Source organism: Pseudoroseomonas cervicalis, assembly GCF_030818485.1.
Lineage (GTDB): Bacteria > Pseudomonadota > Alphaproteobacteria > Acetobacterales > Acetobacteraceae > Pseudoroseomonas > Pseudoroseomonas cervicalis_A.
The window spans coordinates 3,133,368-3,241,513 of sequence record NZ_JAUTAJ010000004.1; the positions used below are offsets into that span (position 1 = coordinate 3,133,368).

Annotated in this window: 109 protein-coding genes, 3 tRNA genes and 2 pseudogenes (1 of these 114 only partly in view); 53 read left to right on the plus strand and 61 right to left on the minus strand. The window is 72.6% G+C overall.

The genetic code is table 11. The features are described from left to right. Window positions 1–180: the 5' end (the start) of an exopolysaccharide biosynthesis protein gene (locus QE401_RS18560; protein ID WP_307139612.1), read on the minus strand. Its footprint begins 474 nt before the window's first position; only the first 180 of its 654 coding nucleotides appear in the window; the start codon lies at window positions 178–180; the stop codon falls past the left edge of the window. A 125-nt stretch (window positions 181–305) separates the two neighbouring features. On the opposite strand from QE401_RS18560, the gene QE401_RS18565 reads away from it, so the two are divergent. Both QE401_RS18565 and QE401_RS18570 read left to right on the plus strand, forming a co-directional pair. After that, on the plus strand, window positions 306–947 hold the full coding sequence (locus QE401_RS18565) for a DUF1194 domain-containing protein (RefSeq protein ID WP_307139613.1): 642 nt from the start codon (window positions 306–308) through the stop codon (window positions 945–947). Between the two features lie 161 nt (window positions 948–1,108). Next, a complete protein-coding gene (locus QE401_RS18570) occupies window positions 1,109–2,227 on the plus strand; it encodes a 2-aminoethylphosphonate--pyruvate transaminase (RefSeq protein ID WP_307139614.1) in 1,119 nt (372 codons plus the stop codon). Window positions 2,228–2,246: 19 nt separating this feature from the next. Here the strand turns inward: QE401_RS18570 and QE401_RS18575 are convergent. The 5 genes and pseudogenes from QE401_RS18575 to QE401_RS18595 form a co-directional block, all read right to left on the minus strand. Next, window positions 2,247–2,627, minus strand: a pseudogene (locus QE401_RS18575) (YkvA family protein); the annotation flags it as partial. Window positions 2,628–2,638: 11 nt separating this feature from the next. Beyond that, window positions 2,639–3,358, minus strand: coding sequence for a haloacid dehalogenase type II (locus QE401_RS18580; protein WP_307139615.1), 720 nt, complete (start codon window positions 3,356–3,358; stop codon window positions 2,639–2,641). A 26-nt stretch (window positions 3,359–3,384) separates the two neighbouring features. Continuing rightward, the gene (locus QE401_RS18585; RefSeq protein ID WP_307139616.1) at window positions 3,385–5,145 is read right to left on the minus strand and encodes a chloride channel protein; all 1,761 of its coding nucleotides are present in this window, start codon (window positions 5,143–5,145) and stop codon (window positions 3,385–3,387) included. Continuing rightward, window positions 5,142–5,852: a pseudouridine synthase gene (locus tag QE401_RS18590; protein WP_475638091.1), complete on the minus strand. Its 711-nt coding sequence runs from the start codon at window positions 5,850–5,852 to the stop codon at window positions 5,142–5,144. Before QE401_RS18590 ends, QE401_RS18585 begins: the two co-directional genes overlap by 4 nt. A gap of 55 nt (window positions 5,853–5,907) precedes the next feature. Then, window positions 5,908–6,777: a branched-chain amino acid aminotransferase gene (locus QE401_RS18595; protein WP_307139619.1), complete on the minus strand. Its 870-nt coding sequence runs from the start codon at window positions 6,775–6,777 to the stop codon at window positions 5,908–5,910. A 178-nt stretch (window positions 6,778–6,955) separates the two neighbouring features. Between QE401_RS18595 and QE401_RS18600 the strand changes: the two genes are divergently transcribed. Together QE401_RS18600 and QE401_RS18605 are read left to right on the plus strand one after the other, a co-directional pair. Next, window positions 6,956–7,960, plus strand: coding sequence for an Ldh family oxidoreductase (locus tag QE401_RS18600; protein WP_307139620.1), 1,005 nt, complete (start codon window positions 6,956–6,958; stop codon window positions 7,958–7,960). A 32-nt stretch (window positions 7,961–7,992) separates the two neighbouring features. Then, window positions 7,993–9,318 (plus strand): 2OG-Fe(II) oxygenase, encoded by a 1,326-nt coding sequence (locus QE401_RS18605; RefSeq protein ID WP_307139621.1) that lies wholly within the window; start codon window positions 7,993–7,995, stop codon window positions 9,316–9,318. An 18-nt stretch (window positions 9,319–9,336) separates the two neighbouring features. Here QE401_RS18605 and QE401_RS18610 read toward each other — a convergent pair whose 3' ends face one another. Together QE401_RS18610 and QE401_RS18615 are read right to left on the minus strand one after the other, a co-directional pair. Beyond that, window positions 9,337–9,708: a DUF1330 domain-containing protein gene (locus QE401_RS18610; RefSeq protein ID WP_307139622.1), complete on the minus strand. Its 372-nt coding sequence runs from the start codon at window positions 9,706–9,708 to the stop codon at window positions 9,337–9,339. 50 nt (window positions 9,709–9,758) lie between these two features. Then, window positions 9,759–10,478 (minus strand): helix-turn-helix transcriptional regulator, encoded by a 720-nt coding sequence (locus QE401_RS18615; RefSeq protein ID WP_307139623.1) that lies wholly within the window; start codon window positions 10,476–10,478, stop codon window positions 9,759–9,761. A gap of 203 nt (window positions 10,479–10,681) precedes the next feature. On the opposite strand from QE401_RS18615, the gene QE401_RS18620 reads away from it, so the two are divergent. From QE401_RS18620 to QE401_RS18655, 8 genes are all read left to right on the plus strand, one after another. Further along, a complete protein-coding gene (locus QE401_RS18620; RefSeq protein ID WP_307139624.1) occupies window positions 10,682–11,428 on the plus strand; it encodes a TrmH family RNA methyltransferase in 747 nt (248 codons plus the stop codon). 89 nt (window positions 11,429–11,517) lie between these two features. Beyond that, the gene (locus QE401_RS18625) at window positions 11,518–12,522 is read left to right on the plus strand and encodes a Bug family tripartite tricarboxylate transporter substrate binding protein (protein ID WP_307139625.1); all 1,005 of its coding nucleotides are present in this window, start codon (window positions 11,518–11,520) and stop codon (window positions 12,520–12,522) included. 289 nt (window positions 12,523–12,811) lie between these two features. Further along, window positions 12,812–13,840, plus strand: coding sequence for a Bug family tripartite tricarboxylate transporter substrate binding protein (locus QE401_RS18630; RefSeq protein WP_307139626.1), 1,029 nt, complete (start codon window positions 12,812–12,814; stop codon window positions 13,838–13,840). 99 nt (window positions 13,841–13,939) lie between these two features. Next, entirely contained in the window at window positions 13,940–14,827 is an 888-nt protein-coding gene (locus QE401_RS18635) for a 2-keto-4-pentenoate hydratase (protein ID WP_307139627.1), read from the plus strand. 198 nt (window positions 14,828–15,025) lie between these two features. After that, window positions 15,026–15,802 carry an imidazole glycerol phosphate synthase subunit HisF gene (gene hisF, locus QE401_RS18640; RefSeq protein WP_307139628.1) on the plus strand — a complete coding sequence of 259 codons (777 nt, stop codon included), beginning with the start codon at window positions 15,026–15,028 and terminating at the stop codon, window positions 15,800–15,802. Next, window positions 15,802–16,404 (plus strand): phosphoribosyl-ATP diphosphatase, encoded by a 603-nt coding sequence (locus QE401_RS18645; RefSeq protein ID WP_307139629.1) that lies wholly within the window; start codon window positions 15,802–15,804, stop codon window positions 16,402–16,404. Before hisF ends, QE401_RS18645 begins: the two co-directional genes overlap by 1 nt. Before the next feature lie 86 nt (window positions 16,405–16,490). Then, window positions 16,491–16,874: a histidine triad nucleotide-binding protein gene (locus QE401_RS18650; RefSeq protein ID WP_307139630.1), complete on the plus strand. Its 384-nt coding sequence runs from the start codon at window positions 16,491–16,493 to the stop codon at window positions 16,872–16,874. Between the two features lie 56 nt (window positions 16,875–16,930). Next, complete coding sequence (locus QE401_RS18655; RefSeq protein ID WP_307139631.1) at window positions 16,931–17,785, plus strand: SirB1 family protein; 855 nt, start codon at window positions 16,931–16,933, stop codon at window positions 17,783–17,785. A gap of 29 nt (window positions 17,786–17,814) precedes the next feature. On the opposite strand, the gene QE401_RS18660 is transcribed toward QE401_RS18655, so the two are convergent. The 6 genes from QE401_RS18660 to QE401_RS18685 all read right to left on the minus strand — a co-directional run bounded on the left by QE401_RS18660 (window position 17,815) and on the right by QE401_RS18685 (window position 22,841). Further along, complete coding sequence (locus QE401_RS18660; RefSeq protein WP_307139632.1) at window positions 17,815–18,846, minus strand: SH3 domain-containing protein; 1,032 nt, start codon at window positions 18,844–18,846, stop codon at window positions 17,815–17,817. Window positions 18,847–19,149: 303 nt separating this feature from the next. Next, window positions 19,150–19,524 carry a DsrE family protein gene (locus QE401_RS18665; protein WP_307139633.1) on the minus strand — a complete coding sequence of 125 codons (375 nt, stop codon included), beginning with the start codon at window positions 19,522–19,524 and terminating at the stop codon, window positions 19,150–19,152. Then, window positions 19,521–20,360, minus strand: a complete 840-nt coding sequence (locus QE401_RS18670) for a molybdopterin-synthase adenylyltransferase MoeB (RefSeq protein ID WP_475638107.1) — start codon at window positions 20,358–20,360, stop codon at window positions 19,521–19,523. Before QE401_RS18670 ends, QE401_RS18665 begins: the two co-directional genes overlap by 4 nt. 100 nt (window positions 20,361–20,460) lie before the next feature. Next, window positions 20,461–20,904, minus strand: coding sequence for a dUTP diphosphatase (dut, locus tag QE401_RS18675; RefSeq protein WP_307139635.1), 444 nt, complete (start codon window positions 20,902–20,904; stop codon window positions 20,461–20,463). Further along, window positions 20,904–22,097, minus strand: coding sequence for a bifunctional phosphopantothenoylcysteine decarboxylase/phosphopantothenate--cysteine ligase CoaBC (gene coaBC, locus QE401_RS18680; RefSeq protein WP_307139636.1), 1,194 nt, complete (start codon window positions 22,095–22,097; stop codon window positions 20,904–20,906). The genes dut and coaBC overlap by 1 nt, the downstream gene beginning before the upstream one ends. Window positions 22,098–22,103: 6 nt before the next feature. Further along, entirely contained in the window at window positions 22,104–22,841 is a 738-nt protein-coding gene (locus tag QE401_RS18685) for a class I SAM-dependent methyltransferase (protein WP_373461461.1), read from the minus strand. A 150-nt stretch (window positions 22,842–22,991) separates the two neighbouring features. Here QE401_RS18685 and QE401_RS18690 point away from each other — a divergent pair, with 150 nt between their 5' ends. Then, window positions 22,992–24,578, plus strand: coding sequence for a vWA domain-containing protein (locus tag QE401_RS18690; protein WP_307139637.1), 1,587 nt, complete (start codon window positions 22,992–22,994; stop codon window positions 24,576–24,578). Between the two features lie 175 nt (window positions 24,579–24,753). On the opposite strand, the gene QE401_RS18695 is transcribed toward QE401_RS18690, so the two are convergent. The 4 genes from QE401_RS18695 to QE401_RS18710 all read right to left on the minus strand — a co-directional run bounded on the left by QE401_RS18695 (window position 24,754) and on the right by QE401_RS18710 (window position 28,280). Then, on the minus strand, window positions 24,754–25,254 hold the full coding sequence (locus tag QE401_RS18695) for a hypothetical protein (RefSeq protein ID WP_307139638.1): 501 nt from the start codon (window positions 25,252–25,254) through the stop codon (window positions 24,754–24,756). Between the two features lie 187 nt (window positions 25,255–25,441). Beyond that, window positions 25,442–26,968: a murein biosynthesis integral membrane protein MurJ gene (murJ, locus tag QE401_RS18700; protein WP_307139639.1), complete on the minus strand. Its 1,527-nt coding sequence runs from the start codon at window positions 26,966–26,968 to the stop codon at window positions 25,442–25,444. Between the two features lie 127 nt (window positions 26,969–27,095). Next, a complete protein-coding gene (secB, locus tag QE401_RS18705) occupies window positions 27,096–27,617 on the minus strand; it encodes a protein-export chaperone SecB (RefSeq protein WP_307139640.1) in 522 nt (173 codons plus the stop codon). Window positions 27,618–27,722: 105 nt separating this feature from the next. After that, window positions 27,723–28,280, minus strand: coding sequence for a histidine phosphatase family protein (locus tag QE401_RS18710; protein WP_307139641.1), 558 nt, complete (start codon window positions 28,278–28,280; stop codon window positions 27,723–27,725). A 128-nt stretch (window positions 28,281–28,408) separates the two neighbouring features. On the opposite strand from QE401_RS18710, the gene QE401_RS18715 reads away from it, so the two are divergent. From QE401_RS18715 to QE401_RS18725, 3 genes are read left to right on the plus strand one after another with little or no spacing between them, the layout of a single operon-like run. Further along, window positions 28,409–29,080, plus strand: coding sequence for a Tim44/TimA family putative adaptor protein (locus QE401_RS18715; RefSeq protein ID WP_307139642.1), 672 nt, complete (start codon window positions 28,409–28,411; stop codon window positions 29,078–29,080). 5 nt (window positions 29,081–29,085) lie between these two features. Further along, window positions 29,086–30,204: a murein transglycosylase A gene (gene mltA / locus QE401_RS18720; protein ID WP_307139643.1), complete on the plus strand. Its 1,119-nt coding sequence runs from the start codon at window positions 29,086–29,088 to the stop codon at window positions 30,202–30,204. Window positions 30,205–30,245: 41 nt separating this feature from the next. Beyond that, window positions 30,246–30,779 carry an OmpA family protein gene (locus QE401_RS18725; RefSeq protein ID WP_307139644.1) on the plus strand — a complete coding sequence of 178 codons (534 nt, stop codon included), beginning with the start codon at window positions 30,246–30,248 and terminating at the stop codon, window positions 30,777–30,779. 140 nt (window positions 30,780–30,919) lie between these two features. Here QE401_RS18725 and QE401_RS18730 read toward each other — a convergent pair whose 3' ends face one another. The 4 genes from QE401_RS18730 to mutS all read right to left on the minus strand — a co-directional run bounded on the left by QE401_RS18730 (window position 30,920) and on the right by mutS (window position 37,436). Then, window positions 30,920–31,273 carry a helix-turn-helix domain-containing protein gene (locus QE401_RS18730; RefSeq protein ID WP_271136440.1) on the minus strand — a complete coding sequence of 118 codons (354 nt, stop codon included), beginning with the start codon at window positions 31,271–31,273 and terminating at the stop codon, window positions 30,920–30,922. Beyond that, a complete protein-coding gene (locus tag QE401_RS18735) occupies window positions 31,270–31,815 on the minus strand; it encodes a Smr/MutS family protein (protein ID WP_307139645.1) in 546 nt (181 codons plus the stop codon). The genes QE401_RS18730 and QE401_RS18735 overlap by 4 nt, the downstream gene beginning before the upstream one ends. A gap of 99 nt (window positions 31,816–31,914) precedes the next feature. Further along, complete coding sequence (locus tag QE401_RS18740; protein WP_307139646.1) at window positions 31,915–34,719, minus strand: [protein-PII] uridylyltransferase; 2,805 nt, start codon at window positions 34,717–34,719, stop codon at window positions 31,915–31,917. Beyond that, the gene (mutS, locus tag QE401_RS18745; RefSeq protein ID WP_307139647.1) at window positions 34,716–37,436 is read right to left on the minus strand and encodes a DNA mismatch repair protein MutS; all 2,721 of its coding nucleotides are present in this window, start codon (window positions 37,434–37,436) and stop codon (window positions 34,716–34,718) included. Before mutS ends, QE401_RS18740 begins: the two co-directional genes overlap by 4 nt. A gap of 124 nt (window positions 37,437–37,560) precedes the next feature. Here mutS and QE401_RS18750 point away from each other — a divergent pair, with 124 nt between their 5' ends. The 3 genes from QE401_RS18750 (at window position 37,561) to QE401_RS18760 (ending at window position 43,005) form a co-directional block, all read left to right on the plus strand. Beyond that, window positions 37,561–39,159: an ABC transporter substrate-binding protein gene (locus QE401_RS18750; protein ID WP_307139648.1), complete on the plus strand. Its 1,599-nt coding sequence runs from the start codon at window positions 37,561–37,563 to the stop codon at window positions 39,157–39,159. A gap of 382 nt (window positions 39,160–39,541) precedes the next feature. After that, window positions 39,542–40,615 (plus strand): AbrB family transcriptional regulator, encoded by a 1,074-nt coding sequence (locus tag QE401_RS18755; protein ID WP_307139649.1) that lies wholly within the window; start codon window positions 39,542–39,544, stop codon window positions 40,613–40,615. Window positions 40,616–40,707: 92 nt separating this feature from the next. Next, a complete protein-coding gene (locus QE401_RS18760; RefSeq protein ID WP_373461462.1) occupies window positions 40,708–43,005 on the plus strand; it encodes an NADP-dependent malic enzyme in 2,298 nt (765 codons plus the stop codon). Window positions 43,006–43,164: 159 nt separating this feature from the next. On the opposite strand, the gene QE401_RS18765 is transcribed toward QE401_RS18760, so the two are convergent. The 5 genes from QE401_RS18765 to QE401_RS18785 form a co-directional block, all read right to left on the minus strand. After that, the gene (locus QE401_RS18765; protein ID WP_307139651.1) at window positions 43,165–43,989 is read right to left on the minus strand and encodes a sugar phosphate isomerase/epimerase family protein; all 825 of its coding nucleotides are present in this window, start codon (window positions 43,987–43,989) and stop codon (window positions 43,165–43,167) included. A 133-nt stretch (window positions 43,990–44,122) separates the two neighbouring features. Beyond that, entirely contained in the window at window positions 44,123–44,518 is a 396-nt protein-coding gene (locus tag QE401_RS18770) for a VOC family protein (protein ID WP_307139652.1), read from the minus strand. 237 nt (window positions 44,519–44,755) lie between these two features. Beyond that, window positions 44,756–45,598 carry a bifunctional methylenetetrahydrofolate dehydrogenase/methenyltetrahydrofolate cyclohydrolase FolD gene (folD, locus tag QE401_RS18775; protein ID WP_307139653.1) on the minus strand — a complete coding sequence of 281 codons (843 nt, stop codon included), beginning with the start codon at window positions 45,596–45,598 and terminating at the stop codon, window positions 44,756–44,758. Continuing rightward, window positions 45,595–45,900, minus strand: coding sequence for a DUF167 domain-containing protein (locus QE401_RS18780; RefSeq protein WP_007004325.1), 306 nt, complete (start codon window positions 45,898–45,900; stop codon window positions 45,595–45,597). Before QE401_RS18780 ends, folD begins: the two co-directional genes overlap by 4 nt. A gap of 9 nt (window positions 45,901–45,909) precedes the next feature. Then, window positions 45,910–46,209 (minus strand): YggT family protein, encoded by a 300-nt coding sequence (locus QE401_RS18785; RefSeq protein ID WP_475638092.1) that lies wholly within the window; start codon window positions 46,207–46,209, stop codon window positions 45,910–45,912. Window positions 46,210–46,311: 102 nt separating this feature from the next. Here QE401_RS18785 and QE401_RS18790 point away from each other — a divergent pair. After that, window positions 46,312–46,387 (plus strand) — tRNA-Ala (locus QE401_RS18790). Window positions 46,388–46,455: 68 nt separating this feature from the next. On the opposite strand, the gene coaA is transcribed toward QE401_RS18790, so the two are convergent. Continuing rightward, complete coding sequence (coaA, locus tag QE401_RS18795) at window positions 46,456–47,445, minus strand: type I pantothenate kinase (protein WP_307139654.1); 990 nt, start codon at window positions 47,443–47,445, stop codon at window positions 46,456–46,458. 135 nt (window positions 47,446–47,580) lie between these two features. Between coaA and QE401_RS18800 the strand changes: the two genes are divergently transcribed. Next, window positions 47,581–48,600 carry an MBL fold metallo-hydrolase gene (locus tag QE401_RS18800; protein ID WP_307139655.1) on the plus strand — a complete coding sequence of 340 codons (1,020 nt, stop codon included), beginning with the start codon at window positions 47,581–47,583 and terminating at the stop codon, window positions 48,598–48,600. 193 nt (window positions 48,601–48,793) lie between these two features. On the opposite strand, the gene dnaA is transcribed toward QE401_RS18800, so the two are convergent. Together dnaA and rpsT are read right to left on the minus strand one after the other, a co-directional pair. Next, a complete protein-coding gene (gene dnaA / locus QE401_RS18805) occupies window positions 48,794–50,272 on the minus strand; it encodes a chromosomal replication initiator protein DnaA (RefSeq protein ID WP_307139656.1) in 1,479 nt (492 codons plus the stop codon). Between the two features lie 364 nt (window positions 50,273–50,636). Continuing rightward, window positions 50,637–50,915 carry a 30S ribosomal protein S20 gene (gene rpsT, locus QE401_RS18810; protein WP_271136428.1) on the minus strand — a complete coding sequence of 93 codons (279 nt, stop codon included), beginning with the start codon at window positions 50,913–50,915 and terminating at the stop codon, window positions 50,637–50,639. 338 nt (window positions 50,916–51,253) lie between these two features. Between rpsT and QE401_RS18815 the strand changes: the two genes are divergently transcribed. From QE401_RS18815 to mgtE, 7 genes are all read left to right on the plus strand, one after another. Continuing rightward, window positions 51,254–52,393, plus strand: a complete 1,140-nt coding sequence (locus tag QE401_RS18815; protein ID WP_307139657.1) for an ABC transporter ATP-binding protein — start codon at window positions 51,254–51,256, stop codon at window positions 52,391–52,393. Continuing rightward, complete coding sequence (locus QE401_RS18820; protein WP_307139658.1) at window positions 52,386–53,312, plus strand: carbohydrate ABC transporter permease; 927 nt, start codon at window positions 52,386–52,388, stop codon at window positions 53,310–53,312. Before QE401_RS18815 ends, QE401_RS18820 begins: the two co-directional genes overlap by 8 nt. Then, window positions 53,305–54,144: a carbohydrate ABC transporter permease gene (locus QE401_RS18825; RefSeq protein ID WP_307139659.1), complete on the plus strand. Its 840-nt coding sequence runs from the start codon at window positions 53,305–53,307 to the stop codon at window positions 54,142–54,144. Before QE401_RS18820 ends, QE401_RS18825 begins: the two co-directional genes overlap by 8 nt. Before the next feature lie 16 nt (window positions 54,145–54,160). Next, a complete protein-coding gene (locus tag QE401_RS18830; protein WP_307139660.1) occupies window positions 54,161–55,450 on the plus strand; it encodes an ABC transporter substrate-binding protein in 1,290 nt (429 codons plus the stop codon). A gap of 3 nt (window positions 55,451–55,453) precedes the next feature. Then, window positions 55,454–56,308 carry a metallophosphoesterase family protein gene (locus QE401_RS18835; protein WP_307139661.1) on the plus strand — a complete coding sequence of 285 codons (855 nt, stop codon included), beginning with the start codon at window positions 55,454–55,456 and terminating at the stop codon, window positions 56,306–56,308. Between the two features lie 225 nt (window positions 56,309–56,533). Next, window positions 56,534–56,713 (plus strand): magnesium and cobalt transport protein CorA, encoded by a 180-nt coding sequence (locus QE401_RS18840; protein ID WP_307140291.1) that lies wholly within the window; start codon window positions 56,534–56,536, stop codon window positions 56,711–56,713. Window positions 56,714–56,715: 2 nt separating this feature from the next. After that, window positions 56,716–57,876, plus strand: a complete 1,161-nt coding sequence (gene mgtE / locus QE401_RS18845; protein WP_307140275.1) for a magnesium transporter — start codon at window positions 56,716–56,718, stop codon at window positions 57,874–57,876. A gap of 56 nt (window positions 57,877–57,932) precedes the next feature. On the opposite strand, the gene QE401_RS18850 is transcribed toward mgtE, so the two are convergent. Both QE401_RS18850 and mutM read right to left on the minus strand, forming a co-directional pair. Beyond that, window positions 57,933–58,706, minus strand: coding sequence for an enoyl-CoA hydratase (locus QE401_RS18850; protein WP_307139662.1), 774 nt, complete (start codon window positions 58,704–58,706; stop codon window positions 57,933–57,935). A gap of 20 nt (window positions 58,707–58,726) precedes the next feature. Continuing rightward, a complete protein-coding gene (gene mutM / locus QE401_RS18855) occupies window positions 58,727–59,569 on the minus strand; it encodes a bifunctional DNA-formamidopyrimidine glycosylase/DNA-(apurinic or apyrimidinic site) lyase (protein ID WP_307139663.1) in 843 nt (280 codons plus the stop codon). A 141-nt stretch (window positions 59,570–59,710) separates the two neighbouring features. On the opposite strand from mutM, the gene QE401_RS18860 reads away from it, so the two are divergent. Then, window positions 59,711–60,613 carry a hypothetical protein gene (locus QE401_RS18860; RefSeq protein WP_307139664.1) on the plus strand — a complete coding sequence of 301 codons (903 nt, stop codon included), beginning with the start codon at window positions 59,711–59,713 and terminating at the stop codon, window positions 60,611–60,613. A 57-nt stretch (window positions 60,614–60,670) separates the two neighbouring features. Here QE401_RS18860 and QE401_RS18865 read toward each other — a convergent pair whose 3' ends face one another. Beyond that, window positions 60,671–61,180 carry a L,D-transpeptidase family protein gene (locus tag QE401_RS18865; RefSeq protein WP_307139665.1) on the minus strand — a complete coding sequence of 170 codons (510 nt, stop codon included), beginning with the start codon at window positions 61,178–61,180 and terminating at the stop codon, window positions 60,671–60,673. Window positions 61,181–61,182: 2 nt separating this feature from the next. Further along, the gene (gene ribA / locus QE401_RS18870) at window positions 61,183–62,403 is read right to left on the minus strand and encodes a GTP cyclohydrolase II (protein ID WP_373461463.1); all 1,221 of its coding nucleotides are present in this window, start codon (window positions 62,401–62,403) and stop codon (window positions 61,183–61,185) included. Window positions 62,404–62,701: 298 nt separating this feature from the next. Here ribA and QE401_RS18875 point away from each other — a divergent pair, with 298 nt between their 5' ends. From QE401_RS18875 to QE401_RS18885, 3 genes are all read left to right on the plus strand, one after another. Next, the gene (locus tag QE401_RS18875; protein ID WP_307139666.1) at window positions 62,702–63,421 is read left to right on the plus strand and encodes a response regulator transcription factor; all 720 of its coding nucleotides are present in this window, start codon (window positions 62,702–62,704) and stop codon (window positions 63,419–63,421) included. A gap of 361 nt (window positions 63,422–63,782) precedes the next feature. After that, window positions 63,783–65,018: an argininosuccinate synthase gene (locus QE401_RS18880; RefSeq protein ID WP_307139667.1), complete on the plus strand. Its 1,236-nt coding sequence runs from the start codon at window positions 63,783–63,785 to the stop codon at window positions 65,016–65,018. Between the two features lie 318 nt (window positions 65,019–65,336). Further along, entirely contained in the window at window positions 65,337–65,774 is a 438-nt protein-coding gene (locus tag QE401_RS18885; RefSeq protein ID WP_307139668.1) for a hypothetical protein, read from the plus strand. Window positions 65,775–65,866: 92 nt separating this feature from the next. On the opposite strand, the gene QE401_RS18890 is transcribed toward QE401_RS18885, so the two are convergent. Next, entirely contained in the window at window positions 65,867–66,292 is a 426-nt protein-coding gene (locus QE401_RS18890; RefSeq protein WP_307139669.1) for a DoxX family protein, read from the minus strand. A gap of 117 nt (window positions 66,293–66,409) precedes the next feature. Here QE401_RS18890 and QE401_RS18895 point away from each other — a divergent pair, with 117 nt between their 5' ends. Next, complete coding sequence (locus QE401_RS18895; protein ID WP_307139670.1) at window positions 66,410–67,384, plus strand: LysR family transcriptional regulator; 975 nt, start codon at window positions 66,410–66,412, stop codon at window positions 67,382–67,384. A 111-nt stretch (window positions 67,385–67,495) separates the two neighbouring features. Then, window positions 67,496–67,888, plus strand: coding sequence for a VOC family protein (locus QE401_RS18900; protein WP_307139671.1), 393 nt, complete (start codon window positions 67,496–67,498; stop codon window positions 67,886–67,888). A 48-nt stretch (window positions 67,889–67,936) separates the two neighbouring features. On the opposite strand, the gene htpX is transcribed toward QE401_RS18900, so the two are convergent. Further along, the gene (gene htpX, locus QE401_RS18905) at window positions 67,937–68,959 is read right to left on the minus strand and encodes a zinc metalloprotease HtpX (RefSeq protein ID WP_307139672.1); all 1,023 of its coding nucleotides are present in this window, start codon (window positions 68,957–68,959) and stop codon (window positions 67,937–67,939) included. A gap of 42 nt (window positions 68,960–69,001) precedes the next feature. On the opposite strand from htpX, the gene QE401_RS18910 reads away from it, so the two are divergent. After that, entirely contained in the window at window positions 69,002–69,202 is a 201-nt protein-coding gene (locus QE401_RS18910; protein WP_475638093.1) for a DUF1674 domain-containing protein, read from the plus strand. A gap of 191 nt (window positions 69,203–69,393) precedes the next feature. Here the strand turns inward: QE401_RS18910 and QE401_RS18915 are convergent, their stop codons facing one another. Genes QE401_RS18915 through QE401_RS18925 form a run of 3 tightly spaced genes read right to left on the minus strand, consistent with a single transcriptional unit; the run spans window position 69,394 to window position 71,809 of the window. After that, window positions 69,394–70,560, minus strand: a complete 1,167-nt coding sequence (locus QE401_RS18915; protein ID WP_307139674.1) for an MFS transporter — start codon at window positions 70,558–70,560, stop codon at window positions 69,394–69,396. Window positions 70,561–70,608: 48 nt separating this feature from the next. Further along, window positions 70,609–71,052 carry a nucleoside deaminase gene (locus QE401_RS18920; protein ID WP_307139675.1) on the minus strand — a complete coding sequence of 148 codons (444 nt, stop codon included), beginning with the start codon at window positions 71,050–71,052 and terminating at the stop codon, window positions 70,609–70,611. 7 nt (window positions 71,053–71,059) lie between these two features. Beyond that, a complete protein-coding gene (locus QE401_RS18925; RefSeq protein WP_307140277.1) occupies window positions 71,060–71,809 on the minus strand; it encodes an SDR family NAD(P)-dependent oxidoreductase in 750 nt (249 codons plus the stop codon). 178 nt (window positions 71,810–71,987) lie between these two features. Here QE401_RS18925 and QE401_RS18930 point away from each other — a divergent pair, with 178 nt between their 5' ends. The 4 genes and pseudogenes from QE401_RS18930 (at window position 71,988) to QE401_RS18945 (ending at window position 75,308) form a co-directional block, all read left to right on the plus strand. Beyond that, a complete protein-coding gene (locus QE401_RS18930; RefSeq protein ID WP_307139676.1) occupies window positions 71,988–72,713 on the plus strand; it encodes a gamma-glutamyl-gamma-aminobutyrate hydrolase family protein in 726 nt (241 codons plus the stop codon). Next, window positions 72,710–73,456 (plus strand): annotated as a pseudogene (locus QE401_RS18935) (pseudouridine synthase); the annotation flags it as partial. The gene QE401_RS18930 and the pseudogene QE401_RS18935, both read left to right, overlap by 4 nt. Before the next feature lie 258 nt (window positions 73,457–73,714). Further along, complete coding sequence (rsmD, locus tag QE401_RS18940) at window positions 73,715–74,293, plus strand: 16S rRNA (guanine(966)-N(2))-methyltransferase RsmD (protein ID WP_307139678.1); 579 nt, start codon at window positions 73,715–73,717, stop codon at window positions 74,291–74,293. 94 nt (window positions 74,294–74,387) lie between these two features. Then, a complete protein-coding gene (locus QE401_RS18945) occupies window positions 74,388–75,308 on the plus strand; it encodes a manganese catalase family protein (RefSeq protein WP_307139679.1) in 921 nt (306 codons plus the stop codon). An 82-nt stretch (window positions 75,309–75,390) separates the two neighbouring features. Here QE401_RS18945 and QE401_RS18950 read toward each other — a convergent pair whose 3' ends face one another. Then, window positions 75,391–76,758 carry a glycosyltransferase family 4 protein gene (locus QE401_RS18950; RefSeq protein ID WP_307139680.1) on the minus strand — a complete coding sequence of 456 codons (1,368 nt, stop codon included), beginning with the start codon at window positions 76,756–76,758 and terminating at the stop codon, window positions 75,391–75,393. A 118-nt stretch (window positions 76,759–76,876) separates the two neighbouring features. On the opposite strand from QE401_RS18950, the gene QE401_RS18955 reads away from it, so the two are divergent. From QE401_RS18955 to QE401_RS18970, 4 genes are all read left to right on the plus strand, one after another. Further along, the gene (locus QE401_RS18955; RefSeq protein ID WP_307139681.1) at window positions 76,877–79,051 is read left to right on the plus strand and encodes a glycosyltransferase family 4 protein; all 2,175 of its coding nucleotides are present in this window, start codon (window positions 76,877–76,879) and stop codon (window positions 79,049–79,051) included. After that, window positions 79,048–79,680 (plus strand): 5,6-dimethylbenzimidazole synthase, encoded by a 633-nt coding sequence (gene bluB, locus QE401_RS18960; RefSeq protein WP_307139682.1) that lies wholly within the window; start codon window positions 79,048–79,050, stop codon window positions 79,678–79,680. The genes QE401_RS18955 and bluB overlap by 4 nt, the downstream gene beginning before the upstream one ends. Window positions 79,681–79,995: 315 nt before the next feature. Further along, window positions 79,996–80,331 (plus strand): hypothetical protein, encoded by a 336-nt coding sequence (locus QE401_RS18965; protein ID WP_307139683.1) that lies wholly within the window; start codon window positions 79,996–79,998, stop codon window positions 80,329–80,331. 21 nt (window positions 80,332–80,352) lie between these two features. Next, the gene (locus QE401_RS18970) at window positions 80,353–80,919 is read left to right on the plus strand and encodes a hypothetical protein (RefSeq protein ID WP_307139684.1); all 567 of its coding nucleotides are present in this window, start codon (window positions 80,353–80,355) and stop codon (window positions 80,917–80,919) included. Window positions 80,920–80,979: 60 nt separating this feature from the next. Here QE401_RS18970 and QE401_RS18975 read toward each other — a convergent pair whose 3' ends face one another. Genes QE401_RS18975 through QE401_RS18995 form a run of 5 tightly spaced genes read right to left on the minus strand, consistent with a single transcriptional unit; the run spans window position 80,980 to window position 85,703 of the window. Next, window positions 80,980–82,728, minus strand: a complete 1,749-nt coding sequence (locus QE401_RS18975; protein ID WP_307139685.1) for a polysaccharide biosynthesis/export family protein — start codon at window positions 82,726–82,728, stop codon at window positions 80,980–80,982. Then, window positions 82,718–83,872 carry a KpsE/RkpR family capsule polysaccharide export protein gene (locus tag QE401_RS18980; RefSeq protein WP_307139686.1) on the minus strand — a complete coding sequence of 385 codons (1,155 nt, stop codon included), beginning with the start codon at window positions 83,870–83,872 and terminating at the stop codon, window positions 82,718–82,720. The genes QE401_RS18975 and QE401_RS18980 overlap by 11 nt, the downstream gene beginning before the upstream one ends. Window positions 83,873–83,879: 7 nt before the next feature. After that, a complete protein-coding gene (locus QE401_RS18985) occupies window positions 83,880–84,527 on the minus strand; it encodes an ABC transporter ATP-binding protein (protein ID WP_307139687.1) in 648 nt (215 codons plus the stop codon). A 4-nt stretch (window positions 84,528–84,531) separates the two neighbouring features. Continuing rightward, a complete protein-coding gene (locus QE401_RS18990) occupies window positions 84,532–85,326 on the minus strand; it encodes an ABC transporter permease (protein ID WP_307139688.1) in 795 nt (264 codons plus the stop codon). Continuing rightward, on the minus strand, window positions 85,326–85,703 hold the full coding sequence (locus tag QE401_RS18995) for a DVU3141 family protein (protein WP_307139689.1): 378 nt from the start codon (window positions 85,701–85,703) through the stop codon (window positions 85,326–85,328). The genes QE401_RS18990 and QE401_RS18995 overlap by 1 nt, the downstream gene beginning before the upstream one ends. Before the next feature lie 185 nt (window positions 85,704–85,888). Here QE401_RS18995 and QE401_RS19000 point away from each other — a divergent pair, with 185 nt between their 5' ends. From QE401_RS19000 to QE401_RS19015, 4 genes are read left to right on the plus strand one after another with little or no spacing between them, the layout of a single operon-like run. Further along, window positions 85,889–87,793: a capsular polysaccharide export protein, LipB/KpsS family gene (locus QE401_RS19000; protein WP_307139690.1), complete on the plus strand. Its 1,905-nt coding sequence runs from the start codon at window positions 85,889–85,891 to the stop codon at window positions 87,791–87,793. Further along, window positions 87,790–88,602 (plus strand): SDR family NAD(P)-dependent oxidoreductase, encoded by an 813-nt coding sequence (locus QE401_RS19005; RefSeq protein WP_307139691.1) that lies wholly within the window; start codon window positions 87,790–87,792, stop codon window positions 88,600–88,602. Before QE401_RS19000 ends, QE401_RS19005 begins: the two co-directional genes overlap by 4 nt. Next, window positions 88,599–89,099: a hypothetical protein gene (locus tag QE401_RS19010; protein ID WP_307139692.1), complete on the plus strand. Its 501-nt coding sequence runs from the start codon at window positions 88,599–88,601 to the stop codon at window positions 89,097–89,099. The genes QE401_RS19005 and QE401_RS19010 overlap by 4 nt, the downstream gene beginning before the upstream one ends. Further along, entirely contained in the window at window positions 89,096–90,241 is a 1,146-nt protein-coding gene (locus tag QE401_RS19015) for a glycosyltransferase family 61 protein (RefSeq protein ID WP_307139693.1), read from the plus strand. Before QE401_RS19010 ends, QE401_RS19015 begins: the two co-directional genes overlap by 4 nt. 39 nt (window positions 90,242–90,280) lie before the next feature. On the opposite strand, the gene QE401_RS19020 is transcribed toward QE401_RS19015, so the two are convergent. The 5 genes from QE401_RS19020 to QE401_RS19040 all read right to left on the minus strand — a co-directional run bounded on the left by QE401_RS19020 (window position 90,281) and on the right by QE401_RS19040 (window position 95,281). After that, window positions 90,281–91,462 carry a mandelate racemase/muconate lactonizing enzyme family protein gene (locus QE401_RS19020; RefSeq protein ID WP_307139694.1) on the minus strand — a complete coding sequence of 394 codons (1,182 nt, stop codon included), beginning with the start codon at window positions 91,460–91,462 and terminating at the stop codon, window positions 90,281–90,283. Window positions 91,463–91,657: 195 nt separating this feature from the next. Beyond that, complete coding sequence (locus tag QE401_RS19025) at window positions 91,658–92,203, minus strand: hypothetical protein (RefSeq protein WP_307139695.1); 546 nt, start codon at window positions 92,201–92,203, stop codon at window positions 91,658–91,660. Between the two features lie 131 nt (window positions 92,204–92,334). Then, complete coding sequence (locus QE401_RS19030; protein WP_307139696.1) at window positions 92,335–92,541, minus strand: heavy-metal-associated domain-containing protein; 207 nt, start codon at window positions 92,539–92,541, stop codon at window positions 92,335–92,337. Then, entirely contained in the window at window positions 92,538–92,927 is a 390-nt protein-coding gene (cueR, locus tag QE401_RS19035) for a Cu(I)-responsive transcriptional regulator (RefSeq protein WP_307139697.1), read from the minus strand. The genes QE401_RS19030 and cueR overlap by 4 nt, the downstream gene beginning before the upstream one ends. Continuing rightward, window positions 92,924–95,281 (minus strand): heavy metal translocating P-type ATPase, encoded by a 2,358-nt coding sequence (locus tag QE401_RS19040; RefSeq protein WP_307139698.1) that lies wholly within the window; start codon window positions 95,279–95,281, stop codon window positions 92,924–92,926. The genes cueR and QE401_RS19040 overlap by 4 nt, the downstream gene beginning before the upstream one ends. A gap of 104 nt (window positions 95,282–95,385) precedes the next feature. On the opposite strand from QE401_RS19040, the gene QE401_RS19045 reads away from it, so the two are divergent. Beyond that, window positions 95,386–96,468, plus strand: coding sequence for a trypsin-like peptidase domain-containing protein (locus QE401_RS19045; protein WP_307139699.1), 1,083 nt, complete (start codon window positions 95,386–95,388; stop codon window positions 96,466–96,468). 128 nt (window positions 96,469–96,596) lie between these two features. Here QE401_RS19045 and QE401_RS19050 read toward each other — a convergent pair whose 3' ends face one another. Next, a complete protein-coding gene (locus tag QE401_RS19050; RefSeq protein ID WP_307139700.1) occupies window positions 96,597–97,472 on the minus strand; it encodes a helix-turn-helix transcriptional regulator in 876 nt (291 codons plus the stop codon). A 117-nt stretch (window positions 97,473–97,589) separates the two neighbouring features. Between QE401_RS19050 and QE401_RS19055 the strand changes: the two genes are divergently transcribed. Further along, window positions 97,590–98,420, plus strand: a complete 831-nt coding sequence (locus QE401_RS19055; RefSeq protein ID WP_307139701.1) for an ABC transporter substrate-binding protein — start codon at window positions 97,590–97,592, stop codon at window positions 98,418–98,420. Window positions 98,421–98,477: 57 nt separating this feature from the next. Here the strand turns inward: QE401_RS19055 and QE401_RS19060 are convergent, their stop codons facing one another. From QE401_RS19060 to QE401_RS19085, 6 genes are all read right to left on the minus strand, one after another. Further along, window positions 98,478–98,603: a hypothetical protein gene (locus QE401_RS19060; RefSeq protein WP_307139702.1), complete on the minus strand. Its 126-nt coding sequence runs from the start codon at window positions 98,601–98,603 to the stop codon at window positions 98,478–98,480. 31 nt (window positions 98,604–98,634) lie between these two features. Then, window positions 98,635–99,270, minus strand: coding sequence for a molybdenum cofactor guanylyltransferase MobA (gene mobA, locus QE401_RS19065; RefSeq protein ID WP_307139703.1), 636 nt, complete (start codon window positions 99,268–99,270; stop codon window positions 98,635–98,637). Further along, window positions 99,260–100,156, minus strand: coding sequence for a formate dehydrogenase accessory sulfurtransferase FdhD (gene fdhD / locus QE401_RS19070; protein ID WP_307139704.1), 897 nt, complete (start codon window positions 100,154–100,156; stop codon window positions 99,260–99,262). The genes mobA and fdhD overlap by 11 nt, the downstream gene beginning before the upstream one ends. Before the next feature lie 58 nt (window positions 100,157–100,214). Next, entirely contained in the window at window positions 100,215–100,901 is a 687-nt protein-coding gene (locus QE401_RS19075; RefSeq protein ID WP_307139705.1) for a hypothetical protein, read from the minus strand. A 23-nt stretch (window positions 100,902–100,924) separates the two neighbouring features. Continuing rightward, on the minus strand, window positions 100,925–102,241 hold the full coding sequence (gene gabT / locus QE401_RS19080) for a 4-aminobutyrate--2-oxoglutarate transaminase (protein ID WP_307139706.1): 1,317 nt from the start codon (window positions 102,239–102,241) through the stop codon (window positions 100,925–100,927). A 162-nt stretch (window positions 102,242–102,403) separates the two neighbouring features. After that, window positions 102,404–102,562 (minus strand): hypothetical protein, encoded by a 159-nt coding sequence (locus tag QE401_RS19085; RefSeq protein WP_307139707.1) that lies wholly within the window; start codon window positions 102,560–102,562, stop codon window positions 102,404–102,406. A gap of 162 nt (window positions 102,563–102,724) precedes the next feature. Here QE401_RS19085 and QE401_RS19090 point away from each other — a divergent pair, with 162 nt between their 5' ends. After that, window positions 102,725–103,720: a Bug family tripartite tricarboxylate transporter substrate binding protein gene (locus tag QE401_RS19090; RefSeq protein ID WP_307139708.1), complete on the plus strand. Its 996-nt coding sequence runs from the start codon at window positions 102,725–102,727 to the stop codon at window positions 103,718–103,720. A 30-nt stretch (window positions 103,721–103,750) separates the two neighbouring features. Here the strand turns inward: QE401_RS19090 and QE401_RS19095 are convergent, their stop codons facing one another. The 3 genes from QE401_RS19095 to rlmB form a co-directional block, all read right to left on the minus strand. Continuing rightward, a complete protein-coding gene (locus QE401_RS19095) occupies window positions 103,751–103,954 on the minus strand; it encodes a hypothetical protein (RefSeq protein WP_307139709.1) in 204 nt (67 codons plus the stop codon). A gap of 13 nt (window positions 103,955–103,967) precedes the next feature. Further along, window positions 103,968–104,204 (minus strand): hypothetical protein, encoded by a 237-nt coding sequence (locus QE401_RS19100; protein WP_307139710.1) that lies wholly within the window; start codon window positions 104,202–104,204, stop codon window positions 103,968–103,970. 210 nt (window positions 104,205–104,414) lie between these two features. Beyond that, a complete protein-coding gene (rlmB, locus tag QE401_RS19105) occupies window positions 104,415–105,383 on the minus strand; it encodes a 23S rRNA (guanosine(2251)-2'-O)-methyltransferase RlmB (protein ID WP_307139711.1) in 969 nt (322 codons plus the stop codon). Between the two features lie 133 nt (window positions 105,384–105,516). On the opposite strand from rlmB, the gene QE401_RS19110 reads away from it, so the two are divergent. The 3 genes from QE401_RS19110 (at window position 105,517) to tuf (ending at window position 107,050) form a co-directional block, all read left to right on the plus strand. Next, window positions 105,517–105,599, plus strand: a tRNA-Tyr gene (locus QE401_RS19110). A gap of 101 nt (window positions 105,600–105,700) precedes the next feature. Continuing rightward, window positions 105,701–105,774 (plus strand) — tRNA-Gly (locus QE401_RS19115). A gap of 88 nt (window positions 105,775–105,862) precedes the next feature. After that, window positions 105,863–107,050, plus strand: a complete 1,188-nt coding sequence (gene tuf, locus QE401_RS19120) for an elongation factor Tu (RefSeq protein ID WP_307139712.1) — start codon at window positions 105,863–105,865, stop codon at window positions 107,048–107,050. 83 nt (window positions 107,051–107,133) lie between these two features. On the opposite strand, the gene QE401_RS19125 is transcribed toward tuf, so the two are convergent. After that, window positions 107,134–108,021, minus strand: coding sequence for a capsular polysaccharide export protein, LipB/KpsS family (locus QE401_RS19125; protein WP_373461465.1), 888 nt, complete (start codon window positions 108,019–108,021; stop codon window positions 107,134–107,136). Window positions 108,022–108,146: the final 125 nt, after the last annotated feature.

Below are 108,146 nucleotides of genomic sequence, written 5' to 3' on the forward strand. Positions count from 1 at the left end.
CAGGATCAGCAGGCCGAAGGCACGCTCGCCAAAGGCCTCGGCGATCTCGCCCAGGCTGATGCGCTCGCCCGGCAGCGTCGCCGCCACCTCGGCCACGATGCGGGAGATCGTCGCCCCCTCGGCCCCGTGCCCGGGCTCCGGCGCCCCTCCCTGCGCCGCCGCGCCGGCCGTACCATCCATTCCCAAATCCCGTCGATCCATCCCGGCAACCCTGTGCGGGCGCCCTGCTTCGTGCCAGGGAGATGAGGGCGCGGGCCGGCCTGTTCAACACTGGCGCCGGCCTTGAGCCCCTGGGGAGATGCCGCATGCAGCCTGTCGACCTGGCGCTGTGCCTGGCCGTCGATGTCTCGGCCAGCGTCGATTACGACGAGTTCGGCCTGATGGTGGGCGGGCTGGCCAATGCCTTCCGGCAGGAGGACATCATCGCCGCCTGCGGCGCCGGGCCGCGCGGCGCGGTGGCGGTGGCGCTGCTGTTCTGGTCCTCGGGCCAGGAGCTGGCGGTGCCCTGGATGCGGATCTCCGACGCCGCCGGCGCCGCGGCGCTGGCCGAGGCGATCGACAACGCCCCCCGCCTGCCGGCGCCGGGGGCCACCGCGCTCGGGCCCGGCATGGCGGCGGGGCTGGCCCTGCTGGCGCGCTGCCCGGCGCAAGCCACGCGCCTGGCGCTCGATGTCTCGGGCGACGGCGCGCACAATCAGGGGCGGCCGCCCGGCCCGGTGCGCGATATCGGGGTGGCCGCCGGGGTCACCATCAACGGGCTCGCCGTGCTGAACGAGGAGCCGGACCTGCTGGCGCATTACGAGGCGGAGGTGATCGGCGGGCCAGGGGCCTTCGCCCTCTCCTGCGCCGATTACGCCGATTTCGCCGAGGCCATCCGGCGGAAGTTGCGCCGCGAGATCGGCGGCGCGCTGCTTGTTGCGGAGCAGCAAAGCGCCTTCTTTTTCTGAAGAAAAAGAAGCAAAAAGACTTTATCGGCTGGGCGCGGGCCTGCGCGGGCTTTCTTTTGGCGCGGCGGCGGTGCAGCCTTGGGGGGCTGTTTGTGCAGAGGCGCGGGTGCGGCCCGCCGGCTTCCGGATGGCGCTTCCCCTGTCTTCCTCAGGACCCGAACATGCTGCTGCTCATTCCCGGCCCCGTGCAGACCCGCCCCGAAGTGCGGGCGGCGATGGCCGTGGACATCGCCCCCTGGGACCGTGACTTCGCCCCCGAATACATCGCCATCCGCGAGAAGGTGCGCGACATCGCCGGCGGCGTGGCCGGCCGGCATGTCTGCCTGCCGCTGCAGGGGGCGGGGCATTTCATCACCGAGGCGGCGATCCGCACCTTCGTGCCCGCCTCCACCGGCAAGCTGCTGATCGTGCGCAACGGCGCCTATGCCGAGCGCATGGCGCGGCTGGCGCGCGAGGCCGGGCGCCAGGTGGTGGAGCTGCCCGCGCCCGACACCGGCGGCGTGGCGCCGGCGGCGGTGGCGGCGGCGCTCGCCGCCGACCCCGCCATCACCCATCTCGGCATCATCTATTCCGAGACCGGCAGCGGGCTGGTCAATGACGTGCCGGCGCTGGGCGCCGTGGTGCGCGCGGCCGGGCGGCGGATGATCGTCGACGCCGTCTCGGCCTTCGGCGCGCTGCCCTTCGACCTCTCGGCCCAGCCGGAGGTGGATGCCGTCGTCTTCACCTCGAACAAATGCATCGAGGGGCTGCCCGGCATCGGCTTCGCCGTCTGCCCGATCGACCGGGTGGAGGCCAGCCGCGGCCAGGCCGGCTCCTGGTCCTTCGACCTGGCCGATGTCTACGACACGGCGCAGCGCGCCGGCTGGGGCAGCTTCCGCTTCACCCCGCCGGTGCAGGCGCTGCACGCCTTCGGTGTCGCGCTCGACATCTTCATCGCCGAGGGCGGGCAGAAGGCGCGCCTCGCCCGCTACCGCGAGAATTGCCGCATCCTGTATGAGGGCGCCCAGGCGCTGGGGCTGCGCCCCTATCTGTCCTGGGAGAATCAGGGCCCGATCATCGCGCTGTTCCACCAGCCGCGGCAGGAGGGCTTCACCCTGCAGGGCTTCGTCGACGCGCTGAAGCGGCGCGGCGTGCTGATCAGCAATTTCTACAACACCGAGGCGCCGACCATGCGCATCGGCTGCATCGGCCATGTCGGGCCGGACGAGATGCGCTTCGCCCTCGGCGCCATGCGCGGCGCGCTGGAGGAGCTGGGCGTGCGCCGCCGCGACGCGGCCTGAGGCGGCGGGGGCGGGCCGTTCAGCCGGCCCGCCCCGGCCAGAGCCAGCAGAGCAGCGCCGCCGCCGCGGCCAGCCACAGTGCGATGATGGCGGCCGCCCCGGCGCGGCTGACCGGCCGGCCCCCGGCCGCCAGGGCGGCCGCGCGGTGTTCCTGCATCAGCGCCGGCGGCACCAGCCGGATCACCAGCAGGATCGCCAGCGGCAGCAGGATGGCCTCGTCCAGATAGCCCAGCACCGGGATGAAATCGGGGATCAGGTCGATCGGCGACAGCGCATAGGCGGCAATCGCCAGGGCCAGGGCGCGCGCATACCAGGGCGTGCGCGGATCGCGCGCCGCCAGGTACAGCGCGTGCACATCGCGCCGGATCGCCCGCGCCCAGTCCCGGATCCGGCGCCACATCGGGCTGGCCCCTACAGGCCGAGCTGCGCGGCCAGGTCCTCCATGTCGCGCGCCACCACATCCCAATCCTGCTCCGGCGCCAGGTCGGTGGTCTGGCCGGGCCCATGCTCGGTCGGGCGGGGGATGAAGGCGGTGCGCAGCCCGCAGCGCCGCGCCGCCGCCAGATCGCCATTGTGCGCGGCGACCAGCATCACCTGCTCCGGGCGCAGCGCCAGCACCTCGGCGGTGCGCAGATAGGCTTCCGGCGTCGGTTTGTAGGCCTGCGCCACCTCGGCGCCCAGGATCGCGTCCCAGGGCAGGCCGGCGCGCCTGGCCATGTCCAGCATCAGCCGGATATTGCCGTTGGAGAGCGGCGCGATGATGTAGCGCGCCTTCAGCCGGGTGAGGCCGGCGACCGAATCCGGCCAGGGGTCCAGCCGGTGCCAGGCCAGGTTCAGCTCTTCCAGCTCCGCCTCCGGCACGCGGGCCGGGTCGATGCCATAGCCGGGCAGGATCTGCTCCAGGTTTTCCCGGTGCAGCACGTCGAGCCGGGTGAAGGGGCGGCGGCCGCTGCGCACCTCCTCCATCGCCGGCGAGTAGCGGCGGCGCCAGGAATCGGCGAAGCCGGCCGGGTTGGCGCCGGCGGCGCCGTGCCGGGCCAGGAAGGGCGCCGCCTCCCGCGCCACGCCCTGGCGCCAATCCACCACCGTGCCGAACACGTCGAACACCAGCGCCTGCACATCCTGAACCATGGCGTTCCGCCTTTCCCCCGTGATTGTCAGGCCATTCCGAGCTCGTCCTGGCGGCGCTTGTCCAGCTCCTCGCTGTAGCGGCGCAGCAGGTAGGAGGCCTTGAGCAGGCCGATGACGCAGGAAGTGTCCTTCTGGTCCACCACCGCCAGCGCCTCGGCATCCGTCGCGTCGAACAGCGCCATGGCCTGCTTGGCGTTCTGCGCCGGCAGCAGCACCTGGTCGGTCAGGTGCAGCAGGCCGGCGATGGTCGCGCCCTCCTCCTGCTCCGGCGCATGCGCCTCGGCCACCAGGATCATGCCGGCATAGCGCCCGGCCTCGTCGAGGGCGACGACATGGGTGGTCGCACCCAGCGGGAAGTCGCGGCGGAAGGCGCCGATGCGCGTATCCTGCCGCACCGTGCGCACATCGCGCCGCATCAGCTTGCCCACCGTCAGGTCGCGCAGCCAGCCGACATCATGCGCGCTGCGGATCGCCTCGCCGCGCAGGTGGAAGCGCCAGGTGGCGAAGGAATAGCCGAACAGCCGCCGCACCGCGGTGGCCGAGACGATCACCGCCATCACCACCACCCCGGCGATGGCGAAGCTGCCCGTGGTCTCCAGCGCCAGGAAGGTCATGGCCAGCGGCGCGCCGATGACGGCGGCGCCGAAGGCGGTCATGCCGACAATGGCGCCGAGCAGCGGATCCACCGCGATGCCGAGCGCCAGCGCGCCGGAGGCCACCAGCTTGCCCAGCAGCGCGCCCAGCAGCAGCGAGGCGAAGAACAGCCCGCCGCGGAAGCCGGCGCCGATCGAGATGGCCGAGGCCAGCGCCTTCAGCAGCAGCAGCGTCACCAGCGGCAGCACCGGCCCCTCAACCACGAAGGCCAGGTGCAGCGCGCCATGCCCGGCCGAGAGCACCGCCGGCGTGACCAGCGCCAGCGCGCCCACCGCCAGCCCGCCCACCGCCGGGCGCAGCGTGCCCCAGGGGATGGCGCGGCGCAGCCCGGCCTCGGTCAGGGTGACGCCGCGCATCAGCGCGATGCCGGCCAGGCCGCAGGCCAGGCCGATCAGCAGCGACAGGCCGGTATCGTCCCAATCCGGCGCGCCCAGCCCGGCCGCCAGCACCTGGGTGCCGCCGCCCAGCCATTCCGCCACCAGGCTGCCGGCCACGGCGGCGGCCAGCACGGGCGCCAGATAGGCGATGGCGTAGCTGCCGATCACCAGCTCGAAGGCGTAGAAGGCGCCGGTCAGCGGCGCGCTGAAGGCGGCGGCGATGGCGCCCGCCGCACCGCAGCCCACCAGCACGCGCAGATCGCCGCGCCGCAGCCCGAAGCTGCGGCCGAGCCGCGAGGCGGCGCCGCCCCCGGCCTGGGTGTAGGCGGCCTCCAGCCCGACCGAGGCGCCGAAGCCGTTGGAGAGCAGGTTCTGCGCCCCCACCACCACCCCGTCCCACAGTGACATGCGGCCGCCATGCAGGGCATTGGCCTCGATCGGGTCGACCGGCTGGCGCGGCCGCCAGCGCGCCAGCGCCAGGCCGAGCAGCCCGAGCAGCAGCCCGCCGGTCGCCGGGGCCAGCAGCAGCACCAGCGGCTCCGGGTCGCGCAGCACCGAGAGGCCGTGCTGGCTGTCGGGGCCGAAGACCAGCCAGTGCACCCCGCGCGCGGCGCCGCCGAGCGCGGCGGCCAGCAGCCCGCTCAGCAGCCCGGCCAGGGTGCCGAGCAGCAGGATGCCGAGCTCGCTCTGCCGCACCGCGTCGCGCAGCGAGCCGCCGGCGGTGCGGCGCTGCAGCCAGCGGCGCAGCGCGATCACGCCGCCTCGCTCCAGCCGCAGGCGGCGAAGGCCTCGCGCAGCGCGGCGGGTACCGGGGCGGTGGCGGAAAGCGGCGGGTCCAGCGGCAGCTCGATGGCGCGGGCCAGCAGGTGCAGCCCGCCCGGCGCCTTGGTGCCGTAGAAGGGGTCGCCCAGGATCGGCCAGCCCTGGGATGCGCAATGGACGCGCAGCTGGTGGGTGCGCCCGGTCTCCGGCCGCAGCTCCAGCCAGGCGAGGCCGGGGCCACGGCCGCGCACCCGCCAGCGGGTCAGGGCGGGCTGGCCCTCGGCATGCGCCTCCATCCGCCAGCCGGCGGCGGCGCTGCTGGTCTTGCGGAGCGGCAGGTCGATGCGGCCGGATTGCGCCGCCGGCCCGCCCCGCACCACGGCCCAGTAGGTCTTGCGGGCTTTCCCGGTGGCGAAGAGCTGGCCGAGCGCGGCCAGCGCCGGCTTGGTGCGGCCGAGCACCAGGCAGCCGGCGGTGTCGGTGTCCAGGCGATGCGCGGGTTGTGGCAGATGCCGCTTGCCCTGGGCCAGCGCCGGGAGGTGGTCCTCCAGGCTGGCGCCGCCGCGCGGGCCGCGATGCACGGGCAGGCCGGCGGGCTTGTCGATCACCAGCACCGCATCGGTCTGCAGCAGGATCCTGAGAGGGGCGCCGCCCCTCTCAGACTCTCCCCGCCAAGAACCTGAGGTTCTTGGATCTCCCATCAGAGGGTCTCCAACGGATGGCGGGGGTGCGGGGGCGGCGCCCCCGCGTCGCTGCTCAGGCCGCCTTGGGCAGCAGCCGGCTGCTGCGCTCGGCCCAGTCGAAATAGAGCTGCCGGGCCTTCTGCGCGACCGGCCCGATCGGCAGCTCGCGGCCCTCGAAATTGGTGCAGTACTGCACCTTGCCGAAATTGCCGGTGGCGAAGATCTCATCCGCCTCGCGCAGCATGTCAGGGGTGATGACGCATTCCTTCGCCTCGATCCCCGCCTCGCGCAGCAGGCCGAGCACGCGGGAGCGGGTGATGCCGGCCAGGTAGGTGCCGTTGGCGATCGGCGTCATCACCACCCCGTCCTTGACCATCATCAGGTTGGAGGTGGCGAATTCGGCGACATTGTCCTCGAAATCCGACATCACGGCGTTGTCGTAGCCATGCTCGCGCGCCCAGCCGGCGGCGCGGGAGGAGTTCGGATAGAGGCAGGAGGCCTTGGCGTCGGTCGGCGCCATGTCGGCGGCCGGGCGGCGGAACGGCACCATGCAGGCCGAGAAGCCCTTGGAGACGTCCGGCATCGGCGAATCATAGATCGACAGGATGAACTCGGTGCTGTCGCCATCCGGCTGCGCGGCGCCGATGCCGCGGCGGACGAAGAACATCGGGCGGATATACAGCTCCGCATCCGGGCCCATGCGGCGCACGCCCTCGCGGCACAGCTCCTCGATCGCCTGGGCCGACAGGGTCGGCTTCATGCCCATGGCATGGGCGCTGCGGATGACGCGCTGGCAGTGCAGGTCGAGATCCGGCACCAGGCCGCGAATGGCGCGCGCGCCGTCGAACAGGATCGAGCCGAGCCAGAAGGCGTGGTCCATCGGGCCGAGCACCTTCGGCTCCTCGGTCAGCCACTTGCCGTCGTGCCAGAAGACGCCCGCCATGGAACCAATCCTTCAGTGAAGCCAATGAGGGCAGGAAGACTGCCACGGCTCCACCGGCAGGTGAAGGGCAGGGCGGCGCTGGACTTGCCCCGGCAGCCATGCTGCAAGCGCGGCCCGCCCGGACCCCTTCCTGGACCCCTGCCCGGACCCGTGCCCGGATCTCCGCAAGGATGCCGCCATGCCCCGCCTGAGCCTGACCGAAGCCGAAACCCTGGCCGATGCCGCGCTGCGCGGGGCCGGTGCCAGCGCCCCGATGGCCGCGGCCACCGCCCGCGCCCTGGTGGAGGCGGAGGCGATCGGCCAGGCCGGCCATGGCCTGTCGCGCGTGCCGCAATATGCCGGCTTCCTGCGCGCCGGCCGCGCCGACGGGGCGGCCGCGCCGGTGCTGCGCGCCGCGCGCGGCGGCGCCGCGCTGGTCGATGCGCGGGACGGCCTGGCCTTCCCGGCGCTGGCGATGGCCGAGCAGGAAGCCGCAAAGCGGGCGCGCGACTCGGGCGTTGCCTGGGTCGGCATCACCAATGGCCACCATGCCGGGGCGATGGGCCTGCCGGTGCGCCGCCTGGCCGGGCAGGGGCTGGTGGCGCTGGCCTTCAGCAATTCGCCCGCCGCCATGCCGGTGGCGGGCGGGCGGCGCCCGCTGCTGGGCACCAACCCGGTGGCCGCCGCCTTCCCGCGCCGCGCCGCGCCGCCGCTGGTGATCGATCTCGCCTTGTCGCAGGTGGCGCGCGGCCGCATCGCCCAGGCGGCCAAGGCCGGCCAGCCCATCCCCGAGGGCTGGGCGCTGGACGCCGAGGGCCGCCCCACCACCGACGCCGCCGCCGCCATGGAGGGCGCCATGCTGGCCATGGGCGGGCCCAAGGGCGCGCTGCTGGCCATGGTGGTGGAACTGCTCTGCGTCGCGCTGGCCGGCGCCGCCTTCGGCTTCGAGGCGGACAGCTTCTTCCAGGAGCAGGGCAACCGCCCGCAGCTCGGCCAGGCGCTGCTGGCGATCGACCCCGGCGCCCTGGCCGGGCAGGCGATCTTTCTTGATCGCGTCGAGACATTGGTCACCACCATGCTGCAGGATGAGGGGGTGCGCCTGCCTGGCGCCCGGCGCGACGCCCTGGCGGCCGATGCGGCGGCGACGGGCATCGAGGTGCCGGAGCCGCTGCTGCAGACGCTGCGCCGCCTGGCCGGGGACTGAGCCCGGCCGGCGCGGGCCGGGAGGGAGAGCAAGTGAGCCAGAGCCGCACCGCGCCCGGAACGCCGCCCGCCCCGCTGCCGGCTTCGCCCGGGCCCGCCGCGCCCTCGCCGCTGCCGGCGGCGATGGCGGTTGCCGCCGAGGGCCGTTCCGGCGGCCCGGGCGCCGGGCTGCCGGGCGGCTCCGCCGCCGGACCGCAGCGCGCCTCCGCCACGGAAGCCCAGCGTGGCTCCGCCACGGGGATCCAGCGCGCCTCCGCCACGGGGACCCAGCGTGGCTCCGCCACGGGGCCACGCGACGGCCTGCCGGCCGGCGTGCTGCTGCCGCCCCTGGTGCTGCCCGGCGCCGGCACGCCGCGCTACGTCCTCTCCAGCGCCGCCGGGCGCTGGCTGCTGCTGGCCTGCCTGCCCTCTTCGGCCGCCGCGGCGCCGCTGGAGGCCGCCATCGGCCCGCTGCGCGCCCGCTTCGACGACCAGTTCGCCGCGCTTTTCGTGCTGACCGCCCGGCCGGAGGACCTCGCCGAGGGCCGGCTGCGCGACCAGCTGCCCGGCATCCGCATCCTGGCCGATGCCGGCGGCGCCGCCGCCGCCACGCTGGGCTTCGCGCCGGAACAGGGCGGGCTGCTGCTGCTCGACCCGATGCTGCGGGTGGTCGCCGCCGCGCCGCTCGCCCGCGCCCAGGCGCTGGTGCGGCTGCTGCGCGGCCTGCCGCCGCCGGCGCTGCATGCCGGGGTGGAACTGCCCGCCCCCGTGCTGCTGCTGCCCCGCCTGCTGGAGCCGGCGCTGTGCCGCGAGCTGATCCTGAGCCACGCCGCGCTGGGCGCCGCGCCCTCCGGCTTCATGCGCGAGGACGAGCAGGGCCGCACCGTGCTGGTGCAGGACCCCAGCCACAAGCGGCGCAGCGACGTGACGCTGCAGGACCCGGCCTTGCTGGCGCGGCTGCGCGCCCGCATCTCCGCCCGGCTGGCGCCGATGCTGCGCCAGGCCTTCCAGTTCGAGGCGACGCGCATCGAGCGCTACATCGTCGCCGCCTATGACGCCGCCGATGGCGGGCATTTCCGCGCCCATCGCGACAACACCACCGCCGGCACGGCGCATCGCCGCTTCGCCGTCAGCGTCAACCTCAATGCCGGGGAGTATGAGGGGGGCGAGCTGGTCTTCCCCGAATTCGGCCCGCGCCGCTACAGCCCGCCGGCCGGCGGCGCGGTGGTCTTCTCCTGCTCGCTGCTGCATGCGGTGACGCCGGTGACGAAGGGCTGCCGCTACGCCTTCCTGCCCTTCCTGTATGACGAGGCGGCGGCGGCTGTGCGCGAGCGCAACCGGCACCGCATCGCCCCCACCGGCGCCGCCGCCGCGCCCTAGCGCCGGCGGCGCGCGGCGCTACACCGCGCCCGCCATCGGCTTCATCGGCTGCAGCACGATCTCCGCCAGCGAGGCGGCGCCGACCTTGAAAGCCAGCTGGTATTCGGGATCATCCACCATGGCCTTGAAGGCGGTGCGGCTCGGATACTGCACCAGCAGCGAGCCATCCCAGCGCGGCGCCGGGCCGGTGGTGAGCACCGGCAGCCCGTCGCCGCCGAACAGGATCCGCGCGCCGAAGCGCGCCAGGATCGGCCGGGCCATCTGCAGATAGGTCAGGTAGGTGGCACGGCCCCCCTCGGGGGCGAAGCGCAGCAGGTTCAGCATCACGATGGGCGAATCATCGGGCTCGGCCAGGAAGGCCTCGAACGCGGCGGGGGAGAAGGCAACCATCTCGATCATTCCTTCGGACGGGGCACCGCAAGGCGGGCACGGGCCGAGGGCTAGCGGGTGGCCGTGTCAGAAACTGTCAGCATCGAACGCCAGTCGCGATCCTGCCGCCGCCACTCCGCCACCAGCGCCGGGCGCCGCCCGGGATAGCGCTCCTCCAGCACAGCCTTCACCTGCACGCGGTCGATGCGGAAATGGCGGAAGGCGGCGCGCCGCTCGCACCAGGCGGCCAGCACCCGCACATCGTCGAAATAGACGATGGCGATCGGCCAGATGACGCGCTCCGACACGGCGCCCTGGTTGTCCTCATAGCCGATGGCGACCTTGCGCTGCCGCCGGATGGCCTCCCGCAGCTGGGCCGCCTGTGGCGGGTCGCTGCGGCGGGAGAGCGAGGCCGGGCTGACCAGGGCCGGGATCTCCTCGCCGGCCCGCCCGGCACCGTCCCGCGCGGCCAGGATCTTGGCCAGGGCGCTGTCGCTGCACTGCGCCAGCGCCTGGTCCGCCCGCTGCCGCACCCAGCCCAGGCCGAGGATCAGCGCATCCAGCTCGTCCGGGGTGAAGGCGAATTGCGGCAGGAAGAACCCCTCCCGCAGGCGATAGCCCATGCCCGCCTGACCATCGACCAGCGCGCCCAGCGCGCGCAGCGTGTCGATGTCGCGGTAGATGCTGCGCGGCGAGACGCCCAGCTCCTGCGCCAGATCCAGGGCGGTGACCGGATGCCGGCGGGCGCGCAGCAGGTTGATCAGCTCGAACAGGCGATTCGTGCGCGACATGGGCGCAAGCTTTCCGGGCGATCGGCCGGGGCTGCAACCTCCGCCCCTCAAGACCAGGGGGGCTCCGCCCCCCTGGACCCCCGGCCGGGGGGATAGTATCCCCCCGGACCCCGCCTTCAGATGGGAAGTCCAGAAACCTCAGGTTTCTGGTGGGGGAAGTCTGAAGGGGGCAAGGCCCCCTTCAGCCCGCCGGAACGCTGCGCATGACATCCGAGCCCGACCGCCTCTGTGGCCCCGCCGCCGTCGCCGCCGCCTTCGCGCACCGGCCGCAGGCGGTGCTGCGCCTGTTCTACCTGGCCTCCCGCCGGGCCGAGGCCGGGCCCTTCTGCGCCCAGCTCGCCCGCGCCCGGAAACCCTATCGGGAAGTCCCGCCGGCCGAGCTCGCCAAGATCGCCGGCACCACCCACCATGGCGGCATCGTCGCCATCGCCGCGCCGCGCGCCGTGCCGGCGCTGCCCGCCAGCCCGCCGCGGGACCTGTTCGGCCCCGGCCTGCTGCCGGTGCTGGACGGCGTGGGCAACCCGCACAATCTCGGCGCCATCGCCCGCTCCGCCGCCTTCTTCGGCTGCCGCGCCCTGCTGCTCTCGGGCGATCCGCGCCAGGCGGGGCTGTCCGACTCGGCCTGGCGCACCAGCGAGGGCGGGCTGGAGGCCCTCTCCCTCTACCGCGCGCCGGATTTGCCGGCGGCGCTCGGCGCGCTGGGGCGGCACTGCCTGACGGTCGCCGCCGTGGCGCGCGGCGGGGTGGCGCCGCAGGCCCTGCCGCGCGACCGCCCTATCGCGCTCGTCATGGGCAATGAGGAACAGGGCCTGCCGCAGGCCAGCATCGCCGCCTGCGCGGCGCGGGTGACGCTGCCGGGCTCCGGCGCGGTGGAAAGCCTGAACGTCTCCGTCGCCGCCGCGGTGCTGATGCACGCGCTGGTTGTATCGCCCTGCGCGACAGGGTTGTGAAAGATAACATTCGCGCCATCACGGCTCTTGCCCTGGGGATAAGTCTCCGCCAGAACCCGCGCCGGAACCCAACCGGAGCTCCCAAAACCATGACCATCCGCCGCCGCGCCCTGCTGGGCGCCGCCGCCACCTTCCCGGCCGTCGGGCTGTTCACGCCGCATCTGGCGCGGGCCCAGGCCTTCCCCTCCCGTCCGCTGCGCCTGGTGGTGCCGTTTGCCGCCGGCGGCTCGGTCGACATGACCGGCCGCCTGATGGCCCAGGCCCTGCAGCCCGTGCTGGGCCAGACCGTGGTGGTCGACAACCGCGGCGGCGCCGGCGGCAATCTCGGCGCGGCCGAGGCGGCGCGCTCCGAGAAGGACGGGCACACCCTGCTGCTCGCCTCGGCCTCGATCCTGGCGGCCAACAAGTTCCTCTATCGCAAGTCGATGCCGATCGACCCGATCACCGACCTGGCGCCGGTCACCCGCGTGACCACCGGCACGGTGTTCATGACGGTCAACGCCAACAGCCCCTACCGCACCTTCCAGGACGTCATCGCGGCGGCCAAGAAGGATCCGGGCAAGCTGACCATGGGCTCCTCGGGCACCGGCACGATCAGCCACCTGACGCTGGCCAAGGTCAACAAGGAGACCGGCGCCGACATCACCCATGTGCCGTATCGCGGCGGCGCCCCGGCCCTGCAGGACCTGCTGGCCGGCAATATCGACATGATGTTCGACGTCATCCCGCTGTCCATGGCGCATGTGCGTGAGGGCCGCATCCGCGTGCTCGCCGCCGCCAGCGCCGAGCGCGTGACCTATTCGCCGGAGCTGAAGGACGTGCCGGCGATGAAGGAGCTGCTGCCCGGCTCCAACATCGACATGCAGTCCTGGTACGGCGTGAACGTGCCGGCCGGCGTGCCGGCCGACCGCATCGCCGCGCTGCACCGCGCCATCGTCAGCGTCGTCGACACGGCCGAGTTCCGCGAGAAGATGGAGCCGAACGGCTTCACCACCGTGGTCGACGCCACCCCGGCCGCCTATGGCGAGTATCTGCGCAGCCAGGAAGCCGTCTGGAAGGGCCTGGTCGAGGAATCCGGCGCCAGCCTGGACTGATCGGCCCGGCATGACCGGCGGCGGCCCTGGCCGCCGCCGCGGGAGACCGGCGGGGCCGGGGGCGCGAGCCTCCGGCCCCGCCCTGCATTGGGCGCCCTGCATCCAGGGGCGGCCGCCAGGGCAGGCCCGCCGCTGCGCGCGGCCTGGCCGCCCGCCTTTCCGCGCGGCCTGGCCGCCCGCCTTTCCGCGCGGCTTGGCCGCCCGCCTTTCCGCGCGGCTTGGCCGCGACATTGCCTCGACGCAACGCCCGCGCCAGGGCAGGCTGGGCCGGTCCTGGCGGAGAAGCCCCATGTCCCGAACCCCCACCCTGCCTCGCCGCCGCCTGGCCGCGCTGGCGGCCCTGCCGCTGTTGCCGGCCGCCGCCGCCGCCCAGACGCCCCCGCCGCCCGCCCCCGGCGGCGAGGCGCGGCCGCTGCGGCTGGTGGTGCCCTTCCCGCCGGGCGGCGCGCTGGACCTGCTGGCGCGGCTGCTGGCCGAGCGGCTGGGCCCGGCGCTGGGCCGCACCGTGGTGGTGGACAACCGCGCCGGCGCCGGCGGCATGCTGGGCGCCGATGCGGTGGCCAAGGCGGCGCCGGATGGCGCGACGATCGGGCTGCTCGGCCTGACCACCTGGACCGCCATGCCTTTCATGTTCAACCGCCTGCCCTTCGACGCGACGAAGGATTTCACCCCGCTCAGCCTGATCTCCGCCGGCTCCCTGCTCTGCGTCGTCAATGCCGAGACCGCCGAGCGGCGCGGCTGGAGCGATTTCCGCGCGCTCATCGCCTGGGCCAAGGCCAATCCGGACAAGGTGACGATGGGCAGCTCGGGCACCGGCACCTCCTCGCATCTCTGCCTGGCGGCGGTGAACAAGGCGACCGGGGCGGGCATCCTGCACGTGCCCTATCGCGGCGGCGGGCCGGCCATCCAGGACGTGCTCTCGGGCAATATCGACATGATGTTCGACGTGATGCCGGCGCTGATGCCGCATGTCACCTCGGGCAAGCTGAAGGCGCTGGCGGTGTCCTCGGCGCGGCCGGTCGAATCGGCGCCCGGCGTGCCGGGCATGGCGGAGTTCGCCGATCTCGGCCTCGGCCATGTCGACATCGTCACCTGGAACGCCATCGCCGCCCCGGCCGGCCTGCCCGACGCGCTGGCCGAGCGCCTGGCCCAGGCGGTGCGCCAGGCCGGCGCCGAGCCGGACTTCCGCGAGCGGCTGCGCCCGCTGGGCTATGAGGCGGTGACCAGCGCCAACCGGCGCGAGCTGGAGGATCTGATCGCCCAGCAGCGGCCGATCTGGCGCGAGCTGGTCGAGCTCTCCGGCGCCCGGCTGGACTGAGTGCCGCCGCGCAAAAAGCCGCGCCGCGCCGGGGGAAGTCATTCCCCCCGGCGCGGCTTTCGGGGCAGGCTGCGGCAACCCATGCTTGCGGAGGAAACCATGTCCCGACTCCCGGCCCCGATGCTGGCTGCGATGCTGGCCGCGCTGCTGGCCGCCGCGCCGGCGCGCGCCGCCGACCCGCAGCCCAACTGCCCCTCCGAGGCGGCGATGCAGGCCATGGCGGCCTCGCTGCTCTCCAACGCCCCGGTGCAGCCCTTCCCGGGGCGGATGACGCTGGCCGACGGGCTCTGCGCGCAGAACCGGCTGGTGCCGGCGATGCAGGCCGAGCTCGGCCGCGTGGTCGGCTGGAAGGTGGGGCTGACCAATGACGCCGCGCAGCGCCGCTTCGGCGTGCCGCATCCGCTGGCTGGCCCGATCTACGAGGCGACGGTGCGCGCCCGCTCCGGCGCCGAGCTGCCGGCGCGCTTCGCCGCCGTGCCGGTGGTCGAGGCCGATCTGATCGTGCGGGTGAAGGATGAGGGCATCGCGACGGCCGGCGAGGACCATGTCGCCATCCTGCGCCACCTCGACCAGGTGATCCCCTTCATCGAGATGCCCGACCTGGCGCTGGCCGATCTGAAGCAGATGGACGGGCCGAACCTGATGGCGATCGGCGTCGGCGCGCGGCTCGGCGTGGTGGGGGAGGCGATCCCGGTGCAGGCGGACGCCGCCTTCGCGCAGCGCCTGGGCCGCATGCAGGTGCGCTTCGCCGACGACCAGAAGGAGCTGTCCAGCGCCCCGGGCAGCGCGCTGCTCGGCCATCCGCTGAACGTCATCCCCTGGCTGGTGAAGGATCTGGCCTCGCGCGGCCTGGCGCTGCGGGCGGGCGACCTGATCTCGCTGGGCGGCTTCTCCCCGGCGCTGCCGGCCGAGGCCGGCCGCCGCTACAGCGTCACCTATACCGGCCTGCTGGAGCAGCCGGTCGAGGTCAGCGTCACGCTGCGCTGAAGGCGGGTGCAGGGAACCCCGTTCCCTGCCCAAGGGAAGGAAGGGGGGAGTTCGAGGGGGCAAAGCCCCCTCGACCGCAACGCCGGCAACGCCGCGCCCCGCCGCCGGTTGATGCCGCAGCGCGGCGCTGCGCTCTTGACCTCGGCGCCGTGCCGGCGCATCGCCTGTCTCTCGCCCCCGGCTGGAGAAGTGTCCCGCATGCTCGCGCTCCGCGTCATTCCGTGCCTCGACGTCAAGGAAGGCCGCGTCGTCAAGGGCGTGAACTTCGTCGCGCTGCGCGATGCCGGCGACCCGGTGGAGCAGGCCCGCGCCTATGACGCGGAAGGCGCGGACGAGATCACCTTCCTCGACATCGGCGCCACGCATGAGAATCGCGACACCATGTATGACGTGGTCTCGCGCACCGCGGCCGAGGTGTTCATCCCGCTGACCGTGGGCGGCGGCGTGCGCGCGGTCGAGGATGTGCGCAAGCTGCTGCTGGCCGGCGCCGACAAGGCCAGCATCAACTCCGCCGCCGTCTCCGACCCCGAGCTGGTGCGCCGCGCGGCGCAGGCCTTCGGCAGCCAGGCCATCGTCGTCGCCATCGACGCCCGCAAGGTCGCCGAGGGGCGCTGGGAGATCTTCACCCATGGCGGACGGCGCGAGACGGGCATCGACGCGCTGGGCTGGGCCGAGCGGATGGAGAGCCTCGGCGCCGGCGAGCTGCTGGTGACCTCGATGGATCGCGACGGCACCAAATCGGGCTTCGACCTCGACCTGCTGCGGGCGCTGCGGGCCCGGGTGCGGCTGCCGCTGGTGGCCTCGGGCGGGGTCGGCGCGGTCGGACATTTCGTGGAAGGGGCGGAGGCCGGCGCCACCGGGCTGCTGGCCGCCAGCGTGTTCCATTATGGCGAGATGCGCATCGGCGAGGCCAAGGCGGCGCTGGCCGAGGCCGGTTTCCCGGTGCGCCCGAATCCTGTGCGGAAGGTGGCCTGATGGCGAAGGATACGAAGAAGAAGCCGCAGAAGGCCAAGGCCGCGCCGAAGAAGGCGGCGGCCCGCGCCACGGCGGATAAGGCGGCGGTGAAGAAGGCGGCCGGCAAGGTGGCGGTGAAGGCCAAGGCCCGGGCGAAGGCGGCGCTGCCGCTGCCGCCGGAGATCCCGGCCGGCGCCCGCCCGCGCAAGGCGGCGCTGCAGGCCGAGGCGCGCCACCTGGCGCCGCTCGAGGTGCCGGTGAGCGGCGACATCGCCGTGCTGGCCCGGCTGTGGGAGACGGTGGAGGCGCGCCGCCTCTCCGGCGACACGGTGAATTCGCATTCCGCCCGGCTGATGGCGCGCGGCACGCCCAAGGTCGCCCAGAAGCTGGGCGAGGAGGCGGTGGAATGCGTCATCGAGGCGATCCAGGGCAATCACCGCGAGACGGTGATGGAGAGCGCCGACCTGCTCTACCACCTGATCGTGCTCTGGGTGGATGCCGGCATCCGCCCGGAGGAGGTGTGGTCCGAGCTGGAGCGGCGCGAGGGCATTTCCGGCATCGCCGAGAAGGCGGCCCGCCCCAAGGGCATCGTCCGCGCCGCCGAGACCACGAAGCTTCCCTAGGGCAGGCCGCCCCGAGGGGCCGATCGCCCGAACCGCGCCGCACCGCACCGGGCGCGGCGCCCATCCGCCGAAGGAGGAGAACAGCCATGCCGGTGTCCGGCCTGCCGCCCTATGACGAGGGCAACATCTTCGCCCGCATCCTGCGCGGCGAGATCCCGGCGCGGAAGGTGCTGGAGGACGAGCATGCCCTGGCCTTCCACGACATCGCGCCGCAGGCGCCGGTGCATGTGCTGGTGATCCCGAAGGGCCGCTATGTCTCGGTGGCGGATTTCTCCGCCTCCGCCGGCCCGGAGGAGGTGGCGGGCTTCTGGCGCGCCGTCGGCCAGGTGGCGCGGCAGCTCGGGCTGGACAGCCAGGGCTACCGGGTGCTGACCAATATGGGCGAGGATGCCGGGCAGGAGGTGCCGCATTTCCACGTGCACATCCTGGGCGGCCGGCGGCTCGGCCCGATGCTGGCGAAGCAGGGCTGAGCGGCGGGCGCCGGTCAGCCCTTGATCGGCGGGCCCGGCATCGCCATCCCAACCGCATGGCTGATCCGATCCAAGAGGCCGAGGCGCGCAGCGCGCTGGACGCCGCAGGTCTGCTGCCGGATGCCGAGCTGGATCTCGGCATGGTGGCGCTGCAATTCGCCCGCATCGACGCGCCGCAGGCCGATTGGCAGGCGGCCGCCGCACAGCTCTCCGGCCTGGCGCGGGAGGCGGTGGCGGCGGCCACCGCCGACCCGCAGGCCGATGCCGGGGATGCCCAGCGCCGCGCCGCGCTGCTCGGCGCGCTGCTGGCCCGGCACGGCTTCGCCGGCGACGAGGCCAGCTATGACGACCCGGCCAATGCCAATCTGATCCAGGTGCTGGAGCGGCGGCGCGGCCTGCCGGTGGCGCTCGGCATCCTCTGGCTGCACCTGGCCGAGGCGGCGGGCTGGCGCGCGCATGGGCTGGATTTCCCGGGGCATTTCCTGATCGGGCTGGAGGGCAGCCAGGGCCCGGCGGTGGTCGACCCCTTCCATGGCGGGGCGGTGCTGGCGGCGCCGGAGCTGCGCGCGCTGCTGAAGCGGCTGCAGGGGCCGCAGGCGGAGCTGCACCCCTCGATGCTGGGGGCGGTCGGCAAGCGCGAGGTGCTGCTGCGGCTGCAGAACAACCTCAAGCTGCGGCGGCTGCGCGCCGGCGCCCTGGCCGAGGCGCTGGACTGCGCCGAGGACATGCTGCGCCTGGCCCCCGCCGCCGCGCCGCTATGGCGCGAGGCGGCGCTGATGAACCAGCGGCTGGACCGGATGGGCGCGGCGCTGGAGCGGCTGGACCGCTACATCGCCCTGCTGCCGCCGGAGGGCGAGGCGGCGCTGCAGGCCCGCGCCCTGGCCATGGAATGGCGGCAGCGGCTGAACTGAACGGGCGGCCGAACCGGGGGCGGCGGCCCTCAGTTGATCTCCTCATCGGCGGTGACGCCCCAGATCTCGCTGCGCAGGATATGGCCGCGATGGTCGCCCACCTGCACCTCGCACCAGCGGCTGGCGGCCTGGCAGCGGCGGATGCGGCCGACCACGCCCGGCATCAGCCGGGCCACCACGGCGCTGCCCTCGCCCTCGCTGCGGTGCAGGCTGCGCTCCTGCCCGCGCACCAGGAAGGTGCGGCGGCCGGCCAGGGTCGACTGGTGCACCCAGCCCTCGGTGCCGTCGATGTCGCGGATGCGGCGCCACTGATTGTATTCGCGCAGGATCTCCACCGGCATGTCGCGCCGCTGATAGGTCCATTCGATCGGGAAGCGGGTGTCCGGTCCGATGCGCAGATTGACCTCGTCGCTGCGCAGCGAGACGAAGCGCGGGATCGGCAGGCCGGTGACGCTGCCCATGCTGGGCTGCTGGATCTCGGCCGGGCTCGGCGCCGGCTGGGCCGGGGGCTGGGCGGGGGCGGCGGCGGCCCCGGCGGCGGCACCCGCCGCGGCCCCGGCGGCCGCCCCCGCGGCGGCGCCGCGCGGCGGCCGGCGGGCCGGGGTGGCGGGGGCGTTCTGCACCGGCGCCTGGCGGGCCTGGCCCTGGTTCTGGGTCTGGCCCTGGGCGGGCGGGGTGGCCGGGCGCGGGCGCGGCTCGGCGCGCTGCGGCGTGGCGCCGGCGGGCGGGCGCAGCACCTGGCCGGGCTGGCTGCGCGGCACGGCGGGGGTGGCCGCCGGCGGCGTGGCCTGCGGCGCGGTGGCGCGTGGGGTGGACGGGGTCTCGCTGCGCTGGGCCGGGCGCACCGGCACGGCGCCGGGCGGCGGGCGCAGCACATTGCCCTGGGGGGCGGCCGCGCCGGAGCCTTGCTGGGCGCCGCCGGGCGGCACCGGCGGCTGCAGCGTCGGGCCACCGCCCAGGCTGGAACCGCCCAGGCTGGATTGGGCCAGCGCCGGGCCGGAGGGCAGGGCCAGCAGCGAGAGCAGCAGCGGCAGGGAAGCGAACAGCGTGAGCCGGGCCATGCGCCGATCAGGCCCGTTTTGCGCGCCCCTGGTCAAGCGCTGCTCCCGCACCGCAACACAGCCCCCCACCGCAGCATCCCCCAAGCCAGCAATCCCATGCGTCTCCGTGGGGCGGCCGCCGCGCCGCAGGCTGGGCCAGGGCAGGGGGCCGCCGGGCGCGCCGGCGCCAGCGGCCGCGCATCCTGCTTTCCGCTGTAGAGCATCCGGGGGCGGGAAGAAACGCGGCGGTCGCGGTTTATGCTCGGCAAAACATGGGGCTAGGTGGTTTTCCTCGCCCTGTGTCTTTGATGCCGCGCCGCAGAGCTAGAGCGAGAGCATCTGCCCCGCGCCGACCGCGCCCAGGAAGGTGACGACGCCGGTGATCTCGACGCCCGGGGCGAGTTCGGCGGGGTCCAGCCCCTCGGCGCGCAGCCCGGCCTCGCAGACCAGGCGGCGCACGCCGAGATCCTGGGCGGCGTCGAGCAGCGGCGCGATGCCCACGACATTGCGGCGGGCCAGCACCGCCTCGCGCTCATCCGCCAGCAGGCGGGTGCGGCGGAGGAAGAGATGGCAGCCGGCATTGGTGGCAAACAGGATGACGGGGCGGCCGATGGCGGCGGCGCCGGTGGCCAGCATCAGCGCGTAATGCGCCGGCTCATGCCCCGGCGAGCGCAGCAGGATGCCGAGCGGCGCGCTCATGCGCTGGCCCCCACGCCGCAGAGCACCGGCTCCGGCGCCACCGCGTGGCAGGCGAGGTCGCGGATGCGGGGGGCAGGGCCGCAGAGCGGGCATTCCGGGTCGCGCTTCAGGGCCACGGTGCGGAAGCGGGCATCCAGCGCGTCCCACAGCAGCAGGCGGCCGGCCATGGTCTCGCCGATGCCCAGGATCTCCTTCAGCACCTCGGTGGCCTGGAGGGTGCCCATGACGCCGGTGACGGCGCCGAGCACCCCGGCCTCGGAGCAGCTGGGCACCAGGCCGGGGGGTGGCGGCTCGGGGTGCAGGCAGCGCTGGCAGGGGAAGGGGGCGCCGAGATGCGATTTGTAGGTGGAGAGCTGGCCCTCGAAGCGCAGCACGGCGGCCGAGATCAGGGTGCGGCCGAGCAGGTGGCAGGCATCGCCGAGCAGGAAGCGGGTCGGGAAATTGTCGGTGCCGTCGCAGATGATGTCGTAGCGCGGGATCAGCTCCCGCGCCGCCGTGGCGTCGAGGCGGCGCTGATGCACCTCGACCCGCACCTCGGGGTTCAGGCGGCGGATGGTCTCGGCGGCGCTGTCGGCCTTGTTGCGGCCGAGGCGGGCGGTGTCATGCGCCACCTGCCGCTGCAGGTTGGAGAGTTCGAGGTGGTCGTCATCGATCAGCCCGATGGTGCCGATGCCGGCGGCGGCGAGGTAGAGGGCCAGCGGCGAGCCCAGCCCGCCGGCGCCCACCAGCAGCACGCGGGCGGCGCGCAGCTTCGCCTGGCCGATGGCGCCGACATCCTGGAGCAGGATGTGGCGCGAATACCGGTGCAGCTCGGAATCGGTGAAGTCGAGGTCCATCTGCGACATATGGGTGCGACGCTGCCTGACTGAAGGCGGGGTCCGGGGTGGCCCTGCCACCCCGGTGGTGGGGCTTGGGGAGGCAAAGCCTCCCCAATCTTTACGAGTGACCCGTGCTGCCGAAGCCGCCCGCGCCGCGCCCGGTCTCGGGCAGGGTGTCCACTTCCTCCCAGCCCGCGCGGATGACCGGCGCCAGCACCCCTTGCGCGATGCGCATGCCGCGCTCGACGGTGAAGGGGGCGTCGCCGGTGTTCAGCACGATGATCTGCACCTCGCCGCGGTAATCCTCGTCGATGGTGCCGGGGCTGTTGGGCAGCACGATGCCGTGCTTCAGCGCCAGGCCGGAGCGCGGCCGGATCTGCAGCTCGTGATTGGCGGGCAGGGCCATCTGCAGGCCGGTCGGCACCAGGGTGCGCTGCCCGGGGGCGATGACCAGCGGGGCGGTCACGGCGGCCAGCAGGTCGAAGCCCGCGGCGCCGTCGGTGGCGTAGCTCGGCAGGGGCAGGCCCTCGGCATGGGGCAGGCGGCGGATGGCGATCTTCATCAGGCGAAAAACTCGGCGATGCGGGTGGCGAGGCGGGCGGCGACCTCGGGCTTGGGCAGGCGGGGCCAGTCCTCCACCCCGGTGTCGGTGACGAGGTGGACGGCATTCTCCTCGCCGCCCATCACATCGCCGGAAACGTCATTGGCCAGGATCCAGTCGCAGCCCTTGCGCTGGCGCTTGGCGATGGCGTTGGGGATGACCTTCTCCGTCTCCGCCGCGAAGCCGACCACCAGGCGGGGCCGCTGCGCATGGCGGGAGAGGGTGGCGAGGATGTCCGGGTTCAGCGCCAGCGCCAGAGGCGGCGGTGCCTCGCCGGGGATTTTTTTCAGTTTCTGGGTGGCCTCGCCGGCGCTGCGCCAATCGGCCACGGCGGCGGCGCAGATGGCGGCGTCGGCGGGCAGGGCGGATTCGCAGGCGGCCAGCATCTCGCGCGCGCTCTCGATCCGCACCGTGGCCACACCGGCCGGGTCGGGCAGGGTGACGGGGCCGGAGACCAGGGTGACCCGGGCGCCGAGCGCGGCCAGCGCCGCGGCGATGGCGTGGCCCTGCTTGCCGCTGCTGCGGTTGGCGATGTAGCGGACCGGGTCGATCGGCTCATGCGTCGGGCCGCTGGTGACCAGGATGTGCCGGCCGGCGAGCGGCTTCGCGCCGGGGTCGAGCAGGGCCTGGATGGCGGCAAGGATCTCGGCCGGTTCGGCCAGGCGGCCCGGGCCGCTCTCGGCCTCGGCCATGGCGCCGTCATTCGGGCCGATGAACTGCACGCCGCGCGACGTCAGCGCCGCCATGTTGGCCCGCGTCGCGGGATGCGCCCACATGGCCCAGTTCATCGCGGGGGCCACCAGCACGGGCCGGTCGGTGGCCAGCAGCACGGTGCTGGCCAGATCATCGGCCAGGCCATGCGCCATCTTGGCCAGGAAATCCGCCGAGGCCGGCACCACCGCGACCAGATCCGCCATGCGGGCCAGGCGGATATGACCGACATCCGCCTCCCCCTGCAGCGACCAGAGGTCCTGGTGCACCGGCTCGCCGGCGATGGCCTGGAGCGCGTTCGGCGTGACGAAGCGGGCGCCGCCCGCGGTCAGCACCGGCGTCACCCGCGCCCCCGCCTTGCGCAGCAGCCGCGTCAGCTCCAGCGCCTTGTAGGCGGAGACGCTGCCGGAGACGACCAGCAGCACATGCTTCCCCGCCGGCATGGCGGGTTACAGCTTCCAGCCGGTGTGGATGGCGACGATGCCGCCCGAGAGGTTGCGGTAGCCCACCCGCTCGAACCCCGCGCCCTCGAACATGCCGGCCAGCGTCGGCTGGTCGGGGAACATGCGGATGCTCTCGGCCAGATACTGGTAGCTCTCGGCATCCTTGGCGATGCGGCCGCCGATGGCGGGCAGCGCCTTGAAGGACCAGGCGTCGTAGAGCGGCCGCAGCGCGTCGATCTCCAGGCGCGAGAATTCCAGCACATGCATGCGCCCGCCCGGGCGCAGCACGCGGAAGCCCTCGCGCAGCACCGCATCCTTGTCGGTGCAGTTGCGCAGGCCGAAGGCCATGGAGACCTTCTCGACACAGGCATCCGGCAGCGGGATGCGCTCGGCATCGCAGCAGACGAAGGACAGGCCGTCCGCCAGCCCCTTCTGCAAGGCGCGGTTCTGCCCGACATTCAGCATGGCGGCGTTGATGTCGGCCAGGATGACCCGGCCGGCGCCGCGCTTCTTGGCCAGGAAGGCGACATCGCCGGTGCCGGCGGCGAGGTCGAGCAGCGTGTCGCGCGGGCCGGCGCCGATGGCGGCGACGAAGGCGTGTTTCCAGGCCCGGTGCAGGCCCAGCGACATCAGGTCGTTCATCACGTCGTATTTCGGCGCGACGCTGTCGAAGACCTCCCGCACCATGGAGGCCTTGGCCTCGCGGGGGACTTCCTTGAAGCCGAAATCGGTGGTCTGGGTCATGCCCTACAGGATAGCGCGCCGGCGGGGTTCGGGAAGGGGGAGGGCGGCCCGGCCCCGGCCGCCAGGGGGAGGCACTGGGGAGGCGCTCCGCCCTGTTTCTGTCATGCTCGCCGGACAAGCTTGGGCAGGACCAGGAAGGGGATATCCGGGATGCGATTCGGGGCACGAGGCGCGGCGCTGGCCGCCATCGCTCTGCTGGCGGGATGCCAGCCGACGGGCCAGGGCGGCGCGGGGCCGATGGCGACCGCGGGCGTCACCCCGCCGGCGGCGGCGGTCGCGCCAGCGCCGGCCGAGACGCTGGCGCGCTTCGCCAATGCCGTGCCGAGCGGCTGGGTGGACACCGCCGCGCAGCCCTTCGCCACGATTTCCCTGGCGCAGGACACCGCCTCCTATGTCTATGCCCGGCGCGTCATCGCCGAGGGGCGGCTGCCCGGCCCCGCCGCCATCCGGCCGGAGGAATTCCTCAACGCCTTCGACTATGGCTACCCGCCGCCGGAGCCGGGGCAGGTCTTCGGCCGCTTCGTCGCCATCTATCCCTCGCCCTGGGCGCCGGGGCGGCAGATCGTGCAGATCGGCCTGCGCAGCCCGGACGCCCCGCCGCGGCGCGAGCGGCCGCGGCTGAACCTGGTCTTCCTGATCGACGTCTCCGGCTCGATGCAGGGGAAGGACCGGCTGGAGCTGCTGCGCGAGGGGCTGCTGCTGATGCTGCCGCAGCTCACCGCGGCGGATCGTGTCTCCCTTGTCACCTATGCCAGCGACACCAGGACGGTGCTGGACTCCGTGCCGGGCGACCGGCGGGAGGAGATCCGGCGCGCGCTGGAAGGGCTGCGGGCGGGGGGCGGCACCGCCGGCGGGGCGGGGCTGCGCGCCGCCTATGCGCTCGCCGAGCGGCAGCGCGACCCGGAGGCGGTGAACCGCGTCATCCTGGCCACCGATGGCGATTTCAACCTGGGCGCCTCCAGCCCGGCGGAGCTGCAGCGGCTGATCACCGAGCAGCGGCGCGCCGGGCTCTACCTGACCGCCATCGGCGTCGGCATGGAGAATCTGAACGACCGCACGCTGCACACCCTGGCGCGGGCCGGCAATGGCACGGCGATCCATGCCGCGACGCTCGAGGATCTGCGGCGCGGGCTGGTGGAGGACCTGTCCGGCAACATCCTGCCGGCCGCCGATGACGTGAAGCTGCAGGTGGAGTTCAACCCGGCCCGTGTCTCCTATTACCGGCTGATCGGCTTCGAGACCCGGCAATTGCGCCGCGAGGATCTGCGCAACGACCGGGCGGATGCCGGGGAGGTCGGCACCGGCCGCAGCATCACCGCGCTGTTCGAGATCGCCGAGACCGGCAGCCGGGCGGAGCCGGTGCCGTCCCGCCGCTACGGCCCCGGCGCCGCGGCGGCGGCGGCGGCGCGGGCGGCGGGCGGGCTGGATGCGGAGCTCGGCTTCCTGCGCGTGGCCTATAAGCGGCCGGGGCAGGCGCGCGCCGAGGAATTCGACCGGCCGATCACCTTCGCGGACCGGGTGGACAGGCTGGAGGCGGCGCCGGAGGCCGCGCGGCTGGCCGCCGCCATCGCCGGCTTCGCCGAGCGGCTGCGGCGTTCGGAGCAGATCGGCAGCTGGAGCTTCGCGGATTCCCTGGCCCTGGCGGAGGGCGCGCGCGGCGCCGACCGCGATGGCCGCCGGGCGGAGCTGATCGCCACGCTGAAGATGGCCGCGGCCCTCGAGGCGGCGGGCCGCTGAGGCGCGGCAGCGGGGCGCGGGCCCGCCGCCCGCGCCGCGTCGCGGCAGGGCCGCGCCGGCCGCATCGGCGGCACAGCCCCGTCGCGTGACGGGCCGGCGGCGGCAAGCGGGCGGCGGAGCGGCTGAAAGCCCTGCCACCGCCCCGCCCTCACCGCCCCGGCAGGCGGTGCCGGGCCTACTCGGCCTGGGTCTCGACCTGTTCCAGCTCGCCCACTGTCACGGTGCCGCCGGAGGAGCTGCTCCCGCCACCAAAGCCGCCGAAGCCGCCAAAGCCGCCGCTCACGAAGCCGCCGCCGAAGCTGCCGCCATCGACGAAGACGCCGCCGCCCTCGCCGCCACCGCCGCCGCCGCCGTCATTGTCCGGCTCGACGGTCTCGATCGGGCCGACAGTGACGGTGCCGACCGGCTCGGCCGGCGGCGCCTCCGCCTGGGCCGCTTCGGTCTGCGCGGCGTCGAAGCCGGCGGCGGTGCCCAGCATCCAGTAGCCGACCTGCTCGCCGGGCGGCATCAGCGGGTCGAAGGCGTTCTGGCGGTAATGGCCGACCACGGTGTCGCGGAAGGCCTCGAAGTCGAAAAGCGGTTCCGCGGGCCCGTAATCGGGCTGCGGCAGGGCCGGGGAGCCGAAGCCTTCCGCGTTCCAGACCGTGATCTCGGCGGGGCCATCTTCGAGAAGCATGTTTCCTCCTGCGCTCGGGTTGAGGAAACCAATAAGACCATCTCGCAGTGCGGCTTGAAGAAGGGCACGATCACGGCCCTGTTGGCGCAAGCATCTGTGACCGATATTCGCGGCCCTGCTGGCGCTTGTATCGGATGGATTGTGCGGTGCCCACGCCTGACCCGATCGTTACTTCACGGATGGTGGATCAGGCGCGGCGGCGCAGCACCTCGGTCAGCCGCAGCGCGCCCAGCGCCTGGGTCATGCCGAAATAGGCGACCAGCCCCACCACCACGAGCAGGCCCAGCTCCAGCCAGCGCCAGATCCCGGTGGTGGGCGGCATGACCGAGGCCAGCGCCGCCACCAGCGCCGCCATCACCGCCGAGGCCAGCAGCAGCCGCCACAGATTGCGGCGCAGCCGGCGGTCGGCCAGCCATTGCCCGCGCCGCGCCAGGATGGTGCAGAGCAGCGCGGTGTTGACCCAGGCGGCGATCGAGGTGGCGAGCGCGATGCCGACATGCGCCAGCACATGCATCAGCGTCAGGCTGGTGGAGAGGTTCACCACCACCACCAGGATGCCGATCTTCACCGGCGTCGCCGTGTCGCCGCGGGCGAAGAAGCCGGGGGCGAAGGCCTTCACCAGCACGAAGGCCGGCAGGCCGGCGGCATAGGCCATCAGCGCCGCGGCGGTGGCGTGCGCGGCCTCCGTCGTCATGGCGCCGCGCTGGAACAGGGCCAGCACGATGGGCTCGGCCAGCACCACCAGCGCGGCGGCGGCCGGCAGGGTGAGGGCCAGCGACATCTCGACCGCCCGGTTCATGCTGCGATGCGCGGCGAGCTTGCGCCCGGCGCGCAGCTGGCGCGACAGCAGCGGCAGCAGCGCCGTGCCGACGGCGGCGCCGACCACGCCGAGCGGCAGCTGCGCCACGCGGTCGGCATAGTTCAGCATGGCGACCGCGCCGGCCGGCAGCAGCGAGGCGATGAAGATGTCGATGGCCAGCGACAGCTGGGTGATCGAGGCGCCGAGCAGCCCGGGCAGCATGGTGCGCACCACCTGCTTCGTCTCCGGCGTGACGCGCGGCCAGGAGACCAGGCGGAAGCCGAGCCCCGCGCGGCGGCAGGCCAGCACCACCAGCGCCAGCTGCGCCACGCCGGAGGCCATGGTGCCCCAGGCCAGCGCATGCGCCGGCGTCGCCACGAAAGGGGTGAGGGCGAAGAGCGAGACGATGGCGAAGAGGTTGAACAGCAGCGGCGCGCCGGCCGCCATGGCGAAGCGGTCCACCGCGTTCAGCACGCCGCTGACCAGCGCGGTCAGGCAGATGAACAGCAGATAGGGGAAGGTGATGCGCGACAGCTCCACCACCAGCGCGAAGCGGTAGGGGTCGTCGATGAGGCCCGGCGTCAGCACCCGCATCACCTGCGGCATGAAGGCGATGCCGAGGCCCACCAGCAGCAGCAGCCACAGCGCCATCAGCGTCGACATGCGCTCGGCCAGCTCGCGGGCGCGCTTCGGCCCTTCCAGCGTCAGCATGCCGGTGAAGGCGGGCACGAAGGCGGCGTTGAAGGCCCCCTCGCCGAACAGGCGGCGGAACAGGTTGGGCAGGCGCAGCGCGATGAAGAAGGCATCCGCCAGCGGCCCGGCGCCGAGCGTCGCCGCGATCAGCATGTCGCGCAGGAAGCCGAGGATGCGGCTGGCGAAGGTCCAGCCACCGATGGTCAGGACGTTGCGGAACATGGCGTCACCGGTGGCGGGTCAGGGCAGCGGGGCAGGCGGGGCGGGCGGCGGCATGGCCGCCCGGCCGGGTCGGCGTCCCTGGCGGAACGCCGGCCACGCCCACCGGGCGTGGCCAAACCGAAAAAAGTCAGGCCTGGGCGACGGGGCCCTGGCCGTCGATGCCGCCGGCCTGCTGGCCGCGGCGGGACTGCCACAGCGCCACGAAGTCGATCGGCGTCAGCAGCACCGGCGGGAAGCCGCCATCGCGCGTCACATCGGCCAGGATGTTGCGGGCGAAGGGGAAGAGCAGGCGCGGGCACTCGACCAGCAGCAGCGGCTCCAGCAGGTTCGGCTCCACATTGACGGTGAAGATGCCGCAATAGACCAGCTCGGCGATGAAGGCGGTCTGGCTGCCGCCATTCGGGCCGGGGGCTTGGGCGTCGGCGCGGATCTGCAGCGACACCTCGAACACATTGCCGCCCTGCTGCAGCGGGCGGGCCTGCACGTCCAGCGCCAGGTCGATGCGCGGCTGCTCGCGCAGCGTCGCGAAGATCTCCGGCGCGCCCGGCACCTCGAAGGACAGGTCCTTGGTGTACTGCACGTTCAGCAGCAGCGGACCCTGCGGCGCGGCGCCGTTGGGCGGGGGAAGGTCGGCGTTGGTGTCGGACATGCGGGCCCCTGGAAATGGCGTTCCGGTATCGCCGGGCGGGGTAGCACGCCCCGACTTGCCTGTCACAGGTCCTGGCCTGTCACAGGTTGGGCGGGGGGAGGCGCCTCAATGCTTCCAGACGATCGCCTCGGGCGCCGGGCCGGTCGGGTCGCAGCGCAGCCACTGGCCATTGGTGACCGACTGCCCGGTCATCGACAGGATGAAGCCCCAATGGGAGACCACGACGGTGTGCTGCCAATCGGCCAGGGCCGACATCTCGGCGCGGAACAGCCGGGCGCGGGCTTCCACCTGGTCGGCCGGCTCCTCGACCGCCGGCCACCAGACCTCGTCGATATGGCTGAGGTCGAGCTCCGGCCAGTCCTGCGCCAGGGCGGTGCGGGGGGAGCCGATGTCGCAGGCGAAGGCGTAGCGCTCCCGCACCAAAGGCTGCACCAGCACCGGCAGGCCGAGGCGCTTGGCCAGCGGCGCCGCCGTCTGCAGCGCCCGCGTATAGGGGCTGGCGATGATGCGCCGGACCTGGTGCTCGGCCAGGATGGCCTCGGCCGCCGCCTCGGCCTGCTCATGGCCGAGCGGGGTCAGCTTCGGGTCCTTGATGCCCGGGTCGCGCCGCGTCGCGGTGAAATGCAGGTTGAATTCGCTCTGGCCGTGGCGCAGCAGGATCATCGCGGAGCTCCTTGAGGCGTTCAGCCAGTAGCAGAGGGGAAAATCCCCGCAAGACGCAGGGTTCAGGCACCATCCGGCGTTGCGGTGGGGGCACCTGTCTCCTAGATGTGCAACATGAGGAGAATGCAATGTCCGGCGGCTTCCCGGTCGATCTGATCCTGTTCGCCATGGTGGCGGCCTTCCTGGTGCTGCGCCTGCGCAGCGTGCTGGGCCGCCGCCAGGGCTATGAGCGGCCGCCGCAGGAGCGCCCGGCCCCCGGCCAGGCCCGCCCCGGCGTCCCCGTGCCGGAGGCGCCGGCCGCCCCCGTGCCGGTGCCCGGCGCCCCGCGCCTGGTGGTGCCGGACACGCGCAGCCCGGTCGGCCAGGCGCTGCAGCGCATCCGCCAGGCGGATGCCGGCTTCGACCCCTATGCCTTCCTGGGCGGGGCGGAGGGCGCCTTCCGCATGATCGTCACCGCCTTCGCGGCCGGCGACCGGGCGACGCTGCGCAATTTGCTCTCCGAGGAGACCTATGCCGGGTTCGAGCAGGCGATCACCGCCCGCGAATCGGCCGGGGAGCGCCAGCGCACCGAGATCCATGGTGTGCATGAGATGGCCATCGACGCCGCCGATCTGCGCGGCAGCGTGGCCGAGATCACGCTGCGCATCGTCTCCGACCAGGTGAACCTGACCACCGGCCCGCAGGGCGAGGAGGTCGCGGGGACCGAGGCGGTGACCGAGCTGACCGATATCTGGACCTTCCAGCGCGACCTGCGCAGCACGGACCCGACCTGGAAGCTGGTCGGCACCCAGTCCGCCTGAGCCGGATGGCATCCTGGCTGCACCGGGCCGGGGGTGGCGACACCCCTGGCCTTTTTCATGGCCGCGTCCGGGGCGGCGCGCTGCTGGCCCTGGCGCTGCTCGCCGCCTGCTCCACCGCGCCGCGCCGCCCGGCCGAGCTGCCGGGCTGGGGCGAGGACCGCCTGGCCGAGGCGCTGCCCGCCTTCATCGCCGGCTGCCGCCGCCCCGCCGCTGCCCTGCCCGAGGCGCTGTGTGCCGAGGCCGAGGCGATCCCGGCGGGCGATGATGCCGCCGCCCGCGCCTTCTTCGATGGCCGCTTCACCCCGCGCCTGGCGGGCGAGGGGCTGATGACCGGCTATTTCGAGCCCGAGCTGCGCGGCCGTCTGGAGCGCCCCGCCAATGGCCAGGGTGCCCCGCTGCGTGGCCGCCCAGAGGATCTGGTGGAGGCCGATCTCGGCCGCTTCGCCGAGACTCTGCGCGGCCGCCGCGTGGCCGGGCGGGTGCGGGACGGCCGGCTGGAGCCCTATCCCGACCGCGCCGCCATCGAGGCCGGCGAGAGCCCGGCGCCCATCCTGCTCTGGGCCGAGGATGCGGCGGACAAGTTCTTCCTGCAGATCCAGGGTTCGGGGCGGGTGGTGCTGCCGGATGGCACGGTGCGCCGCATGGGCTATGCCGCCGCCAATGGCCGCGCCTATGTGCCGATCGGCCGGTTGCTGGCCGAGCGCGGCGAGATCCCGCGCGGCCAGGTCTCCATGCAATCCATCCTGGCCTGGCTGCACGCGGCGGGGCCGGAGCGCGCCCGCGCTTTGATGGACGAGAACCCCTCCTACGTGTTTTTCCGGGAGGTGCCGGCGCGGCCCGAGCAGGGGCCGACCGGTTCGCTGGGGGTGCCGCTGACGCCGCTGCGCTCGCTGGCGGTGGATCGCGAGCATATCCCGCTTGGCCGCCCGGTCTGGATCGAGGTCGCGCATCCGGTGCAGGGGCATCGCCTGCGTCGGCTGGTGATCGCCCAGGACACGGGCGGCGCCATCAAGGGCGAGGCGCGGGCCGATCTGTTCTGGGGCTGGGGCGATACGGCGCGCGAGGCGGCGGGGCTGATGCAGGGCCGCGCCACGCTGACGGTGCTGGAGCCGGCGGCGCCCTAGAGGCCGTTTGCGAAAGCGCCGGGCCGCGTTACGGTGGCGAGATGAAAGCCTTGCTCCGCCTTGCCCTGCTCGGGGTGCTGCTCCTGGCCGCGTCGCCTGGTGTTTCCGAGCGGCGGGCCGAAGCCTGTTCCTTCAGTTTCCTGGTGTTCTTCAAGGAAAACTCAGTCGAGCTCTACTTGCCGCGGGTCGAGCTGATGATCCGGGACTTCGCCCGCTACTTCCTGGATGGCGCGATTGTGGGCTGTGGCCGTCTGGGGCCCGGTAACTGGGCTGTTGTCATCGGGAGCCATGCGGACGACCCCGGAGTACGGGACCAGTGTGCGTTGAGCCTGGCACGAGGGCATGCCGTGCGGGCACGCCTCGTCGCCCTTGGCATTCCGGAAGGTGCCCTGGCGATCGAGGCCTCTGGCAACCGCCGTCCCCTCGTGCCGGCCGCTCCAGGAACGCATGAACTGCAGAATCGGCGCGTCGAGCTTATTGTCGTTGGTGCGGACGAGATCGCCTATGGAAGCGGGCCGTATCCTCGCTGGCAAAGGTGGAGGTGGATGGGGGATGATTGCCCGCCCGCACGGTAGATCCAGGGCTGACAGCGTCACCCCGGCGCGCCTGGCCCAGGGCCATGGCCTGCAGGCACGGCTCCCCTGATGGCGGGTGCAGGGGACCCTGTCCCCTGCTGGGGGAGTTTGAGGGGGCAAAGCCCCCTCAATCCGCAGTCCTAGCCTTCCCGCAGAATCTCCAGCAGCCGCTTCACCCGCGCTTCGGGCAGGGTGCGGATGCGCCCCGACAGGAGATTGGCCAGTTCCGTCGCCTCCGGCGACAGGCCGGAGGTGTCGATCGCCACGCGGGGGTGCGACAGCCGCGCCAGCCGCACCATCTCCTCCGCATCGTCCCAGATCAGGCCGAAGAACTCGTTCACCTGGTGCACCAGCCCGGCCGAGGGCCGGCCGCGCCGCCCATGCTCCAGCGCCGAGAGATAGGCGGCCGAGACATGCATCGCCGCCGCCAGCTCGGAGAGGGTGACGCCGCGCGCCTCGCGCAGCGCGCGCAGCCGGGCGCCGAAGGGCGTCATCGCGGCGCGCGGCGGCGGCGCAGCAGCAGATGCACCGCCCCCTGGTTCGGCGCCGGATGCGCCGCCCCCAGCACCAGCCCGCGCAGCTCCGGCGCGTTCAGCCAATGCGGCAGCTCCCGCTTCAGCACGCCGCCATCCGGCGCCGGCCCCTTGCCGGTGACGATGGCGACGCAGCGCAGCCCCTCCGCCTGGGCGCTGTGCAGGAAGCTGCGCACCGCCACCCAGGCATCCTGGGCCCGGCGGCCATGCAGGTCGAGCGTGCGCTCGGGGCGGGTGCGGCCGCGGCGGAGGTCCTTCCAGCGCGAATGGTCCAGCCCGCCGGGCTGCGCGCCGATATCGAGCGGCGGCGGCGCGGGCTTCGCGGCGGGCTTCACCGGCAGGGTGGGGGCTGGCGCCGGCAGGACGGGCACCGGGGGGGCAGGCTCCACCGGCGCAGCCGGCAGGCTCGGCAAGGCATGGCCCGGCAGGGGTTTGACCGTCTCGGCATAGGCGCGCCACAGCGCGCGCTCCTCCGGGGTCAGGCTTCGGCCTGGGCGACGCATGTACTGTCCTGCAAAAAAACCAGGGGGCTCCGCCCCCTGAACCCCCGGCAGGAACCTGAGGTTCCTGCACCTCCCATTAGTCAGTCGGGGGGCGCAGGTCTATTCCTCCTCGGCGGGCGTGCCCAGCGCGGCCAGCAGCGCGGCGCGCAAACTGGCCAGCTTGCGCTCATTCTCCACCTTCAGGCCGAACACGTCCTTCACATAGAAGACGTCGACGGCGCGCACGCCATAGGTGGTGATGTGGGCGGAGGCGATCTGCAGCCCCTGCTCGGAAATGGCGGCGGTCACGTCATGCAGCAGGCCAGGGCGGTCGCGGCCGTTCAGCTCGATCACCGTGTGGGTGTTGCTGGCGAAATTGTCGATCACCACCCGGCCCGGCACCTGCACGGCGCGCAGCCGCGCCGGTTCGCGGCGGACCTTGCGGATCTCCTGCACCAGATTCAGGCGGCCGGAGAGGGCCTGCTCGATCAGCACCGACAGCTTGGCCAGCTTGTGCGAGGCATCGAAGGCCCCGCCCGCCCCGCCCGGCTGCGCGTCCTGCACCCAGAAGGTGTCCAGCGCCATGCCATTGGTCATGGTGTGGATGCGGGCATCGACGATGGTCGCGCCCGCCACCGCCAGCGCGCCTGCGATGCGGCTGAACAGGCCGGGATGGTCGGAGCAGTAGACCGTGACCTCGGTCACCGCGCGGGCTTCCAGCACTCGGGTGGAGACCGAGAGCGGCGCGCCGGAGGCCTCGGCCTCGCGGATCATCGCCGCGTGGCGGGCATGGCTCTCCGGGTCGAAGGACAGCCAGTAGCCGGGATAGCCGAGGCCGAGGAAACGCTCGACCGCCTCGCGCGGCTGGTCGGCCATGATGGCGGCGGCCGCCTGCTTGGCGCGGGCCACGCGCACATCCCGCTCCGGCACCGACAGGCCGCCGGCGAGCACCTCGGCCACGCGCCAGTACAGCTCGCGCAGCAGGGTCGCCTTCCAGCCATTCCACACCTTGGGGCCGACGGCGCGCATGTCGGCGACGGTCAGCACCAGCAGCAGGCGCAGCCGCTCGGGCGATTGCACCACCTCGGCGATGTCGAGGATGGTCTTGGGGTCGTCGATGTCGCGCTTGAAGGCGGTCTGGCTGACCAGCAGATGGTTCAGCACGAGCCAGGAGACGGTCTCCGTCTCCTCCGGCGTCAGGCCGAGGCGGGGACAGACCTCCAGCGCGATGCCGGCGCCGAGCTCGGAATGGTCGCCGCCGCGGCCCTTGGCGATGTCGTGCAGCAGCAGCGCCACATGCAGCGCGCGCCGCGACTGCACCTGGCCCACCAGCTCGCTCGCCACCGGCGCGGCCTCGGCGAGTTCCCCCGCCTCCAGCTGGTTGAGCACGGCGATCGCCTCGATCGTGTGCTCCTCCACCGTGAAGACATGGTAGGTGTCGAACTGCATCAGGCCGACGATGCGGGCCCAGTCCGGGATGAAGCGGGAGAGGAAGCCGACCTCGTTCAGCACCCGGATCCAGCGCGCCGAATCGCGGCCGCAGAGCAGGTCCAGGAACAGCTCATTGGCTTCCGGGTCGCCGCGCAGCGCGGTGGCGCGCGGCGCGCTGCGGATCAGCGCGCGATGCGCCAGCGGGTGCAGCTCCAGCCCGCGGTCGCGCGCCGCGCGCACCAGGCGCAGCATGATGGCCGGCTCGTCCTCCACCACCCGGTCGGGGGCGAAGAGCAGCTTGCCATCGGCGATGGCGACGCCGGCCGCGACCAAAGCCGGGTCCGGCGCCCGCTGCACCGCCGGCAGGCCGAGCGTCGCGCGCTCGATCGCCGGCTCCAGCAGGCGGGACAGGCGGACCACGTCGCGCGCGGTGAGGAAGAGGTGCTTCATGAAGCGCTCCACCCCATCCTGCTTGCCATGGCGGGTGTAGCCCATGCGGGCGCCCACCACCGGCTGCAGGTCGAAGGTGAGCCGCTCCTCGGCGCGGCCGGTGACGTAGTGCAGGTGGAAGCGCACCGTCCACAGGAAGTCCCAGGCGCGCTTGAAGGCGCGCGCCTCGCGCGCCGTCAGCAGCCCGCCGCCGGGGCTGTCGGGCCCGACCAGCTCGGGCATGCGCTTCACCCCGAAGGCGTAGCGCGCCAGCCAGTACATGGTCTGGATGTCGCGCAGGCCGCCGCGGCCTTCCTTCAGATGCGGCTCGACCAGATAGGGGCTGTCGCCATAGCGGCGGTGGCGCGTGGTGCGCTCGGCCCGCTTGGCGGCCAGGAACTGGCCGATGCCCCAATCCTGCCGCGCCTGGGCGAAGGCCTCGTCGAAGCGGTCGAACAGCGCCGCCTCGCCGGCCAGGAAGCGGGCATCGAGCAGCGCGGTCTGGATGGTGGCGTCGCCGCGCGCATCCTCGAGGCATTCGCGGATGCTGCGGGTGGCGTGGCCGACCTTCAGCCCGAGATCCCAGAGCAGGTAGAGCATGAACTCCACCGCCCGCCGCCCGCGCGGGCCGAGCGGCCGCTCGGAGAGGAACAGCAAGTCGATATCGGAATAGGGCGCCAGCACGCCGCGGCCATAGCCGCCGGTGGCGGCCAGCACGAAGGGCGGCTCGCTGGTGCTGGCGAAGGGGTTGGCGCCGGGCTCGGCCTGCTCGGGCGCCACCTGGGCCAGGGTATAGGCGTGGATGGCGAAGATCAGCCCGTCGGTCAGCTCGCCCAGCATGCGCGCGGCGGTCAGGCCGGACAGCGCATGCGCCTCGAACGCCTCCTGCACCCGGTTCTGGATCCGCCCCAGCTGCCGGCGCAGCAGCATCAGCGCCTGGTCGCGCGGCACCGGCGCGCCGGGGCGGGGGATCAGGTCGAGGACAACGTCGGGCAAGGGCCGCAGCGCCCCGGCGGGCAGGGGCGCGGTGGCAAAGGCGTCAGGCAACTCGCCGGAGCTTCTCATTCGACGGATGTTATCCCGGCCGGGCCCGGGGCAACAGCTTCGTGAGCGCTTTTGTGCGCCGCGTTGCTGCCATGCAGCAATTTCAAGCGATAAAGCGCCTCCAGCGCCTCGCGCGGGGTCAGGCTGTCGGGGTCGATCGCCGCCAGCGCGTCGCGCAGCGCATCCTGTTCCACCTCCGGTTGCGGCGGGCTTTGCGAATCCGCAGCCCGGCCGCCGAACAGCGGCAGCTCCTCGGCCAGCGGCTCCAGCCCACGGGCGCGCGCCTCCAGCGCCGCCAGCACGGCGCTGGCGCGGGCGGTGACGCCGCGCGGCACGCCGGCCAGGCGCGCCACATGCAGCCCCCAGGATTTCTCCGCCGCCCCCGGCCCGACGCTGTGCTGGAACACCACCTCGCCGCGATGCTCGCGCACCTTCATCGTCGCCAGCTGCAGCTCGGGCAGTTTCGGCGCCAGCGCGGTCAGCTCGTGGAAATGCGTGGCGAAGATGGCGCGCGCGCGGATGCGGTCATGCAGCGCCTCCAGCACCGCCCAGGCGATGGCCAGGCCATCCCAGGTGGCGGTGCCGCGCCCGACCTCGTCCAGCACCACCAGGCTGCGCGGCGTCGCCTGGTTCAGGATCGCCGCCGTCTCGGTCATCTCGACCATGAAGGTGGAGCGGCCGCCGGCGATGTCGTCCGCCGCGCCGACGCGGGAGAACAGCCGGTCCACCAGCCCGAGCCGCGCCTGCTTCGCCGGCACGAACATCCCCGCCTGGGCCAGCACCACCATCAGCGCGTTCTGCCGCAGGAAGGTCGATTTGCCGGCCATGTTCGGCCCGGTCAGCAGGCAGAGCCGCTGGCCGGGGGAGAGATCGGCATCATTCGGCACGAAGGCGGGGCCGCGGCTGCGGGCCAGCGCCGCCTCCACCACCGGGTGGCGGCCCTGGCGGATGCGGAAATCCGGCCGCTCGGTCAGCTCCGGGCGGCACCAGCCGCCGCCGGCGGCCAGCTCGGCGGCGGCGGCGTGCAGGTCGATCTCGGCCATTGCCATCGCCGCCGCATCCACCTGCCGCGCCGCCTTCAGGCAGAGGCCGCGCAGATGGCGCACCACCAGCGCCTCGCGCTTCGCCGCCTGCTCGCCGGCGGCCGAGAGCTTGCGGTCCAGCTCGGCCAGCGCGGTGCAGGTGAAGCGATGCGCATTGGCCATGGTCTGGCGGTGGATCGGCGCCAGCGGGCCGCCCTCCAGCTGGGCCGGCTTCTCGCGCAGCAGCTTCTCGCCGGCCACCGCCGGCATCTCCGCCAGATAGCCGAATTGCTGGTGGTGGCGGATCTTGACGCTGGCCACCCCCCAGGCCTGGGCCAGCTCCGCCTGCATCGCCGCGATGGCGCCGCGCGCATCGTCGCGCAGCCGCTTCAGCGCATCCAGCTCCCCGTCATAGCCGGGGGCGACCAGGTTGCCATCCTCCAGCCGCGCCGGCAGCGCCTCGTTCAGCGCCCGCTCCAGCTCGGCGCGCGGCGAGCCCTGCGGCACCAGCGCCTCCCGCGCCTCCTCCAGCAGCGGGGGCAGGGGGGCGGCGGCCTCCAGCGCCTCGGCCATCGCCTCGGCCCGCGTCAGCCCCTCGCGCAGCGCGGCCAGGTCGCGCGGGGCGAAGCGGTCGAGGGCCAGCCGGGCGAGGGCGCGCGCCATGTCGGGCGCGCCCTTCAGCGCGCCGCGCAGCATCGCCCGCAGCGGCGCCGCCTGCAGCAGGAATTCCACCGCGTCATGCCGCGCGCCGATCGCGCCCGCATCGGTCAGCGGCGCGCCGAGGCGCGCGGCCAGCTCGCGGCAGCCGGCGGCCGTCAGCGTGCGGTCCACCGCCGTGAGCAGGCAGTTGCGGGTGTCGCCGCGCTCGCTGCGATGGATCTCCAGGCTGCGGCGCGTCGCCGCATCCATGCGCAGCACCTCGCGCCCGCCCTGCGGCTCGGGCGGGCGCAGCCGCGGCGCCGCCTCGCCCTGGGTCGCCCGCACATAATCCAGCGCCAGGCCGCAGGCGGCCAGCTCGGCGGCGGTGAAGCTGCCGAAACCGTCCACCCCGGCGACACCGTAGAACTCCGCCAGCCGCCGCGCCGGGTCGCGCGGCGCGTCGCGCTCCACCAGCGCCTCGCGCCAGGGGCTGAGCGCGGGCTGCGCCAGCAGGGCGGGCGGCACTAGGATCTCCGCCGGGTCGATGCGCGCCAGCAGCGAGGCGATCTCGGCCTGCGGCAGCGTCTCGGTGGCGAAGGCGCCGGTCGAGAGGTCGATCCAGGCCGCGCCCAGCTCGCCCTCCCCCTCGGCCAGCGCCAGCAGCCAGGCCGGGCGGGCGCCGTCCAGCAGCGCCTCCTCGGTCAGCGTGCCGGGGGTGACGAGGCGCACCACCTCCCGCCTTATGGTCGGCGCGCGGCGCGCCTTGGCCTGTTCCGGCGTCTCGCGCTGATCGCACAGCGCCACCCGGAAGCCGGCGCGGATCAGCCGGGCGAGATAATTCTCCACCGCATGCACCGGCACGCCGGCCATCGGCACGGGCCGGCCCTGATGCTCGCCGCGATGCGAGACGGCGAGCCCGAGCGCATCCCCGGCGCGGACCGCGTCGTCGAAGAACAGCTCGAAGAAATCGCCCATCCGGAAGAACACCAGCGCGTCCGGATGCGCCGCCTTGGCGGCGAACCACTGGGCCAGGGCAGGGGTGGCGCCTTCGGCGGAAGGCAGGGCAGGGCGGTTCATGCCCGGTTCCTAGAGCATGCCGGGCCGGCATGGAACGGCCCTGCGCGGGGGGCCTGGCTTGGCAGGGCGCGCCGCCCGGCGCAACCTGCGGCCCGAGACGTCAGGCGACAGGGAGTATCGTCACATGTTGCACCGCCGCAGCCTGCTGCAGGGGGGCGCCGCCGCGCTGCTCTCGGCCCCGCTGGCCAGCCGCCTTTCGGCCCCGGCCCTGGCGCAGGACAGCCGCGCCGCCACGCTGCGCTTCGTGCCGCAGGCCAATCTGAGCGCGCTGGACCCGGTCTGGACCACGGCGACGGTCACCACCAACCATGGCTACTACGTCTTCGACACGCTCTATGGCGTGGACGCGCAGGGCAGGCCGCAGCCGCAGATGGTCGAAGGCCATGAGCTGGCCGAGAATGGCACGCTGTGGCGCTTCCGCCTGCGCGAGGGGCTGAAATTCCACGATGGCAGCCCGGTGCGCGGCGTCGACGTCATCGCCAGCCTGAAGCGCTGGGCGGCGCGCGACACTTTCGGCCAGCTGCTGGCCAAGGTGGTGGCGGAATGGCAGGCCCCCGACGACCGCAGCTTCGCGCTGCGCCTGACGCGGCCCTTCCCGCTGCTGCTGGACGCGCTGGCCAAGCCCGACGCCAATGTCGCCTTCATCATGCCGGAGCGCCTGGCCGCCACCGACCCGACCCGCGGCATCACCGAGATGGTCGGCTCCGGCCCCTATCGCTTCCTGGCCAATGAGTTCAACACCGGCTCCCGCGCCGTCTACGAGAAGTTCGACGGCTACGTCCCGCGCAGCGAGCCGGCCGAGAACTCCGCCGGCGGAAAACTCGCGAAATTCCGCCGCATCGAGTGGCACATCATCCCCGACCCCTCCACCGCCGCGGCCGCGCTGAGCAATGGCGAGATCGACTGGTGGGAGCGGCCGCATCCGGACCTGCAATCCCTGCTGGCGCGCAGCCGCGACATCCAGCGCGTGGTGCAGGACACCTCCGGCCGGCTGGCGCTGATGCGGCTGAACTGCCTGCAGCCGCCCTTCAACGACGTCCGGGTGCGCCGCGCCGTGCGCCTGGCCGTCAACCAGGAGGACTATATGCGCGCCAGCCAGGGCGACGACACCTCGGCCTGGACCGACACGCGCAGCATCTTCCCGCGCCGCACCCCCTACTACCAGGACCATCCGGACCTGATGCCGGCCAGCCTGGACGCCGCCCGCAAGGCGCTGCAGGAATCGGGCTATTCCAACCAGAAGATCGTCATCATCAACCCGACCGACTTCCCGGATATCGGGCCGCTCGGCCAGGTGACGGCCGATCTGCTGCAGCGCGTCGGCTTCAATGTGGAACTGGCCGAGAGCGACTGGGGCACGGTGATCCAGCGCCGCAACTCGCGCGAGCCGGTGGAGCGCGGCGGCTGGAGCATCTTCCACACCACCGGCCCCGTCACCTTCTACGGCAACCCTGCCATGTCGCCGCTGGCGCGCGGCCAGGGCGCCTCGGGCTGGTTCGGCTGGTGGCAGAGCGAGCGCGCGGAACAGCTGGTCGACACCTGGCTCTACTCCCAGGACCAGGCCGAGCAGCAGCGCGTCGCCCATGAGCTGGGCCGGCTGGCGCTGGACGAGGTGGCGACCGTGCCGCTCGGCCAGTTCACCATCCGCACCGCGCTGCGCCGCAACCTGACCGGCCTGCTGACCGGCGCCGCCCCCTACCCCTGGGGCCTCTCTCGCGCCTGATTTTTTTTCAGGCTGCCGCCGTCGGGGGGTGAGGCGGGACGCTGCGGGGCAGCGTCCCGCCGGTGGGGAAGGGGAGGCCAGGCGCCTCCCGCCCCTGGCTTTCTTCGCCCGGCCCCGGGGCCGGGCCTTGCCCTGCCAGCGCCCCCCTCCCGAACACTGCCGCTGCCGCCCGGGCGGCCCGCGCCCCCGCCGCGCTGCGCGGCGTCGCGCGTGACCGGTCCCGCGCGCGCTGCCGCCGTCTCACTGGCAAAAAAGCCCGGGCCAGCTTGCCTTGGTCCCAGGGCCGGGCTCACCTTGCGGCGCACAACCGCCGCGAAGGGCCGCCCATGACCCCGCCCCGCCCGACCGCCCCCCGCCCGACCCTCGGCGGGGCGCCGGGCTGATGCATATCCCGCTGATCTCGCGCTGGTCGGTGCCCACGCAATGGGTGGCGCTGCTGGCGCTCTCCGCCCTGGTCGGCGGGCTGCTGGATCTGGCGGGCCTGCCCGCGGCGCTGCTGCTCGGCCCGATGCTGGCCGGCATCCTCTTCGGCATCCAGGGCGCCACCGCCCGCGTGCCGCCACTGCCCTTCCTCGGCGCCCAGGCGCTGATCGGCATGCTGATCGCCAATGCCGTCACCGCCGAGATCCTGGTGACGCTGGCCGCCGACTGGGCGGTCTTCCTCGGCATCATCCTCTCGACCATCGCCGCCTCCACTTTGCTCGGCTGGCTGATGAGCCGCTGGCGCCTGCTGCCCGGCACCACCGCCATCTGGGGCTCCTCGCCGGGTGCCGCCAATGCGATGACGCTGATGGCCGGCGCCTTCGGCGCCGATATCCGCCTCGTCGCCTTCATGCAGTATCTGCGCGTGGTCTTCGTCGCCGGCTTCGCCTCGCTGGTGGCGCAGTTCTGGGGCGCCGGCGCGGGCGAGCGCCCGCCGCATGACTGGTTCCCCGCTTTGCCGCTGCTGCCCTTTGCCGCGACGCTGGCGGTGGCCTTTGGCGGCGCGGCGCTGGGCCGCGCGCTGCGCTGGCCCGCCGCCTCGCTGCTGACGCCGATGCTGCTGGGCGCCGTGCTGCACGCCACCGGCCTGCTCACCATCGTGCTGCCGGAATGGCTGCTGGCGATCTGCTACGCGCTCGTCGGCTGGCGCATCGGGCTCGGCTTCACCCGCCCGATCATCCGTGCGGCCGCGCGCGCCTTCAGCCGCGTGGTGCTTTCCATCCTGGTGCTGCTGGGCTTCTGCGGCGGGCTGGCCGCGCTGCTGGTGGTCTGGCTCGGCATCGACCCGCTCACCGCCTATCTCGCCACCAGCCCGGGCGGCATCGACACCATCGCCATCATCGCCGCCGGCACGCCGGTCGACCTCTCCTTCATCATGGGGCTGCAGGTGGCGCGGCTGATCCTGGTGATCCTGCTGGCGCCGCCCATCGCGCGCTTCATGGCCCGCCGCGTGCCCCCCGATCCGGCCGCCTGACCCCGCCTCTTTCCGCACCTGCGAACCGGCTGTCTTCCGCCCGGCCGCGCCAGCCGACATAAAGGCCGACCGAGTACCGGAAAGAGAGTGCCATGGACGACGCGAAGAAACCTCCGATGGGCGATACCCGCACGGCCCGCATCACGGCCGAGGAGGCGCTCGCGCTGCATGCCGAGGGCAAGCCGGGCAAGCTGGAGATCCGGCTGACCAAGCCGCTGACCACGGCGCGCGACCTCAGCCTGGCCTATTCCCCGGGCGTCGCCGAGCCCTGCCTGCACATCCACCGCGACCCGTCGCTGGCCTATGACTACACGGCCAAGGGCAACATGGTCGCCGTCATCTCCAACGGCACCGCGGTGCTCGGCCTCGGCAATCTCGGCGCGCTGGCAGGCAAGCCGGTGATGGAGGGCAAGGCGGCGCTGTTCAAGCGCTTCGCCGATGTCGATTCGATCGACCTCTGCGTCTCCACCGAGGATGTGGACGAGTTCGTCAACGCCGTGCGCTATCTCGGCCCCTCCTTCGGCGGCATCAACCTGGAGGACATCAAGGCGCCGGAATGCTTCGTCATCGAGCAGCGCCTGCGCGAGCTGATGGACATCCCGGTCTTCCATGATGACCAGCACGGCACCGCCATCGTCGCCGCCGCCGGCCTGATCAATGCCTGCCACCTGACCGGGCGCGAACTCTCCGAGACGAAGCTGGTGATCAATGGCGCGGGCTCGGCGGCCATCGCCTGCGCCGAGCTGGTCAAGGCCATGGGCATGCGGCCCGAGAACATCCTGATGTGCGACACCAAGGGTGTGCTCTACCGTGGCCGCACGGAAGGCATGAACCAGTGGAAATCGGCGCATGCGGTCGCCACCGACCGCCGCAGCCTGGCCCAGGCGCTGGAGGGGGCGGACGCCTTCTTCGGCCTCTCGGTGAAGGGCGCCGTGACGGCGGACATGGTCCGCTCCATGGCCAAGAACCCCATCATCTTCGCCATGGCCAACCCCGATCCGGAGATCACCCCGGACGAGGCGCGCGCGGTGCGTGAGGATGTCATCATCGCCACCGGCCGGTCGGACTATCCGAACCAGGTCAACAACGTCCTCGGCTTCCCCTTCATCTTCCGCGGCGCGCTGGATGTGCGCGCCAGCACCATCAACGACGCGATGAAGATCGCGGCGGCCGAGGCGCTGGCCATGCTGGCGCGCGAGGATGTGCCGGAGGAGGTGGCGGGCGCCGGCGGCGGCTCCGGCCTGCGCTTCGGCCCCAACTACATCATCCCGCACGCCTTCGACCCGCGGCTGATCGCCCGCGTCTCCCCGGCCGTCGCCAGGGCCGCCATGGAATCGGGCGTGGCGCGCAAGCCGCTGCCCGACCTGAAGCGCTACGCCCGCACGCTGAGCGGCCGGCTGGACGCCGGCGCCAGCGCGCTGGAGGCGATCACCGAGCGGCTGCGCGCCAGCCCGCAGAAGGTCGTCTTCGCCGAGGGCGAGGAGGAGAAGGTGATCCGCGCCGCCATCGCCTTCCGCAATGCCGGCTACGGCACCCCCGTGCTGGTCGGGCGCGAGGACCGGGTGATGGCCAAGGTCGCGGCGCTGGGCATCCCGCTGCCCGAGGGCATCGAGATCCACAATGCCCGGCTGTCGGACAGCAACACCCGCTATGCCGAGTTCCTCTACCAGCGCCGCCAGCGCCAGGGCTTCCTGTTCCGCGACTGCCAGCGCCTGGTGAACCTGGACCGCAACACCTTCGCCGCCTGCATGGTGGCGATGGGCGATGCGGATGCCATGGTCTCGGGCTTCACCCGCTCCACCTCCGCGACCCTGGAGGGCGTGCTGAACGTCATCGACCCGGCGCCGGAGACGGTGCTGTTCGGCCTGTCGCTGATGCTCTCCCGCCGCGCCGGCACCGTGCTGGTGGCCGATACCGCGATCCATGAGCGCCCGGATGCGGCGACGCTGGCCTCCATCGCCCGGCAATCGGCGGCGGAAGCGCGCAAGCTGGGGCTGACCCCGCGCGTCGCCTTCCTCTCCTTCTCCACCTTCGGCGATCCGGGCGGCACCATCACCGGCCCGGTGCGCGAGGCGGTGAAGCGCCTCGACGCCGAGGGGACGGATTTCGAGTATGACGGCGAAATGGCCGCCGATGTGGCGCTGAACCCGCAGCTGCGGGCGCTCTACCCGTTCTGCCGCCTGACCGGGCCGGCCAATGTGCTGGTCATGCCGGGGCTGCACGCGGCCCATATCCTGACCAAGGCGGTGCCGCTGCTGACCAGCGCCACCACCATCGGGCCGCTGCTGGTCGGCATGTCCAAGCCGGTGCAGATCGTCAACATGGGCAGCAGCGTCAGCCAGATCCTGGACATGGCCTGCTTCGCCGGGCACGCGGCGATCGCGCGCTGACAGCAAGGCCAGGGGCTCTGCCCCTGGACCCCGCCGGGGGGACAGGGTCCCCCCGGACCCCGCCTTCAGTGGGGCCGCGCCAGCGGCACCGCCCCACCCGACCCACAACCGGGTGCCGCGTCCCGCTTCTCAACGCGACGGCGGCAGCCCGAAAAAAAATCACTCGGCGAGGCCGAGGGATTGGAGGTAGGCGGCGCCGGCGGGCACCTCGGCCGAGTCGCGCAGCTCCAGGATCAGCCGCGGCCTGCTCTGCACCGTCGCCAGCGCGGCGAACACCGAATGCCAGCCGATACTGCCCTGGCCCGGCCGCCAATGCCGGTCGGCATGGCCATCCGTGTCCTGCAGATGCACATGCTCCAAGGCCTGGCCGGCCAGCAGCACATGGAAATCGACCGGCGCCGCGCCAGTGCTGACATGCGCGTAATGCGCATGCCCGGTGTCGAGCGACACCTTCACCGACGGGCTGTTGAAGGAGGCGGCCAGCGCGATGCGGTCGCGCGGATCCTTGTCCTCGATATTCTCGATCACCAGCGTGCAGCCGATCGCCTCGGCCCGCGCCACCACCTCGCGCAGCGTCTGATGCACCCGCTCCACCAGCTGCTCCCGCGCGCCGGGGAAGGCGTCCAGGTTGTTGTGGTCCCAGGTGGTGTAGGGGGAATGGACGACCATCTGGGTCGCGCCCAGCGCCTCGCACGCCTCCAGCCCCTGCAGCAGGCGGCGGCGCACCACGGCGCGGATCTCCGGGTCGTGGCTGTCGATCTTGAAGCCCCAGAAGGGCCCATGCAGCCCGACCCGGCCGGTATGCCCGTCCAGCAGCGCGCGCAGCCGCTCGGCCTGCGGGCGCCAATCGCCATCCAGCACCTCGGCCTTGTGGAAATCCTGGATCTCCAGGTCGCGCTGCCGGTCGAGGATCCAGTCCCGGTGGCGGGTCAGCCCGTTGATGGTCAGCGCGGCCCCGAGGACCGGCTTGGCGCCTTGGCTCATTCTGCGTCTCTCTTGCACTGCCTCTGGCGGGGCGGTGTCTGCCCTGCCGGGCGGCCCGCTTACGCGCCTGAGGCTGCGGGGCCGTGACAGGGCGGCGACAGACGCGTGACGATACGGTGCGGAAGAGAGCCGCCTAATCCTCCGGCTTGTGGCAGACGAAGCAGAGCTTGTTGCCATCCGGGTCGTGCACATAGGCGCCATAGTAGTTGGGGTGGTATTGCGGTCGCAGCCCGGGCGGCCCGTCGCAGCGCCCGCCCTGCTGCAGCGCCAGCTCGTGGCAGCGCCGCACCGCCGCGCGGTCCGGCGCCAGCAGCGCCAGCATCATGCCATTGCCGGGATGTGGCGGCCCGCCATCGAAGGGCGGCGTGATGAACAGCAGCGGCCGCTCCTGCTCCCCGGCCTGCCAGGCCGCCTGGCCCGCCGCCGCGTCGCGGAAGCGCAAGGAGAGGCCGAGCGGCGCCAGCACGCTGTCATAGAAGGCGAAGGCGCGGGCGCCATCGGAAATGCCGAGGCTGACATGCGAGATCATGCCGCCAGCATGCCATGCCGGCCGCGCGGGTGCCCAGCGCGGCGCAGGCCGCGCGGTGGCTCAGGGTGCGGCGGCGACCGCGCCGATGGCTCAGTCCGTGGCGGAGGCCACGCGGTGGCTCAGTCCGTGGCGCAGGCCGCGCGGGGGCTCAGCTCGCGGCGCAGGCCGCGCGGGGGCTCAGCTCGCGGCGCAGGCCGCGCCCCGTGGCACAGCCTGCGCCGGGTGCCTCGCTCCGCCTCAGCCGCGGCGGGCGATCGCCGCCTCGACCGTGTTCTCCAGCAGGCAGGCGATGGTCATCGGCCCGACCCCGCCCGGCACCGGCGTGATCGCGGCCGCGCGCTGGCTGGCGCCGGCGAATTCGACATCGCCGACCAGCCCGCCATTGGCCAGCCGGTTGATGCCGACATCGATCACCGTGGCCCCCTCGGCGATCCAGTCGCCCTTCACCATCTCCGGCCGCCCCACGGCGGCGACCAGGATCTCGGCGCGCCGGCATTCGCTGGCGAGGTCGCGGGTGCGCGAATGCACCACCGTCACCGTGGCGTCGGCGGCCAGCAGCAGCGCGGCCATCGGCTTGCCGACGATGTTGGAGCGCCCCAGCACCACCGCCCGCGCGCCCGCGATGGCGGTGCCGGCGGCGGCCAGCAGATGCATCACACCCTTGGGCGTGCAGGGCACCAGCCCCTTCTGCCCGGTGGCCAGCCGCCCGGCATTGACGGCGTGGAACCCGTCCACATCCTTGGCGGGGTCGATCGCCTCCAATACCAGCTCGGCGCGGATCTGCTTCGGCAGCGGCAGCTGCACCAGGATGCCATCCACCGCCGGGTCGGCATTCAGCTGCCGCACCAGCTCCAGCAGCGCGGCCTCGCTGGTCTCCTCCGGCAGCTGGATGGTGGCGCTGTCCAGCCCCGCCTGCTGCGCCGCGCGGTCCTTGTTGCGGACATAGACGCCGCTCGCCGGATCCTCGCCCACGCGCACGACGCGCAGGCCCGGCGTATAGGGCAGGGCCTTCACGCGCTCGGCGATGCGGGCGCGCAGCGTGGCGGCCACCGCCTTGCCGTCGATGATGCTGGCCGTCATGCCAGTCCCTCCAGAGTTTCGTGCAGACGGGCGCTGTCGCCCAGGATGCGGCAGGTCTTTTCGCGCGAGGTCGCGCCCTGCACCACCGTTATGGCGGAAGGGGGGACATGCAGCGCCCCGGCCAGCAGGGCGCAGATCGCCTTGTTGGCCCGCCCATCCTCCGGCGCCTCATGCACCGCGAGCTTCAGCCGCGGCCCGTCCGGCGCGGCGATCCAGCCCTGCAGCCCGGCGCGGCGGGCCTTGGGCTGCGCCTTCACGCGCAGCTCCACGCCGCCTTCCACCGCGCGCCAGCCGCCGCGCATGCTCTGGGCTCAGCCGGCCACCAGCGGCCAGAGCGTCGTCCACAGGAAGATGCGGAAGGCGTAGAGCAGCAGGATCAGGATCATCGGCGAGATGTCGATGCCGCCCAGATTGGGCAGGAAGCGGCGAATCGGCCGCAGCGCGGGCTCGGTGATCCGGTACAGGAAATCGCCCACCGCCCAGACGAAGCGGTTGCGGGTGTCGAGCACGTTGAACGCCACCAGCAGGCTGAACACCGCCGCGATGATCAGGGCCCAGACATAGAGCCCGACCGCCTGATCGACGAACCAGAACACCGCGTACATCGCCATCCCCTTCTCGTGAGGCCCTCAGATACGCAGCCCGGAGGATTGCGGCAAGGACCGCTTGACTTGTCCTGCGACCTCGGGGATAAGCCCGCCACCAGCGAGTGTGGGGCTGTAGCTCAGTTGGGAGAGCGCGTCGTTCGCAATGACGAGGTCAGGGGTTCGATTCCCCTCAGCTCCACCACCCCGCGGTTCTGAAAGAAAAAAACCGGCCTTCGGGCCGGTTTTTTCATGCCCGGGCGCCGGCCCGGCTCACATCCGCCGCAGCCAGATCTCCTCCACCGCATGGCCCGCGCCCTTGCGCAGCACCAGCCGCGCCCGCTCCCGCGTCGGCAGGATGTTCTCGTGCAGGTTGCGCAGATTGATCTCGCGCCAGATGCGCTGCGCGACCGCCACCGCCTCGGCCTCCGGCAAATCCTTGTAGCGGTGGAAATAGGAGCGCGGCTGCTGGAAGGCGGTCCGCTGCAGCAGCAGGAAGCGCTGCACATACCACTCGGCGATGTCCGCCTCCGCCGCATCCACATAGACCGAGAAATCGAAGAAGTCGGAGGCCAGCAGCGGCGCGCCCGGCGCCGCCTGCAGCACGTTCAGCCCCTCGAAGATCAGGATGTCCGGCCGCCGCACCACCTGCTTCTGGCCGGGGATGATGTCATAGGTCAGGTGCGAATAGACCGGCGCGCCCACCTCCGCCTCCCCCGCCTTCACGGCGCTGAGGAAGGCGATCATCCGCCGCAGATCGTAGCTCTCGGGGAAGCCCTTGCGCTGCATCAGCCCGCGCGCTTCCAGCTCCCGGGTCGGGTAGAGGAAGCCATCCGTCGTCACCAGCGCCACGCTGGGATGGTCCGGCCAGCGCGCCAGGATCGCCTGCAGCACGCGGGCGAAGGTGCTCTTGCCCACCGCCACGCTGCCGGCGATGCCGATGATATAGGGCGGCGGCGCCACCTGCCGCCCCAGGAAGGTGTCCTGCACCACGCCGAGCCCGCGCGCCGCCGCCACCTGCAGGTTCAGCAGCCGCGACAAGGGCAGGAAGATCTCCGCCACCTCGTCCAGCGACAGCCGGTCGGTCAGGCCGCGCAGCCCCTCCAGATCCTCGGCCGAGAGCGACAGCGGCGTGTTGGCGCGCAGCGCCGCCCATTCGGCGCGCGGGAAGATCCGGTAGGCCTGCGGCCCGGCCGCGGCGCGGCGCTTGCGCAGGCTGGGGGCAGGGGCATCGGGCAGGGCCGGGAGGCTGGCAGGGGACATGGGGCGTTTCCTCGTGGCCCGATCGTCGAGACGTTTGCACCGAACTTGGCACCGCTTTGCTGCGTTGCGAAGGGGGGCTGGAATCGGCCCGGTTCCCGCGCGAGGATCGCGGCAACGATCCAGGAAACGCCCCCTATGCCCGACGCCACCCCCACCCCCCCGACCGACGCGCCCGAACCCGGCCATGCGCGGCGGGTGCGCCCCGGCCTGCTCTGGCTGCGCATGCCGCTCGGCTTCGCCCCCTGGCACGTCAATCTCTGGCTGATCGAGGATGGTGGGGGCTGGCTGGCCGTCGATGCCGGCGCCCGCTCGGACGAGATCATGGCCGCCTGGAACCGCGTGCTGGAGCAGGAGCTGGGCGGCCGCCCCATCACCCGCCTGCTGGCCACGCATTTCCACCCCGACCATGTCGGCTTCGCCGGCTGGCTGTGCGAGCGCACCGGCGCGCCCCTGCTGATGCCGCGCACCGAATATCTGATGGCGCGTTTCCTGGCCCTCGACACCGATGAAGGCATGACGGCGCAGCAGCTGGGCTTCGCCCGCGCCGCCGGCGCGCCGGAGAACTACCTCTCCTATCTGGCCGGGCGCGGCCCGCTCTATGCCCGCAGCGTCGTGGCCCTGCCGCGGCAATATCGCCGCATCGCCCAGGGCGATTCCTTGCGCATCGGCGGGCACGACTGGCGGGTGCTGACCGGCGGCGGCCACGCCCCGGAAATGGCCTGCCTGCACTGCCCCGAACTCGGCGTGCTGATCGCCGCCGACCAGATCCTGCCGCGCATCAGCCCCTATATCGGCGTCGGCGCCAGCGAGCCCCTGGCCGACCCGCTGCGCGACTTCCTCGACTCCAACGCCCGGCTGCGCGCCCTGCCGGCGGACACGCTGGTGCTGCCCTCGCATGGCGACCCCTTCACCGGCCTGCATACCCGCATCGACGCCCTGGCCGAGCATCATGCCGAGCGCCTGGACACGCTGCACGCCGCCTGCGCCACGCCGCTCACCGCCTACCAGGCGATGGGCGTGCTCTTCCCGCGGGTGAAGGAGGATCGCGCCACCGGCTTCGCCCTCGGCGAGACCCTGGCGCATCTGAACCGCCTGGTGGGGGAGGGGCGCGTCCGCCGGAGCCTGGGCAGCGTGCCGGTCTACGAGCAGGCATAGAAAAAGCCCGGGGGAATGAATTCCCCCGGACCCCCATCTTTTTTCTGTCCGCTGCCGGTCAGGGCCGCGACGGGATCGCTGCACTCACCACCGCCGCTCCGGCCCAGCCTCGCGCCCCGCCTCTCAACAGGACGGCGGCAGCCCGAAAGAAAAACGTCCCGCCTCTCAACGGGACGGCGGCAGCCTGACAGAATTAAGTTTCGAGCATGCGGCGCAGAAGTTCGACATCCTCGGCGAAGGTGCTGTCGGACTGCATCAGCTCGGCCACGCGGGAGACGGCGTGCATGACCGTCGTGTGGTCGCGGTTGCCGAAGCGGCGGCCGATCTCGGGCAGTGAGCGGGAGGTGAGCTGCTTCGCCAGATACATCGCCACCTGCCGCGGCCGCGCCACATTGCGCGCGCGCCGGGCGGAGGACATGTCGGTCAGGCGGATATTGTAGTGCTCGGCGACCTTGCGCTGGATCTCCTCGATCGTCACCCGGCGGTCATGCGCGCGCAGGATGTCGTGCAGCACCTCCTGCGCGGATTCGAGAGTGATCGGCCGGCCGAACAGGTTGGCATGCGCGATCAGCCGGTTCAGCGCGCCTTCCAGCTCGCGGACGTTCGACGTGATCTTGTGCGCCAGGAATTCCAGCACCCGCGGCGGCACATCCACCTCGGCACCCTGCGCCTTGGCCTGCAGGATCGAGATGCGCAGCTCATAGGTGGTGGCATGGATATCGGCCACCATGCCGCAGCCGAGCCGCGTGCGCAGGCGGTCCTCCAGCCCGGACAGGTCGCTGGGCGACTTGTCGGCGGAGACGACGATCTGCTTCCCCGCATCCACCAGCGCGTTGAAGGTGTGGAAGAACTCTTCCTGCGTGTTGTCCTTGCCGATCAGGAACTGCAGATCGTCGATCATCAGCACATCGACCGAGCGCAGGCTCTCCTTGAACTCCATCGTGCTCTGCGAGCGCAGCGCGGCGATGAAGCGGTACATGAACTTCTCGGCCGACATGTAGGCGACATTGCGCTGGCCGTTGAAGCTGATCGCCCAGGCGATGGCATGCATCAGGTGCGTCTTGCCGAGGCCCACGCCGCCATACAGGAACAGCGGGTTGAAGCCGGGGCTGGCCGGCTTCTCGGCCACGCGCCGGGCGCAGGCATGCGCGAACTCGTTCGGCTTGCCGACGACGAAGCTGTCGAAGGTGAAGCGCGGGTCGAGCGGCGCCGCCCAGTCATTGCGCGCCTCGCTGCGCGACTCGGCGCCGCGCGGGCCGGAGCTGAGCGGTTCGGCCAGCGCCAGCGTCGCCTGGGTCGGGCGCGATTGCGGCGCGGCCCCGGACAGGCCGGGGGAGGGGGCGGCCAGGCCCTCGGCCAGGGCCGGCTCGGCCTCCGGCGCGCGGCCCTCGGGGGCGACGCGGATCTCCACCCGGCGCACGCCCAGATTCTCCGCCATCCACAGGTTGCGCAGGCGATCGCCGTAATGGCTGCGGACCCAGTCGCGCAGGAAGCGCGTGGGCAGCAGGATGACCGCCTCCTCGCCCTCGATGGCGGACAGCGTCATCTGGCGCAGCCAGCTGCGATACTCGACCTCGCCCACTTCCTCGCGCAGGCGGCCGCGAATGCGGGCCCAGGCTTCCGCGACCTGTCCGGTCGCGGCGGCGGAGGGAGTGCCGAGCTCATTCTCCATGCGAAGCACCTGCCACCCTTCTGGCCCTCGGCCATAGCTGAAGCGACCCCTCGCGGGGCGACAAGAACCGATCCACGGACGCGCCAGCCCGCACGGTCCCCGCCACGCATCACGCGGCGGCAACCGGCCTGACACAGACATACAGCGCGCCGAACAGTGGACGCAAATCACCGATCCGCTTGCAGTGTCGGATTCAAAGAACTGAACCCGACGACCGAAGACGACCGGTAACGCCGTGATGTAATTGGGTACTCATGTTCGGCGGAGTGTTCTTGGGAGGCTATCCCCCGTCGCGCCCCTGGCGCAACGGGTTCTTAGCGAGAACACGAGATCCGCCGGTCACCCCGCCGAAGTCGCGGGGCGATCAGCCCTGCGCGGAAGCGCCCAGAGCCTTGATCCGGGCGGACAGGCGGGAGAGCTTGCGGGCCACGGTGTTCAGGTGCAGCACGCCCTTGGTGACGGCGCGCTGGAATTCCGGCTGCGCGTCCTTGAACGCGGCCTGGGCGGCGGACTTGTCGCCGCTGCTGATGGCCTTCTCGACCTTGGTCAGGAAGGTGCCGACGCGGGAGCGGCGGGCGCGGTTGCGCTCGTTGCGGACCGCCGTCTGCCGGATGCGCTTGCGCGCGGAAGCCGTGTTCGCCATGGCGTGTTTCGAACCAGTCGTCTGTGTCTCAGGGACGCACGCAGCCAAGGGTTGCCCGTTGACCGCGCTGCGGGAAGGCGCCGCTTCTACCCGCCCGCGCCCCGCAGAGTCAATGCGTGAAGGGGGTGTGACAGCCCCTTCCGGCCGCGGCGGACCTTTCCGCCACGCTCGCCCAGGCGAATCCGGCCGCTGCCGGCCGCCCCCGGCATGCCCCCCATGCGTGAGGCGGGAGGCCGGTCTTCTCGCCGCCGGAATGCCATCAGAGCTTCATCGAAGCGGCACCGCCCTGTCATCCGCCGCGCTTAGAGGGCGCCCCGGACACGAAGGGGTGTGCTGCGGTGCAGGGTATCGGGATCGAGAGGGTGGCGCGCCGCTTCGGGGCGCAGGAGGTGCTGAAGGGCGTCTCCCTGGAGGTGGCGCGGGGCGAGTTCGTCGCCCTGGTCGGCCCCTCGGGCTGCGGCAAATCCACCCTGATGCGCATCATCGCCGGGATCGAGCGGCCCGATTCGGGCCAGGTGCGCATCCAGGGGCGGGAGGTGACGGGGCTGCGCCCGGCGGCGCGCGACGTCGCCATGGTGTTCCAGTCCTACGCCCTCTACCCGCATCTGACGGTGGCCGAGAACATCACCGTGCCGCTGGCGCTGCGCCGCCTGTCGCTGGCGCAGCGCCTGCCGCTGCTGGGCGGGCTGCTGCCCGGCAGCCGCGCGGCGCGCGACTCCATCGCGCGGGAGGTGTCGGAGGCGGCCCATGCGCTCGGCCTCGGCGCGCTGCTCGACCGCCGGCCCGGCCAGCTCTCGGGCGGCCAGCGGCAGCGCGTGGCGCTGGCCCGCGCCATCGTCCGCCGCCCCGCCGCCTTCCTGATGGATGAGCCGCTCTCCAATCTCGACGCCGCCTTGCGTGTCCATACGCGGCGCGAGATCGTCGAGATCCACCGCCGCGCCGGCGCCGCCACCCTCTATGTGACGCATGACCAGTCCGAGGCCCTGACCATGGCCGACCGGGTGGCGGTGATGCAGGGCGGCGAGATCCTGCAGGTGGCGAGCCCGGAGGCGATCTATGCCGACCCGGTCGATCTGCGGGTCGCGCGCTTCATCGGCTCGCCCCGCATCAACACCCTGGATGCCGAGGCCGGGCCGGACCTCATGGTGCGGGTGGGCGGCCGCCGCACCGGGCTGCAGGCCGCGCGGCCGGGCAAGCTGACCCTGGCGCTGCGGCCCGAGGCGCTGTCGCCGGTGGCGGAGGGCCTGCCCTGCCTGGCCGAGGGCATGGAATTCCTGGGCGAGGGCGTGCTGCTGCATGCCCGCCACCAGCCCAGCAACACCGCCTTGGTGCTGCGCCTGCCGCCGGAGCGCCGCCCGGCGCTGCGCCCGGGCGAAGCCTTCGGCCTGGGCTTCGACCCGGCCCGCGCCCTGCTGTTCGGCGCCGATGGCCGGCGGGTGCCGGCCGTGCTGGCGCAGCGGGAGGCGGCCCTTGTCTGACCTCGCCCTCCCCGCCGGCGCCGCGGCCGGCAGCGCCCGCCGGGCCGCCTGGAGCGAGTCGCTGACCGCCTGGATGCTCACTTTGCCGGCGGTGCTGGCCTATTGGGTCCTGCTGCTGCTGCCGACGCTGGCCGCCATCGCGCTGGCCTTCACCGATTACGAGCTGGGGGCGGGCGGCTTCGCCTGGATCGGCCTCGACAATTTCGCCGAGCTCTGGGCCGATCGCGGCTTCCGCCAGTCGCTGGCCAACACGCTCTTCTATGTGGCGGTGGTGGCGCCGGGCTCGATCCTGGGGGCGCTGGCCATCGCTCTGCTGATCGAGGGCGGCTCGCGCGGGCGGACCTTCTTCCGCGCCGTCTTCTTCCTGCCCGTGGTCTCGCTGACGGTCGCCATGGCGGCGGCCTGGCAATATCTGCTGCACCCGACCATCGGGCCGCTGAACGCGGCGCTGCGGCAGCTCGGCCTGCAGGGGCCGGCCTGGCTCTCCGATTCCTCGATGGTGATGTGGACGCTCGCCGGCATCGGCATCTGGGAGAATCTCGGCTTCAACCTGGTGCTGTTCCTGGCCGGGCTGACCGCCATCCCGCGCGAGCTCTACGCCGCGGCCGAGGTGGATGGCGCGCGCTCCGCCTGGCAGCGCTTCCGGCTGGTCACCTGGCCGCTGCTGGGACCCACCACGCTGTTCGTGCTGACCATCACCATGATCCGCGCGCTGCGCGTCTTCGACACGGTGAAGGTGCTGACCCAGGGCGGGCCCAACAAGGCTTCCGAGGTGCTGCTGCACAGCATGTACCAGGAGGGCTTCACCTATTTCCGCCTCGGCTACTCCGCCGCCATCACCCTGGTCTTCCTGGCCATCGTGCTGGCGCTGATGTGGCTGCAGACGCGCTTCCTCGACAAGCGGGTGCATTATGCCTGAGCGCGACCTTCCCCTCTGGCGCGACCTGCCACGCCTTTTGGTGCTGGGCCTGCTCGGCCTGCTGCTGCTGCTGCCCTATATCTGGATGGTCTCGGCCAGCCTGAAGCCGGCCGACGAGATCTTCGCCGCCACGCTGACCCTGCTGCCCGGCCGGCTGGCGGCCGCCGAGAATTACGGCGCGGTGTTCGAGCGCCTGCCGGTGCTGCGCTACCTCTGGAACGGCGTCATCGTCTGCGGCGGCATTCTGTTCTTTCAGCTGCTCTTCGCGATTCCCGCCGGATACGCGCTCGCCAAGCTGAACTTCCGCGGGCGGGAGCTGGTCTTCGGCGCCGTCATGCTGGGGCTGCTGGTGCCGCCGCATGTGCCGGCCCTGCCGCTCTATGCCGGCTTCGCCGCGACCGGGCTGCTGGACAGCTACACGGCGCTGATCGCGCCCTCCACCATCTCGGTCTTCGCCATCTTCCTGTTCCGCCAGTTCTTCAAGGCGCTGCCGGACGAGCTGATCCATGCCGCGCGCCTGGATGGCATGGGCGAGATGGCGATCGTCTGGCGCGTCATCCTGCCCAATGCCTGGCCGGCGGCCACCGCCTTCGCGATCTTCTCGGTGGTGGCCCACTGGAACGACCTGTTCTGGCCGCTGATCGTGGTGAACGGGCCGCAGCACGCGACCCCGGCCCTCGGCGTCCTGTTCTTCCGCACCAGCGAGGGCGACGACGATTTCGGCGCGCTGATGGCCGCCGCCGTGATCATGACCGCCCCCCTCATCCTGGCCTTCCTGCTGGCGCAGAAGCGCTTCGTGGAAGGCATCGCCACCACCGGCCTCAAGGGCTGAACGGAGACCTCCCGCCATGACCATGACGATCGGGCGCCGCCAGGCGCTGCTGCTCTCCGCCGGCACGCTCGCCGGCCTCGCCGCGCCGCGCCTCGCGCGCGCCCAGGGCAACACCGAGATCACCGTCCACTACGCCCAGCCCTATATCTACAAGGAGGCCTATGACGCCCTCCTGGCCGGCTTCGCTCGCGCCGAGCCCGGCATCAAGGTGACCATCGTCACCACGCCGAATTACGAGGAAGGCGCGCAGCTGATCCTGCGCCAGGCCACCACCAACCAGCTGCCGGACCTCTCCTACCAGGGCTTCAACCGGCTGCGCGTCTTCGCCGAGCGCGGCATCGCCCAGGATCTGACGCCGCTGCTGGCGCAGGAGGGCGACCCCGCCGCCCAGGGCTACACGCCGAACTTCCTGGCGCTGGGCCATTTCGGCGGCACGCAGGCGGGGCTCGCCTTCGCCGCCTCCAACCCGGTCTGCTTCTTCAACGCCGATCTGGTGAAGCGCGCCGGCGGCGATCCGGACAACTTCCCCACCGACTGGAACGGCGTGCTCGACCTCGCCGCGCGCATCAAGCGGCTGGGCGACGGCAATGAGGGGCTGTGGTTCACCTGGAATGGCGATGACTGGATGTTCTCCGCCCTGCTCTTCGGCCATGGCGGGCGCATGCTGGCGGCGGATGAGCGCGATGTCGGCTTCGCCGGGCCCGAGGGGCTGGGCGCGCTGCGGCTGCTGGACCGCATGGTGAAGGAGGGCGGCATGCCCAACCTCTCCGCCCCCGCGGCGCGGCAGGCCTTCGCCGCCGGCAAGCTCGGCATGATCTTCCAGACCACGGCGCAGGTGCGCGGCGCGCTGGCCAGCGTCGGCACTTCTTTCCAGTTGCGCACCACGACGATGCCGGTGATCGACCGGGAGCGCGGCCGCCTGCCGACCGGCGGCGCGGCGGGCATGCTGACGGCGAAGGACCCGGCCCGGCGCGAGGCCGCCTGGAAGTTCCTGCGCTACTCCACCAGCCCGGAAGGCCAGGCGATGATGGTGCGCGCCACCGGCTACCTGCCCTGCAACCAGCTGGCGATCGACCGGCCGGAATACCTCGCCGAATTCTACCGCGAGAACCCGCTCTTCCTGCCGGCGGTGAAGCAGATCCCGATCTCGGTGCCCTGGTACGCCTTCCCCGGCAGCAACAGCGTGCGGGTGACGCAGACCATGGTCGACAACCTGGCCCGCATCGTCGAGCAGCGCGCGACGCCGGAGCAGGTGCAGGCCGACATGGCCGCCGAGGTGCGCCGCCTGCTGCCGCGCCGGAGCTGAGCCATGGGTTTCCACATCGCGCAGATCAGCGACACGCATCTCTCCGCGCTGCATCCCGGCTTCACCGCCAATTTCGAGGCGCTGGCGGCGCATCTGCTGGAACAGGCGCCGGACCTCGTCGTGCACACCGGCGATGTCTCGGCGCATGGCGAGCAGCCGGGGCCGCAGGGGCAGGAGGACCTGGCCTATGCCCGCCGCGCCATGGACGGGCTTGGCCTGGACTGGGTGGCGGTGCCGGGCAATCATGATGTCGGCAACGACCCGGCCTGCGGCGGCGACACGCCCGCCGATGCCGGCCGCGTCGCGCGCTGGGAGATGGAGTTCGAGGCCGGCCATTTCCTGCGGGACGTGCCGGGCTGGCGGCTGATCGGGCTGAACACGCTGATCACCGGCACCGATCTGCCGCAGGCCGAGGCGCAATTCGCCTTCCTGGAGGAAGCGCTGGCCGGTGCCGGCCCCCGCCGCGTGGCGATCTTCCAGCACAAGCCGCTCTGCGAGGTGACGCTGGCCGAGAGCGGCATGACCTACTGGTCGGTGCTGCCGGGGGCGCGGCGGCGGCTGCTCTCGCTGCTGCGGCAGCATGACGTGGCCTTCATCGCCTCCGGCCATGTGCACCAGGCGCAGGATCGCGGCGAGGTGGAGGGGCTGCGGCAGATCTGGGCCCCGGCCGTCGCCTTCTTCGTCGGCGATAGCTGGCAGGAGCGCATGGGCGACAAGCGCCTCGGCTATGTCGAGCATGTGCTGCACGAGGATGGCCGGCACGAGGCGCGCATCGTCCACCTGCCGGCGCTGCAGCCGCACGATATCGGGCTGATGCCGCATGTCTACGGCCCGCAGCGGCCGGTCGCCGCCGAGTGAGAGGGGGGCGCGGGGGGCCTGTGCCGCCCGCGCCACTTCGCGCTTGACTTGCCCTGGCCACGGGTCCATCTGCCCGCCCGTGGCGCCCCGGCGCCGCTTCCCAGGAACCCAAGAGATCATGTCCAGCGACAGTCACTCTCGATTGTCCGCCCTGGTCCTGGTCCGCGTGGACTGAGCGCGAGGGCTCGCCGCGCGGCCGCCGGAGGCGGACGCAACAGGTGAGCCATGCTCCAGACCCCGTTTCCGGCGCGGCTGGCCCTCGGCCATGCTGCGGACCTCATCGAATATCTGAACGAGCTGCCGGTGGCCGAGGCGGCGCCGCTGCTGGCCACGCTGCCGCTCGAGCGCCAGGCGTCGAGCTGTTCGACCGGCCCGAGCTGCAATCGGCCGCTGCCCTGCTGCTGAGCCTGGAGGCCGCGCGCGGCAGCCGGCTGCTGGCCGAGATGTCGGCCGACCGCGCCGCCGATGTGCTGCGCGAGCTGCGCCCGGCCGACCGGTTGCGCCTGCTGGCGCCGCTGGAGCCGGAGCCGGCGGCCACGCTGCGCCAGCTGCTGGGCTATCCCGAGGGCAGTGCCGGCAGCCTGATGACCACCGAATTCGTCAGCCTGCCGGCGGATGCCACGGTGGCCGAGGCGCTGGATCATATCCGCGCCGTCGAGCGCACGCGGGAGACGATCTACGCGCTCTATCTGCTGGACCCGGTGAGCGGGGCGCTGCTGCGCACCGTGTCGCTGCGCCGGCTGATCACCGGCGCGCCGGGGCAGAAGGCGATCGAGCTGGCGCCGGCGCGCGAGCCCGTCGCGATTTCCGCCGACACGCCGCGCGACGATGTGGCGCGGCTGTTCGCGCGGCATGATCTGCTGGCGGTGCCGGTGGTGGATGCGGCGCGGCGGGTGCTGGGCATCGTCACGGTGGATGATGTGCTGGACGCGGTGGTGCAGAAGGACACCGCCGATGCGCAGCGCTTCGGCGGCGTCGAGGAGCTGGGCAAGCCTTATCTGCGCATCGGCTTCCTGGAGATGCTGCGCAAGCGCGCCGGCTGGCTGTGCATCCTGCTGCTGGGCGAGATGCTGACGGCCAGCGCCATGCAGCATTTCGAGGATGAGCTGGAGAAGGCCATCGTGCTGACCCTGTTCATCCCGCTGATCATGAGCTCGGGCGGCAATTCGGGCAGCCAGGCGACCTCGCTGCTGATCCGCGCGCTGGCGCTGGGCGAGGTGCGGCTGCGCGACTGGTGGCGGGTGGCGCTGCGCGAGGTGCCGACGGGTCTGTCTCTCGGCCTGATCCTGGGTGTGCTGGGGGCCGGGCGGCTGCTGGTCTGGCAATGGGCCGGCTTCTACGATTACGGCCCGCATTACCCGCTGGTGGCGCTGACGGTCGGGCTGGGGCTGGTGGGCATCGTGCTGTTCGGCTCGGTGGCCGGTTCGATGCTGCCCTTCGGGTTGAAGCGGCTGGGCTTCGATCCGGCGAGCGCCAGCGCGCCCTTCGTGGCGACGCTGGTCGATGTGACGGGGCTGGTGATCTATTTCAGCGTCGCGCTCGCCGTGCTGAGCGGCACTCTTCTCTGATGGCGGGGTCTGGGGGGACCCTGTCCCCCCAGCCTTTCTTTCTGTTCTGGCTTCGCTCAGCCGAAATTCGGCTTCCGCTTCTCCAGGAAGGCGCTCATGCCTTCCTGCTGCCCCTCGGTGCCGAACAGGCTGAGGAAGAGGCGGCGTTCCAGGCGCAGCCCCTCGCGCAGCGGCAGCTCGAAGGCGGCGTTGACCGCTTCCTTGGCCATGGCGACGGAGGGGGCGGAGAGGCCGCCGATCTTCTCGGCGATCTTCACCGCCTCGGCCAGCAGCTCCCCGGCCGGGACGACGCGGGCGACCAGGCCGGCGCGCTCGGCTTCCTCGGCCGGCATCATGCGGCCGGTCAGCACCATCTCCATCGCCTTGGCCTTGCCGATGGCATGGGTCAGGCGCTGGCTGCCGCCGGCGCCGGGGATGATGCCGAGATTGATCTCGGGCTGGCCGAATTTCGCGGTGTCGGCGGCCAGGATGATGTCGCACATCATCGCCAGCTCGCAGCCGCCGCCGAGGGCGAAGCCGGAGACGGCGGCGATGACGGGCTTCTTCACCGTCAGCACGGCTTCCCAGTTCTCGCCGATGAAATCGTGCAGATAGGTGCCGGGGAAGCGGCGCGGCTGCATCTCGCGGATGTCGGCGCCGGCGGCGAAGGCCTTCTCGCTGCCGGTGAGGATGATGGCGGCGATGGCGGGGTCGGCGTCGAAGCCGCGCAGCGCGGCCGCCAGCTCGCGCATCAGCTGGTCGCAGAGCGCGTTCAGCGCGGCGGGGCGGTTCAGCCGGATCACCCCGGCGGCGCCCTGCGTCTCGGTCAGGATCATCTCGTAGTCTGACATGACGTTCCCCTTGTGGTCGGTCAGCGCTGGGTGCGCGCGCAATAGAAGGTGCTGCGCCCGGATTGGACGATGCGCGACACGCCGCGGCAAGTGGGCGGGCCGGGGCAGAGCGGGCAGGGCGCGCCTTCCCGGTCATAGACATGGAAGCGGTCCTGGAAATGGCCGAGCTCGCCATCCGCCTGGACGTAGTCGCGCAAGGAGGATCCGCCGGCCTCGATCGCCTCCTCCAGCACCGCCTTGATGGCGGGGACCAGCTTCTCCGCGCGGGCGCCGGGGATGGTGTGGGCCAGGCGGCGGGGCGAGAGGCCGGCGCGGAACAGCGCCTCCGCCACATAGATGTTGCCGAGGCCGGCGACCACGCGCTGGTCCAGCAGCGCCGCCTTGATCGGCGTTTTTTTACCAGTCAGAGCCGAGGCAAGGATGCCGGGGGTGAAATCGTCTTCCAGCGGCTCCGGGCCCATGCCGGCGAGCAGCTTGTGCCCGTCCTCGGCCGCGGTCGGCACCAGGTCGACGCTGCCGAAGCGGCGGGGGTCGGAGAAGCCCACGCGCTGCCCGTCATCGGTCTGCATCACCAGATGCTCATGCGGCGGCGGCGGCGCGTTGCTGCCCACGGGGCGGGCCACCATGCGGCCCGACATGCCGAGATGGATCAGCATGGAATCGCCGCCCGACAGGCGCATCAGCATGTATTTCCCGCGGCGGCGGAAGCTCTCTACCCGGGCGCCGGTCAGCCGGGCGGCGAGGCCGGGGGGGAAGGGCCAGCGCATGCCCTCCCGGTTCGTGGCCGCCAGGGTCAGGGTGCGGCCGAGCAGCAGGCGCGACAGGCCGCGCATCACGGTTTCGACTTCGGGCAGCTCGGGCATGGGCGGGGCCTGGTCGGGGAGGGTGGGCCGCCGGTTCTAAAGCGCCACAGGGGCCGAGGGAACCGGGCGACAAGGGGGTGTGAATGGACGCCCCGAGGCCCGCGCCTATCCTGCCCGGCCATGCAGAGAAAAGGACACGCCATGCCCCGTTCCCTGCCGGCCCTCCTGGCCGGGCTGCTGTTGGCGGCCCCCATGACTCAGGTGCGCGCCGCCGATCCGGCCTTCGAGTCGCGGGTGCCCGGCCTGGCGATCACCCCGCTGGCCAGCCTGCCGCCGGCGCCCGCCAGCGTGCGGCAGCGCCAGGGCTGCGAGACCCGGCTGATGCGCAACACGCGCAGCGAGGCCGCCCGCCAGGTCGCCGCCGCCGGCTGGGGCGTGACCGGGGAGGAAAAGCTCGGCCGCTACCAGGCGGTCAGCTTCGCCGGGGAATTCCAGGGCGGCACCAGCGGCAGCTGCCAGATCGGCCAGGGCAATGTGGCGGTCTTCGAGGGCAGCCGGCTGCTGGCCGTGGCCTATGCCGAGCGCGGCGCGCCCCGCAGCATCGGCGGCATCGCGCCGCTCTGGCCGGATGGGCTGCGGCTGTGGGATGGCGATTTCCTGGCCGCGCCGCTGGCCGATCTGCGCCCGGCCGGTGGCGCGGGCGGGCAGGGCGGCGCCGGCGGGGCGGGGGGTGGCCAGGCGGGCCAGCCCGGCGCGCCGGGGCGGCTGGCGCTGCTGCCGCTGGCGGCGGAGGAGCAGGTCTGCCAGGGGCGTGGCCGCGTGCCCAACATCTATGGCCAGCCGATCGACCGCGCCCGGGCGGCGCTGCTGGCCGCCGGCTGGCAGCCCGTGCCGGGCGAGCGCGACCCCGCCCTGCCGGAGGCGCGCGAGAAGGCGCTGCTGCAGCACGGCGTCACCGAGGTGGAAAGCTGCTCCGGCACCGGCTTCGGCTTCTGCAGCTACCGCTATCGCGGCCCGGCCGGGCAGCTCTCGGTGACCAGCGTCGGCGATGGGGAACTGCCCAGCGTGTCGGATTACGCGGTGCGCTGCGGGGCAGGGGGCTAGCGCATCCGGCCGGCGGGGCGCGCCGCGCCCGGGCCCGGGCGGCTGGCTCGGGCCGCCTCAGCCCGGCAGCACCTCGAAGCCCAGGCAGCCGGCGGCCAGCAGGGCGCGGAGGTCGCCGGCCTCGAGCGCGATGCAGCCCTCGGTGGGCGCGTAAGCAGGGCGGGCCAGATGCAGGAAGATGGCGCTGCCGCGGCCGCGCACCACCGGCTGGTCGTTCCAGCCCAGCACGCCCACGATGTCGTAGACCGCATCCTGCCGCCACAGCGCCTCATGCCGGGCGCTGTGCGGCAGGCGGATGCGGGTGTTGTAGGCGGCATCGGCCGGGTCGTCGCACCAGCCATCCTCGCGCCCGATCGGCTCGACCGGAACGCCACAGGCCGGCGCGGGGCCGCGATCGGCGCGGTAGAGCACGCGGCGCAGCGGCAGCAGGCCGGTGGGGGTGGCGCCATCGCCCTCCGCCTTGTCGGCCCGCACGCCGCCCTTGCCCAGGGCGCAGCGCCAGACCCGGCCGCGGAATTCCACCAGCCCCTGGAAGGGCGCCTCGGGCCGGACTCGGGCGATCGCCATGCTCAGCCCAGCAGATGGCCGAAGCGCTCGGCCTTGGTCTCGAGATATTTGTCGTTCACGCCATTCGCCTCGAAGCGGTGCGCGGCGCGCTCCAGCACCTCGATGCCGCAGGCGGCGAGGCCCGCGACCTTGTCCGGGTTGTTGGTCAACAGCCGCACCCGCTCGACCCCCAGCGCCCGCAGCATGGTGGCGGCCACCAGGAAGCCGCGCTCATCGGCGCCGTAGCCGAGGGCGCGGTTGGCATCCAGCGTGTCCAGCCCCTGATCCTGCAGCGTGTAGGCGCGCAGCTTGTTGACCAGGCCGATGCCGCGCCCCTCCTGCGCCAGATAGAGCAGGATGCCGGCGCCATCCTCGGCCATGCGGCGGATGGCGCCGCGCAGCTGCGGCCCGCAATCGCAGCGCAGGCTGCCCAGCAGGTCGCCGGTGAAGCATTCGGAATGGGCGCGCACCAGCGGCGCGCCGCCCTGGGCGGCGAGCGCCAGCGGGTCGCCCACCAGGATCGCCAGATGCTCGATCCCGCCATCGGCGGCGCGGAAGGCGATGATGCGGGCCTCCGGCGCATCCTCCAGCGGCACGCGGGCCTCGGCCACGCGGGCCAGGCTGGTGGCGGCGCTGGCGGGGTAGGAAAGGATATCGGCCGCCGGCACGCCGAGCAGGCCGAGCCGCTCCGCCGCCCCCTCCACCGCCGGGGTGGCGACGAGCGCGGGCAGCAGCCGGCCCAGCTTGGCCAGGGCCAGGGCCGCCATGGCCAGCGGCGGCGGCGCCACCAGCTCGGGGTGTTCGGGCAGCAGCCGCTCGGCCACCGGGTCGGCCAGGCGCCGCAGCGCGGCCGGGTCCAGCAAGGCCGGCGGCAGGCGCAGCGCGGTCACGCCTTCCTCCAGCCGCCGGGCTTCCGGCGCATGCGCGTCGGCATGCTGGATGGCGGCCGGGATCGGGCGCTGCAGCACCGCCGCGGCGCGGATCGGCGCCAGCAGCAGCACCGGCGGCTGGCGGCCGCCGGCGGCGATCTCGGCCAGGCCACGGGCGCCCACCGTCTCGGCCGCGGCCACCAGCAGGCCGCAGGCGCCATCCTGGGAGGGCCTGATCAGCACCGGGGTGCCGCGCCGCAGCTCGGCCGCCGCGCGATGCACCGCCCGCAGCGTCAGCGCCATGGCATCCGGCACCAGGGGGCCGATTTCCGCCTCATGCCGCAGATCCGGTGCGGCATGTCCGATGCTGCTCATCCGTTGCTGTTCCCTGGCGTCCTGTGGTGCCGATGACCGGCAAGCCGCCTCCACCCCTCCGCCAGGAAGGGCCCGGATGCAAGCTCCGCCGTGGCGAGACATGTGGCACGCTTCCACGACTTGCCACCCCCCTCTTCCGGAAGTGGTGAAAAATGACTCCTGCGCGAGCGGCGAATGGCCGGGACTTGCCGGAATGCGCGGCAGCGTTCACGATAGGGGACTGGTGGCCTTCCGGCCGCCCGGCCGATTCCGGGAGGTAAGAAGCCATGAACACTCTCAGGCTATGTCGGGAGATCGCATGACCGGCCCGCGGCCGATCCTGATCGTGGACGATGATGACGCGCTGCGCGCCACCTTGTCCGAACAATTGGCGCTGGATGGAGAATTCGCGCCGCTCGAGGCTGCGACCGCCAGCGAAGCCACACAGCAATTGCTGGCGGCCGATTCGCGCTGCGACGCCGTGCTGCTCGATATCGGGCTGCCGGATGGCGATGGGCGGGAGCTCTGCGCCAAGCTGCGCCAGGAAGGGGTGAAGATCCCCATCATCATGCTGACCGGCGCCGACGGGGAGCAGGATGTGGTGCGCGGCCTGGATGCCGGGGCCAATGACTACATCGCCAAGCCCTTCCGCATCGCCGAGCTGCTGGCCCGGCTGCGGGCGCAGCTGCGCGTCTTCGACAATTCCGAGGACGCCGTCTTCGTCATCGGGCCCTACACCTTCCGCCCCTCGGCCAAGCTGCTGCTGGAGCCGGTGAAGAACCGCAAGATCCGCCTGACCGAGAAGGAAGCGGCGATCCTGAAGTTCCTCTACCGCGCCGGCGGCCGCCCGGTGGCGCGCCAGATCCTGCTGAACGAGGTGTGGGGCTACAACGCCGCCGTCACCACGCACACGCTGGAGACGCATATCTACCGGCTGCGGCAGAAGATCGAGCCCGATCCGACCAACGCCGCCCTGCTGCTGACCGAAGGCGGCGGCTACCGCCTGGACCCGCAGGCCGGGCGCGCCGCGGCCGCCTGAATTCTGGGGAGGCTCCGCCTCCCCAGACAAAACTGAAGGATAACTGGGGAGGCTCCGCCTCCCCAGGCCCCTCCGCCGGGGGGACAGGGTCCCCCCGGACCCCGCCATCAGTCAGGCGGGACATGAGGCCGGCGCACCGCGCCACCCCCAGAACACGCTCGACCCCAGCAAGCCCGGGCCCACACGCCCCGCCCGAGTGCCTCGGCCGCCGTCGAAGCCATGACCGGCAGCCGGAAGAAAACCGGCAGCGGAAAGAAACTTGTCAGGGGAGGGGGGGGCGGGCATGTTCCGGGCCGTTTTCCGGGCTGCGCGATCCTGATTTGCCGCGTGGCGCCGTTCCTCGTCTCAAGGACCTCGATCGATGCGCGTGAAGGACGTGAAGAAGGTGGTGCTGGCCTATTCGGGCGGGCTCGACACCTCCGTCATCCTGAAGTGGCTGCAGACCACCTATCAGTGCGAGGTGGTGACCTTCACCGCCGATCTCGGCCAGGGCGAGGAGCTGGGCCCGGCCCGCGACAAGGCGCGGCTGCTCGGCATCAAGGAAGAGAACATCTTCATCGACGATCTGCGCGAGGAGTTCACCCGCGACTTCGTCTTCCCGATGTTCCGCGCCAATGCCCTGTATGAGGGCTGCTACCTGCTCGGCACCTCGATCGCCCGGCCGCTGATCTCCAAGCGCCAGATCGAGATCGCGGAGCAGGTCGGCGCCGATGCCGTGGCGCATGGCGCGACCGGCAAGGGCAATGACCAGGTCCGCTTCGAGCTGAGCTACTACTCGCTGAAGCCGGATGTGAAGGTGATCGCGCCCTGGCGCGAATGGGACCTGACCAGCCGCACCAAGCTGCTGGAATTCGCCGAGGCGAACCAGATCCCCATCGCCAAGGACAAGCGCGGCGAGGCCCCCTTCTCGGTCGACGCCAACCTGCTGCACAGCTCGTCCGAGGGGAAGATCCTCGAGGAGCCGGGCGACGAGCCGCCGGAGATCGTCTGGCAGCGCACCATCCGCCCGGAGGACGCGCCGGACGTCGCCACCGAAATCACCATCGAGTTCGAGCGCGGCGACGCCATCGGCATCAATGGCGAGCGGCTGTCGCCGGCGACGCTGCTGACCAAGCTCAATGAGCTGGGCAAGGCGAACGGCATCGGCCGGCTGGACCTGGTCGAGAACCGCTTCGTCGGCATGAAGTCGCGCGGCTGCTACGAGACCCCGGGCGGCACCATCCTGCACGCCGCGCACCGCGCCATCGAAAGCATCACCCTGGACCGCGAGGTCGCGCACCTCAAGGACAGTCTGATGCCGCGCTATGCCGAGCTGATCTACAACGGCTTCTGGTTCGCGCCGGAGCGCCGCATGATCCAGGCGATGGTCGATGAGAGCCAGAAGAGCGTCACCGGCACGGTCCGGCTGAAGCTCTACAAGGGCAACACCATCGTCACCGGCCGCACCTCGCCCAACAGCCTGTACTCGATGAAGCACGTCACCTTCGAGGACGACCAGGGCGCCTATGACCAGTTCGACGCCCAGGGCTTCATCAAGCTGAACGCGCTGCGCCTGCGCCTCGGCGCCATGGCCGGCCGCCGCGGCGGCGAGCTGTAAGAGACCCCGCCCCGGCCCCGCGCCGGGCAGCAGGGACCAGGCCCGGGGGAGCGATCCCCCGGGCCTTTTTCATGCGCGGGGCGCTGGCCGCCGGACCCGGCCGGAGCCGTCGCTGTTTGTTACCGTTTTCCGGCACCGGTTCCCGGGGGGCGGCTGCAACCGGGCCGGGAAGGGGGCGTTCTTCGGCCATCCCGGCGCTTCGCCGGGACTTGCACAGCACCCTGGCGCCACGCCGGGGCCTGCCCAGCCCGCCCGGCGCCGCCGGGCCGACCTGCCCGAGGCGATGCGCCGCCGGGCCCGAGAGAAGGAGAAGGCATGATGGCCCGTATCCCCATGACCCTCGCCGCTGCCGCCCTGGCGCTCAGCGCCGGTGTCGCCCAGGCGCAGATGACCACGACCCAGAGCACCATGCCGACCACCGGCATGGGCAACCCGGCCTCGGCCGGCACCTCGCAGGCGGCGCCGATGCCGGCCGGCAGCGTGCCGCTGACCGCCCCGCGCCCGCATGCGGCGCCGGGCCATCATGGCGGCGCGATGCCGGGCGCGGCCGGCTCGGCCTCGACCTATGGCATGTCGGGGATGACGCCGGGTGCCGCCGGCGGCGCGCCGATGGGCACGGTCGGCGTGGTGCCGACCCCGGCCCAGCCCTTCGCCGGCGTCACCCTGCCGCAGCAGGGCGTCGGCGACGGCGCCTACAATGGCGGCGGCGTGGTGCTGGAATACCTGCCGGACGGCACGACCCGCGTCGTGCGCTGAGCCGCGCCCGGCGGGGCTCCGCCGGCGTGAAAAAAGGCCGGGGCGGCGAACCGCCCCGGCCTTCGTCATGTCCGGGTCTTCAGCCCGGCGTGTCAGGCGATGGCCGGGCGGCGGCCGGTCAGCCTGCTGAGATCCAGCGCATGGGCGCCGCTGCCGAGGCCGGCCTGCACCAGCATGGCGGCGATCCAGAAGGCCGGGAATTCCCAGCCGCCGCCCTGGTTGCTGAACACCCAGCCATTGCCGCTGTGCTGCAGCAGCGCGCCCACCAGGATCGGCAGGGTCAGCAGCGAGACGGCGCGGGTCCAGACGCCGAGGATCAGGGCGATGCCGGCCAGGGTCTCGGCGATGGCGACGATGGCGCCGAAGATCGGCGGGTAGCCCAGGCTGCCGAAGAAGCCCATCGTGCCGGGCAGGCCGAAGGTCATGATCTTCATCAGGAAGCCATGGGCGAGGAACATGACGCCCAGGCTGACACGCAGCAGCAGCGTGGCGTAGGGCGCGAAGCGGTCTTGGGTCATGATGTGTGGCTCGTCATGGAAGGGGGCGGCCCCGACGGCCGCCGTTGACCCTGATCTAGTCCCGCGCGGCGGCACCCTTCCAAGCGCGAGCGTGAACGTCCATCATTGGCGGCATCAATGGCCGACCTTTCCACCTTCGACCTGAACCTGCTGCGGGTGTTCGACGCGGTGGCGCGCGAGCGGCATGTGACGCGCGCCGCCCAGCGGCTGAACCTGTCGCAGCCCGCCGTCTCCAACGCCCTGGCGCGGCTGCGCGTTGCGCTGAAGGACGAGCTGTTCCTGCGCCGCCCCGGGGGCGTGGAGCCGACCGAGCTGGCCCTCTCGCTCGCCCAGCCGGTGGCCGATGTGCTGGACCGCTTACGCGACACGCTGGCGGTGCACGCGCCCTTCGACCCGGCGACGGCCGACCGCGTCTTCCCGATCGGCCTGTCCGAATATGCCGAGGCGGTGCTGGTGCCGCCGCTGCTGGAGCATCTGGCGCGCGAGGCGCCGGGCTGCGTGCTGGCGGTGCGCCATGCCGACCGCGTCAACGCCATGGCCATGCTGGAATCCGACCAGGTGCAGCTGGTGGTGGGCATGCTGGGGGAGCCGCCGGCGCTCTACACGAGGCTGCGGCTGCTGCCCGAGGCCTTCCTGACCCTGCTGCGCCCCGGCCACCCGCTGGCCGAGGGGGAGATGAGCCTGGAGCGCTTCACCGCCTGGCCGCATCTGCTGCATTCGCCCAATGGCTCGCGCGACGGGGCGCTGGACGGGCCGCTGCGCGAGGCCGGGCATCCGCGCCGGCTGGGCGCGGTGGTGGCGCATCTGGCCGCCGTGCCGGGCATCCTGAAGCGCACCGACATGGTGATGACGCTCTCCGCCCGCCTCGCCCAGCAGCTCGCCGAGGCGCATGGGCTGGTGGTGCGGCCCTGCCCGGTGGCGGTGCCGCATACCCGCCTGTCGATGATCTTCCCGCGCCGCTTCGAGGCCGATCAGGGCCATGCCTGGCTGCGCCGGCTGATGCTCTCGGTGGCGCGGGAGGCGACGCCCCAGGCGCAATGCGACTCGTTGCGGGCGCTGGGCGTGACGCTTTCGGGGCCGGCGGCGGATTGAGGTTGGGTGCGGGGTGAAAACGGGCCGGAAGGGCGGCTTCCGGCCACGGGCGGACCTGGTCGCTGGCTTCCCATGTGCGTTCGACAGCGCTGCCCGCAAGCGGAGATGATGATGAGCCTCGGCGGCATCACCAAGCTCGACCATACTGTCATCCTGTGCAGCAGGATGCGCGAGACCCGTTGGTTCTACGAGAACATCATGGGTTTCGTCGTGGCGGAGGAGGTCGAGAACTGGGTGAGCTTCCGGGTTGGCGCGACGCTCCTGACATTGCGTCCGCGTGGGCCGTGGTCGGTCTGCGACGACGGGCCCAGGCCCTCAGGGTCAGCGGCGGTTCAGCTCGCTTTTCGCATCCCGCTCGACGCCGTTGACCGGTGCCACGAGGAGCTGGTCGCCAAGGGTGTGCCGATCCTGCGCAAGCCCACCGACCTGCCGAAATGGCGGCACCGAACGCTGTTCTTCAGGGATCCGGAGGACAATGTCATCGAGCTTTACGCCGAGTTCTGAGCCGGTCCGCCGACCACCCATAGCGGCCTTTTCCCCTGGGCTGATGCCCTAGCCCCAGGGGCCGCGCGGCTTGCCGCCGCCCGGCTTGCCGCTGCGCGACCACGGCCCCGGCGCGGCGCCGGTCTGCGGCACGGAGGCGCGGGCGCCGCGCGCCGGGGCGCCGGCCGGGAAGGGCGCCGTGGCGGGGCGGCCGCCGGCGAAGGGGCGGCGCGGCGCCGGGCCCATCCGCTGCGCCAGCTCCATCAGCGCGGCGACGCGGTTCTGCGTGCTGGGATGGGTGGAGAAGAGATTGTCCGCCCGCAGCCCGGCCAGCGGGTTGATGATGAACATATGCGCGGTGGCCGGGTTGGCCTCGGCCCGCTGGTTGACGAAGGCCAGCCGCCCCTGCTCCAGCCGCGACAGGGCATTGGCCAGGCCCATCGGGTTGCCGCTGATCTCGGCCCCCACCCGGTCGGCCTCGTATTCGCGGGAGCGGCTGATCGCCATCTGCACCACGGCGGCGGCCAGCGGCGCCAGCAGCATGATCAGGATGGTGGCGATCGGGTTCATGCCGCGCTCGTCGCGGCCGCGCATCCCGCCGAACAGGAAGCCGAACTGCGCCAGCATGCCGATGGCGCCCGCCAGGCAGGCGGTGACGGTCATGATCAGCGTGTCGCGGTTGCGGATATGCGCCAGCTCATGCGCCACGACGCCCTCCACCTCCTCGGCCGGCATGCGCTGCAGCAGGCCGGTGTTGACGGCGACCGCCGCATTCTCCGGGCTGCGGCCGGTGGCGAAGGCGTTGGGCTGGTCCTCATGGATGAGGTAGAGCGCCGGCATGGGCAGGCCGGCGCGCTGCGCCAGCCGGGACGTCATCTCGTAGAGCTCCGGCGCCTCCTGCGGGCCGACCGGCTGCGCGTTGTGCATGCGCAGCACCATGCGGTCGCTGTTCCACCAGGCGAAGAGGTTGGTGGCGCAGGCGATGCCGAAGGCGATCATCATGCCGCTCTGGCCGCCAATGGCGCCGCCCACCGCGACGAAGAGGGCGGTCATCGCCGCCAGCAGCAGGGCCGTGCGCAGATAGCCGTTCATGACCTCTTCCCCTTTGCACCCTCTGCACCCCAGATGGGGGGTATGACGAAGCCTGAACAAGAGGGGGCCAGCCCCCCCGCCCCCGCCGCGGACACCGCGCCGAACCCGGCGCCCGCGCCGGCCGCCGGTGCCGCCCAGAAGCCGAAACCCGCTTCCCTGCCGCCCGAGATCGGCGGCCCGGCCGGGCCGGAGCCGACGCGCTTCGGTGACTGGGAACGCAAGGGCCGCGTCAGCGATTTCTGACGATGGCGTGCGCCGCCGGGCGGGCACGGCGCCCGGCGGGGCGAATCGGCAACGCGCTTGTGCCGCCCAAGGTTGCCGCACCACCAGATCTGGTGGTCGTCCGCGTCCGCGATTCGTTCGCGCGACTCGGGCCAAGGGCCTGATCCGCCGCGAAAAGCGCCGGGCGTGATTCCGCTTTCGTTCCCGCCGCGTCAGCCGGCGCGGCGGCGGCTGAGCCAGAAGGCGATGGCCAGCACGCCGAGGCCGCTGCCGAGCAGCGCCGGGCCGGTGCCGGCGGAGGCCTGGCCCAGCCCGAACAGCGCCGGCCCGACGGCCTGGCCCAGGAAATAGCAGAAGGCGTGCAGCGCGACGGCGGAGCCGCGGGCGCCGGGGGCGACCTCGGTGACGCGGGTCTGGATGCTGTTGTGCAGCATGAAGAAGCCGAGCCCGATCAGCAGCGCGCCGGCGATGCCGATGCGCGGATCGGAAGCGGCGGCGGCCAGCGAGGCCAGGCCCGCCAGCACGCAGGCGCCGGCCAGCCGCATCATGCGCGCCTGGCCCAGGCGCCGCAGCAGCAGCGGCGCCAGCAGCGTGTAGCCGAAGCCGCCCAGGCCGAAACCGGCGACGGCCAGCCCCGCATTGCGCGTGCCATGCCCGTCGCTGCCCAGCAGCTCGGAGAAGAAGGGGAAGGGGCCGAAGACCAGCATGCCCTCCAGCAGCACGCCGATGAAGAGCGGCTGCGCGGCGCGGTTGCGCAGGATGCCGCCATAGCGGCGCAGCACCTCGGCCAGGCCCGGCAGGCGGCCGGGCGGCGCGGTGCCCGGGGTGCGGCGGGCATCCAGCGCCACCACGGCGGCGGAGAGCGCCGCCATCAGCGCGCAGATGCCCATCACCCCGCGCCAGCCGATCCAGGGCGAGACCAGGCCGGAGACGGCGCCGCCGGCCAGCTGGCCCAGAATGGCGCAGGCCAGGAAGCGGCTGATGGCCAGCTGGCGCTGCGCCATCGCCACCCGGTCGCCGAACAGGGCGAGGGTCAGCGGGAAGATGCCGCCGGCGGCAAGCCCCGCCGCGATGCGCGCGGCGAAGAGCGAATCCAGCCCCGGCGCCAGGGCGCAGGCGGCCAGCATCAGCGCCAGGGCGGCCAGGCACAGGCCGATGACGCGGCGCTTGCCGAAGGCATCGCCCATCGGGCCCAGCACCGGCTGCACCAGGGCGTAGGGCAGGGTGAAGGCGCTGGCCAGCAGCGCCACCTGGGCGTGCGGGGTGTGGAATTCGCTGGCCAGCTCGCCCATCAGCGGGTCCAGGGCGCGGCCGGCCAGCGCGCCGGCGAAGCCGCCCAGGCCGAAGACGAGGACGAGGCGGCGGGTTTCATCGATCATGATGCGGTCCGGATGATCCGGGAGCGGCGCCCCCGACAGGCCGCGCGCTCAGGCGCGCAGCGCGGCAAAGAAGTCACGCAGCAGGGTGGCGCATTCGCCCTCGCGCACGCCGCCCACCACCTCGGGCGCGTGGTGGCAGGAGGGGGCGGCGTAGATGCGCGCGCCATGCTCCACCCCGCCGCCCTTCGGGTCATAGGCGCCGAAGACGACACGGCGGATGCGGAAGAAGCTGGCGGCCTGGGCGCACATCGGGCAGGGCTCCAGCGTCACTGTCAGGGTGCAGCCGGGCAGGCGGGGGGAGCCGAGGGCGGCCGCCGCCTGGCGCAGCGCCAGCATCTCGGCATGGGCGCTGGCGTCGTGGTCCTGCTCCACCCGGTTGCCGGCGCGGCCCAGCACGCGCCCGGCCGCGTCGGTCACCACCGCCCCCACCGGGACCTCGCCCCGGGCGGCGGCGTCGCGCGCCTCCTGCAGCGCGATCTCGATGGGGGTCATGGGCTGCTCAGGGCCCGATCAGCTGGCCGCCATCGACCACGATGCCCTGGCCGGTCACCCAGCGGGCGCGGTGGGAGGCCAGGAACAGCACGACATCGGCCACCTCCTCCGGCGTGCCGAGGCGGCCGAAGGGGATCTGCTTCAGGGTCGCGTTGTAGAGGTCCGGGTCGGTGGTGCGGCGCTGTTCCCAGCTGCCGCCGGGGAATTCGATGGAGCCGGGGGCCACGGCGTTCACGCGGATGCCCTGGCGGGCCAGCATCTTCGCCTGGCTGGCGGTGTAGTGCAGCACGGCGGCCTTGATGGCGCCGTAGGGGGCGGTGCGGCTGGTGGCGCGCATGGCCGAGATGGAGGAGACGTTGACGATCGAGCCGCCCTCCGCCTTCTGCAGCCAGGGCAGCGCGGCCTGGGAGGCGCGGACGATGGCCATCATGTCCACCTGGAAGGAGGCGGCCCAGCCGGCCTCGTCATCACTGGCGCCGAAGCCGGAGGCGTTGTTGACCAGCACGTCGATGCCGCCCAGCGCCGCGGCGGCCTGCGGCACGAAGCGGGCGATCTCCTCCGCCTTGGCCAGGTCGCAGGGCGCGGCGAAGGCGGTGACGCCCTGGGCCGCGATCTCCTGCCGCGCGGCCTCCAGCGGCCCGGCGCCGCGGGCGCAGATGGCGACCGAGGCGCCCTGGCTGGCGAAGCCGAGGGCGATGCTGCGCCCGATGCCGCGGCTGCCGCCCATGACCACGACGCGCCTGCCCTTGAATTCCATCGCCGCTTCCTCGTTCTGGCTGAGCCGCCAGATCACTCCAAAGCGCCTGTTGCGGCAAGGCACCCCAAACCGATGGCGGGGTCCGGGGTGGCCCTGCCACCCCGGCGGGGGCCCGGGGGCAGCGCCCCCGGAGCGCATTTCCATTGTGTCCTTCCCGGCACGGCGGTAGCACGCGCTGATGCGCACCACCCCCCTGATCGGCCTGACCCTGGATGCGGAGCAGCCGGGCGGCTACTCCAAGCTCCCCTGGTATGCCCTGCGGCAGAACTATTTTGACAGTGTCGCCCGTGCGGGTGGCCTGCCGATCGCCTTGCCGCATCTGGCCGAGCAGGCGGAGCGCTATCTGGACGAGATCGACGGGCTGCTGGTGACGGGCGGTGCCTTCGATGTGGATCCCTCTCTGTATGGCGGTGGGCCGAAGCACGACAGTGTGGTGCTGAAGCAGGGCCGCACGGCCTTCGAGCTGGCGATGGTGCGTGGTGCGCTGGAGCGCGACATGCCGATCCTCGGCATCTGCGGCGGCGAGCAGCTGCTGGCGGTGGTGCTGGGCGGCACGCTGATCCAGCATATCCCGGACAGCGTGCCCGAGGCGCTGGCGCATGAGCAGCCCAATCCGCGCACCGAGCCGGGGCATGAGGTGGCGCTGACGGAGGGCACGCTGCTCTCGCGCATCGTCGGCGCGCCGCGCATGGCGGTGAATTCGGCGCATCACCAGGCGGTGGCGCGGCCCGGGCCGGGCTCGGTGGTCAATGCCGTGGCGCCGGACGGGGTGATCGAGGGCATCGAATCCACCGCGCATCGCTTCGCGCTGGGGGTGCAGTGGCACCCGGAATATGCGGTGGATTCCAGGGACCAGAGCATCCTCGACGCCTTTGTCGCCGCCTGCCGGGAGCGCCGGGCATGAGCGAGGAGCAGGATGGCCCGAAGGGCGAGCGCATCGCCAAATGGCTGGCGCGCGCCGGCATCGCCAGCCGCCGCGACGCGGAGAAGCTGATCGCCGAGGGGCAGGTGGCGGTGAATGGCCGCGTGCTGGACGGGCCGGCCAATTTCGTCCAGCCGGGCGACAGCGTCACCGTCTCCGGCAAGAAGGTGGGGGAGCCGGAGCGCACGCGGCTGTTCCGCTACCACAAGCCGCCGGGCCTGGTGACCACGCACAAGGACCCGGAAGGCCGCCGCACCGTGTTCGAGGAGCTGCCCGCCGGCCTGCCGCGGCTGGTCTCGGTCGGGCGGCTCGACCTCAATTCCGAGGGGCTGCTGCTGCTGACCAATGATGGCGCGCTCAGCCGCAAGCTGGAGCTGCCGGACAATCAGTGGATCCGCCGCTACCGCGCCCGCGTGCATGGCCGGGTGGATGAGCGCGCTTTGGCCGCCCTGGCGAATGGCGTGACGGTGGAGGGCGTGGCCTATGGCCCGATCCAGGCCGGGCTCGATTCCCGCCAGGGCACCAATGCCTGGCTGACCGTCTCGCTGAGCGAGGGCAAGAATCGCGAGGTGCGGCGCGTGCTGCAGCATCTGGGGCTGACGGTGACGCGGCTGATCCGCATCGCCTATGGCCCCTTCGCGCTCGCCGACCTGCCGCGCGGCGCGGTGGAGGAGATCAACGCCAAGGTGCTGCGCGAGCAGTTGGGGCTGGACGCGCCGCCGCGCATCAAGCGCGGCGTGGTGCTGGCCGCCGAGGCGCGCGCCGCGCGCGAGGCCGCCGCCGCCAGCGGGGCCGAGGGCGCTGCCGCCAAGCCGGAGGCGGTGCAGCGCAGCCGCCCGGCCCGCCCGCCGCGCGCCCGCAACGCCACCGAGAAGCTGCGCCGCCCCTGGGGCGCCGTGGCGCAGGGGCCGGATGCCGACCAGCCGGAAGGCCCCGGCCGCCGCGGCGCGCGCAAGCCGCGCCAGGGCTGAGGCCGGGCCGCGATGCGCATCATCGCCGGGCGGCAGCGCGGGCGGCAGCTGCAGGCGCCGCCGGGCGCCGCCACCCGCCCCACCGCCGACCGGGTGCGGCAGGCGCTGTTCGACATGCTGTGGCACGCCCCCTGGGCGGGGCGCGAGCGCATCGAGGATGCCCTGGTGCTGGACGCTTTCGCCGGCACCGGCGCGCTGGGGCTGGAGGCGCTGTCGCGCGGCGCCGCCCATGCCACCTTCATCGAGCAGGACCGGGTGGCGCTGGCCATCCTGCGCGCCAATATCGCCGCCTGCCGGGCGGAGGATGCGGTGCGGGTGATCGGCGGCGACGCGACGCGGCCGCCGCGCGCCACGCGGCCCTGCGGGCTGGTCTTCCTCGACCCGCCCTATGGCAGGGAGCTGGTGCCGAAGGCGGTGGCGGCGCTCGGCGCCGCCGGCTGGATCGCCCCCGACGCGCTGCTGGTGGCCGAGACGGGGCGCGAGGAAGCGCTGGATTTGCCGGGCTTCGAGACGATGGCGCTGCGCGAGCATGGCGCGGCGGCGCTGCATTGCTTCCGTGGCGTGGGCGGAACGATAGACACGCCAGGGTGATGCCGGCGCGGCCGGGATCGGCGGGAAACCGCCGAACCTCGCCGCCCTGGCCCGGTTGCCTCTGCTGCACCCCCAGCAGAAGGGAACCGCCTGCATGTTCATGCGGATCGACCGCCTTCAGGCCGAGCTGCCCGCGCCCAAGCGCGCCGACCCCAACGCCGCCGCCGCCCTGCAGGAGCTGCTGGGCGGCAAGTATGGCGAGATGTCGACGCTCGGGAACTACATGTTCCAGAGCTTCAATTTCCGCAGCAAGAGCAAGCTGCGCCCCTTCTACAGCCTGGTCGCCAGCATCACCGCCGAGGAACTGGGCCATGTCGAGCTGGTCTCCAACGGCGTCGCCATGCTGGCGAACGGCCCCGACCAGGGGCTGGACACGCAGGATGGCGGCGACATCTCGGGCGCGCCCTTCGAGGCGATGAAGGATATCCGCAGCGCGGCCTCCTTCTTCTCGGCCAATGGCGGCGCCCTGCCGGTGAACAGCAATTCCATGTCCTGGAATGCGGATTTCGTTACCACCACCGGCAATGTGGTGTTCGACCTGCTGCACAATTTCCACCTGGAATGCGGCGCGCGGCTGCACAAGCTGCGGGTCTATGAGAGCCTGACCGACCCCACGGGGCGCGAGGTCTGCGGCTATCTGCTGGTGCGCGGCTCGGTCCACGCCCATGCCTATGCGCTGGCGCTGAAGAAGATCACCGGCGTGGCCATCGAGAAGATGCTGCCGGTGCCGAACATCCCGCTCGGCAACATCCCCGAATGCCAGAAATACCTGCAGGAGGGTTCGCACCGCCGGCTCTACCGCTTCAGCCCGGAGGATTATTCCGAGATGGCCGGCATCTGGGAGGGCGAGCAGGCCCTGCCCGGCGACCCGCCCGGCGAGCTGGAGGTGGTGGACGGCCTGCCCGAGGGCGGCAAGATCCACCAGCTGGAGGGTGTGCCCTCCGCCTTCAGCCCGGATTACGCGCCGGAGGAGATGCTGGAGATCGCGACGAAGCTGTACAAGGCTTCGCGCTGATCCCCTGCCGCAGGGCAGGCCGAAAAAGAGAGGGCCGGGGAGCGATCCCCGGCCCTGCCTCGTTTCACGGGAAACGCTGGCCTCACTCGGCGGCCAGCGCCGGCTCCTCGGTGGGGGCGGGGCGGGAGAGGTCGACGCCCATGCGGGCATAGACCTCGGCCAGGCGGCGCTCATAGGCCTCCTGGCTAAACAGGGCCGCGCGCTTCGGCCCGGCTTCCGACAGCCAGCCGCGCAGATCGGCATCGGTGTCGAGGGCGCGGATCGCCTCGGTCAGCGCGCGCACATCGTACGGATCGACGGTGATGGCGGAATCGCCCACCACCTCGGGCAGGGAGGAGGTGTTGGACGTCAGCACCGGGGTGCCGAGCTTCATCGCCTCCAGCGCCGGCAGGCCGAAACCCTCATAGAGCGAGGGGAAGATCGCCGCCTTGGCGCCGCGCACCAGCGAGACCAGCAGCCGGAAGGGCGCGTAATCCAGCAGGATGATGCGGCGCTTGGTGCGCAGGATGCTGCCCTCCTGCACCTGGTAGCGGATATGGTCGTCGAAGAGCAGCTTCAGCTCCTCCTCGCTCTTCCAGGCCTTCTTGCCCACCAGCACCAGCGGCAAATCGGTGCCGGAGGAGAGATAGGCCTCGATCATGCGGCCGACATTCTTCTTCGGCTCGATGGCGCCGAAGAACAGGAAGTACTTCTTCCACTCCAGCCCGAAGCTGCCGCGGATCTCGTCATGCGCCTCGTCCACCGGCTTGTCGGTGAATTTCCGCGGCAGGTCGACGGCCTGGTAGGTGTTCGTCACCTTCTCCGGGTCGGCGCCGAGCAGGTTGATGATGTCCTGCCGCGACGCCTCGGAGACGGTGATGATGTGGTCGGCCTTGCGCACGATCTGCCGGTTCATCCGGAAGTAGCGGCGCTTGTTGTCGAGCGTGGTGTAGGGCAGGCGCAGCGGCACCAGGTCGTGCAGGCAGTAGACGTTCTTGGCCCCCGGCACGCGCATCGGCAGCGGGTAGGTCCAGTGCATGATCTGCGGCGGGCGCGGCATGCGCACCGTCAGCTGGGTGCCGTAGAGCTTGAAGGCGTTGTGCGCCAGGTTGAAGCCGTTCTCGACATTCCACAGATGGTCGAAATGCGGCAGCCGGTTCTCGAAGGTGGTCGAGACGACATTGCCGGTGATCGGCACCTGGCTGGCATATTCGCCAAAGGGCGAGAGCAGCAGCCGCCGCGTGCCGCGCAGCCAGCGCAGCAGCGGCGCGGCGTCGCCCACCCGGTTGTCGAAGAAGGCGATCTCGCGGATCAGCTGGTTCCGGCTGGGGCTTGCCCTGGTGCCGTAGAGCACGCCGACCTCGGCGCCCAGCGCCCCCAGGCGGAAGCTCAGGTTGCGCGCATAGGTGGCCACCCCCGTGCCCTGGTCGAGCGCGAGGTTGTATCCGTCGATGTAGATTCGGGACCGCATGGACCGCAGCCTAGCGGAGCGGAGGCGCCGAGCGAAGCACACTTCCGCGCAAGCACCCCTTGACCTGGGCGTGGCCAGAGCGGCGTTAGAGGGCAGCGAGCGCAGGAGAGCGGCAGGCATGGATGAGCGCCAGGCGGAGGAGCGGCAGGACGGGGCCGGGCAGGACCAGGCCGAGGCGCTGCGCGCGAAGGCCGACCGGCTGCGCGACCAGCAGCGCTGGCAGGACGCCGCTGCCGCCTATGGCGAATTCCTCCGCCTGCAGCCCGAGGATGCGGGCATGCGCGTGCAGCAGGGCCATTGCCTGAAGGAGGCGGGCGACCTCGCCGGCGCGCTGGCCCTGTACCGCCAGGCCGCGGCCCAGCGCCCGCGCGATGCCGATATCCCGCTGCAGATCGGCCATGCCGAGAAGCTGCGCGGCCAGCGCGCCGCGGCGCGCGAGGCCTATGCGCAGGCCGCCCTGCTGGCCCCCGAGGCCCCCGGGAACGACGACCCCTGGCGTGAATGGTCCGCGCTGGCCCGCGAGATGCCGGGCCTGCCGGCGCCCCTCGCCGGCGGCGTGGTGCTGGACCTCACCGACCTCGCCTGCTGGGTGCGCGGCGGGCGGCGCGCGCCGTCCGGCATCCAGCGCGTGCAGCTCGACCTGACGCGCGCCGCCCTGGCCCGCGACACGGCGCCGCGCCTCTGCGCCATGCCGCGCGCCGGCGGCCCCTGGCGCGAACTGCCGGCGCCGCTCTTCCTGCGCCTCGACCGGCTGATGACCACCGGCGCCGATCCTGAAGACGCGGATTGGCGCGACACCGTCGCGCTCCTGGAAGAAGTCCTGGCGGCGCCGCCGGCGCTGCGCTTCGCCCCCGGCGCCGTGCTGGCGACGCTGGGCGGCAGCTGGAGCCTGCCCGACCACCTGGCCTGCCTGCGCGCCGCGCGGCAGCGCGACGGGCTGCGCCATGTGCCGCTGCTGCATGACTGCATTCCGCTGCTGCTGCCGGAATACTGCACCGAGGGCACCAGCCGCGACTATGCGCGCTGGTTCGCCAACCTGCCGCTGCACGCCGATGGGGTGATCGCCGTCTCCCGCTCCACCGAGCAGGACATGCAGCGCCTGCTGCGCGAGAGCCTGCCGGAGCTGCCGATCCCGGCCAGCGCCGTGCTGCGGCTGGATGCGGCGCCGCGCGCGCCGTCCGGCCCCGTGCCGCCGCACCGGCTGCTGCGCGACGGCCAGCCCTTCGTGCTCTTCGTCTCCACCATCGAGGGGCGCAAGAACCACCTGATGGCCTTCAATGCCTGGCTGGCGCTGCTGCGCCGGCTGGGCAGCGCCGCGGTGCCGCGCCTGGTCTGCGTCGGCCGCCCCGGCTGGCGGGCCGAGGCGGCGCTCGGCCTGCTGGAGGCCTCGCCCGAGCTGCGCGGCAAGGTGCAGATCCTCTCCGACGTGCCGGACCCGCTGCTGGCCGCGCTCTACGGCGCCTGCCTCTTCACCCTCTACAACAGCCATCATGAGGGCTGGGGCCTGCCGGTGACCGAGAGCCTGGCCGCCGGCAAGCTGGCCGTGGTGCCGCGCCATTCCTCCCTGGTCGAGGCCGGGGAGGGCGGTGCCGTCTTCTTCGAGCCGGGCAGCGAGCCGGCCCTCGTCGACACGCTGGCGAAGCTGCTCACCGACCCCGGCCATCGCCGGGCGGCCGAGGCCGCCATCCGCCGCCCCGGCCGCGACTGGGCCGCCGTGGCCGACCGCTTCCTGGCCGAGGCCGCGCGCCTGGCCGCGACCGCCCCGCCGCGCCCGCTTCCGCCTTTGGCGCCCGGCCTGCCGCACCGCCTGGCCCGGCTCGACGCGCGGCGCCCGGCGCTGTCCATGGCGCTGGCCGAATCGCTGCGCGAGGGTGAGGGCTGGCACCCGCTCGAACGCTGGGGCTGCTGGACCCGCCCCGGCCTCGCCGCGCTGCGCCTGCCCGAGGCGCTGCCCGAGGCGGCGCTGCGCCTGGAGCTCGGCCTGCGCGGCGCGCCGGAGGCGGAGCAGGCGGTGGAGATCGCCATCACCCGTGGCGGCAGGCTGCTGGCCGACCCCCTCACGCTCACCCTGCCGGCCGGCGCCGAGCAGGCCGTGGCGCTGGAGGTGCCGGCCGCCGCCGGCCCGCTGCGCATCGAGCTGCTCTGCCGCGCCCCGGCCGAGGCGGAGGGGCGCGCCATCGGCATCGGCGTCACCCAGCTCGGCTATGCCGAGGCCGGTGCCATCGGCCAGCGGCTGGACCTGCTGGAGGCGCAGCATTTCCGCCGCGCCCGCAATGTGCTGGCCGGGGCATGACAGCGCCGGATTTCGACGCCCCCTTCCGCGCCCGCTTCGAGGATCTGCTGCGCTGGCGCCGCGATGTGCGGCATTTCCGCCCCGATCCGCTGCCGCGCGCCACGCTGGACCGGCTGCTGGACCTGGCCGACCTCGCCCCCTCGGTCGGGCTGAGCCAGCCCTGGCGCTTCGTCATCGTGGACGACCCCGCGCGCCGGGGCGCGGTGCGGCAGAGCTTCCTGCGCGCCAATGAAGCCGCCCTGGCCGGCCAGCCCGCCGAGCGCGCCACCCTCTATGCCCGGCTGAAGCTGGAGGGGCTGGACCAAGCGCCCTGCCAGCTCGCCTTGTTCAGCCTGCCCGACCCGGCGCAGGGCCATGGCCTCGGCCGCGCCACCATGGCGCTGACCCTCGACTATTCCGCGGTGATGGCGCTGCACACGCTGTGGCTGGCCGCCCGCGCCGAGGGCATCGGCCTGGGCTGGGTCTCCATCCTGGAGCCGGAGGTCGTCACCGCCGCGCTCGACGTGCCGGCGGGCTGGCGGCTGATCGGCTATTTCTGCCTGGGCTACCCGGCAAGCGACGAGGCCGAGCCCGAGCTGCAGCGCGAAGGCTGGGAAACCCGCCGCCCCACCCCCCGCCTTTCCCGTTGATTTCTCGGGCTGCCGCCGTCGGGTGGGGCGGTGGGACGCGTTCCTTTGCCGCCATGGCCCTGTGGCGCCGGAAGCTTGTCGGGCGCGTAGCGTCCGCCCGCCTGCCCGATGGCGTGACGCGAACTCGCTCGGCGGCCCCAATAGAGGGCCGCGACCGAGGCGGAGCAGGACAGGCATAGGCGCAGGTTGAGCGACAGAGGCCCAGCAGAAGACCGCGGAGATTCCGGCGGGCGCCGCTAGCGGCCTGTAGTCCCCTTTGAAGGCGAAACGAAAACGGCGATGCTCCTCGCACGGTAGGGGGCGGGCGGACGCAAGATGGACACAGCCAAAGTCCTGATAGGCCTGGTCACGCTTCTTGCCCTGACCGGAGGCTTTGCCATTCTGTGGTCACGCCAGCGCATGTCGACGGCCAGCACCTCCCTCCGTGACAGCCCGGCTGCACCAGCAACGGCCTCTCCCAGTCAATGCTGGCATTGCCTCAAGGACAGTTTGAGCATTCCTGCGGAAATCCTCTACCGCACCGCCGGCCCCGGGACTCATGAGTGGCACGACATTGAAGTGCGCGAACTCTGGGGAGAGCCAGGCAAGGGCACCACTTGGCTGATGGTGCGCGAGATTGCTTACGCAGAGGCCGGTAGGGACGCTCTGTAGCGCATCCCCCTCGGGAGAATCATGGTGCTGAAGGACCCGGAGACGCGGCTGGAAGGGCGTGACGTTCCGGCCGTGGCACGCTGGCTTCGCCTTCGTGCCGGTGGGTTGAATGACAGGGACTTCGCGGAACTCGCCGAGTTTGAAGCCACGCGCGCAGCCATTATCGCCGATAGAGGCATCACCTTCCGCCGCAGCTTGAGGCCGCCTGTCTCCGTCGTGGTGGAGTGTGAGATCGAGGGGCAGGTCGCCGTGCACGACGTGAAGATTGCCTATATCCACACCTGGGGTGGACGACCCATAGCCTTCTCGGGACGCGCAGCGCGCAGGAGGATGGAAGGCAAGCGGACCTGGACAGGTTCGCGCACCTTTGGCCTGCCCCCCGGCCGGCCGGATGCCCAACCGTCACATTACATCATCCAGGCGCTGCGGCCGGGCGAGGGTGCAGCGGCTGTGGAAGACCCGGCTGCATGGCTGATGGAGCAGGCGATGCCCAAGTCTCGGCACGGTCGTCCGAGGGGGCGTGCTGGCGCGGAGGCAGGCGGCAAGCCTGCCAAGGGCGAGGAGGGCGGCAGCATCCCCAACCCCTGAGCCGCCCACGAAAAAGGGCGCCCGAAGGCGCCCTTCTCCCGGACCGAAAAAAGACCGGCGTCAGTTGGTGAAGACGCGGGCCGACAGCGCCGATTGGTAGATCAGCTGCAGCAGGTCGCGGGCGATCTGGAAGCTCTTCGCATCCAGGCGCGGCAGCGCGATCAGCTCGTCGCCCGGGCGCGGGCCCTCGCGCGGCTCCAGGATCAGCTGGCCGCTCGGCCGGCGGATCATGATGTTGCTGCTGTCGCCACGCTGGGTGAAGCCGCCGGCGGCCTTGGCGTAATCCTCGATCGTCATGTCGGGGCGCCACACCACGGCCATCGGGCTCACCACCTCGCCGCCCACCAGCACCGTGTCGGAGCGCTCGGGGATCACGATGGTGTCGCCATCCTCCATACGCACCCGCGTGCAGCGGCCGGAATCATCGACCACCACCAGCCGCCCCTCGGGCTGGATGCGCCGGCCGCGGGCGATGTAGCTCGCCACCAGCTGCGCCTCGCTGGCGCGGATCTCGGCGACGCCCGTGGTGGTGGAGGTGGAGGTGAAGAGCTGCCGCTCCAGCCGGTCCAGCGCCTCGTTGATCGAGCGCCGCTGCTGCGAGGCCAGGCGCTGCCGCAGGATGTAGACCGAGCTGGTATCGGCCAGCGCCGGATCCACCGCGATATGGTCCAGCACCTGGCACAGATTGATGTCGCGATCCGCCACCAGCACCGAGGGGCCGAGCCGGCTGCCCTCGACGAAGACCCGCACGGTCGGCGCCGGGGCGTCGGTGATGAAGGTCACCACATCCTGGTCCAGCAGCGCGGTGCGGCGCAGCTCCGCCACATCGACATAGCGCGACCAGGGCTGGCCGTTGCGGGTGCCGCGGATCACCGCATTGGTCGCCGCCGGCAGCGGCGCCGACAGCTCCATCAGCTCCGCCCCGGTCATCGCGCGGCCGGCCACCTCGAACAGGTAGTTGTTGCGGATGGCGCCATCGGCCGAGACGGTGGAGCCCTGCTTGCCGACCACGATGGTGTCGCCATCCTGCAGCGTCAGCCCGGGCAGCCGGCCCTGCAGCAGGAAGGGGTAGAGGTCGAGCCGGAGCACCGGCCGGCCGCCGCGCTGCACGACGATGTCGCGATAGGAGCCGCGCACCGGATCGACGCCGCCGCCGCGCAGCAGGAAGTCCAGCACCGTGTCGGAGCCGGAGCCGGTATGCCGCCCCGGCAGCTTCACGAAGCCCGTGACATAGACGCCGATCTGGCTGGCCGAGAGCAGCACGGCATAGACATTGACCTGCTGCGTGTAGATGCGCCGCAGCTCCGTCTCCACCGTGCGCTGCAGGTCGCCGGCGCGCACGCCCGCCAGGCGCAGCGGCCCGACCGAGGGGAGGAACAGATTGCCATCGGGGTCGATGGCGCCCATCACCTCGGCTTCCACGCCGCCCCAGACGCGGACCGAGACGCGGTCGCCCACGCCCAGCCGGTAGTTCGGGTTGCTGGATTCCGAGGGGCTCGGCGCGCCGCGCGCGAACAGCGCGGCGCCGAAGACGGTGCGGCTGGGGCCGGGGGCGCGGCGCGGCTCGGCCAGCGGGCCTTCCACCGTGGCGCCCGCCTCGGCCTCCGTCGCCGTGCCGGCGCGGTTGACGATGCTGCTGTCGGGCAGCAGCTGCGGCACCGTGGTGGCATTGCCGCCGCCGCCGCCACCCTGGGCCATGCCGCCGAGCGAGGGGGCCGAGAGCGGGCTCTGCGCCCGGGCCGGGTTGCCGGCCGGCACCGCCGCCAGCAGCGCCAGCGCGGTGGCCAGGATCGCTCGGCTAGAAAGCATGTTCACGCATCCCCGAAACCATCATCCAGCCGATGCCGTACAGCACCGACAGCACCAGGAACATACTGAGCAGGATCAGCGCCGCCCGTGGATACAGCGCGATCTCCGCCAGGGTCGGCTGCACCACCCGGGTGACGAAAAGCTGCTGGCGCTGCGCATTGACCCGCGCCTGCTCCAGCGAGGCGGTGGCCGAGGCCAGCTGCTTGTCGGCGAATTCGCGCTCCAGCGCCAGCCGCTCATAGGAGGCGATCAGCAGCGGCAGCGATTCATTGCCCATGGTCAGGCGCTGCCGGTGCTCGCGGATCTCGCGCTCGAGCGAGCTGATGCGGTTGCGCAGCAGCTGGATCTGCGGATTGTCCGGGCGCAGATAGGCCTGCTTCTCCTGCAGCTCGGCCCGCGTCGTGGTCAGCAGGCCTTCCAGCGCGCCCATGCCCTCCAGCCCGATCTGCGCGCTGCGCGCCGGGTCCACCGCGCGCTCGCGCTGGCGCCAGGCGGTGACCGCGGCCTGGCTGTCCAGCACCCGCTGCTCGGCCCGCTCCAGCTCGGTCCGCGCCACCCGCAGCGCTTCCTCGCGCGAGCGCTCGGAGAGCTTGTTCACGAAGGCCTCGGACAGCGACAGCTGCTCCTCGACGACACGCTGCGAATCCTCCGGCCGGAAGGCGCGGGCACGGACCGTCAGGATGCCGGAGGTGGAGTCGATCGTGATGGTGTTCATGAAGTTGTGGTAGAATTGCAGCATCTCGGTCGAGGGCTGGCCCGACCATAGCGCCGCCAGACCGTCCGCCTCGGGGCGGCGATAGATGTCGATCAGCCCGATATTGCGCACCATGGCCTGCAGCGCGTCATGCGACTGCAGATAGTCGCGCACCGCCAGCGCATCCTGCGAGGTGGCGGAGAAGCCGGCGCTGCTCATCAGGTCGCCGAGCCCGCCCAGGCTGCGCTGCTCCTGCCCGCCGCGCACCACGAAGCGCGCCTCCGACATGTACTGCCCGGCGGCGAAGCCGTAGAGGTAGAGGCCGGTCAGCAGCGTCGGCAGCACCACCAGCAGCAGGTAGAAGCGGCGGCGCCAGAGGAAACCCCGGCGCTTCGGCGGCGGCTCGCGGGCGGGAAGGGCGGCGACGGGGCGGCTGGCCGCACCGGTCATGCCGGGGTCAGAGACCCTGGTAGGCGGCGATAGCTTCATCGACGTCCTCATAGAATTCCAGCATGCCGTTCCGCAGGATCGCGGCCGTGTCGCAGTAGCTTTTCACATGCAGAGGGTTGTGGGAGACCAGCAGGATGCCGGCGGTGGAGCGGCGCATGTCGAAGACCTGCCGGCACTTCTCGGCGAAGCGGGCATCGCCGGTGGAGAGCGCCTCATCCACCAGGTAGCAGTCGAAATCGACGGCGAAGGACAGGCCCATCAGCAGGCGCGACATCATGCCCGAGGAATAGGTGCGCACCGGCTCGTGGTAGTAGGGGCCGAGCTCGGCGAAGTCCTCGACGAACTCCACCGTGCGGGCCACCGGCGTGCCATAGAGGCGCGCGATGAAGCGGGCATTGGCGGCGCCGGACATGCTGGACTGGATGCCGAAGCTCTTGCCGATCGGCCAGGACATGCGCATCGTGCAGCGCACCCTGCCGCGGGTCGGCCGCTCCACCCCGCCCAGGATGCGCAGCAGGGTCGATTTGCCGGCGCCGTTGCGGCCGAGGATGCCGACATGCTCGCCCTGGCGGATGCGCGCATAGGCGCCCCGCAGCACCTCCTTGGGGCCGTTGCGCGTCTCGAACACCTTCCAGACATTCTGGAATTCGAGCATGGCGCTACTCCATCAATGTCAGGCGGGAACGCGCCGCGCGCAGCGCCGCCATGCCCAGCACGTTCAGCCCGATGATCCAGCAGAGCACATAGGGGATGTCGTAATAGGGCTGGACGCGGTCGCCGAACATCGCCCAGCGGTTCATCTCATGGACGCTGACCAGCGGGTTCCACAGCAGCAGTTCGCGCGCCTCGGTGGGCAGGCTGCTCAGCATGTAGAAGGTCGCCGAGATCGGCATCATCAGGTAGGTCATCGGGTGGGTGAAGCGGTCCAGCCCGTCGATGAAGACCTGCAGCCCGGCCAGCAGCATCGACAGGCCATGCGCCAGCAGCGCGCTGAGCATCAGGCCAAAATAGAACAGCGCCGGCTCATGCGGCCATTCGTCGAAGATCAGCACCGCGGCGATCATGAACAGCGTGATGATCATGCTGCACACCGCCGCCTCCATCACGTTGCGGGCGATGGCGATGTCGAGCAGCGTGATGTTGCGGTGGTAGAGCAGCGACATGTTCGCCTCGATCACGTTGGCGCCGCGATTGACGATCGAGCGGAACATGACGAAGGGCGTGTAGCCCATGGCGTAGAACAGGAAGACGGGCAGCCCGTTGCCGAGCCCGTGCCCGCTGACCGCGTGCAGGGTGGAAATGGCGATGGCCAGCATCATCGGCTCGCCGATCAGCCAGACATAGCCGATGCGGCTGGTGCCGAAGCGGGTCAGCAGCTCGCGCATGAACAGCGCGCCGATGACGCGGAACTGCGTCGCCACCAGCCCGCTGGGTTCGCGACGCGGGATGTCCATCACGGCCGGGCGACCGCCCCGCCGCGCAGCAGCGGCCGTGCCGCCTCCCAGCCCGCCGGGCCCTGGCAGTACAGCGCCGGGCGGCCGCCGGTGACGCCGCCGCCACCGATCGACAGCTCGCGGCATTCGCGGCCGCTGCCGGCATTGTAGGCGCGCACCACCCGCACCGGCACCGGGGCCAGCCCGGCCTCCGGCGAGACGACGCCCTGCTGGCCCGGCTGCGCCGAGGCCACGAAGGCGCTGAGCGGATCGGCCGGCCGCGGCGGCGGGGCCTCCACCTGGGCCGGCGGGATCTCGCGCGGGCCGGACAGGCTCGACATCGCGCCCGACAGGCTGCTGCAGCCGGCCAGGGCCAGCCCCGACAGGGCCAGCAGCAATGCCGGAACAGGCCGGGCGCCGCGCGGCGCGCAGGCCGGTCCGCGGAAAACCCAGCGCTTGGACTTCCCGCTCACGCAGGCTTGTATGCGGTCATGCATGCGCGAAATCTACCGCACCGCAAGGCGACTGGCAAAACTCACCTTCGTAACCATGCTCACGCCTTATTGAGGATGTCCCCCGTATTTTGGCGCAACTTTCCTCCTCCGCGACCATCGCCTTTCCCGCCGCGGCCAGCCCGGCGGAGGCCGCGCATCTGGCGGCCTTCTGGCCGGAGCACCGGCTGGCCGACGCGGCCGGGGCCGCCCTGCTGGCGCTGCCCCAGGGCGTGGTGCCGCCGCCGCGGCTGACGGGGCGGGTGCTGCGCTACGCCCCGGGGCCGCTGCGCAGCCCGGTCTTCGCCGGGCGCAGCCGCGCCGTGGCGCTGCTGCCGCTGGAGGAATTGCCGCCGCTGCTGGCCGATGCGCCGCTGGCGCCGCCGCCGCAGGCCGATGCCGCCGCCCTGGCCCGCGCCGCCGCCGCCGCCGCCTTCGCCGCCGAGGCCCGAATCGGCGGCGAGCCGGCGCTGCCCGATCCCGGCGCCGCCCAGCTGCGCCTGCCGCTGCGCGGCGCGGTGCTGGTGCTCGACCCCTGCCGCCCGGGGCGGGAGGCGGCGGCGCGCGCCGCGCTCTCCGCCGCCCGCAACGCCGCCGGGGGGCGGCCGCTGCTGCTGGCGCGCGACCCGGCGGCCCCCGCCACCAGCGCGCCGCTGCTCTCCGGCGAGCCCGGGCTGCGCCAGCTGCGCGCCCGCCTCTCGCCCTGGACGCTGCTGGAGCTGGCCGAGGACCTCTATGGCGCGACGCCGGAGATGGCGCTGCTGGCCGCCGCCGCCGGGGTGCGGGTGGCCGGCCGGCTGCTGGACCCGGCACCGGGCTGGGCGGCGCTGATCGCGGCGACGCGCTGCGCCGACCCCTTCCTCTCCCGCCCCGGCCGCTTCGAGGATGCGCTGCGCCAGCTGGCCGACTGGTCGCGGGCGCAGCAGGAGAACCGGCGCGTCGCCATCTGCCTCGGCATGGCCTTCTGGAAGCGCCGGCGCATCGCCGCGCTCTTCGCCCATGCCGGCGGCGCGCCCGGCTTCACCCGCAGCGCCGACCACGCCATCGCCGAGGCGAAGCGGCGCAATGGCGCCGTCGCCGTCTGGGCCGGCGCCATGCCGCCCGGCTTCCGCGAGGCCTGCGGCCGCGTCGGCGTGAAGCTGCTGACGGTGGAGGATGGTTTCGTCCGCTCCCGCGGGCTCGGCGCGCGCTTCCTGCCCGGCGCCGCCTATGCGGTGGATTCCCACGGCATCTATTACGATCCGGCGCGGCCGAGCGGGCTGGAGCGCATCCTGGCCGAATCCGACTTCCCGCCCGAATTGCTGGAACGCGCCGCCGCGCTGCGCCAGGCGATCGTGGCGCGCGGGGTGACCAAGTACAATCTGGCGGGCAGCGCGCCGCGCCTCGACACGCCGCCCGGGCGGGAATGCCTGCTGGTGCCGGGGCAGGTGGAGGATGACGCCTCGGTGCGGCTGGGCGGCGCCGGGCTGGGCGGCAATCTGGCGCTGCTGCGCGCGGTGCGCGACGCCAACCCCGGCGCCTGGATCGTCTACAAGCCGCACCCGGATCTCGAGGCCGGCTTCCGCAAGGGCCGCCTGCCGCCCGAGGCGCTGGACGGCCTGGCCGATCAGGTGGTGACCGGCGCGCCGCTGACCGCGCTGTTCCCGCAGATCGACGCGCTGCACACCCTGACCTCGCTCTCCGGCTTCGAGGCGCTGCTGCGGGGCGTGAAGGTGGTCACCTGGGGCCAGCCCTTCTATGCCGGCTGGGGGCTGACCGAGGACCGGGCGCCGCCGCCCCGGCGCGGCCGGGCGCTGAGCCTGGACGCGCTGGTGGCCGGCGCGCTGATCCTGTTCCCGCGCCAGGTCGACCCGCTGACCGAGCTGCCCTGCCCGCCGGAGCTGGTGCTGGAGCGGCTGCAGCGGCCGGAGCTGTGGAAGATTTCTCCGCTCACCCTGCATCGCGGGGTGGAGGGCTGGCTGCGCGGGTTGCTGGCGCGCCGTAGGGGGCTGCGGTGAGCCGCTTCCGCTCGGCCATCATCACCGGCGCCTCGCGCGGGCTGGGCGCGGCGATGGCGCGGCGCCTGGCCGCGCCCGGCGTGACGCTCGGCCTGATCGGGCGCGACGCGGCGGCGCTGGCGGCGGTCGCCGAGGCTTGCGCCGCGCGCGGCGCGCAGCCCCGCATCGCGCGGGTCGATGTGCGCGACGCGGCGGCGATGGAACGCCAGCTGCTCGCCTGGGACGCCGAAAGCCCCACCGACCTGCTGCTGGCCAATGCCGGCATCGCGCTCGGCACCCGCCCCGGCGGCGGGCGGGAAGGGGTGGCGGCGCTGCGCGCGCAGCTCGAGGTGAACATGCTGGGGGCGGCGCATCTGGTGGAGCCGCTGCTGCCGGCGATGCTGGCGCGGGGCCAGGGCAGCATCGGGCTGGTCTGCTCGCTCTCCTCCTTCCGCGGCCTGCCGGACAGCCCGGGCTATTGCGCCAGCAAGGCGGCGCTGTGGAGCTATGGCGAGGCGCTGCGGGCGGAGACGGCGCCGAAGGGGCTGCGCGTCACCCTGGTGGCGCCGGGCTTCTTCGACAGCGCCATGGGGGCGCGCTGGGTCGGCGCCCGGCCCTTCTCGATGAGCGCCGACGCGGCCGCCGCGCGGCTGGCGCGGGCGCTGGATCGAGGTGCGGCGCGGCTGGCCTTCCCCTGGCCGCTGGCCCTGGCGCTGCGGCTCTCGCCGCTGGCGCCGTCGCGCTGGGTGGATGCGGTGGTGCGGCGCATGGAATTCCAGATCCGGGACCAGGGGCAGGGGGCGCCGCCCGAGGCAGAACATCGGCCATGAAGTTACAGGAATTCGTCGCCGGCATGGCGCTGGAGGGCGGCGCGCTGCGCCTGCCCGCCCCGGCTTTCGACGCCTATTTCTCTCGGATTTTTCCCGAGGCGCTGCGCGCCGATCCGCCGCGCTACGCCTTCGCCGCCACCGCCCATGCGGCGCTGATGAGCCTGACCCGGCATCTGGTGCTGGAAGGCTTGGTGCTGCATGCCCCCGCGCCCGGCAGCGAGGCGCTGGCGGCGGCGCGCCGGGGCACCCGCGATACGCTGCTGCATCTCGCCCCCGGCGAGCCGGCGCCGGAGGGCCGCGTGCTGCGCGCCCTGCTGGCCGAGCAGGCGGCGCCGCTCGCCGACCCCGCCTGGCCGCCGCTCGACCGCCCGCCGCCCACCGATCCGCATGGCGTGGTGCTGGTGGCGCTGCTGCGCGGGGATGAGGCCGTGCCCGCCCCCTGGACCGGGGCGCAGCGGCACGACTTCCCCGGCTTCGCCCTGCTGGTGCGCGCATGATGCTGCCCCCTGCCTGCGCCCTGGCCGGGCTGCATGAATTGCCGCCGCTGGAGGATCTGCCGGCGCTGCTGGCGGCGCCGCGCGGCCGGCTGGACCTGGCGCCGCCGGTGGCGCCGCCCTGGCAGCCCTTCGCCACCTTCCGCCAGGGCAGCGCCCCCATGGCGCTGGGCCGCATGCCGCAGCGCTTCGGCAATGCGCTGCGCCTCGGCGTCTATACCGATGCGGTGATCCTGGGCGGCGGCGCGGTGGTGGACAGCGCCGAGGGGCGCATGGTGGTGGAAAGCTTCGCCAGCGCCTCGGATTCCGGGCTGGCGGTGCCGCAGCGCCTGGAGGGCGCGCTGTCTCTGCTGAGCCTGCGGCTGGAAAACGGAAAGATCCATCCGCGCCGCCCCTGGCGCCGCCCGGCCCGCCGCATCGCCGGCCCGCTGCTGCACCTGACCTACCGGCCCGACCTCAACTACACGCATTTCATGCTGGAGGTGCTGCCGCGCCTCCATCACTGGCTGCTCTTCCCCGAGCCGCGGCCGCGCCTGCTGGTCTCCGAACATGTGGCGGCGCGCCTGGCGCCGCTGCTGGCGCTGTATGGCGTGCGCCCGGACCAGCTGGTGCCGGTGGGCGGGCCCGGCGCGCCGCCGGTGGTGGCGGAGCGGCTCTATCTCGGCTCGGCGCCGCTGTGGAAGCATGAGGCGCCGCTGCAGGCGCTGCGCGGCGCGGCGGATCGTTTCCCGGACGGCAAGCGGCGCATCCGCATCCAGCGGCGCGACGCCAAGCTGTGGTTCCGCAACCTGCTGAACGAGGCAGAGGTGGCGGCGCTGCTGGACGGCCTCGGCTTCGAGAGCGTGGCGCTGGAGGATTTTTCCCTGTCCGAGCAGGTGGCGCTGTTCCGCAGCGCCGATTGCGTGGCGGGGGTCTATGGCGGCGGGCTGTTCAACACGCTGTTCTGCCGCGCGGGCACGCGGGTGCTGAGCCTGACCTCGCCCGACTACCACCGCTTCGTGCTGGATTCCCTGCCGCCGCCTTTGGCGCTGCGCGGGGCGACGGTGGTGGGCGAATCCTTCACCATGAAGCTGGACACCAACAACAGCCCCTTCGTGGTGGATATGGAGGCGGTGCGCGCCGCCTGCGCCGCGCTGGCGCTGTAGCGACGGCCGGGGCCGGCGGGGCCCGCCCCGGCCGGCCCGTCAGAGCAGCGTCTTCAGCACGGCATACAGCGCCGATTTGCGCTCAAAGCCGATGCCCGGGCTGTCGGGCAGGCGGATGCGGCTGTCCTCGACCGGCGTGTCATCGGCGAAGCCGCCAAAGGGCGCGAAGACCTCCGGATAGCTCTCATTGCCGCCAAGGCCCAAGCCCACCGCGATGTTCAGTGCGAACTGATGCCCGCCATGCGGCACGCAGCGGCGCGGCGACCAGCCATGCTGGCCCAGCATCTCCAGCGTGCGCAGATACTCGACCAGGCCGTAGGAGAGGGCGGGATCGAATTGCAGGATGTCGCGATCCGGCCGCAGCCCGCCATGGCGGATCAGGTTGCGGGCATCCTGCATCGAGAAGAGGTTCTCGCCGGTGGCGATGGGGCCCGCATAATGCTCGGCGAGCGTCGCATGGGTGGCGTAGTCCAGCGGGTCCAGCGGCTCCTCATACCAGCGCAGCCGGTAGGGGGAGAGGGCGGCGCCATAGGCCAGCGCGGCATGCAGGCCGAAGCGGCCATTGACGTCGACGCAAAGCCGCGACCCGTCGCCGCCCAGCAGCTTCAGCACCGCCTCGATGCGCGCCACATCCTCCTTCAGCGCGTCCTTCAGCGGTGTGCCGGGGGCGCCGCCGATCTTCATCTTCACCACCGAATAGCCCATGCCGAGATAGCGGCGCATCTCCTCGACCAGCCCCTCCACCCCCTTGCCGGGGTAGTAATAGCCGCCGGCGGCGTAGATCCAGGCGCTCTCATCCGCCTGGCCCTGGCGGTAGCGGGTGGCCAGCAGCTTCCACAGCGGCACGCCTTCCAGCTTCGCCGCCGCGTCCCACAGCGCCATGTCCAGCACGCCGACCGCGACCGAGCGCTCGCCATGCCCGCCGGGCTTCTCATTGCGCATCATCGCGGCCCAGGCGCCGGCCGGGTCGAGCGTGCCCTCGGTCGTGGAGAGCAGGGCCTCCGGCGCCTCCAGCAGGCGCGGGATGAAGCGTTCGCGCAGCAGGCCGGGCTGGGCGTAGCGGCCATTGGAGTTGAAGCCGAAGCCGGTGGCGCTGCGGCCCTGCCCATCCTCCACCGTGACGGCGACGATGCTCGCCGTCATCTTGGAGAAATCGATATAGGCGTTGGCGATGTCGCTGCTGATCGGCGCGACGCCGTCGCGGATGGCGGTGATGCGCATCGGTCAGGCGGCGCGCAGCGGGATGGTGGTCGGCATGGGCGTGGGTTCCTCCGTCGGCTTGGCGCCACGATAGCGCGCAAGCAGGGGAGGGGAAGTCCAGGGGGAAGACCCGGCTTGAGGGGGCTTTGCCCCCTCAAACTCCCCCCTTCCTGTCCCTTGGGCAGGGGACGGGGTCCCCTGCACCCGCCTTCTGTGTCAGCCCTCCGGATGCTCCGACAGCCGGGCGAAGGGGCCGTAGAGGTCGCAGAGATCCTCGGTGAGGCTCAGCTTGCGGTAGCGCAGCGGCGAATGCGGCTCGTTCGGCTGCACCGCCAGCAGCTGGCGGCCATTCTTGTCCAGGAAGAGGCGGTGCGCATAGGCCTCCCCCTTGTGGATGACATAGACATTGCGCGCCTCGGTCGCCGCCTGGCCGAGATCATCCAGCGCCCAGCGGCGCCAGGTGACGGCCCAGCCCTCCCGCGTGCGGCTGAGCAGGCGCGGATCGGTATCGGCATGGCGGGTGAAGAAATCCCGGTGCTGCTCGACCAGCGCAGCCAGATCGTCGCGCAGCCGCGCCTGGATCGGCGTCAGCAGCGGTGGCGGCGGCGGCACCAGATGCAGATCGTGCCCGCCATAGCCGGTGAAGCGGGCGCGGTTGAAATCGGCCAGCGCCGAGGGGGCGCGGCTGCCGCCCACGAGCTTCCCGCCCACCCCCGGCAGGTTGCTGCCCGGCGATGCGGAACTCCTCCAGGACTGGCTCATGCTGCACCCCGCCTCTCTGCCACGGGGCCGCGCCCCGCCCATGCGCCTTTGTCGCAGGCGCGGGTGAAGAAAGGCTGAAGCGCGAGGGGGTGGCGGGCGCCGCCGGGCCCGCCGCCCCCCCCGGAAGACAATCAGGCGGGCTCGACCGTGTAGCCTTCCCCGGTGATGGCGGCGGCGACGCGCTCGCGCGGCAGGCTTGTGGCGGCGCGCACCGTGCCGCTGGGCAGGTCGACCGACACCTCGGCCGCGGGGTCCTGGGCGCGGATCGCCTCGGTGACGGCGCGCACGCAATGGCCGCAATCCATGCCGCGCACAGTCAGGGTCAGGGTTTCGCTCATGGCAGTTTCTCCAGCTCGTCAAGGATGGGGCAGTCGGGGCGGGCATCGCCCTGGCAATGCGCCGCCAGGTGGCGCAGCGAGCGGGCCATGGCCTGCATGGCCTCGGCCTTGGCTTCCAGCGCCGCGACATGGTCGAGGGCGATGCGCCGTACATCGGCGCTGGCGCGCTGCCGGTCGCGCCACAGCGCCAGCAGGCGGCGCACATCCTCCAGCGGGAAGGCCAGCGCGCGGGCATGGCGGATGAAGCGCAGCACCGCCAGATCGGCCTCGGCATAGTCGCGATAGCCATTGGACAGGCGCAGCGGGGCCAGCAGCCCCTCCGCCTCGTAATGCCGGATCATCTTGGCCGAGAGGCCGGAGCGGCGCGCCGCCTCGCCGATATTCATGGCGTGGCCCTCCAGCGCGCCAGCAGCAGCGCATTGCCCAGCACCGCGACCGAGGAGAAGGCCATCGCCGCCCCCGCCAGCGCCGGGGAGAGCAGGCCGAACGCCGCCAGCGGAATGCCCAGCGTGTTGAAGCCGAAGGCCCAGGCCAGATTCTGCCGGATTTTTGTCAGTGTGGCGCGGGTGATGGAGAGGGTGGCGGGCACCAGCGCCGGGTCGGGGCGCAGCAGCACCACCGGCGCGGCGGCGATCGCCACATCCGTGCCGCTGCCCATGGCGATGCCGAGATCGGCGGTGGCGAGCGCCGCCGCGTCATTCACCCCGTCGCCCACCATGGCGACACGCTTTCCCTCCGCCTTCCAGGCGGCGATGCGCGCCGCCTTCTGCTCCGGCAGCACGCCGGCGGCGATCTCGGTGAGGCCGAGCGCGCCGCCCACGGCGCGTGCCGCTGCTTCCGAATCGCCGGACAGCATGGCGGTGGCGATGCCCTGGTCGCGCAGGCGCCGGACGGCCTCGGCGGCGCCCTGGCGCGGCGCATCCTCGAAGGCCAGCAGCGCCAGCGGGCGGGGCGGGGTGGTGCCGATCAGCCAGGAGAGGGTGCGGCCCTGCGCCGCCTCGGCCGCCTCGGCCGCGGCCAGCGCGCCGGGCTCGGCCCCGGCCTCGCGCAGCAGGCGGGCGCTGCCCAGGCGCAGCACCTCCCCCTGCACGCGGCCTTCCACGCCACGGCCGGGCAGGGCGCGGAACGCCTCGACGGGGGCCGAGGGGGTGCTGCCGGCCGCATCCAGCACGGCGCGGGCCAGCGGGTGCTCGCTGCCGGATTGCAGCGCGGCGGCGCAGGCCAGGGCCTGGTCGGGGGCCACGCCCCCGGCCGGGTGCAAAGCGGCCAGGCGCGGGCGGCCCTCGGTCAGCGTGCCGGTCTTGTCGAAGGCGACCAAGGTGATGTGCCCGGCCTGCTCCAGCGCGGCCGCGTCGCGGATCAGGATGCCGGCGCGCGCCGCCGCCCCGGTGCCGGCCATGATGGCGGCGGGGGTCGCGAGGCCGAGCGCGCAGGGGCAGGCGATGACCAGCACCGCCACCGCGTGCAGGATGGCCTCCGACACCGCCGCGCCGGCGGCGAGCCAGCCCAGCAGCGTCAGCAGCGCGATCGCCACCACGGCGGGCACGAAGACGGCGCTGACCCGGTCCACCAGCTTCTGCACCGGCGCGCGGCTGGCCTGGGCCGCCTGCACCAGCGCGGCCACCTGGGCCAGGCGGGTCTCGCCGCCCACCGCCGTGGCGCGCAGCACCAGCCTTCCGTCGAGGGCGATGGTGCCGGTGGCCACCGCATCGCCCGGGCCCTTCTCCACCGCGCGGCTCTCGCCGGTCAGGGCGCTCTCATCGACGCCGGCGGCGCCCTCCTCGACCAGCCCGTCGGCCGGGATGCGCTCGCCGGGGCGCACCGCGATGCGGTCGCCGGGGCGCAGCAGGGCGGCGGGCACCTCCTGCTCCTGGCCCGCCGCGTCCAGCCGCCGGGCGGTGCTGGGGCGCAGCGCCAGCAGGGCGGCGATGGCGGCGCCGGTGGCGCGCCGCGCCCGCCCCTCCAGATGCCGGCCCAGCAACACGAAGGCGATCACCACCGCCGAGGCCTCGAAATACAGATGCTCCTGCCCCTGCAGCAGCATCACCAGCGACAGGCCATAGGCGGCGCTGGTGCCGATGGCGACCAGCAGATCCATATTGCCGGTGCGGGCCCGCAGCGCCGACCAGCCGGCGCGGTAGAAGCGCGCCCCCAGCCAGACTTGCAGCGGCGCGGCGAGCAGCGCCTGCAGCCAGCCCGGCGGCATCCAGTGCCGGCCGAACGCCATGCCCAGCATGCCGATCAGGAAGGGCGCGGTCAGGGCGAAGGCCAGCGCCAGCTCCAGCCGCTCCCGACGCTGCGCTGTGGCATGGGCGGCTTCCTCCGCCGCCTCATCCGCCTCGGCGCTGGTGGCGTGGTAGCCGGCGCGCTCCACCGCATCCGCCAGCAGGGCGGGGTCCAGCCCGGCCAGCACGCGCAGATGCGCCCGCTCGCTGGCCAGGTTGACGCGGGCCTCCAGCACGCCCGGCACGCGGGCGAGGGCGCGCTCCACCCGCCCGGCGCAGCTGGCGCAGGTCATGCCGCCAATGCCGAGCTCCAGCACCGTGGCGCCCACGCCATAGCCGGCCTTTTCCAGGGCTTCGGCCAGCGCCTGGGGCGGGGCGTCGCCCTCCACCTCGGCGCGCTCGCTGGCCAGATTCACCCGGGCGGCGGCGACGCCCGGCACGCGCGCCAGGGCGCGCTCGACCCGGCCCGCGCAATTGGCGCAGCTCATGCCGGTGATGGGGAGGGAAATGCTCATGCCTCCCCAGATGAGGCTTCCCATAATTGGAAGGTCAAGGGGCGGGATCCGGCCATGCGGACAGGGCATTGAAGAAGCGCCGCGCAAGGCAAAGATCACGCCGCATGCATCGCCCCGCCCTGCTCTGCGCCGCCCTGGCGCTGTCCGCCCCGGCCGCCCTGCCGGCCCTCGCCCAGAATGCCGCGCCGGCGCCCGGCCCGGGCCAGGCCGCCCCCTCCGCCTCCGCGCCGGGCCAGGCCGCCGAGGAGCACCGCATCCAGGTGGTCAACCGCACCGGCCAGGATGCGACGGCGCTGCACGCCGTGCGCAGCGGCCGCGCCGACTGGGGCAACAACACCCTGCCGCGGCCGATGCCCACCGACAAATCCTTCACCCTGCGCAGCCGGGCCGAGGCCGGCTGCCGCTTCGACCTCCGCCTGGTGGTGGCGGATGGGCGGCAGGCGGTGCTGCGCAACCGTGACATCTGCGCGACGCCGCGGGTGGAGATCGGCGCCGGGGATCTGCGCGCCGCCCCCACCCGCCCGGCCGAGGGCACGCCCAATCCGCGCGCCCGCGCCGCGACGGGCACCGGCTTCGTGGTGGCGACCGACCGGGTGCTGACCAACCAGCATGTGGTGGCCGGCTGCAACCGCATCTTCATCCGCACCGCCGATGGCCGCACCCTGCCCGCCGTGCCGCCGGCCCGGGTGGATGAGGCGCTGGACCTGGCGCTGCTGGCGGTGCCGGGCGATCCGGGCGAGATCCTGCCCTTCCGCGCCAGCCCCGAGCTGCGGCGCGGCGAGGGGGTGATCGCCTATGGCTTCCCGCTGGCCGGGCTGCTCTCCTCCGACCCCAAGCTGACGCGGGGCGAGGTGAACGGGCTGAACGGGCTGGGCAACAACCCGAACCACTACCAGATCAGCGCCGAGGTGCAGCCGGGCAATTCCGGCGGCCCGCTGCTGGACCTGCATGGCAATGTGGTGGGTGTGGTGGTGAGCAAGCTGCATGCGCAGAACATTGCCCGCCGCACCGGCGATATTCCGCAGAACGTCAATTTCGCGGTGAAGGGCGGCGACGCGCAGACCTTCCTGCGCCGCAGCGGCATCACCCCGCGCACCGAGCCCAGCAGCGGCACCGAGCAGAGCGCCGCCGATGTCGGCGAGGCCGCCAATCGCGGCACGGTTTTCATTCGCTGCGAGCGGCCCTGAGGCGGGGCGGCCGGCGGGCCTGACGGCCCGCCATGTGTTCGCTGCCAGTGCCGTGACCCTGGGTTGCGGATCGCCGAAGAACGGCGGCCAGCGCCGCTGCGCCAGCGGCGCAGCACACCGAAAAAAAACTAGGCGCGGAAGGCGACCTGGCCGGTCTCGCGGATGTCGTAGCCGGAGAGCCGCTCCGCCCGGCGGGCGAATTCGGCGCCGCGGGCGAAGGCCAGCAGGGCCTGCAGCGCCGCGCTGAACCAGTCCTGCGCCCGGGCCACCAGGTCGAAGCGCTCGCGGATCAGCGGCAGGAAGTCGAGGCCGCGCGCCACCGCCTCGGCGCGGATGCCGAAGCCGCTTTCGGCGCGGCCCTCGGCCACGGCGGCGGCCACCTCATCCTCCGCCATGGCGGGCTGCGGCAGGAAGCGCAGCGCCTCCAGCCGGATGCCGGATTCGGCCAGCAGGTGCAGCAGCAGCAGATGGCTGCCGGCGCGGGACTGGCGGCCGATGATGCGCACCCCCTCCTGCGCCAGATCGGCGAGGCCGGCGATGCGGCGCGGATTGCCGGGCGGCAGGATCAGCCCCTGCTCGCGCCAGGCCCAGACCAGCCCGACCGCCTGGGCGCCCGGCAGCAGGTCGCGCACCGTCGCCTCGTTGAAGGCGCCGCCATCCGGGTCGGGCAGATGCGTCGCCGCCGCCAGGGCGCGGCCGGCGGAAAGCGCCTCCAGCCCCGCCAGGCTGCCGCCGGCGGCAATCGCCAGGCCGCAGCCGGATTGCCGCACCGCCCAGTCCAGCAGCGGGTCATGGCTGCCGGCCAGGATCGGTGGCGGCTCCAGCCGCGCCGCCTCCGGCCCGGCCTCGCGCGCCATCCAGCGCAGCAGCAAAGCGCGCGGGAAGATCCATTTGCCGGCCAGGAACACCGCGGGCAGGCGCTGCTGCCGCGCCAGGTCGTAGAGCGCGCGTTCGGACAGGCGCAGCAGAACAGCGGCCTCCTTCAGCGTCAGGAAATCCGGCATCAGGCGGCAGATTCCGGCAGATGGTTCATGGTGCTTGCGTTCCTCCGGGCTCCGGCGCGGCGTTTGCCGTGGCACTTTGGCGCCTCATAGAAAAAAAGCCGGAGCCGAGCCAGAGCCATGCGCCGCCGCACCCTGTTCGCTGCCCTGCCGATCCTGCTCGGCCTGTTCGCTGGCCCGCCGGTGGCGGCGCAGACTCGCAGCATCACCGTCGCCTCCACCACCTCCACCGAGCAGTCGGGGCTGTTCGGGCATATCCTGCCGCTGTTCACGCAGAAGACCGGCATCGCCGTGCGGGTGGTGGCGCTGGGCACCGGCCAGGCGCTGGATGTGGGCCGGCGCGGCGATGCCGATGTGGTCTTCGTGCATGACCGCGCGGCCGAGCAGACATTCCTGTCGGAAGGCTTCGCCACGCGGCGCTTTCCGGTGATGTACAATGATTTCGTGCTGGTCGGGCCGCGGGCCGACCCGGCCGGGCTGCGCGGCCGCGGCGCCGACATCACCGCGGCGCTGCAGGCCATCGCCGCGCGCGGCGCGCCCTTCATCAGCCGGGGCGACCGCTCCGGCACCCATGCGGCGGAGCTGCGGCTGTGGCAGCAGGCAGGAATCACCCCCGCCGGCCAGGGCTGGTACAAGGAGATCGGCCAGGGCATGGGGCCGGCGCTGAACACCGCCGCCGCCTCGGACGCCTATCTGCTGGCCGATCGCGGCACCTGGATCAGCTTCCGCAACCGCCAGTCGCTCGCCATCCTGACCGAGGGCGACCGCCGCCTGTTCAACCAGTATGGCGTGATGCTGGTGAACCCGGCCCGCCATGCGCAGGTGAAGCAGGCCGAGGGCCAGGCCTTCATCGACTGGCTGGTCTCGCCCGAGGGGCAGCGCGCCATCGCCGATTACCGGATCGACGGCCAGCAGCTGTTCTTCCCCAATGCCAATGACCCGAATGGCTGAGGCGGGGGAGGCCGGGCCACCGGCCGCGCGCGACGCGGCGGCCAGTGGGCGCGCGGCCTAGAGGCGGACGCCGCGGGTCTGGAAGGCGGTCTCGGCTTCCTTCTGGACTTCCATGTCCAGCACGAAGGAGGCCGCGACGGCCAGGATGATGGCGGCGGCGACGCCGGTCAGAAAGGCCTTCATGCGTGGCGCTCCCGTCGTGGAATGGCTTTCCTCAAGCTATGGGCGGCGGCGCGGCGGCGTGCAAGAGGAACTGGGCTTCGGCCAGCTCCTCCGGCGTGTTGGCGTTGAAGAAGGGGTCGATGGGGCGGTCCGGCCATTCCGCCGTGGCGCAGCCGAAGCGGGCGGTCCAGCGGTCGATCTTGCGCTCGCCGCCGAGCAGCGCCGCGCGCAGCTCGTGCCGCAGCGCCACCGGCCAGAGGCCGATCGGCGGATGCGTCCAGCCGCCCGAGCCGGCGCAGGCCATCGGCACCCCCGCCGCCTGGCGCGCCGCCAGCAGCCGCGCCACCAGATCGGCCGGGATGAAAGGGGAATCGCCGGGCACCGAGACCATGTCGGGCAGCTCCGGCCGGTGCTCCGCCGCCCAGTCCAGCCCGGCCAGGATGCCGGCCAGCGGCCCGGGATGGTCCGGCACGCCATCGGGCAGCACCGGCAGGCCCCAGGCGGCGAAGCGGGCGGCGTCGCCATTGGCGTTCAGCGCCAGGGTCGCGACCTGCGGGCGCAGCCGGTCCAGCACATGGTCCAGCATCGGCCGGCCGGCGAGGGCGCGCAGCGGCTTGTCGCCACCGCCCATGCGGCGCGCCAGCCCGCCGGCCAGCACCAGCCCCAGGATTTTTCCCTCAGCTGGCATCGGCGGCGCCCTCGGCCTCGCGGCTGTTCTTGCGCCAGTGGCGCGGGCTCTCCTCGCCATCGCGCTGCGGGTCGGCGTCGAAGACGATGCGGCTTTCCCCGGCCAGCGCCAGGAAGCGGCTGCCCTTGCAGCGGCCGATCAGGGTCAGGTTGGCCTCGCGCGCCAGCTCCACCCCCCAGGCGGTGAAGCCGGAGCGGGAGATCAGGATGGGGATGCCCATGCGCACCGTCTTGATGACCATCTCCGAGGTCAGGCGGCCGGTGGTGTAGAAGATCTTGTCACCAGCGGGCTCGCGGTTGCGCGCCATCCAGCCGGCGATCTTGTCCACCGCGTTGTGGCGGCCGACATCCTCCATATAGACGATCGGCTGGTCCTGCCGGCAGAGCGCACAGCCATGGATCGCCCCGGCCTCGAGATACAGGGTGGGCAGGGTGTTGATGGCGCGCAGCAGCCCGTAGAGCCACGACGTGCGCAACTCGGCTTCCGGAGGAAGCCGAACCTGAGAAAAACCTTCCATGAGGTCGCCGAAGGCGGTGCCCTGGGCGCAGCCCGAGGTGAGCGTCTTTTTCCGCAGCTTGGCCTCGTGGTTGGTGGCTTCCGCGGTGCGGACCACGACGACGCCCAGATCCTCGTCATGCTCGATGCCGGTGACGGCATCCTCCGGCCGCAGCATGCCCTGGTTCAGCAGGTAGCCGAGGGCGAGATCCTCCGGATGGTCGCCGATCGTCATCATGGTGACGATCTCCTGCCCGTTCAGATACAGGGTCAGGGCGCGCTCGACGGTGACGCTGGTCTCGACCGGGCGGCCGGACTGGTCGAGGCCCTGGACACGCCGGGTCAGGCGCGGATCGGTGGGGTCGGGGCGGACGCGCAGCGAGGAGCTCATGCCCCAGGAGATGCCCCCGCCGGGACCGCAGGGGAAGGGGCCGCCTGGAAAGGGACGCTCAGGTGATGGCGTGCTGCGGGTTTTCCCGCTCGCGATGCGCATCCTCGGCGCCGCGCAGCGCCAGCGGGCGCATCAGGAAGGCGGTGCCCCAGCCCCAGCCGCCATTGATGGCCAGCCACATCCACCAGGGCGCCTCGAAGCCCGGCACGCGCGGCAGGCTCCCGCTCAGCAGGGTGAAGAGGAAGGCGCCGCAGAGGAAGCCGGTGAGCAGGTCGGGCAGCGCCCAGACCAGCCGCAGCGCCAGGGACAGCATGGCGCCCAGACCAGCACCGGCCAGCATCAGCGCGTAGAGCGCCGGCAGCCCGCCCCAGAGCGGGAGGGGCGCGAACAGGAAGCCGCGCTCCGGCACCAGCCGGAAGGCCTGGTGCAGCACGAAGAGGCTGGATTGGTGGACCACCACCACGGCGGCGGCGCCCATGATGAGGCCGCCGATGATGGCGCGGCAGGGCCCGGCCGGGATCGGCCGCAGCACCGCCACCAGCGCCATCAGCGCCAGCGCGCCGGAGAGCGCGACCCGGCCCAGCAGGGCAGGGTCGAGCCGGTCCAGCGCCACCGGCAGCGGCAGGGGGGAGGTCCCCCCATTGCCGGCCATGAACAGGGCGCCGAGGTAACACGCGACCGCCACCGCCGCGCCGCGCCAGGCGGCACTCAGCAGCTGGCGGAGGAAGCGTGTCAGCGCCCGCACGGCACCTGGCTACCGCGCGGTCGTCAGGCGGCGCGCTCGGCGACGCATTCGCGCAGCGCCTCGCCCAGCATGTCCATGCCCTCATTGATCAGCGCGTCCGAGGCCGTCAGCGGCACCAGGAAGCGGATGACATTGCCGCGCACGCCGCAGGAGAGCAGGATCAGCCCCTTCTGCGCCGCCCGCGCGGTCAGCGCCTTGGCCAGGTCCGGATCCGGGCGGTTGGCGTCGCCGCCGGCCACCAGCTCCATCGCCACCATGGCGCCGAGGCCGCGGATATCGCCGATCACGCCCTTCAGGCTGTTGGAGTTCTGCAGCTCCTTCAGCCGGCCGGTCAGCAGCTCGCCGATCTGCTCGGCGCGGGCGCAGAGGCCCTCCTCCTCGATGATGTCGAGCACGGCATTGCCGGCGGCCAGCGCCAGGGGGTTGCCGCCATAGGTGCCGCCCAGGCCGCCGGCGGCCGGGCTGTCCATGATCTCCGCCTTGCCGGTGACGGCCGAGAGCGGGAAGCCGCCGGCCAGCGACTTGGCCATGGTGATCATGTCCGGCTCGACGCCGGAATGCTCGATGGCGAACATCTTGCCGGTGCGGGCGAAGCCGGTCTGCACCTCGTCGACGATCATGACGATGCCGTGCTCGTCGCAGATGCGGCGCAGCCCGGCCAGCAGCTCGGCCTGGGCGATGTAGAAGCCGCCCTCGCCCTGCACCGGCTCGATGATCATGGCGGCGATGCGCTTGGGGTCGACATCGGCGCGGAACATCACCTCCAGCGCCTCCAGCGTCTGCTCGACCTCCTTGCCGTGATAGGCCACGGGGAAGGGCAGGTGGTAGATCTCGCCCGGCATCGAGCCGAAGCCGGCCTTGTAGGGCACGACCTTGCCGGTCAGCGCCATGCCGAGCAGGGTGCGGCCGTGGAAGGCGCCGGAGAAGGCGATGACGCCGTTCCGCCCGGTGTGGTGGCGGGCGATCTTCACCGCGTTCTCGATCGCCTCGGCGCCGGTGGTCAGGAACACCGTCTTGCGCGGGCCGCGCGTCGGCACCGTGGCGTTCAGCCGCTCGGCCAGGCGGATATAGCCCTCATAGGGCATCACCTGGATGCAGGTATGGCTGAAATTGTCGAGCTGGGCGGTGACCGCCGCCTTGATCTTCGGGTGCAGATGGCCGGTGTTCAGCACCGCGATGCCGGCGGCGAAGTCGATATAGCGCTTGCCCTCGACATCGGTGATCTCGGCATTCTCGGCCTTGGCCGCGAAGACCGGCATCTGGATCCCGAGACCGCGCGGCACCGCCGCTTCGCGCCTCGCCTGCAGAGCCGCGTTGCTGTCGGCTGCCGTCACGCCCATCGTCCATGCTCCTGTCGGTCGGGTGAGGGCGGCACGATGCGCCCGCCCCGCCGCCCCGCGCAAGGCCGCGCGAGGGGGAATCCGCCCCGGCGGGGGCGGATTTTCACAGCGCCTATCGCAGTGCGATCAACGGGATGCGCGGCCGGCCGGCGGAGCGCCGGATCAGCCCGCCAGCCCGGCGGCGGCCAGCAGCAGCAGCCCCGCCAGGCTGAGCCCGAGCCCGGCCAGCACCGCCATGTCCACCTCGGCCGGCGCCATGGCGGGCAGCAGGCAGGCGCCGCCGGCCAGGCTGTCGGCGCTGCGGTCCTCGTGCTGCGGCATGGGAATCTCCCGTAATTACGTTTGACGGACGGTATTATGGGTGATTTACATCCATAATCCACAAGAGATTGCGGTCCTCCGGCCGGGCAGGCCTCCGCGCGGCGGTCTTCCGGCCGCGCCGGAGGGGTTGTACGGCCGGGCCGCCAGCGGAATCACGATGCCATGACGCAGAATATGCCCCGCCGCGCCCTGCTGCGCGCCGCCGCCGCCTGGGGCCTGGCCGCCCCGCTGCTGCCGGCCGGGCGCGCCCGGGCGGAGGAGGCCGCCGGCTTCCCCAGCCGGCCGCTGCGGCTGATCGTGCCGGTGGCGCCGGGCGGCAGCCAGGATGTGGTGGCGCGGCTGATCGCCCGCGGCATGGGCGAGGCGCTGGGCCAGACCATCCAGGTAGAGAATTTGCCCGGCGCCGGCAGCAATCTCGGCTATGAGGCGGCGGCGCGGGCCCGGCCGGATGGCTATACGCTGCTGGCCGGCTCCGACAGCCTGTCGATCAACGCCGCGCTGTTCCGGCGCCTGTCCTACGACCCGCTGCGCGCCTTCCAGCCGATCCTGCCCGGCGTCGCCGTGCCGCAGATCCTGGTGGTGCGGGAGGATTCGCCGCTGCGCGACCTGGCCGGCTTCCTGGCCGCGGCGCGCGCCGACACGCTGGCGGTGGGCACGCCGGGCAATGGCAGCCTGTCGCATCTGCTGGGCGAGCTGATCCAGCACGCCGCCGGGCTGCGCTGGACGCATGTGCCCTATCGCGGCGGGGCGCTGGCCATCAACGACCTGATGGCCGGGCATCTGCAGGCGGTGTGGATCAATATCGGCGCGGTGGCCGATGCGGTGAAGGGCGGGCGGCTGCGCGGGCTCGCCGTGTCCTCCGAGGCGCGCACCCAGGCGCTGCCCGAGGTGCCGACGCTGGACCAGGCCGGGCTGCCCGGGCTGGCGGCGACCGGCTGGCACGGCCTGGTGGCGCCGGCCGGGCTGGACCCGGCGGTGGCCGCGACGCTGAGCGCCGCCGGCCAGGCCGCGCTGCGCCGCCCCGAGTTGGCGCAGCGCCTGGCGGGGCTGGGGGTGGAGGTGCTGGACGAGCCGCCGGAGGCGCTGGGCCGCCGCATCCAGGCGGATGCCGAGCGCTGGGCGGCGGTGATCCGCCGCGGCGATCTGCGCCCCGATTGAGGCGCGGGCCGGACGGGCAGCGTTCTGGGCTCAGCCCAGCGCCAGCTCGCCCAGCATGCGGCGGGCCTCGGCGTCGCCGGCGATGGCGACGATCGAGCCGGTGCCCTCGCCGGGCAGGAATTCCTCCAGCGGGCGCAGCGCGAGCGACAGGGCGTGGCGCTGGGCCCAGGCGCGGATCTCGGTCTCGCGGCTGGCGGGCAGGATGATCAGGCCGGTGGGGGCGGTCGGGCTCATGCGCTCTTCTCTTTCAGGCGCGGGCCACGGCGCCGTAGGCGTCGTTGCTGGTGGCGCGGATGACATTGGCGAAGAGGCGCAGCGCGTCCGGGCCGCCCTGGTCGATCAGGGCACCGCCCTCCATCTCGCGGGCCAGCAGCTCGGCATGGCCGGCCAGGGTCTCGGCGGCGCGGCGCAGCGCCTCCTGCGAGAAGGCGATCTGCTGCTGCTCGGAGAAATCGTGCCAAGTGGCGGTACGGCTCGGGGACATTGGGGGTAGTCCGGATGAGGCCGTCTTGGCTCGGTGGCGCCCCGCTTGGGGTCGTCGTAGGGGCATCATGCCGGGGCCGGGTTAACCCCCGCTGAATCCAGCGGGGGTGGATGGCGATTTTTTCGCCCTGCGACGATTTTTCTGCCGCGTGCCGTTCCGGCGTCCCTGCGGGGGGCGCCGGGATTCGGGCGCCCTCCGGCGCGCGGGCGCTCAGCCGCCGCGCGACAGCTCGTAGAGCGCGATGGCCGCGGCCACCGAGACGTTCAGGCTTTCCATCTCCGGCCGGATCGGCAGCTTCACCAGCTCGTCGCAGGTCTCGCGCTGCAGCCGGCGCAGGCCGCTATCCTCGGCGCCCAGCACCAGGGCGGCGGGGCGGTCATGCGGCTTGGCCGCGGCCAGCTCGGTCTTCGCCGTGCCGTCCAGCCCCATCACCCAGTAGCCGGCCTTCTGCAGCACGGTGATGGTGCGGGCCAGGTTGACCTCGCGCACCACCGGCACCGTGTCCAGCGCGCCCACCGCGGCGCGCGCCATGGCGCCGGTCTCGGGCGGCGCGTTGCGGTCCTGCATCACCACGGCGGCGGCGCCGAAGGCGGCGGCGGAGCGCAGGATGGCGCCGACATTGCGCGGATCGGTCACCTGGTCGAGCAGCAGCACCGTGCCGCGGCTCTTCTCCAGCGCGTCCTCCAGCGCCACCGGCGGCAGCGGCTCGGCCAGCAGGGCGGCGCCCTGGTGCACGGCATCCTCGGTCAGGAAGGTCTGGAAGCGGGCGCGCTCCACCCGCTCGGCCTGCAGCTTCCAGGGCTTTGGCAGCTTCTCCGCCAGCGCCGCCTCGGCCTCGGCGGTCAGCAGCAGGCGCTTGAAGCGCCGCCGCGGATTGGCCAGCGCCGCGGCCACGGTGTGCAGCCCGTAGAGCCAGAGCGTGTTGGGCGGCGTCACCTCGCGCGGGGCGCGGCCCGCCTCGGCGCCGCGGGGATTGCGGCCGCCGCGCGGGGTCTCGGTCACGGCGTCGCCGCCACGCGGGCGGCGGGGGCGCTCCTCCTCCGGCGCGGCGCCGGCGGCATGGCCGGGGCGGCCCGCCGGGCGCTCGGCGTGCCGCTCCTGGGAGCGGCCCTTGGACAGCGGAGAGGAGGAGGAAGAGGGGCGGCGCGGGCCTTCCGGCCGGCGAGGGGGGCGCGACATGGGCGGCATCCTGGCGATCACCCGCGACGAAGCAAGGGCGGATGACGAAAACGCAAAAGAATTGCTCGGGGTGCGTTGACACGGGCTGCGAAAACCGGATAGTCCGCCCCGCTCCCGCCGGCCGGGATAGCGCGGAGGGGTGCCCGAGTGGCTAAAGGGGACGGACTGTAAATCCGTTGGCGCACGCCTACGTTGGTTCGAATCCAACCCCCTCCATATCCGGCCTGTCGGCGACATGCTTGTCGCCGGTGGCCCGGGGCACAATCTTTCCCGGCTGGAGTGGCGCCACGGCGCGGCCGTCGCAACGGACGCGCGGTGCGGGTGTAGCTCAATGGTAGAGCCCCAGCCTTCCAAGCTGGTTGTGCGGGTTCGATTCCCGTCACCCGCTCCAATCTGTGGAGCGGGCTACGGATCATTGAGCGGGCCATGGGGCGGATAGTGCGCCGGTATCGGCGCTGGACCGACAGGGTGACCGATAGATGGCGAAAGCTAAGTTTGAGCGGAACAAGCCGCACTGCAACATTGGCACGATCGGCCACGTTGACCATGGCAAGACGTCGCTGACCGCGGCGATCACCAAGGTCCTGGCGAAGTCGGGCGGTGCGTCCTTCACGGCCTATGACCAGATCGACAAGGCGCCGGAAGAGCGCGCCCGTGGCATCACCATCTCGACCGCTCACGTTGAGTACGAGACGGCGAACCGCCACTACGCCCATGTCGATTGCCCGGGCCACGCCGACTACGTGAAGAACATGATCACGGGTGCCGCCCAGATGGACGGCGCGATCCTGGTCGTGTCCGCCGCCGACGGCCCGATGCCGCAGACCCGCGAGCACATCCTGCTGGCCCGCCAGGTCGGCGTGCCGGCGCTGGTGGTGTTCCTGAACAAGTGCGACATGGCCGACCCCGACCTGCTGGAGCTGGTCGAGATGGAGGTGCGTGAGCTCCTGTCCAGCTACCAGTTCCCGGGCGACGACATCCCCATCGTCAAGGGCTCGGCCCTGATGGCGCTGGAGGACAAGTCCCCCGAGCTCGGCGAGCAGGCGATCCTGAAGCTGATGGAAGCTGTCGACAGCTACATCCCGCAGCCGGAGCGTCCGAAGGACCTGCCCTTCCTGATGCCGATCGAGGACGTGTTCTCGATCTCGGGCCGCGGCACCGTGGTGACCGGCCGCGTCGAGCGCGGCATCGTCAAGGTGGGCGAGGAAGTCGAGATCGTCGGCCTGAAGGACACCGTGAAGACGACGGTGACCGGCGTCGAGATGTTTCGCAAGCTGCTGGACAGCGGTGAGGCCGGCGACAACATCGGCGCCCTGCTGCGCGGCACGAAGCGCGAGGATGTGGAGCGCGGCCAGGTTCTGGCCAAGCCCGGCTCGATCACGCCGCACACCAAGTTCAAGGCCGAGGCGTACATCCTGACGAAGGAAGAGGGCGGCCGCCACACGCCGTTCTTCACCAACTACCGTCCGCAGTTCTACTTCCGCACGACCGACGTGACGGGCGTGGTGCAGCTGCCGGAAGGCGTCGAGATGGTGATGCCGGGCGACAACGTCGCCATGGACGTCGAGCTGATCGCGCCGATCGCCATGGACCAGGGCCTGCGCTTCGCGATCCGCGAAGGTGGCCGCACGGTCGGCGCCGGCGTCGTCGCCTCGATCAGCAAGTAAGCCGTCGCTTCGGCTGAGTGATGGCGGGCCGCCCCGGAAGGGGCGGCCCGTTTTCGTTGCGGCCGCCGCTTCGCCTCGGGGCCTCAGCGCTCCGGGCGTTCCAGCGCATGCACGCAGAGCGCGCGCAGCACCAGCCGCTGGAAGGAGAGCGGCGCCCGCGTGTCGACCTGGAACAGGGTCTGCGCCACGAACACCATCTGCCGGGTGAAGAGCGGGTTGCGCTGCGCGATGGCGCGCTGCACCGCCTCGGCCGCGCCGGCGGGGTCGTCCAGCTCCACCGTGGCGCGGCCGTAATCGGCGCGGCCCAGCGTCACCACCGGCTTCTCATAGACCAGCGCCTCGAAGCCGACGCCGGAATTGACCGTCAGCACGCAGCGGCTGGCCGGGATCAGCGCATGCACCGAGGCCTCGCTGCGCTCGACCAGGGGGTGGGCCGCCACCTCCTCCAGCATCGCCGCCACGGCGCGGTCGGTGCAGTGCGGGTGGCGCTTCACCACCACCGGCAGCCCGGCCTGGGCCAGGGTCAGGATCGCCGCCCGCATGCCGGCGACATAATCCTGCGCGAAGCGCTTCAGCGTGACGACGGAATCATTCGGCAGCTGCAGCGCGACGAAGACGAAGTCGCGCGCCATGGGCGGCGGCGCCTTCGGGTCCTGCCGCCATTTCGAGGCGCCGGCGGCGGCATAGTCGCGCAGCAGCCTGGCGTGATGCGCCTCGGCCAGGCCAGCCGGGATGCGCGCAATCTCCTTCTGCGGGAATTTGCACAGCTCCGACCAGCCGGAGAATCCCTCGCGCTCGAAATGCAGCATGAAGGGCAGGTAGCCGGCCTTGTAGTGCCAGGTGCGCGGCTTGCGCCCCAGCGTGTGCCAGGAGAGGTGGATGCAGCCCTCGCCGCCCGGATCCTCCTGCGGGTGGTGCAGCAGCAGCGGCGCCTGGGCCTGTTCCAGCACCGCCAGCATGCCGTCGCGCATCGGCGCGAAATCCGCCACATGCGGCCGCCAGGCCAGCGTCCAGCGCGGCCGCAGCACCAGCTGCAGGAAGCGCAGATAGGGCAGCGGCTCCTCGCAGCGCCAGAAATCCGCCTGCACCTTCTTCA

Bases quoted from the DNA above. Each gene is read 5' to 3' on its own strand.
- murJ (WP_307139639.1), bottom strand. From the start codon at position 26,968: ATGTTCCGCAACGTCCTGACCATCGGTGGCTGGACCTTCGCCAGCCGC.
- QE401_RS18770 (WP_307139652.1), bottom strand. From the start codon at position 44,518: ATGATCTCGCATGTCAGCCTCGGCATTTCCGATGGCGCCCGCGCCTTC.
- QE401_RS18785 (WP_475638092.1), bottom strand. From the start codon at position 46,209: ATGGCGATGTACGCGGTGTTCTGGTTCGTCGATCAGGCGGTCGGGCTC.
- gabT (WP_307139706.1), bottom strand. From the start codon at position 102,241: ATGGGCGTGACGGCAGCCGACAGCAACGCGGCTCTGCAGGCGAGGCGC.
- QE401_RS19095 (WP_307139709.1), bottom strand. From the start codon at position 103,954: ATGAGCCCGACCGCCCCCACCGGCCTGATCATCCTGCCCGCCAGCCGC.
- folD (WP_307139653.1), bottom strand. From the start codon at position 45,598: ATGACGGCCAGCATCATCGACGGCAAGGCGGTGGCCGCCACGCTGCGC.
- QE401_RS19030 (WP_307139696.1), bottom strand. From the start codon at position 92,541: ATGAGCGAAACCCTGACCCTGACTGTGCGCGGCATGGATTGCGGCCAT.
- QE401_RS18910 (WP_475638093.1), top strand. From the start codon at position 69,002: ATGACGAAGCCTGAACAAGAGGGGGCCAGCCCCCCCGCCCCCGCCGCG.
- mutM (WP_307139663.1), bottom strand. From the start codon at position 59,569: ATGCCCGAGCTGCCCGAAGTCGAAACCGTGATGCGCGGCCTGTCGCGC.
- rlmB (WP_307139711.1), bottom strand. From the start codon at position 105,383: ATGTCGCGCCCCCCTCGCCGGCCGGAAGGCCCGCGCCGCCCCTCTTCC.
- QE401_RS18985 (WP_307139687.1), bottom strand. From the start codon at position 84,527: ATGCTCGAATTCCAGAATGTCTGGAAGGTGTTCGAGACGCGCAACGGC.
- QE401_RS18625 (WP_307139625.1), top strand. From the start codon at position 11,518: ATGACCATCCGCCGCCGCGCCCTGCTGGGCGCCGCCGCCACCTTCCCG.
- QE401_RS18570 (WP_307139614.1), top strand. From the start codon at position 1,109: ATGCTGCTGCTCATTCCCGGCCCCGTGCAGACCCGCCCCGAAGTGCGG.
- QE401_RS18780 (WP_007004325.1), bottom strand. From the start codon at position 45,900: ATGCGCGGCGGCTGGCGCGCGGTGGAAGGCGGCGTGGAGCTGCGCGTG.
- QE401_RS18880 (WP_307139667.1), top strand. From the start codon at position 63,783: ATGCGCGTGAAGGACGTGAAGAAGGTGGTGCTGGCCTATTCGGGCGGG.
- QE401_RS18690 (WP_307139637.1), top strand. From the start codon at position 22,992: ATGCGATTCGGGGCACGAGGCGCGGCGCTGGCCGCCATCGCTCTGCTG.
- QE401_RS18865 (WP_307139665.1), bottom strand. From the start codon at position 61,180: ATGGCGATCGCCCGAGTCCGGCCCGAGGCGCCCTTCCAGGGGCTGGTG.
- QE401_RS18635 (WP_307139627.1), top strand. From the start codon at position 13,940: ATGTCCCGACTCCCGGCCCCGATGCTGGCTGCGATGCTGGCCGCGCTG.
- QE401_RS18895 (WP_307139670.1), top strand. From the start codon at position 66,410: ATGGCCGACCTTTCCACCTTCGACCTGAACCTGCTGCGGGTGTTCGAC.
- QE401_RS19055 (WP_307139701.1), top strand. From the start codon at position 97,590: ATGCGCCGCCGCACCCTGTTCGCTGCCCTGCCGATCCTGCTCGGCCTG.
- QE401_RS18900 (WP_307139671.1), top strand. From the start codon at position 67,496: ATGAGCCTCGGCGGCATCACCAAGCTCGACCATACTGTCATCCTGTGC.
- fdhD (WP_307139704.1), bottom strand. From the start codon at position 100,156: ATGAGCTCCTCGCTGCGCGTCCGCCCCGACCCCACCGATCCGCGCCTG.
- QE401_RS19060 (WP_307139702.1), bottom strand. From the start codon at position 98,603: ATGAAGGCCTTTCTGACCGGCGTCGCCGCCGCCATCATCCTGGCCGTC.
- QE401_RS18755 (WP_307139649.1), top strand. From the start codon at position 39,542: ATGCATATCCCGCTGATCTCGCGCTGGTCGGTGCCCACGCAATGGGTG.
- QE401_RS18970 (WP_307139684.1), top strand. From the start codon at position 80,353: ATGGTGCTGAAGGACCCGGAGACGCGGCTGGAAGGGCGTGACGTTCCG.
- QE401_RS18975 (WP_307139685.1), bottom strand. From the start codon at position 82,728: ATGCTTTCTAGCCGAGCGATCCTGGCCACCGCGCTGGCGCTGCTGGCG.
- QE401_RS18860 (WP_307139664.1), top strand. From the start codon at position 59,711: ATGCCCCGTTCCCTGCCGGCCCTCCTGGCCGGGCTGCTGTTGGCGGCC.
- QE401_RS18925 (WP_307140277.1), bottom strand. From the start codon at position 71,809: ATGGAATTCAAGGGCAGGCGCGTCGTGGTCATGGGCGGCAGCCGCGGC.
- QE401_RS18595 (WP_307139619.1), bottom strand. From the start codon at position 6,777: ATGGCGGGCGTCTTCTGGCACGACGGCAAGTGGCTGACCGAGGAGCCG.
- QE401_RS18885 (WP_307139668.1), top strand. From the start codon at position 65,337: ATGGCCCGTATCCCCATGACCCTCGCCGCTGCCGCCCTGGCGCTCAGC.
- hisF (WP_307139628.1), top strand. From the start codon at position 15,026: ATGCTCGCGCTCCGCGTCATTCCGTGCCTCGACGTCAAGGAAGGCCGC.
- QE401_RS19050 (WP_307139700.1), bottom strand. From the start codon at position 97,472: ATGCCGGATTTCCTGACGCTGAAGGAGGCCGCTGTTCTGCTGCGCCTG.
- QE401_RS18840 (WP_307140291.1), top strand. From the start codon at position 56,534: ATGCTCCAGACCCCGTTTCCGGCGCGGCTGGCCCTCGGCCATGCTGCG.
- mltA (WP_307139643.1), top strand. From the start codon at position 29,086: ATGGCATCCTGGCTGCACCGGGCCGGGGGTGGCGACACCCCTGGCCTT.
- QE401_RS18610 (WP_307139622.1), bottom strand. From the start codon at position 9,708: ATGGTTGCCTTCTCCCCCGCCGCGTTCGAGGCCTTCCTGGCCGAGCCC.
- QE401_RS18730 (WP_271136440.1), bottom strand. From the start codon at position 31,273: ATGACGCCCTTCGGCGCCCGGCTGCGCGCGCTGCGCGAGGCGCGCGGC.
- QE401_RS18695 (WP_307139638.1), bottom strand. From the start codon at position 25,254: ATGCTTCTCGAAGATGGCCCCGCCGAGATCACGGTCTGGAACGCGGAA.
- QE401_RS18645 (WP_307139629.1), top strand. From the start codon at position 15,802: ATGGCGAAGGATACGAAGAAGAAGCCGCAGAAGGCCAAGGCCGCGCCG.
- QE401_RS18765 (WP_307139651.1), bottom strand. From the start codon at position 43,989: ATGAGCCAAGGCGCCAAGCCGGTCCTCGGGGCCGCGCTGACCATCAAC.
- QE401_RS18665 (WP_307139633.1), bottom strand. From the start codon at position 19,524: ATGAGCGCGCCGCTCGGCATCCTGCTGCGCTCGCCGGGGCATGAGCCG.
- QE401_RS18650 (WP_307139630.1), top strand. From the start codon at position 16,491: ATGCCGGTGTCCGGCCTGCCGCCCTATGACGAGGGCAACATCTTCGCC.
- QE401_RS19125 (WP_373461465.1), bottom strand. From the start codon at position 108,021: ATGCGCGACGGCATGCTGGCGGTGCTGGAACAGGCCCAGGCGCCGCTG.
- QE401_RS18685 (WP_373461461.1), bottom strand. From the start codon at position 22,841: ATGACCCAGACCACCGATTTCGGCTTCAAGGAAGTCCCCCGCGAGGCC.
- QE401_RS18850 (WP_307139662.1), bottom strand. From the start codon at position 58,706: ATGTCAGACTACGAGATGATCCTGACCGAGACGCAGGGCGCCGCCGGG.
- secB (WP_307139640.1), bottom strand. From the start codon at position 27,617: ATGTCCGACACCAACGCCGACCTTCCCCCGCCCAACGGCGCCGCGCCG.
- QE401_RS18990 (WP_307139688.1), bottom strand. From the start codon at position 85,326: ATGGACATCCCGCGTCGCGAACCCAGCGGGCTGGTGGCGACGCAGTTC.
- QE401_RS19020 (WP_307139694.1), bottom strand. From the start codon at position 91,462: ATGCGCATCACCGCCATCCGCGACGGCGTCGCGCCGATCAGCAGCGAC.
- QE401_RS18830 (WP_307139660.1), top strand. From the start codon at position 54,161: ATGACCATGACGATCGGGCGCCGCCAGGCGCTGCTGCTCTCCGCCGGC.
- dut (WP_307139635.1), bottom strand. From the start codon at position 20,904: ATGAAGATCGCCATCCGCCGCCTGCCCCATGCCGAGGGCCTGCCCCTG.
- QE401_RS18800 (WP_307139655.1), top strand. From the start codon at position 47,581: ATGCCCGACGCCACCCCCACCCCCCCGACCGACGCGCCCGAACCCGGC.
- QE401_RS19025 (WP_307139695.1), bottom strand. From the start codon at position 92,203: ATGAGCCAGTCCTGGAGGAGTTCCGCATCGCCGGGCAGCAACCTGCCG.
- QE401_RS19045 (WP_307139699.1), top strand. From the start codon at position 95,386: ATGCATCGCCCCGCCCTGCTCTGCGCCGCCCTGGCGCTGTCCGCCCCG.
- QE401_RS18565 (WP_307139613.1), top strand. From the start codon at position 306: ATGCAGCCTGTCGACCTGGCGCTGTGCCTGGCCGTCGATGTCTCGGCC.
- QE401_RS18955 (WP_307139681.1), top strand. From the start codon at position 76,877: ATGGATGAGCGCCAGGCGGAGGAGCGGCAGGACGGGGCCGGGCAGGAC.
- mutS (WP_307139647.1), bottom strand. From the start codon at position 37,436: ATGAACCGCCCTGCCCTGCCTTCCGCCGAAGGCGCCACCCCTGCCCTG.
- QE401_RS18580 (WP_307139615.1), bottom strand. From the start codon at position 3,358: ATGGTTCAGGATGTGCAGGCGCTGGTGTTCGACGTGTTCGGCACGGTG.
- QE401_RS18965 (WP_307139683.1), top strand. From the start codon at position 79,996: ATGGACACAGCCAAAGTCCTGATAGGCCTGGTCACGCTTCTTGCCCTG.
- QE401_RS19040 (WP_307139698.1), bottom strand. From the start codon at position 95,281: ATGAGCATTTCCCTCCCCATCACCGGCATGAGCTGCGCCAATTGCGCG.
- QE401_RS19090 (WP_307139708.1), top strand. From the start codon at position 102,725: ATGACGCAGAATATGCCCCGCCGCGCCCTGCTGCGCGCCGCCGCCGCC.
- bluB (WP_307139682.1), top strand. From the start codon at position 79,048: ATGACAGCGCCGGATTTCGACGCCCCCTTCCGCGCCCGCTTCGAGGAT.
- rsmD (WP_307139678.1), top strand. From the start codon at position 73,715: ATGCGCATCATCGCCGGGCGGCAGCGCGGGCGGCAGCTGCAGGCGCCG.
- coaA (WP_307139654.1), bottom strand. From the start codon at position 47,445: ATGTCCCCTGCCAGCCTCCCGGCCCTGCCCGATGCCCCTGCCCCCAGC.
- QE401_RS18735 (WP_307139645.1), bottom strand. From the start codon at position 31,815: ATGCGTCGCCCAGGCCGAAGCCTGACCCCGGAGGAGCGCGCGCTGTGG.
- QE401_RS18945 (WP_307139679.1), top strand. From the start codon at position 74,388: ATGTTCATGCGGATCGACCGCCTTCAGGCCGAGCTGCCCGCGCCCAAG.
- QE401_RS18980 (WP_307139686.1), bottom strand. From the start codon at position 83,872: ATGACCGGTGCGGCCAGCCGCCCCGTCGCCGCCCTTCCCGCCCGCGAG.
- QE401_RS18920 (WP_307139675.1), bottom strand. From the start codon at position 71,052: ATGACCCCCATCGAGATCGCGCTGCAGGAGGCGCGCGACGCCGCCGCC.
- QE401_RS19100 (WP_307139710.1), bottom strand. From the start codon at position 104,204: ATGTCCCCGAGCCGTACCGCCACTTGGCACGATTTCTCCGAGCAGCAG.
- rpsT (WP_271136428.1), bottom strand. From the start codon at position 50,915: ATGGCGAACACGGCTTCCGCGCGCAAGCGCATCCGGCAGACGGCGGTC.
- QE401_RS18710 (WP_307139641.1), bottom strand. From the start codon at position 28,280: ATGATCCTGCTGCGCCACGGCCAGAGCGAATTCAACCTGCATTTCACC.
- tuf (WP_307139712.1), top strand. From the start codon at position 105,863: ATGGCGAAAGCTAAGTTTGAGCGGAACAAGCCGCACTGCAACATTGGC.
- QE401_RS18950 (WP_307139680.1), bottom strand. From the start codon at position 76,758: ATGCGGTCCCGAATCTACATCGACGGATACAACCTCGCGCTCGACCAG.
- QE401_RS18835 (WP_307139661.1), top strand. From the start codon at position 55,454: ATGGGTTTCCACATCGCGCAGATCAGCGACACGCATCTCTCCGCGCTG.
- QE401_RS18725 (WP_307139644.1), top strand. From the start codon at position 30,246: ATGAAAGCCTTGCTCCGCCTTGCCCTGCTCGGGGTGCTGCTCCTGGCC.
- QE401_RS18600 (WP_307139620.1), top strand. From the start codon at position 6,956: ATGCCCCGCCTGAGCCTGACCGAAGCCGAAACCCTGGCCGATGCCGCG.
- QE401_RS18660 (WP_307139632.1), bottom strand. From the start codon at position 18,846: ATGGCCCGGCTCACGCTGTTCGCTTCCCTGCCGCTGCTGCTCTCGCTG.
- QE401_RS18890 (WP_307139669.1), bottom strand. From the start codon at position 66,292: ATGACCCAAGACCGCTTCGCGCCCTACGCCACGCTGCTGCTGCGTGTC.
- QE401_RS18590 (WP_475638091.1), bottom strand. From the start codon at position 5,852: ATGGGAGATCCAAGAACCTCAGGTTCTTGGCGGGGAGAGTCTGAGAGG.
- dnaA (WP_307139656.1), bottom strand. From the start codon at position 50,272: ATGGAGAATGAGCTCGGCACTCCCTCCGCCGCCGCGACCGGACAGGTC.
- QE401_RS18620 (WP_307139624.1), top strand. From the start codon at position 10,682: ATGACATCCGAGCCCGACCGCCTCTGTGGCCCCGCCGCCGTCGCCGCC.
- coaBC (WP_307139636.1), bottom strand. From the start codon at position 22,097: ATGCCGGCGGGGAAGCATGTGCTGCTGGTCGTCTCCGGCAGCGTCTCC.
- QE401_RS19085 (WP_307139707.1), bottom strand. From the start codon at position 102,562: ATGCCGCAGCACGAGGACCGCAGCGCCGACAGCCTGGCCGGCGGCGCC.
- QE401_RS18915 (WP_307139674.1), bottom strand. From the start codon at position 70,560: ATGATCGATGAAACCCGCCGCCTCGTCCTCGTCTTCGGCCTGGGCGGC.
- htpX (WP_307139672.1), bottom strand. From the start codon at position 68,959: ATGAACGGCTATCTGCGCACGGCCCTGCTGCTGGCGGCGATGACCGCC.
- QE401_RS18615 (WP_307139623.1), bottom strand. From the start codon at position 10,478: ATGTCGCGCACGAATCGCCTGTTCGAGCTGATCAACCTGCTGCGCGCC.
- QE401_RS18930 (WP_307139676.1), top strand. From the start codon at position 71,988: ATGCGCACCACCCCCCTGATCGGCCTGACCCTGGATGCGGAGCAGCCG.
- QE401_RS19010 (WP_307139692.1), top strand. From the start codon at position 88,599: ATGAAGTTACAGGAATTCGTCGCCGGCATGGCGCTGGAGGGCGGCGCG.
- QE401_RS18655 (WP_307139631.1), top strand. From the start codon at position 16,931: ATGGCTGATCCGATCCAAGAGGCCGAGGCGCGCAGCGCGCTGGACGCC.
- QE401_RS18825 (WP_307139659.1), top strand. From the start codon at position 53,305: ATGCCTGAGCGCGACCTTCCCCTCTGGCGCGACCTGCCACGCCTTTTG.
- QE401_RS18760 (WP_373461462.1), top strand. From the start codon at position 40,708: ATGGACGACGCGAAGAAACCTCCGATGGGCGATACCCGCACGGCCCGC.
- QE401_RS18630 (WP_307139626.1), top strand. From the start codon at position 12,812: ATGTCCCGAACCCCCACCCTGCCTCGCCGCCGCCTGGCCGCGCTGGCG.
- mobA (WP_307139703.1), bottom strand. From the start codon at position 99,270: ATGCCAGCTGAGGGAAAAATCCTGGGGCTGGTGCTGGCCGGCGGGCTG.
- ribA (WP_373461463.1), bottom strand. From the start codon at position 62,403: ATGAGCAGCATCGGACATGCCGCACCGGATCTGCGGCATGAGGCGGAA.
- QE401_RS18875 (WP_307139666.1), top strand. From the start codon at position 62,702: ATGACCGGCCCGCGGCCGATCCTGATCGTGGACGATGATGACGCGCTG.
- QE401_RS18715 (WP_307139642.1), top strand. From the start codon at position 28,409: ATGTCCGGCGGCTTCCCGGTCGATCTGATCCTGTTCGCCATGGTGGCG.
- cueR (WP_307139697.1), bottom strand. From the start codon at position 92,927: ATGAATATCGGCGAGGCGGCGCGCCGCTCCGGCCTCTCGGCCAAGATG.
- QE401_RS18670 (WP_475638107.1), bottom strand. From the start codon at position 20,360: ATGGACCTCGACTTCACCGATTCCGAGCTGCACCGGTATTCGCGCCAC.
- QE401_RS18750 (WP_307139648.1), top strand. From the start codon at position 37,561: ATGTTGCACCGCCGCAGCCTGCTGCAGGGGGGCGCCGCCGCGCTGCTC.
- QE401_RS19015 (WP_307139693.1), top strand. From the start codon at position 89,096: ATGATGCTGCCCCCTGCCTGCGCCCTGGCCGGGCTGCATGAATTGCCG.
- QE401_RS18740 (WP_307139646.1), bottom strand. From the start codon at position 34,719: ATGAGAAGCTCCGGCGAGTTGCCTGACGCCTTTGCCACCGCGCCCCTG.